Annotated in this window: 92 protein-coding genes and 4 pseudogenes; 44 read left to right on the top strand and 52 right to left on the bottom strand. The window is 74.7% G+C overall.

What is annotated here, in order from left to right; genetic code table 11:
* Both ACFV1L_RS09005 and ACFV1L_RS09000 read right to left on the bottom strand, forming a co-directional pair.
* A pseudogene (locus tag ACFV1L_RS09005) lies at nucleotides 1-91 on the bottom strand (electron transfer flavoprotein subunit beta); the annotation flags it as partial.
* 142 nt (nucleotides 92-233) lie between these two features.
* Nucleotides 234-1,874, bottom strand: coding sequence for an FAD-dependent oxidoreductase (locus tag ACFV1L_RS09000; RefSeq protein WP_380364285.1), 1,641 nt, complete (start codon nucleotides 1,872-1,874; stop codon nucleotides 234-236).
* Between the two features lie 96 nt (nucleotides 1,875-1,970).
* Between ACFV1L_RS09000 and ACFV1L_RS08995 the strand changes: the two genes are divergently transcribed.
* The gene (locus ACFV1L_RS08995) at nucleotides 1,971-2,579 is read left to right on the top strand and encodes a helix-turn-helix domain-containing protein (RefSeq protein WP_380364283.1); all 609 of its coding nucleotides are present in this window, start codon (nucleotides 1,971-1,973) and stop codon (nucleotides 2,577-2,579) included.
* A gap of 66 nt (nucleotides 2,580-2,645) precedes the next feature.
* Here ACFV1L_RS08995 and ACFV1L_RS08990 read toward each other — a convergent pair whose 3' ends face one another.
* Together ACFV1L_RS08990 and ACFV1L_RS08985 are read right to left on the bottom strand one after the other, a co-directional pair.
* A complete protein-coding gene (locus ACFV1L_RS08990; protein ID WP_380364281.1) occupies nucleotides 2,646-3,326 on the bottom strand; it encodes a Tat pathway signal sequence domain protein in 681 nt (226 codons plus the stop codon).
* Between the two features lie 224 nt (nucleotides 3,327-3,550).
* The gene (locus ACFV1L_RS08985) at nucleotides 3,551-4,525 is read right to left on the bottom strand and encodes a hypothetical protein (protein ID WP_380364279.1); all 975 of its coding nucleotides are present in this window, start codon (nucleotides 4,523-4,525) and stop codon (nucleotides 3,551-3,553) included.
* Nucleotides 4,526-5,108: 583 nt separating this feature from the next.
* On the opposite strand from ACFV1L_RS08985, the gene ACFV1L_RS08980 reads away from it, so the two are divergent.
* From ACFV1L_RS08980 to ACFV1L_RS08965, 4 genes are all read left to right on the top strand, one after another.
* Nucleotides 5,109-5,738, top strand: coding sequence for a DUF6230 family protein (locus tag ACFV1L_RS08980; protein WP_380364277.1), 630 nt, complete (start codon nucleotides 5,109-5,111; stop codon nucleotides 5,736-5,738).
* The gene (locus ACFV1L_RS08975) at nucleotides 5,728-6,321 is read left to right on the top strand and encodes a DUF6114 domain-containing protein (RefSeq protein WP_380364275.1); all 594 of its coding nucleotides are present in this window, start codon (nucleotides 5,728-5,730) and stop codon (nucleotides 6,319-6,321) included. Before ACFV1L_RS08980 ends, ACFV1L_RS08975 begins: the two co-directional genes overlap by 11 nt.
* A gap of 220 nt (nucleotides 6,322-6,541) precedes the next feature.
* On the top strand, nucleotides 6,542-7,180 hold the full coding sequence (locus tag ACFV1L_RS08970) for an allophanate hydrolase subunit 1 (protein WP_380364273.1): 639 nt from the start codon (nucleotides 6,542-6,544) through the stop codon (nucleotides 7,178-7,180).
* Nucleotides 7,167-8,027, top strand: a complete 861-nt coding sequence (locus ACFV1L_RS08965; protein ID WP_380364271.1) for a biotin-dependent carboxyltransferase family protein — start codon at nucleotides 7,167-7,169, stop codon at nucleotides 8,025-8,027. The genes ACFV1L_RS08970 and ACFV1L_RS08965 overlap by 14 nt, the downstream gene beginning before the upstream one ends.
* 13 nt (nucleotides 8,028-8,040) lie before the next feature.
* Here the strand turns inward: ACFV1L_RS08965 and ACFV1L_RS08960 are convergent, their stop codons facing one another.
* The 3 genes from ACFV1L_RS08960 to ACFV1L_RS08950 form a co-directional block, all read right to left on the bottom strand.
* Entirely contained in the window at nucleotides 8,041-9,282 is a 1,242-nt protein-coding gene (locus tag ACFV1L_RS08960; RefSeq protein WP_380364269.1) for a VWA-like domain-containing protein, read from the bottom strand.
* 122 nt (nucleotides 9,283-9,404) lie between these two features.
* Nucleotides 9,405-10,625, bottom strand: a complete 1,221-nt coding sequence (locus ACFV1L_RS08955; protein WP_380364267.1) for an AAA family ATPase — start codon at nucleotides 10,623-10,625, stop codon at nucleotides 9,405-9,407.
* Nucleotides 10,626-11,022: 397 nt separating this feature from the next.
* Nucleotides 11,023-12,324: a hypothetical protein gene (locus ACFV1L_RS08950; RefSeq protein ID WP_380364265.1), complete on the bottom strand. Its 1,302-nt coding sequence runs from the start codon at nucleotides 12,322-12,324 to the stop codon at nucleotides 11,023-11,025.
* Between the two features lie 165 nt (nucleotides 12,325-12,489).
* Here ACFV1L_RS08950 and ACFV1L_RS08945 point away from each other — a divergent pair, with 165 nt between their 5' ends.
* From ACFV1L_RS08945 to ACFV1L_RS08935, 3 genes are all read left to right on the top strand, one after another.
* Complete coding sequence (locus ACFV1L_RS08945; RefSeq protein WP_380364264.1) at nucleotides 12,490-13,407, top strand: oxygenase MpaB family protein; 918 nt, start codon at nucleotides 12,490-12,492, stop codon at nucleotides 13,405-13,407.
* 441 nt (nucleotides 13,408-13,848) lie between these two features.
* A complete protein-coding gene (locus ACFV1L_RS08940; protein ID WP_380364262.1) occupies nucleotides 13,849-14,034 on the top strand; it encodes a hypothetical protein in 186 nt (61 codons plus the stop codon).
* Nucleotides 14,035-14,210: 176 nt separating this feature from the next.
* Nucleotides 14,211-14,504 (top strand): WhiB family transcriptional regulator, encoded by a 294-nt coding sequence (locus ACFV1L_RS08935; protein ID WP_380364260.1) that lies wholly within the window; start codon nucleotides 14,211-14,213, stop codon nucleotides 14,502-14,504.
* Nucleotides 14,505-14,725: 221 nt separating this feature from the next.
* Here the strand turns inward: ACFV1L_RS08935 and ACFV1L_RS08930 are convergent, their stop codons facing one another.
* From ACFV1L_RS08930 to ACFV1L_RS08920, 3 genes are all read right to left on the bottom strand, one after another.
* Complete coding sequence (locus ACFV1L_RS08930) at nucleotides 14,726-15,193, bottom strand: ATP-binding protein (RefSeq protein WP_380364258.1); 468 nt, start codon at nucleotides 15,191-15,193, stop codon at nucleotides 14,726-14,728.
* 100 nt (nucleotides 15,194-15,293) lie between these two features.
* Nucleotides 15,294-15,647: an STAS domain-containing protein gene (locus tag ACFV1L_RS08925; protein WP_380364257.1), complete on the bottom strand. Its 354-nt coding sequence runs from the start codon at nucleotides 15,645-15,647 to the stop codon at nucleotides 15,294-15,296.
* A 143-nt stretch (nucleotides 15,648-15,790) separates the two neighbouring features.
* The gene (locus ACFV1L_RS08920; protein ID WP_380364255.1) at nucleotides 15,791-16,720 is read right to left on the bottom strand and encodes an RNA polymerase sigma factor SigF; all 930 of its coding nucleotides are present in this window, start codon (nucleotides 16,718-16,720) and stop codon (nucleotides 15,791-15,793) included.
* A 217-nt stretch (nucleotides 16,721-16,937) separates the two neighbouring features.
* Here ACFV1L_RS08920 and ACFV1L_RS08915 point away from each other — a divergent pair, with 217 nt between their 5' ends.
* The gene (locus tag ACFV1L_RS08915) at nucleotides 16,938-17,312 is read left to right on the top strand and encodes a cyclase (protein WP_380364254.1); all 375 of its coding nucleotides are present in this window, start codon (nucleotides 16,938-16,940) and stop codon (nucleotides 17,310-17,312) included.
* Between the two features lie 70 nt (nucleotides 17,313-17,382).
* Here ACFV1L_RS08915 and ACFV1L_RS08910 read toward each other — a convergent pair whose 3' ends face one another.
* Both ACFV1L_RS08910 and ACFV1L_RS08905 read right to left on the bottom strand, forming a co-directional pair.
* Nucleotides 17,383-17,739 (bottom strand): PRC-barrel domain-containing protein, encoded by a 357-nt coding sequence (locus tag ACFV1L_RS08910; protein WP_380364252.1) that lies wholly within the window; start codon nucleotides 17,737-17,739, stop codon nucleotides 17,383-17,385.
* Between the two features lie 44 nt (nucleotides 17,740-17,783).
* Nucleotides 17,784-18,239: a MarR family transcriptional regulator gene (locus ACFV1L_RS08905; RefSeq protein ID WP_380364250.1), complete on the bottom strand. Its 456-nt coding sequence runs from the start codon at nucleotides 18,237-18,239 to the stop codon at nucleotides 17,784-17,786.
* Nucleotides 18,240-18,302: 63 nt separating this feature from the next.
* Here ACFV1L_RS08905 and ACFV1L_RS08900 point away from each other — a divergent pair, with 63 nt between their 5' ends.
* Entirely contained in the window at nucleotides 18,303-19,148 is an 846-nt protein-coding gene (locus tag ACFV1L_RS08900; protein WP_380364248.1) for an SAM-dependent methyltransferase, read from the top strand.
* A gap of 93 nt (nucleotides 19,149-19,241) precedes the next feature.
* Here the strand turns inward: ACFV1L_RS08900 and ACFV1L_RS08895 are convergent, their stop codons facing one another.
* Nucleotides 19,242-21,089 carry a cellulase family glycosylhydrolase gene (locus ACFV1L_RS08895; protein WP_380364246.1) on the bottom strand — a complete coding sequence of 616 codons (1,848 nt, stop codon included), beginning with the start codon at nucleotides 21,087-21,089 and terminating at the stop codon, nucleotides 19,242-19,244.
* A gap of 342 nt (nucleotides 21,090-21,431) precedes the next feature.
* Between ACFV1L_RS08895 and ACFV1L_RS08890 the strand changes: the two genes are divergently transcribed.
* On the top strand, nucleotides 21,432-22,370 hold the full coding sequence (locus tag ACFV1L_RS08890) for a carbohydrate kinase (RefSeq protein WP_380364244.1): 939 nt from the start codon (nucleotides 21,432-21,434) through the stop codon (nucleotides 22,368-22,370).
* A 106-nt stretch (nucleotides 22,371-22,476) separates the two neighbouring features.
* Here ACFV1L_RS08890 and ACFV1L_RS08885 read toward each other — a convergent pair whose 3' ends face one another.
* A complete protein-coding gene (locus tag ACFV1L_RS08885) occupies nucleotides 22,477-23,952 on the bottom strand; it encodes a glycosyl hydrolase family 28-related protein (RefSeq protein WP_380364242.1) in 1,476 nt (491 codons plus the stop codon).
* A 94-nt stretch (nucleotides 23,953-24,046) separates the two neighbouring features.
* On the bottom strand, nucleotides 24,047-24,784 hold the full coding sequence (locus ACFV1L_RS08880) for an SDR family NAD(P)-dependent oxidoreductase (protein ID WP_380364240.1): 738 nt from the start codon (nucleotides 24,782-24,784) through the stop codon (nucleotides 24,047-24,049).
* 90 nt (nucleotides 24,785-24,874) lie between these two features.
* Here ACFV1L_RS08880 and ACFV1L_RS08875 point away from each other — a divergent pair, with 90 nt between their 5' ends.
* Nucleotides 24,875-25,720 carry a LysR family transcriptional regulator gene (locus tag ACFV1L_RS08875; RefSeq protein WP_380364238.1) on the top strand — a complete coding sequence of 282 codons (846 nt, stop codon included), beginning with the start codon at nucleotides 24,875-24,877 and terminating at the stop codon, nucleotides 25,718-25,720.
* A 103-nt stretch (nucleotides 25,721-25,823) separates the two neighbouring features.
* Here ACFV1L_RS08875 and ACFV1L_RS08870 read toward each other — a convergent pair whose 3' ends face one another.
* Entirely contained in the window at nucleotides 25,824-27,170 is a 1,347-nt protein-coding gene (locus ACFV1L_RS08870; protein WP_380364237.1) for an FAD-dependent monooxygenase, read from the bottom strand.
* Nucleotides 27,171-27,291: 121 nt separating this feature from the next.
* Nucleotides 27,292-27,972, bottom strand: coding sequence for a histone deacetylase (locus ACFV1L_RS08865; RefSeq protein WP_380364235.1), 681 nt, complete (start codon nucleotides 27,970-27,972; stop codon nucleotides 27,292-27,294).
* 248 nt (nucleotides 27,973-28,220) lie between these two features.
* Between ACFV1L_RS08865 and ACFV1L_RS08860 the strand changes: the two genes are divergently transcribed.
* Nucleotides 28,221-28,817 carry a TetR/AcrR family transcriptional regulator gene (locus ACFV1L_RS08860; protein WP_380364233.1) on the top strand — a complete coding sequence of 199 codons (597 nt, stop codon included), beginning with the start codon at nucleotides 28,221-28,223 and terminating at the stop codon, nucleotides 28,815-28,817.
* A 16-nt stretch (nucleotides 28,818-28,833) separates the two neighbouring features.
* The gene (locus ACFV1L_RS08855; RefSeq protein ID WP_380364231.1) at nucleotides 28,834-29,238 is read left to right on the top strand and encodes a hypothetical protein; all 405 of its coding nucleotides are present in this window, start codon (nucleotides 28,834-28,836) and stop codon (nucleotides 29,236-29,238) included.
* Nucleotides 29,239-29,488: 250 nt separating this feature from the next.
* Here the strand turns inward: ACFV1L_RS08855 and ACFV1L_RS08850 are convergent, their stop codons facing one another.
* The 3 genes and pseudogenes from ACFV1L_RS08850 to ACFV1L_RS08840 form a co-directional block, all read right to left on the bottom strand.
* Nucleotides 29,489-30,115, bottom strand: a complete 627-nt coding sequence (locus ACFV1L_RS08850) for a hypothetical protein (RefSeq protein WP_380364296.1) — start codon at nucleotides 30,113-30,115, stop codon at nucleotides 29,489-29,491.
* Nucleotides 30,116-30,505: 390 nt separating this feature from the next.
* Nucleotides 30,506-30,745, bottom strand: a pseudogene (locus ACFV1L_RS08845) (IS630 family transposase); the annotation flags it as partial.
* 543 nt (nucleotides 30,746-31,288) lie between these two features.
* Entirely contained in the window at nucleotides 31,289-31,918 is a 630-nt protein-coding gene (locus ACFV1L_RS08840) for a hypothetical protein (RefSeq protein WP_380364230.1), read from the bottom strand.
* Between the two features lie 322 nt (nucleotides 31,919-32,240).
* Here ACFV1L_RS08840 and ACFV1L_RS08835 point away from each other — a divergent pair, with 322 nt between their 5' ends.
* Nucleotides 32,241-32,678, top strand: coding sequence for a hypothetical protein (locus ACFV1L_RS08835; protein WP_380364228.1), 438 nt, complete (start codon nucleotides 32,241-32,243; stop codon nucleotides 32,676-32,678).
* A 136-nt stretch (nucleotides 32,679-32,814) separates the two neighbouring features.
* Nucleotides 32,815-33,132 (top strand): hypothetical protein, encoded by a 318-nt coding sequence (locus ACFV1L_RS08830; RefSeq protein ID WP_380364294.1) that lies wholly within the window; start codon nucleotides 32,815-32,817, stop codon nucleotides 33,130-33,132.
* Between the two features lie 89 nt (nucleotides 33,133-33,221).
* On the opposite strand, the pseudogene ACFV1L_RS08825 reads toward ACFV1L_RS08830, so the two are convergent.
* The 6 genes and pseudogenes from ACFV1L_RS08825 to ACFV1L_RS08800 all read right to left on the bottom strand — a co-directional run.
* A pseudogene (locus ACFV1L_RS08825) lies at nucleotides 33,222-33,776 on the bottom strand (transposase); the annotation flags it as partial.
* A 189-nt stretch (nucleotides 33,777-33,965) separates the two neighbouring features.
* Nucleotides 33,966-34,280, bottom strand: a complete 315-nt coding sequence (locus tag ACFV1L_RS08820) for a DUF6221 family protein (RefSeq protein WP_380364227.1) — start codon at nucleotides 34,278-34,280, stop codon at nucleotides 33,966-33,968.
* Nucleotides 34,281-34,846: 566 nt separating this feature from the next.
* Nucleotides 34,847-36,181: an MFS transporter gene (locus tag ACFV1L_RS08815; RefSeq protein ID WP_380364225.1), complete on the bottom strand. Its 1,335-nt coding sequence runs from the start codon at nucleotides 36,179-36,181 to the stop codon at nucleotides 34,847-34,849.
* A gap of 138 nt (nucleotides 36,182-36,319) precedes the next feature.
* A complete protein-coding gene (locus tag ACFV1L_RS08810; protein ID WP_380364223.1) occupies nucleotides 36,320-36,859 on the bottom strand; it encodes a carboxymuconolactone decarboxylase family protein in 540 nt (179 codons plus the stop codon).
* A gap of 289 nt (nucleotides 36,860-37,148) precedes the next feature.
* Nucleotides 37,149-37,354 (bottom strand): annotated as a pseudogene (locus ACFV1L_RS08805) (transposase); the annotation flags it as partial.
* 186 nt (nucleotides 37,355-37,540) lie between these two features.
* Entirely contained in the window at nucleotides 37,541-38,167 is a 627-nt protein-coding gene (locus tag ACFV1L_RS08800) for a hypothetical protein (protein ID WP_380364222.1), read from the bottom strand.
* Nucleotides 38,168-38,761: 594 nt separating this feature from the next.
* Between ACFV1L_RS08800 and ACFV1L_RS08795 the strand changes: the two genes are divergently transcribed.
* Nucleotides 38,762-39,127, top strand: a complete 366-nt coding sequence (locus ACFV1L_RS08795; RefSeq protein ID WP_380364220.1) for a hypothetical protein — start codon at nucleotides 38,762-38,764, stop codon at nucleotides 39,125-39,127.
* Between the two features lie 1,325 nt (nucleotides 39,128-40,452).
* Here ACFV1L_RS08795 and ACFV1L_RS08790 read toward each other — a convergent pair.
* On the bottom strand, nucleotides 40,453-41,046 hold the full coding sequence (locus ACFV1L_RS08790) for an SMI1/KNR4 family protein (protein ID WP_380364218.1): 594 nt from the start codon (nucleotides 41,044-41,046) through the stop codon (nucleotides 40,453-40,455).
* 74 nt (nucleotides 41,047-41,120) lie between these two features.
* Here ACFV1L_RS08790 and ACFV1L_RS08785 point away from each other — a divergent pair, with 74 nt between their 5' ends.
* Complete coding sequence (locus tag ACFV1L_RS08785; protein ID WP_380364217.1) at nucleotides 41,121-42,086, top strand: TIGR01777 family oxidoreductase; 966 nt, start codon at nucleotides 41,121-41,123, stop codon at nucleotides 42,084-42,086.
* A 140-nt stretch (nucleotides 42,087-42,226) separates the two neighbouring features.
* On the top strand, nucleotides 42,227-42,649 hold the full coding sequence (locus ACFV1L_RS08780) for a hypothetical protein (RefSeq protein ID WP_380364215.1): 423 nt from the start codon (nucleotides 42,227-42,229) through the stop codon (nucleotides 42,647-42,649).
* A gap of 34 nt (nucleotides 42,650-42,683) precedes the next feature.
* Here the strand turns inward: ACFV1L_RS08780 and ACFV1L_RS08775 are convergent, their stop codons facing one another.
* On the bottom strand, nucleotides 42,684-42,809 hold the full coding sequence (locus ACFV1L_RS08775) for a hypothetical protein (RefSeq protein ID WP_380364213.1): 126 nt from the start codon (nucleotides 42,807-42,809) through the stop codon (nucleotides 42,684-42,686).
* A gap of 330 nt (nucleotides 42,810-43,139) precedes the next feature.
* Here ACFV1L_RS08775 and ACFV1L_RS08770 point away from each other — a divergent pair, with 330 nt between their 5' ends.
* Nucleotides 43,140-43,727, top strand: a complete 588-nt coding sequence (locus tag ACFV1L_RS08770; protein ID WP_380364292.1) for an SMI1/KNR4 family protein — start codon at nucleotides 43,140-43,142, stop codon at nucleotides 43,725-43,727.
* A 464-nt stretch (nucleotides 43,728-44,191) separates the two neighbouring features.
* Here the strand turns inward: ACFV1L_RS08770 and ACFV1L_RS08765 are convergent, their stop codons facing one another.
* A complete protein-coding gene (locus tag ACFV1L_RS08765; protein ID WP_380364290.1) occupies nucleotides 44,192-44,833 on the bottom strand; it encodes an NADPH-dependent F420 reductase in 642 nt (213 codons plus the stop codon).
* A 106-nt stretch (nucleotides 44,834-44,939) separates the two neighbouring features.
* Between ACFV1L_RS08765 and ACFV1L_RS08760 the strand changes: the two genes are divergently transcribed.
* The 3 genes from ACFV1L_RS08760 (at nucleotide 44,940) to ACFV1L_RS08750 (ending at nucleotide 46,214) form a co-directional block, all read left to right on the top strand.
* Entirely contained in the window at nucleotides 44,940-45,293 is a 354-nt protein-coding gene (locus ACFV1L_RS08760; RefSeq protein WP_380364211.1) for a winged helix-turn-helix transcriptional regulator, read from the top strand.
* Entirely contained in the window at nucleotides 45,290-45,550 is a 261-nt protein-coding gene (locus ACFV1L_RS08755) for a hypothetical protein (protein WP_380364209.1), read from the top strand. The genes ACFV1L_RS08760 and ACFV1L_RS08755 overlap by 4 nt, the downstream gene beginning before the upstream one ends.
* 292 nt (nucleotides 45,551-45,842) lie before the next feature.
* Nucleotides 45,843-46,214, top strand: a complete 372-nt coding sequence (locus ACFV1L_RS08750) for a hypothetical protein (RefSeq protein ID WP_380364208.1) — start codon at nucleotides 45,843-45,845, stop codon at nucleotides 46,212-46,214.
* Nucleotides 46,215-46,285: 71 nt separating this feature from the next.
* Here the strand turns inward: ACFV1L_RS08750 and ACFV1L_RS08745 are convergent, their stop codons facing one another.
* The 3 genes from ACFV1L_RS08745 to ACFV1L_RS08735 are packed head-to-tail and all read right to left on the bottom strand — an operon-like array spanning nucleotide 46,286 to nucleotide 49,367.
* Entirely contained in the window at nucleotides 46,286-46,624 is a 339-nt protein-coding gene (locus ACFV1L_RS08745) for an STAS domain-containing protein (RefSeq protein ID WP_380364206.1), read from the bottom strand.
* Nucleotides 46,621-47,727: a B12-binding domain-containing protein gene (locus tag ACFV1L_RS08740; protein WP_380364204.1), complete on the bottom strand. Its 1,107-nt coding sequence runs from the start codon at nucleotides 47,725-47,727 to the stop codon at nucleotides 46,621-46,623. Before ACFV1L_RS08740 ends, ACFV1L_RS08745 begins: the two co-directional genes overlap by 4 nt.
* Complete coding sequence (locus ACFV1L_RS08735; protein WP_380364202.1) at nucleotides 47,724-49,367, bottom strand: PP2C family protein-serine/threonine phosphatase; 1,644 nt, start codon at nucleotides 49,365-49,367, stop codon at nucleotides 47,724-47,726. The genes ACFV1L_RS08740 and ACFV1L_RS08735 overlap by 4 nt, the downstream gene beginning before the upstream one ends.
* 372 nt (nucleotides 49,368-49,739) lie before the next feature.
* On the opposite strand from ACFV1L_RS08735, the gene ACFV1L_RS08730 reads away from it, so the two are divergent.
* Nucleotides 49,740-50,150: an ATP-binding protein gene (locus ACFV1L_RS08730; RefSeq protein ID WP_380364201.1), complete on the top strand. Its 411-nt coding sequence runs from the start codon at nucleotides 49,740-49,742 to the stop codon at nucleotides 50,148-50,150.
* 23 nt (nucleotides 50,151-50,173) lie between these two features.
* On the opposite strand, the gene ACFV1L_RS08725 is transcribed toward ACFV1L_RS08730, so the two are convergent.
* Nucleotides 50,174-50,578, bottom strand: coding sequence for an SsgA family sporulation/cell division regulator (locus ACFV1L_RS08725; RefSeq protein WP_380364200.1), 405 nt, complete (start codon nucleotides 50,576-50,578; stop codon nucleotides 50,174-50,176).
* A 243-nt stretch (nucleotides 50,579-50,821) separates the two neighbouring features.
* Between ACFV1L_RS08725 and ACFV1L_RS08720 the strand changes: the two genes are divergently transcribed.
* From ACFV1L_RS08720 to ACFV1L_RS08690, 7 genes are all read left to right on the top strand, one after another.
* Complete coding sequence (locus ACFV1L_RS08720) at nucleotides 50,822-51,295, top strand: Dps family protein (RefSeq protein ID WP_380364199.1); 474 nt, start codon at nucleotides 50,822-50,824, stop codon at nucleotides 51,293-51,295.
* A gap of 209 nt (nucleotides 51,296-51,504) precedes the next feature.
* Entirely contained in the window at nucleotides 51,505-52,362 is an 858-nt protein-coding gene (locus ACFV1L_RS08715; RefSeq protein ID WP_380364198.1) for an STAS domain-containing protein, read from the top strand.
* Nucleotides 52,359-52,736 carry an STAS domain-containing protein gene (locus ACFV1L_RS08710; RefSeq protein ID WP_035869306.1) on the top strand — a complete coding sequence of 126 codons (378 nt, stop codon included), beginning with the start codon at nucleotides 52,359-52,361 and terminating at the stop codon, nucleotides 52,734-52,736. The genes ACFV1L_RS08715 and ACFV1L_RS08710 overlap by 4 nt, the downstream gene beginning before the upstream one ends.
* Nucleotides 52,733-53,149, top strand: a complete 417-nt coding sequence (locus ACFV1L_RS08705; RefSeq protein ID WP_380364196.1) for an anti-sigma regulatory factor — start codon at nucleotides 52,733-52,735, stop codon at nucleotides 53,147-53,149. Before ACFV1L_RS08710 ends, ACFV1L_RS08705 begins: the two co-directional genes overlap by 4 nt.
* On the top strand, nucleotides 53,137-54,330 hold the full coding sequence (locus ACFV1L_RS08700; RefSeq protein ID WP_380364194.1) for an ATP-binding SpoIIE family protein phosphatase: 1,194 nt from the start codon (nucleotides 53,137-53,139) through the stop codon (nucleotides 54,328-54,330). The genes ACFV1L_RS08705 and ACFV1L_RS08700 overlap by 13 nt, the downstream gene beginning before the upstream one ends.
* Nucleotides 54,327-56,102 carry a hybrid sensor histidine kinase/response regulator gene (locus ACFV1L_RS08695; RefSeq protein ID WP_380364192.1) on the top strand — a complete coding sequence of 592 codons (1,776 nt, stop codon included), beginning with the start codon at nucleotides 54,327-54,329 and terminating at the stop codon, nucleotides 56,100-56,102. Before ACFV1L_RS08700 ends, ACFV1L_RS08695 begins: the two co-directional genes overlap by 4 nt.
* Entirely contained in the window at nucleotides 56,099-57,733 is a 1,635-nt protein-coding gene (locus ACFV1L_RS08690) for a SpoIIE family protein phosphatase (RefSeq protein WP_380364190.1), read from the top strand. Before ACFV1L_RS08695 ends, ACFV1L_RS08690 begins: the two co-directional genes overlap by 4 nt.
* A 16-nt stretch (nucleotides 57,734-57,749) precedes the next feature.
* On the opposite strand, the gene ACFV1L_RS08685 is transcribed toward ACFV1L_RS08690, so the two are convergent.
* Genes ACFV1L_RS08685 through ACFV1L_RS08675 form a run of 3 tightly spaced genes read right to left on the bottom strand, consistent with a single transcriptional unit; the run spans nucleotide 57,750 to nucleotide 61,128 of the window.
* Complete coding sequence (locus tag ACFV1L_RS08685) at nucleotides 57,750-58,541, bottom strand: phosphatase PAP2 family protein (protein WP_380364188.1); 792 nt, start codon at nucleotides 58,539-58,541, stop codon at nucleotides 57,750-57,752.
* Nucleotides 58,538-59,530 (bottom strand): YihY/virulence factor BrkB family protein, encoded by a 993-nt coding sequence (locus ACFV1L_RS08680; RefSeq protein ID WP_380364186.1) that lies wholly within the window; start codon nucleotides 59,528-59,530, stop codon nucleotides 58,538-58,540. Before ACFV1L_RS08680 ends, ACFV1L_RS08685 begins: the two co-directional genes overlap by 4 nt.
* Nucleotides 59,530-61,128: a diacylglycerol kinase family protein gene (locus ACFV1L_RS08675; protein ID WP_380364184.1), complete on the bottom strand. Its 1,599-nt coding sequence runs from the start codon at nucleotides 61,126-61,128 to the stop codon at nucleotides 59,530-59,532. Before ACFV1L_RS08675 ends, ACFV1L_RS08680 begins: the two co-directional genes overlap by 1 nt.
* A 131-nt stretch (nucleotides 61,129-61,259) precedes the next feature.
* Here ACFV1L_RS08675 and ACFV1L_RS08670 point away from each other — a divergent pair, with 131 nt between their 5' ends.
* Nucleotides 61,260-62,495, top strand: coding sequence for a phosphatidylserine/phosphatidylglycerophosphate/cardiolipin synthase family protein (locus tag ACFV1L_RS08670; RefSeq protein ID WP_380364182.1), 1,236 nt, complete (start codon nucleotides 61,260-61,262; stop codon nucleotides 62,493-62,495).
* Nucleotides 62,496-62,613: 118 nt separating this feature from the next.
* On the opposite strand, the gene ACFV1L_RS08665 is transcribed toward ACFV1L_RS08670, so the two are convergent.
* The gene (locus tag ACFV1L_RS08665; protein ID WP_035869324.1) at nucleotides 62,614-62,784 is read right to left on the bottom strand and encodes a hypothetical protein; all 171 of its coding nucleotides are present in this window, start codon (nucleotides 62,782-62,784) and stop codon (nucleotides 62,614-62,616) included.
* Nucleotides 62,785-62,984: 200 nt separating this feature from the next.
* On the opposite strand from ACFV1L_RS08665, the gene ACFV1L_RS08660 reads away from it, so the two are divergent.
* Nucleotides 62,985-63,506 carry a GNAT family N-acetyltransferase gene (locus tag ACFV1L_RS08660; protein WP_380364178.1) on the top strand — a complete coding sequence of 174 codons (522 nt, stop codon included), beginning with the start codon at nucleotides 62,985-62,987 and terminating at the stop codon, nucleotides 63,504-63,506.
* Nucleotides 63,507-63,509: 3 nt separating this feature from the next.
* Here the strand turns inward: ACFV1L_RS08660 and ACFV1L_RS08655 are convergent, their stop codons facing one another.
* The 5 genes from ACFV1L_RS08655 to ACFV1L_RS08635 all read right to left on the bottom strand — a co-directional run bounded on the left by ACFV1L_RS08655 (nucleotide 63,510) and on the right by ACFV1L_RS08635 (nucleotide 70,911).
* Nucleotides 63,510-64,031, bottom strand: coding sequence for a GNAT family N-acetyltransferase (locus ACFV1L_RS08655; RefSeq protein ID WP_380364174.1), 522 nt, complete (start codon nucleotides 64,029-64,031; stop codon nucleotides 63,510-63,512).
* A 37-nt stretch (nucleotides 64,032-64,068) separates the two neighbouring features.
* Nucleotides 64,069-67,188: an NACHT domain-containing protein gene (locus ACFV1L_RS08650; RefSeq protein ID WP_380364170.1), complete on the bottom strand. Its 3,120-nt coding sequence runs from the start codon at nucleotides 67,186-67,188 to the stop codon at nucleotides 64,069-64,071.
* 2 nt (nucleotides 67,189-67,190) lie between these two features.
* The gene (locus ACFV1L_RS08645) at nucleotides 67,191-67,511 is read right to left on the bottom strand and encodes a trypco2 family protein (protein ID WP_380364168.1); all 321 of its coding nucleotides are present in this window, start codon (nucleotides 67,509-67,511) and stop codon (nucleotides 67,191-67,193) included.
* Nucleotides 67,512-67,583: 72 nt separating this feature from the next.
* Nucleotides 67,584-69,917, bottom strand: a complete 2,334-nt coding sequence (locus tag ACFV1L_RS08640) for an ATP-binding cassette domain-containing protein (RefSeq protein ID WP_380364289.1) — start codon at nucleotides 69,915-69,917, stop codon at nucleotides 67,584-67,586.
* Nucleotides 69,918-70,026: 109 nt separating this feature from the next.
* Nucleotides 70,027-70,911, bottom strand: coding sequence for a LysR family transcriptional regulator (locus ACFV1L_RS08635; protein WP_380364166.1), 885 nt, complete (start codon nucleotides 70,909-70,911; stop codon nucleotides 70,027-70,029).
* Nucleotides 70,912-71,061: 150 nt separating this feature from the next.
* On the opposite strand from ACFV1L_RS08635, the gene ACFV1L_RS08630 reads away from it, so the two are divergent.
* From ACFV1L_RS08630 to ACFV1L_RS08620, 3 genes are all read left to right on the top strand, one after another.
* Complete coding sequence (locus tag ACFV1L_RS08630; protein ID WP_380364162.1) at nucleotides 71,062-71,547, top strand: hypothetical protein; 486 nt, start codon at nucleotides 71,062-71,064, stop codon at nucleotides 71,545-71,547.
* The gene (locus ACFV1L_RS08625; protein WP_380364158.1) at nucleotides 71,540-73,138 is read left to right on the top strand and encodes a multicopper oxidase family protein; all 1,599 of its coding nucleotides are present in this window, start codon (nucleotides 71,540-71,542) and stop codon (nucleotides 73,136-73,138) included. Before ACFV1L_RS08630 ends, ACFV1L_RS08625 begins: the two co-directional genes overlap by 8 nt.
* A gap of 83 nt (nucleotides 73,139-73,221) precedes the next feature.
* A complete protein-coding gene (locus ACFV1L_RS08620; RefSeq protein ID WP_380364156.1) occupies nucleotides 73,222-73,983 on the top strand; it encodes a metallophosphoesterase family protein in 762 nt (253 codons plus the stop codon).
* Between the two features lie 23 nt (nucleotides 73,984-74,006).
* Here ACFV1L_RS08620 and ACFV1L_RS08615 read toward each other — a convergent pair whose 3' ends face one another.
* The 4 genes from ACFV1L_RS08615 to ACFV1L_RS08600 all read right to left on the bottom strand — a co-directional run bounded on the left by ACFV1L_RS08615 (nucleotide 74,007) and on the right by ACFV1L_RS08600 (nucleotide 79,306).
* On the bottom strand, nucleotides 74,007-75,629 hold the full coding sequence (locus ACFV1L_RS08615; protein ID WP_380364154.1) for a serine/threonine-protein kinase: 1,623 nt from the start codon (nucleotides 75,627-75,629) through the stop codon (nucleotides 74,007-74,009).
* Between the two features lie 81 nt (nucleotides 75,630-75,710).
* Nucleotides 75,711-76,778 carry a TolB family protein gene (locus tag ACFV1L_RS08610; RefSeq protein WP_380364152.1) on the bottom strand — a complete coding sequence of 356 codons (1,068 nt, stop codon included), beginning with the start codon at nucleotides 76,776-76,778 and terminating at the stop codon, nucleotides 75,711-75,713.
* On the bottom strand, nucleotides 76,775-77,911 hold the full coding sequence (locus ACFV1L_RS08605) for an MFS transporter (protein ID WP_380364287.1): 1,137 nt from the start codon (nucleotides 77,909-77,911) through the stop codon (nucleotides 76,775-76,777). Before ACFV1L_RS08605 ends, ACFV1L_RS08610 begins: the two co-directional genes overlap by 4 nt.
* 57 nt (nucleotides 77,912-77,968) lie before the next feature.
* A complete protein-coding gene (locus ACFV1L_RS08600) occupies nucleotides 77,969-79,306 on the bottom strand; it encodes a discoidin domain-containing protein (protein ID WP_380364150.1) in 1,338 nt (445 codons plus the stop codon).
* Between the two features lie 302 nt (nucleotides 79,307-79,608).
* Here ACFV1L_RS08600 and ACFV1L_RS08595 point away from each other — a divergent pair, with 302 nt between their 5' ends.
* Nucleotides 79,609-80,238 carry a TetR/AcrR family transcriptional regulator gene (locus ACFV1L_RS08595; RefSeq protein ID WP_380364148.1) on the top strand — a complete coding sequence of 210 codons (630 nt, stop codon included), beginning with the start codon at nucleotides 79,609-79,611 and terminating at the stop codon, nucleotides 80,236-80,238.
* Nucleotides 80,235-81,596 (top strand): carotenoid oxygenase family protein, encoded by a 1,362-nt coding sequence (locus ACFV1L_RS08590; protein WP_380364146.1) that lies wholly within the window; start codon nucleotides 80,235-80,237, stop codon nucleotides 81,594-81,596. The genes ACFV1L_RS08595 and ACFV1L_RS08590 overlap by 4 nt, the downstream gene beginning before the upstream one ends.
* Before the next feature lie 7 nt (nucleotides 81,597-81,603).
* Here ACFV1L_RS08590 and ACFV1L_RS08585 read toward each other — a convergent pair whose 3' ends face one another.
* The gene (locus tag ACFV1L_RS08585; RefSeq protein WP_380364144.1) at nucleotides 81,604-82,746 is read right to left on the bottom strand and encodes a response regulator; all 1,143 of its coding nucleotides are present in this window, start codon (nucleotides 82,744-82,746) and stop codon (nucleotides 81,604-81,606) included.
* A 466-nt stretch (nucleotides 82,747-83,212) separates the two neighbouring features.
* Between ACFV1L_RS08585 and ACFV1L_RS08580 the strand changes: the two genes are divergently transcribed.
* Nucleotides 83,213-83,872 carry a CAP family protein gene (locus tag ACFV1L_RS08580; protein ID WP_380364142.1) on the top strand — a complete coding sequence of 220 codons (660 nt, stop codon included), beginning with the start codon at nucleotides 83,213-83,215 and terminating at the stop codon, nucleotides 83,870-83,872.
* Nucleotides 83,873-83,981: 109 nt separating this feature from the next.
* The gene (locus ACFV1L_RS08575; RefSeq protein ID WP_380364141.1) at nucleotides 83,982-84,368 is read left to right on the top strand and encodes a hypothetical protein; all 387 of its coding nucleotides are present in this window, start codon (nucleotides 83,982-83,984) and stop codon (nucleotides 84,366-84,368) included.
* A 188-nt stretch (nucleotides 84,369-84,556) separates the two neighbouring features.
* Here ACFV1L_RS08575 and ACFV1L_RS08570 read toward each other — a convergent pair whose 3' ends face one another.
* On the bottom strand, nucleotides 84,557-85,168 hold the full coding sequence (locus ACFV1L_RS08570) for a TetR family transcriptional regulator (protein ID WP_380364139.1): 612 nt from the start codon (nucleotides 85,166-85,168) through the stop codon (nucleotides 84,557-84,559).
* Between the two features lie 82 nt (nucleotides 85,169-85,250).
* Here ACFV1L_RS08570 and ACFV1L_RS08565 point away from each other — a divergent pair, with 82 nt between their 5' ends.
* Nucleotides 85,251-86,162 (top strand): oxidoreductase, encoded by a 912-nt coding sequence (locus ACFV1L_RS08565; RefSeq protein WP_380364137.1) that lies wholly within the window; start codon nucleotides 85,251-85,253, stop codon nucleotides 86,160-86,162.
* Nucleotides 86,163-86,218: 56 nt separating this feature from the next.
* Here the strand turns inward: ACFV1L_RS08565 and cobF are convergent, their stop codons facing one another.
* Complete coding sequence (gene cobF / locus ACFV1L_RS08560) at nucleotides 86,219-86,980, bottom strand: precorrin-6A synthase (deacetylating) (RefSeq protein ID WP_380364135.1); 762 nt, start codon at nucleotides 86,978-86,980, stop codon at nucleotides 86,219-86,221.
* Between the two features lie 103 nt (nucleotides 86,981-87,083).
* Between cobF and ACFV1L_RS08555 the strand changes: the two genes are divergently transcribed.
* Nucleotides 87,084-87,809: a carbon-nitrogen hydrolase family protein gene (locus ACFV1L_RS08555; RefSeq protein ID WP_380364133.1), complete on the top strand. Its 726-nt coding sequence runs from the start codon at nucleotides 87,084-87,086 to the stop codon at nucleotides 87,807-87,809.
* Nucleotides 87,810-87,882: 73 nt separating this feature from the next.
* Here ACFV1L_RS08555 and ACFV1L_RS08550 read toward each other — a convergent pair whose 3' ends face one another.
* The gene (locus ACFV1L_RS08550; RefSeq protein ID WP_380364132.1) at nucleotides 87,883-88,233 is read right to left on the bottom strand and encodes a hypothetical protein; all 351 of its coding nucleotides are present in this window, start codon (nucleotides 88,231-88,233) and stop codon (nucleotides 87,883-87,885) included.
* Nucleotides 88,234-88,320: 87 nt separating this feature from the next.
* Entirely contained in the window at nucleotides 88,321-88,800 is a 480-nt protein-coding gene (locus ACFV1L_RS08545; RefSeq protein WP_380364130.1) for a hypothetical protein, read from the bottom strand.
* A gap of 305 nt (nucleotides 88,801-89,105) precedes the next feature.
* Between ACFV1L_RS08545 and ACFV1L_RS08540 the strand changes: the two genes are divergently transcribed.
* Nucleotides 89,106-90,641 carry an FAD-binding oxidoreductase gene (locus tag ACFV1L_RS08540; RefSeq protein ID WP_380364129.1) on the top strand — a complete coding sequence of 512 codons (1,536 nt, stop codon included), beginning with the start codon at nucleotides 89,106-89,108 and terminating at the stop codon, nucleotides 90,639-90,641.
* A 53-nt stretch (nucleotides 90,642-90,694) separates the two neighbouring features.
* On the opposite strand, the gene ACFV1L_RS08535 is transcribed toward ACFV1L_RS08540, so the two are convergent.
* Complete coding sequence (locus ACFV1L_RS08535; protein ID WP_380364127.1) at nucleotides 90,695-91,957, bottom strand: alpha/beta hydrolase family protein; 1,263 nt, start codon at nucleotides 91,955-91,957, stop codon at nucleotides 90,695-90,697.
* Between the two features lie 176 nt (nucleotides 91,958-92,133).
* On the opposite strand from ACFV1L_RS08535, the gene ACFV1L_RS08530 reads away from it, so the two are divergent.
* A complete protein-coding gene (locus ACFV1L_RS08530; protein WP_380364125.1) occupies nucleotides 92,134-92,565 on the top strand; it encodes an MBL fold metallo-hydrolase in 432 nt (143 codons plus the stop codon).
* Nucleotides 92,566-92,926 lie beyond the last annotated feature (361 nt).

Genomic DNA, 92,926 nt, shown 5'->3' with positions numbered 1-92,926 from the left:
CCTCCCGGTCGGTGGTGGCATCGTCCGCGAAGCGACGGTCACCGGTCGCGTCGGGCACGTACTTCACACAGACAACGATCCTCAAGCTCACGGCCGCCTTCGTCCTTTCACGCGGGAGGGAACTCAGTACCCCCACTAGACCACACTCCGTGCCACGGATCCACTCCTCATGGAAGTGAGAGGGGCCTCAGTGTCTTCCGGCAGGGGAACTGAGTGTCAGCATCTCCCGGGATTCAGGCCTTGCGGCGCAGGCGGAGCGTCGAGTCGCGGTGCGGACGGGCGTCCGGGTCGGCGACAGGGTGCTCGGGGTGGTCGTGCCGGGCGTGCTCCTCGGCGCGCTCCACCGTCCAGGCGCCGGGGTCGAGTTGCAGGGAGGAGAGCATCTCGGCGGGGGTCGGGAAGTGCATCTCCGGGTGCGGGTGGTCGTGCCGGGCGGGGAAGGCGGCGTGGCTGACGATCAGCAGGGTGCCGCCGGGGGCGACCGCGGCGGCGGCCCGGCGCAGCACCCGCTCGCGCGGGAACTCGGCGGGGGAGTGCAGGAACTGGGCGGAGACCAGGTCGTAGGAGCCGGCCGGGAAAGCGTTTGCCAGGTCGGTGCGCTGCCAGCTGATCCGGTCCGCGACGCCTTCGACGGCGGCCCGGGCGGCGGCCCGGTCCAGGGCGACCCGGGAGATGTCGACGGCGGTCACCTGCCAGCCCTGCTGCGCCAGCCAGATGGCGTCGCCGCCCTCGCCGCAGCCCAGGTCGAGCGCGTGGCCGGGGGCCATGCCGGCGACCTCGCGGGTGAGCGCGGCGTTGGCCCGGCCGCTCCAGATCTGCTCGCTCTCGCCGTAGCGGCGCTCCCAGAACTCGACGGCCTCGACGGCGAGCCGGGTCTCCTCGGCGACCAGGTCGGCGTTGATCGCGGCGCCGGCCCGCAGCCCGTCCGCGGCGGCGACGGCGACCTGCGCCATCGGGTCGGCCAGATTGCCGGCCGCCCACACGCCGGGGACGCCGGTGGCGCCGGTCGGGTCGGTGGTGGCGATCCGCTCGCCGAGCTTGACGCCGTCGTGGACCAGGTCGGCCGGGACGAGGCCGAGGCCGTCCAGGAACGGGGCCCGCACCGTCAGCGCGGTGCCGACGGCCAGCGCGTCGCACTCGACCACGGTGCCGTCGGCCAGGCGCACGCCGGTGAGTGTGCCGGAATCGTCGGCGGGCAGCACGGCGGTGACCTCGCCGGGGTGCACGGTCACGCCGCGGGCGGCGAGTTCGCGCCGCTGCTGCTCGGTGAACGGCGCGGCGGTGTGGGCGAGCAGTGCGACGTCGGAGCTCCACTGGCGCCACAACAGCGCCTGGTGGACGGCGACGGCGGGCTCGGTGGCGAGCACGGCGATCCGGCGGTCGCGGACCTCCCAGCCGTGGCAGTACGGGCAGTGCAGCACCTGGCTGCCCCAGCGCTCGGCCAGGCCCGGCACGTCGGGCAGCACGTCGGTGGTGCCGGTCGCCAGCAGCAGCCGGCGGGCGTGCACGACGGTGCCGTCGGACAGTTCGGCGCGGAAGGCGCCGTCCGGCTGCGGGGTGACGGTGCGCACCTCGGCGTCGTGGAACTCGCCTCCGTACGAGGAGACTTCGGCCCGGCCGAGGGCGACCAGCCCGGCCGGCGGCAGGCCCTCCCGGGCGAGCAGGCCGTGGATGCCCTCGGCGGGGGCGTTGCGCGGCCGGCCGGCGTCGACGACCAGGACGGAGCGGCGGGCCCGGGCCAGGACCAGTGCGCCGCTCAGCCCGGCGGCGCCGCCGCCGACGACCAGGACGTCGTGGTGGCGCTCGGGCGCGTGCGCCCGGTCGGGCCGGTGCGGGTGCTCGTGGCGGTGCGGATCGCGATGCGTGGTGGTCATGGCTCGATGGTGCGACGCCCTCGCCGGATTGACAAAGAATGTTGCTGAGGCGGCAAATGGAGGGGTCGAACGGGAGCCGGACGCGAGGAGTGGCCGATGGGTGCGCAGCACGAGGACTTCGAGGCGGTGCTGACCGGCGTCGGGCCGCGGTTGCGGGCCATCCGGCAGCAGCGCGGCACGACGTTGGCGCAGCTTAGCGAGGAGACCGGCATCTCGGTCAGCACGCTGTCCCGGCTGGAGTCGGGCGGGCGCCGGCCCACCCTGGAGCTGCTGCTGCCGCTGGCCCGGGCGCACGGGGTGGCGCTGGACGAACTGGTGGACGCGCCGCCGACGGGCGATCCCCGGGTGCGGCTGCGCCCGTTCGTCCGGCACGGCTGGACGTACCTGCCGCTGGCCCGCAACCTCGGCGGGATGCAGGCGTACAAGATGATCGTCCCGCCGGGTGCTCGGGAGGAGGCCGAGCAGCGCACCCATGACGGCCACGAGTGGCTGTACGTGCTGTCGGGGCAGCTGCGGCTGCGGCTCGGCGAGCACGACGTGGTGCTGAAGGCGGGCGAGGCCGCCGAGTTCGACACCCGCACGCCGCACGTGTTCACCAACGCGGGATCGACGCCGGTGGAGTTCCTGAGCCTGTTCGGCCCGCAGGGCGAGCGGGTGCACGTGCGGGCCCGGACGACCGGCGGAGGTTCCGGCAAAGGCACCTGACAGCCGGTCACGGCGCAGCGCCGCGCCCCGGGGAGGGCGCGGCGCCGAGGTGCCGGTGGCGGAGCGTCAGTTGACCAGGACGGTGCCGCCGTTGGCGGTGTCCTTGACGGGGCCGTACGCCGCCGAGAAGTACACGGTCGGGAAGCAGATGCTCGGGCCGCTGGCCTTGGTGAGCGTCTGGTTGACGAGGGAGATCTGCGGCGGGGTGTTGGTGGCGTTGCCGTTCAGGGTCGCCGCGCTGGAGCGGAAGGTGCAGGTGGCGGTGCCGGCCAGGGTCTTGAGGACGGCGGTCGCCTGGATGACGCTGCCCGCCGCGGGGGCGAGCGTGACCGGGAAGCCGGCCGTGTCGCTGATGCTCAGCGTGTAGGGCAGGTTGTCCATCGTCAGGCTGCTCACGCCGGTGACGCCGACCACGTTGGAGGTGCAGCCGGAGAAGGTCAGGGTGGTGACCGGGCCGGACGCGGTGCCGCTGACGGTGGGGCTGACGGACGGGTTGGCGGCCACGCTGCCGCCGATGTGGGAGGCGGTGCACTTGACGCCGGTGGTGCCGGTCGGGGTGCTGTACATGGTGGCCACGGTGCCGGAGACCAGGTCGGCGGAGAGCGGGTCTCCGACGTTCACGGGGGCGCCGATGTCCGTGTACAGGAGGGGCCCGCTGACGGTGGCGCCGGCGGGGCCGGCCTGCAGGGCGACCAGGGCGGTGGCGGCGGCCAGGGCGGCGGCGCCGGCGAAGAGGCGGTTGCGCACGAGGGTTCCTTCCGGTGGGTGGGGCATCCGGTGGGTGGGGGCGGTCCCCGGCCCGGTGGCCGGGGCGCGGCTCCGGTGGTGCGGAGCGCGTGCCCGCCCGCGGTGGGGCGGGCACGAGTCGGTGGGGGATCGGGCGGTGCGCCGCGCGGGACGGGTCAGCGTCCGGTGGGGTACGGCGGCGCGGCGTCACCGCCCGGGCCGGTGGCCGGCGCCGGGCGCGGCGGTCAGTGCGCCGCGCTGTCGCTCAGCGCGGCGGTCAGGTCGGCGAGGTTGTCGTCCAGCACGAAGGACGCGTTGGTCTGCGCGAAGCTGACCGAGTTCTTGCCGGGCGCGGCGGGCAGGTTCATGGTCCAGTTGATGATCTGGTTGAGCGAGCCGAGCAGGCCGCAGCCGTTGGCGCCGGGCACCTTGAAGGTGTTGTCGACCAGGTTGGCGTTGTTCTCCGAGATCACCAGCGCGTTGTGGCCGTTGGGGTCCATGGTGAAGTCGATCGTCCCCGGGTCGCCGGTCATGGGGGCGGCCGGCGCGGGCGGGGCGGTGGTGCCGGTGGTCGGCTTGAGGATCAGCGGCGCGGAGTTCGAGCCGACGTAGCAGTCCGGGCCGAACAGGGCGTTGAACAGGTGCAGCTTGATCGGCAGTTGGAAGACGGGGTAGGGCTCGCCGGTGGCCATCGGCGTGAAGGCGGTGACCGGGCCCGCCTGTTCGACCTGCGCGAAGACGCTGGTGATGCCGGGCAGGAAGTTCTGGATGCCGGGGATGGTGATCTCCACCATCGGCGCGCTCATCAGCGGCGCGTTGGTCGGCGGCACCACCTTGTACTGGTTGGCGGTGGTGCCGTCCGGGAAGGTCACCGAGGGCGCGGACTTGTCCCAGTAGAAGCCGAACTGCAGCTTGATCGGCGAGTTGAACGGCACCACGGTGCTGCCCAGGGTGAACTTGCCGCCGTTGGTCACCGACACCAGGCAGCCGACCTGGAGGTTCTCCGGGTCGGCCATGGCCGGCGCGGCCAGCGGGCAGTTGCCCATGCCGGTGTACGGCCCGCCGGGCGCGGCGGCGGACGCCGGAACGGTGCCGGCCAGCAGTGCGGCACCGGCCAGCGCGGCCGGTACGGCGAGGCGGCCGAGCTTCCGCCGGGAGCCGGCGCGGTGGGCGGGGCGGTCGGAGCTGCTGGCGGAGCGGTCCGGCGGGGTGCGGCGCATGATGGGGGGACTCCTCACGGCAAAGGGGGGTGGGGTGGCGTGCCCGTGCTGGACGCGCCAACGGCGGTGCGGTGTACGGGTGTTCGGCGAGCGGCCCGGTCGCTCGACGCCACGAGCGACCGGGCCGGAAGGCGCACGACTGCCACCGTTCCGCCGGGGCGGAGCGTGGTACCGGGGGCGGCGCCCGGGGATCGGTGGGGCGCCGCACGGCGGGGCGACAGGGAACCCGGGGCTGCGTCCGACAGCGCCGTGTTACCGCCGGGTACATCGCAAATTTCTAGGCGGGCCCGATGGCAACGTCAAGAAGGCGTGCGGAAGTTGGCAGGCCGGTGAGTGTAGTTCGGAACAGCTGTCGCCCCAAGTGGCACACGAGTCACAGGAGTTGACTACTCCTCAGATGTGTGGGGACGGTGCGCGAAGTATTGACCCGCCATGTACCCCGGGGTAACTTCCAGTCAGCTCGCAGGGTATGAGAAAGATCGTCAACTGCACTCCTGCGTACGACCGTTGGCGCATCCGTCCACGCCAGGAACTCAGCACAGGCGAGCCGCGCATCCCCCACCCGAACCCTCTGGAGCTGCACATGGCCCACTCCGCAGAACAGCCCGCCGCCACCCCCACCGGGCGCGGCCGGGTCCGGCTGCGCCGAGCCGCACTGATGGCGATACCCGCCTGCGTGACTGCCGGCGTCCTGGTGACCCTGACCGCGCAGAACGTCCTCGCCACCCAGTTCGCCATCTCCGGCATGGCCTTCGAGGTCACCGCAGACCGTCTGGAAGGCAGCGGGTTCGAGCAGTTCGGCACCCTCGACAACATGATCGAGAACAGCCCCAACGCCGGCGACACCGGCGGCCAGCTGTTCCTGATCCAGACCGTGGTCAAGAAGGCCTCGCTGACCAAGCTCTGCCAGAGCGTCAACCTGGGCGGCATCAACCTGCTGATCACGGCCGGCGACAACGGCACCCCCGTCACCGCCGAGAACCTCAGCACCGACTCCGACCTGATGAGCGGCAACGCCGAGTTCAACAACATCGAGGTCGGCCGCGACGCCAGCACCTACGACAAGGCCGGAGTCGCCGGCCCGCCCGGAATGTTCGGCCAGCAGGCCGACACGGTGGCGGTCAGCAACTTCCGCCAGCAGAACTACGCCACCACCGCCGGAACCTTCCGGCTGCCCAACATGCACCTCAGCTTCAGCGCCAATGGCTGCTGAGTTCGACTCGGCACCGGACCGGGCGGCCGAGCACCCCGCGGCCGCCCGGCCCACCGGCCCCGAGCACCCCACCGGCCCCGAGGACACCGGCAGCGCCGAGCACCCCGGCGGCGCCGAGCGCTCCGCCAACCCCTGGCACCCCGCCGACCCCGGGCCCCCCGCCGTGGACGCCCAGCCGCCCGCCGCCGCCCGAACCGGCTTCGCCGGGTGGCGCGACCGCCGACCCTTCTGGGGCGGCGTGCTGGTCGCGCTGGCCGGTGCCGAGATCCTGTTCACCGAGAAGGCCCCGATGCGGATGGTCATCCGCATCGGACTGCTCGGCCTGGCCGGCTACATCATCCCGATCCTGATGGTGCTCTGCGGCCTGCTCCTCATCTTCCACCCCGTCCAACGGCTGTTCTACTCCCTGGTTGCGGTCCTCGCGACCCTCGGAAGCTGGATCACCTCCAACATCGGAGGCTTCTTCATCGGCCTGCTGCTCGGACTGGTCGGCAGCACCCTCGCCTTCGGCTGGATGCCCGACCAGCCCCTCAGCAAGCGCAAGGCACGCCGCGCCGCAGCACGCCGAGCGACCCCGGCCTGACCGGGGCGGCCCGCGGCGGAGGAGCGTGGCCTCCGCCGCGCGGACCGTCCGCGGCCCCCGCACACCGAGCGGTCGGGGGCCGCGGACGGCAGCCACTCCCCGGTCCGGCACGCGCACGGCACTCCGGTGTACGGCGTACGCACCGGACCCGCCGGTCGCTTGGTAGTTTGGCCCGAGGGCGGCCCAGCAGCGGCCGGGCGAACGGAACGGGACGGTCCGGGTGCGAGTACTGCCGTGCGGGAGCGACGCCGTCCTGATCGAGGTCGACACCGCCGACCAGGTCCAGCAACTGCACGGTGCACTGCGCACCGCACCACCCACCGGCGTGACCGAACTCGTCCCCGCCGCCCGCACCGTGCTGGTCCGCTTCGACCCCCGCAGCACCGACCCGCAGCGCCTGCGCACCGCCCTCGCCGCGCTGCCGCCCACCGCCGCCGCGGCCGCCGAACCGGCCGACACCGTCCGCATCCCCGTCCGCTACGACGGACCCGACCTCGCCGACGTCGCCCGACGCACCGGACTGACGGAACGCCAGGTGATCGAACGTCACACCGCCGCGCACTACCGCGTCGCGTTCTGCGGATTCTCCCCCGGCTTCGCCTACCTCACCGGCCTCGACCCGCGGCTGCGCCTGCCCCGCCGGGCCGAACCCCGGACCAAGGTGCCCGCCGGAGCCGTCGCCGTCGCCGACGAGTACACCGGCGTCTACCCCAGCCCCTCGCCCGGCGGCTGGCACCTGCTCGGCAGCACCGACCTCACCCTGTGGGACGCCACCGCCGACCCGCCCACCCGGCTGCGCCCCGGCACCGCCGTCCGCTTCGTCGAACAGGCCGAGGGGGCGGACCATGACACGCGGTGAACTGCTCGTCGTCCGGGCCGGCTTCGGCGCCACCGTGCAGGACCTCGGACGCCCCGGCCTGGCCGCACTCGGCGTCGGCCGGGCCGGCGCCGCCGACCGCGACGCGCTGCGGCTCGCCAACCGGCTGGTCGGCAACCCCGAGAACGCCGCCGGCATCGAAGCCCCGATGGGCGGCATCGAACTCGCCTTCCCCCGCACCACCACCTGCGCACTCGCCGGCGCCGACTGCCCCGCCTGGATCGACGCCCGCCCCGCCGGAACCCGCGCCCCCCTGCGCGTCCCCGCCGGCGCCCGGCTGCGCCTGGGCACCCCCACCCGCGGCCTGCGGGTCTACCTCGCCGTCCGCGGCGGCCTGGACGTCCCCCCGGTGCTCGGCTCCCGCGCCACCGACACCATCGCCGGACTCGGCCCCGCCCGGCTGGCGACCGGTCAACTGCTGCCGCTCGGCGACGCCGCCACCGGCTGGCCCACCGCCGACCTCGCCCCCCAACCCGCCCCCGCCGAGCGCACCGTGCTGCACGTGCTGCCCGGCCCGCGCGACGACTGGTTCACCGCCGGCGCGCTGCGCACCCTGCTCACCGAGCCCTACACCGTCACGCCCGACAGCGACCGGGTCGGCATGCGGCTCGACGGCCCCGCGCTGGAGCGCGCCAGGACCGGCGAACTCCCCTCCGAGGGCATGGTCGGCGGCGCGCTCCAAGTGCCGCCCACCGGGCGGCCGATCCTGTTCCTGGCCGACCACCCCGTCACCGGCGGCTACCCCGTCGTCGCAGTGGTCCGCCGCGAGGACCTCGGCGCCGCCGCGCAGGCCCGCCCCGGCGACACCCTGCACTTCCGGCGCGCCTGAACTGGGGCCCTGATCAACCCAGTTGCACGGTGTGCGCCCATTCCGGCGGCCGGTCGGGCCGGTAGTCGGGATCGTGCTCGTCGACGCCGGCCGGGCGGCGGAACAGGCCGACCACGGTGCGACAGGGCGGGCGGCGGGCCGGCCACGCCGTCTGGCCGTCCGTCAGCACCACCACCACGTCCGGCGGCGGGCTCGACCGCAGGGCCGCCGCGAACCCCTCCCGCAGATCCGTGCCGCCGCCCCCCACCAGCGTCAACCCGCCCTCCACACCGATCCGCTGGACCTGCTGGGCGGCGGCGTCGCAGGACACCACCGAGAGCAGCTCGCGCCGCCCGCCGAGCGTCCGGGCGATCGCCGCGACCTCCAGCAGAGCGGTGCCCAGCTCCTGATCGCCGACCGAACCGGAGGTGTCCACCACCACGGCCACGCGCGGCAGTTGATGGCGCAGCGAGGGCAGCACCACACCCGGCAGCGCGGTGGCGCGGCGCGCCGGGCGGCCGTACGTGTAGTCCGAGCCCGCGCCCGCGCCGGCCACCGCCGAACGCACCGCCGCCCCCAGCAACTCCCGCCACGGCTGCGGGGGATGGAACGCCTCCCGGGCCCAGCGCCGCCAGCCCGCCGGGGCGTCGCCCGGCCGACCGAGAATGCCCTCGGCGACCCGGAACCGGACCAGGTCGCGCTCGTGCTCCCGCAGCGCCCGCGCACCGTCCGGGCCGAGCTCCCACTCCCGGTCCAGGCCGTCCGCGCCGCTGCCGCACTCCAGCCAGGTGACCGGCTCGGTGCGCGCACCGAGCGTGAACATCGGCAGGTAGTCCTCCAGCAGCAGGTTCGGCGGCAGGCCGAGGGACGCCGGGTAGGCGGCGTCCCGGGGCGGGACCAGGCCGTCGCCGAACGCGTCGTCGTTGATCTCGCAGTCCGCCGCGAGGTTGATCCGCAACCGGTCGCCCGGCGTGTCCCAGCCGTACCTGCGCATCGCCCGGTCGGCCCGGCGGGCATGGTCGCGCAGCAGGTGGGAGACCTCGTGCACCCAGACCGAGGCGAGCACCTCCTCCGAGCGGGCGGCGACGAACGAGGGCGAGACGTAGCAGCGCCAGTACCGGTCCACCGCCATGGTCGGCACCCGCGCCGACTCGACCACCTGCATGGCGAACAGCGCCGTGGCCAGGTACGGCCGGGCCCGCACCGCCAGCAGGCGCGCCGCGTACAGCTTCGCCAGGTCCAGCGGCGGCCCGACCGGGCGGCGCAGGTCCGGCATCGCCGGGGCGGGCCGGGGCGGCGGCGGGCCCGGCTTCGGCCGGCCGGGTCGCGGCGCGGGCGGGCCCGGCCTCGGGGGGCCGGCCTTCGGAGCTGCGGGCGCCGGGCGCTCCGAGGGGGCGCTCATCGGCGGCCCGCCCGGGCAGCGGCGGGGACCCGGGCGGCGGCCCGGTCGGCGCGCCGGGACAGCTCCAGCGCGCCCGCGAACCGCTCGATCAACTCCGGCACCTCCCAGTCGGGTTGACGCAGCGCGACGAGCGTGGTGACGGGCACCACCAGCACGTCCGGGGTGCCGGTCTGCAGGGCGCGGGCCATCAACGTCCATGCGGCGTCCCAGCGTTGCCGGGACGGCCGCGAACGGACGGCGGCGACCACGGCGTCCAGCGCCACCTGCCGCAGATCGCCGCGCTCGGGCAGGACGGCCGTCTCCGGAACGGCGAGCAGGTCCTCCGGCGCGGGCAGGTCCATCCGGTCGACGGCGGCCAGCAGTTCGAGCCCCGGGCCGTCCCCGACCGTGCCGCGCACCAGCATCGACAGCACCTCGCGGGACGAGCCGGCGGCCGAACCGAAAGCGAGCAGCCGCACCGTCATCTCCCAGCTGCGCGGCGACGGCCAGGCCCTGCCGCGCCGGGTCTCGGCGGCCGGCAGCCGGTGCGTCAACTCGGGCCGGACCGTCAGCAGATCGCACACCGCGCGGCGGGCGAACCCGACGGCGGCGGGCAGCTTCCCGGCGTCCAGCCGGGGCAGCTCGGCGCGCGGCCACACCCCGCCGAGACCACGCACCACCACCTGCGGATCGTGCACCCAGTCCAGGTGGACGAATCGGTTGGCCAGCGGCGCACTCAGCTCCCAGCCGTCGGCGGCCGAGGCGCGCGGATTGGCCGCCGCCACGATCCGTACGCCCGGCGGGAGTCGGAGCGCACCGATCCGGCGCTCCAGGACGAGGCGGAGCAGCGCCGCCTGCACGGCGGGCGGGGCGGTGGACAGCTCGTCGAGGAACAGCAGTCCGCGACCCTGCCGCACCAACCGCACCGCCCAGTCCGGCGGCGCGAGCGGCACGCCCTCGGCGGCCGGGTCCGCCCCGATCACCGGCAGGCCGGAGAAGTCGGAGGGCTCGTGCACGCTGGCGATCACCGTGGTGAGCGGCAGGTCGAGCTCGACGGCGAGCTGGTTCAGGGCGGCGGTCTTGCCGATGCCGGGTTCTCCCCACAGGAGCACCGGGAGGTCGGCGGCGACAGCCAGTGTGAGGGCCTCGACCTGGAGGTCCTGTCGGGGTTCGGTGGCGGACTCGGCGAGCAGCGCCAGCAGGTGGTCGGCGACGGCGAGTTGGGCGGTGGAAGGCATGGTGATCACCTGGGGTGTGAGGAGTGGGACCTGCGGGGACGCGGGGCGGTCAGTGGTGGGCGGTGTTGCAGTGGCTGTCGTCGGCGGTGCCGGGGTGAGCGGTCTGCATGGGCAGAGCGGGCTTCGGGAGGGTGAGTTGGGTGGAGGAGGGCGGGCGGGGTCGTCGGATGGCGTGGTGCGCGTCGGTGGTCCTGCCGGTGCCGGGCCGGCCCGATCGGGGGACGGGGAGGTCGGAGTCAGTGGTGGGCGGGGTGCGGGGCGGTGTTCCAGTGGCTGTCGTCGGCGGTGGTCGGGGTGGGCAAAGGGGGCTCCTGGGGCGTGAGTCGGGTGGTTGAGGGCAGGGGGGATCGCCTCGGGTGGGCGGGGCGGTGTCCGAGGGGTGGTGGGGGAGTCGGGTTCAGGGGCGGTGGCGGAAGCTGCAGCAGCGGCACTTGCGGCCGCGGGGTGGGCGGGGCCGGTACGGATGGCCGTTCGGGTGGGGGGAGAGGGGGGCGGAGGTGCGGGCGTGGTGGAGGCCGGCCCGGTGCAGGGCTGCGAGGTCGTGGCGGTGGTCGTCGTCGGTGAGGCGGTCGGCGAGCGGGCCGTCACGCAGAGGCGTGTCGTCGCCGATCAGTTGACGGATGGTGGCGAGTGCGCCGGCCCGGTCGCCGTGCAGCAGGCGTTGCACGATGGCGTCCAGGGCGTCGGGCTGCCGGTGGGCGCGGTCGATGGTCTGCAGGCAGGGAATCGGTGGCCCGCCGAATGCCAACAGCAGTTCTTCGCGGCGTAGTTGGTCCGCAGGATGGTCGAGCGCGGTGAGCCGGCCGTCGACCAGGGCCACCCGGTGCCGGGCTCCCCGGCAGTCCACCAGCAGCGGATCCGCCGGGGACGGCGGCGCGGCCCGGACCGCCCGGTGGCCTGGCACCAGCGCCGCCGCGACCAGCGGGTGCAACCGGTCCGCCTCCACCGCCCCGGAGCGCAGCAGCCACAGGTCGGGCGGCGCCCAGGTGGCAGCGTCCGGGAGCACGGCGGCCTCGCCCGGCGCGCGCAGTTCCGCGTCCACCGGCCCGCCGCCGGGGCGGAGGACCAGGAACCGGCGCGCCGCCAGCCGTACCGCGACCGGCGCGTCGGGCGGCAGCCCGTCCGCCGTCCGCAGCAGCCCCGCCTCGAACTCCCAGACCGGCTCGGCCGACCGAGGATCAGTCAGCGCGGCGGTGCGGGACGCGAGTTCGGGGGCGCGGCGGACGTCCCACAGGTGGCGGTGCAGGTCGAGGCGGAAGCGTGGCTGCGGGCGTGGGCCGGCGTCCGGCCACAGGGCCAGGCTCACCCGCTGGCCCGCCGCCGCGCGGGGCGGGGCGGTGCGGGCGACCAGCTGGAACGCCGCCGGACCGTCCCGCGGGTAGCGGGCCAGGGCGGCGCTCAGGTTCGGCCGCAGCAGCCCGTCGGGGGCCGTCCGGGGCAGGTGCCAGCGCAGGAGGTCCGGAGCCAAGTGCCGCAGGTCGTCGCGCAGTTGGGCGGCCAGCTCGGAGCCGTGCGTGCGGGCCAGGGCCCGGACGTCCAGCTCCACGTCGAACCGGGCTGCTGCACAGGCACCGCCCCAGTCGCCCAGCTCGCGGCGGGCGGTGGCGGTCTCGATCATGGCCGGGGGAACGGCGAAGCGCCGTACGCGCGGCCAGAAGCAGGTACGAGTGTCCTCGTCCGTCGGTGAAGTGTGGTGCATCAGCACTCACTTCGGGCGGACGGGACCTCCAATCCACGAGTAGTCATCGGCGGTGATCGTAGCGGCTGTCGCGGCGTGCTGTCAGCCCCATTCGGCGGCGGGGGCCGGCGGCGTAGGGTGGGCGGAGGAGATCCAGCGGGGAACCGGGGCGGGAGGTGCTCGGCGGTGGCAGGTGGGTGGCGGCCGGTCCAGGCGGTGCGGCGGAGGCTGCTGCGGGAGATCAATTCGACGGTGCACGGCGCCGATCTGCACCTGGAGCGCTACGACCGGCCGCCCGGCGATCCGGGCCTGTTCGGGGCGTCCAGCGTGGTGTGGCGGGTGCACGAGCACCCGGCCGGAATGCTGGTCGGCGGGTTCGCCGCACTGATGCTGCAGTCGCTGCACCCGGTGGCGATGCGCGCCGTCGCCGAGCATTCCGACTACCGCAACGACCCGACGGGCCGCCTGCACCGCACCGCGCGGTTCGTGTCCACCACCACGCTCGGCTCGTCCGCCGCCGCCGAGGCCGCGATCGAGGGCGTGCGCCGCATCCACCGCCACGTCCGCGGCTTCGACGCGGCCGGGCGGCCGTACCGGGCCGACGAGCCGGAACTGCTCTGCTGGGTGCACACGGCGGAGGTGTCGTGCTTCCTGATGGGCCATCAGGTCTTCGCCGGCAGCGGTCGTCTGACCGATGACGCGTGCGACGCCTACCTGTCCGAGGTCGCGCTGATCGGCGAGCTGCTCGGCGCCGACGGGGTGCCCGGCTCACGGGCCGAGCTGGCCCGCTACCTGGCCCGGGTGCGGGGCGAACTGCGGGCCGGCCCCGAGGCGTTGGAGGCCGTCGCGCTGCTGCGCGGTTTCGGCCGGACCGGGCGCGAGCGGCTCGCGGTGCGGGTGCTCACCAACGCGGCGGTCGGGCTGCTGCCCGGCTGGGCCCGCCGCGAGCTCGGCATCCGCCGGCCGTGGGCGGTCCGCCGGCTCTGGGACCGGCCGCTGGCCCGGGCGCTCGGCGCGGTGATGGTGTGGGCCTGCGGACTGTCGCCGATCCGCGCCGCCGCCCACGCGCGGGCGGCGGCGCCCCGGGTCCCGGTCACCGGCTGACAGCGGGCAGCACGGGCCCGCTCGACGCGGCACGGGAAGCGCGGCCCGGGAAGCGCCGCTCGTGAAGGGGCGATGACAACGGGAAGCGGCCGTCGTCCGGGGCTGGGTCCGGACGACGGCCGCTCGAAACATCGTCGGTGTTCGGGGTTCGGCGCTGCGGGGAACGCGGCGGGCCTCAGTACTGGGGCCGACGGCCGTGGTTCGCCTTGCGCCTGGCGCGGGCCTTCTTCTTGCGGCGTCGCTTGGACGACATGGCCACACTCTCCTCTCGCGGCGGTGGACAACGACCCCCCGTCCACCGTGCGCCCGCCGCCCGGAAGTTGCCAGCCGGCCCCGGGGACGCGGTGTGCTCCGGCCGACACGCCCAGGAATGGCCGGGTGCCGCGGCGGGCAGGGACGCACCATGGAGACAGGGGGCCGATCACAGCCGCGGGAGGCGAGATGTCGCACCACACGCACGGAGACCACGACGCACCGGCCGACGAGTGGCCGCCCACCGAGACCCCGGAGGCGCGGATGACCGCGGAGGGCTCGCCGCCCCCGCCGGACGAGTCGGAGAAGACCGTGGAGGACGGTCCGGAGTTCGCCGTCCCGGTCTCCTCGCCGCCGGAGCCCGAGGAGGACTGACCGCAGCGGCGCGGACACGGGCGGCGACCGCGCGGCTGTCGGGGAGCGCCGCGGGACGAGCCGCAGGCGGCCCGCCAGGACGCGGAACGGAGGGCGGTTCGGACGGCGGATCGGGGTTACACGGACGGCACACCCGTTCGTCCGTTGATCCGATCGTCCGACACAAGGAGCATCCGATGACCGTGATCTCCCGCCTGCCCGGAGCCGTCGAGGAGGAGTGGGACTGGCAGCTGCAGGGCGCCTGCCGGGCCGCCGACTCCCGGCTGTTCTTCCACCCGCCCGGCGAACGCGGCCAGGCCCACGACGACCGCGACCGCGCCGCCAAGGCAGTCTGCGCCCGCTGCCCCGTCCGGGAACGCTGCCTGCGGCACGCCCTCGCCACCCGGGAGCGCTACGGGGTCTGGGGCGGCCGCACCGAGGAGGAGCGGCAGCACATCCTGCGCCGCCGGCGGCGCAATCGCAGCAGGTGAGTCCACGCCTCCGGGCCGGGCCCCCGCCGGACCGCCGAAAGCGGCCCCCGACCATCGGGGGCCGCTTTCGTGGCACCGGGCTGCTCGGCGGAGTCGGGCCCTTGGCACGGCAGAGCGGTTCTCGCGGTGCGAGCCGTACTCGCGGTGCCGAGCGTTCTCCCCGCGCCGGGGATCCGTCGGCGCGGGGCGAACCGCCTGTGCGCCGAGAGGCGGGCGGCGGCTCAGGCCAGCAGCCGGGAGGCGTCGATCTCCGCCCAGATGGACTTGCCCTGGGCGTGCAGCTCGGAGCCCCAGCGGTCGGCGGTGTGCTGCACGATGTACAGGCCGTGGCCGCCGGGCAGGCCGGGGCGGTGCGGGGTGCGCAGCGCGGGCAGGACGGAGGAGGCGTCGGAGACCTCGATCCGGAGCCGGGCGGGGGTGGCGTCCAGCACGAGTTCGAGCGGGCCGCCGGCGTGCAGCATGGCGTTGCCGACGAGTTCGGCGACCAGGAGCACCACGTCCTCGCCGAGGTCGGCGTCGGGCGGGGTGGACCAGGACCAGTCGCCGAGCGCCTCGGTGGTGAACGCGCGGGCCCGGGCCACCGGGCGGGGGACGCCCGCCAGCCGGAGCCGGCGGCGCTGGCCGCCGGGAGGCAGGGCCGCGCCGGCGTCCGGGCGGTCGCCGTCCAGGGTTCCCCGGCTGGGCGTCACGGGCGGGTTCCCTTCGGTCTCGGCGGCAGGCTCACGGGTCGGTTTCCCGACCGGGGCCGGATTATGCCTGGTGCGGTGCACGGCACGCGGCGGGCGGGCCTCACCGGTCGGCGGGGAGGGCCGCATCCACGGTGTCGTGGATGGTGAACACGGCCTTCGCGCCGGTCAGTTCGAGCAGGTGCCGGACCGGACCGGAGAGCGCCGCGAGGTGGAACGGCAGATCGGCCTCGGCGGCGGCCATCCGGGTCTGCAGCAGCAGGTTCAGCCCGGAGGAGTCGCAGAAGTCGACCCGGCCCAGGTCGACGACCAGGGACCGGGGGCGCTGGGCCAGCAGGTGGTCCAGCGCCTCGCGGGCGGGCTCCAGGGTCTCGATGTCCAGATCGCCCGACAGCGTGCACACCGCCGCGTTCGACGGCGTGCGCCGGACCTCCACCGCCAGGGGCGCCACGGGCATGTTCTCGGCTGGCATCCTCGTCCTGTTCCCTCGACCGATCTGGTTCGACCTTACGCATGGCGGGCGCGGCGGTCGATACGGGGTACCCGGTGCGGTGGCGCGGTCAGCCGGAGGCCGCCGGGTACCCCGTGGTTGACGGACCGTCAGATCGCGTCGGCGGCCAGGCCGTTGCGCAGCTTGGCCAGCGTGCGGGACAGCAGCCGCGAGACGTGCATCTGGGACAGGCCGAGGCGGGCGCCGATCTGGGACTGGGTGAGGTCCTCGGTGAAGCGCATCGACAGGATCAGCCGCTCCCGCTCGGGCAGCTCGGCGATCAGCGGCTTCAGCGCCACCAGGTTCTCCACCAGCCCGTACCCGCCGTCGACGTGTCCGAGCCGTTCGGCGGGCTGCTGCCCGTCGCCCTCGCCCGGGGCGGTCAGGTCGAGGGAGCCGGCGGTGTGCGCGTTGGCGGCGGTCAGGCCCTCGATCACCTCCTCCTCGGGCAGCGACATGTACTCGGCGAGGTCGGCGACGGTCGGCTCGCGGTCCAGCGTCTGGGCCAGCGCGTCCTGCGCCTTGGCGAGGTCCAGGCGCAGCTCCTGGAGCCGGCGCGGCACGTGCACGGACCAGGTGGTGTCGCGGAAGTGGCGCCGTATCTCGCCGACGATGGTGGGTACGGCGTACGTGGTGAACTCCACCCCGAGATCCGGGTCGAACCGGTCGATGGCCTTGATCAGGCCGACCGAGCCGACCTGCAGCAGGTCCTCGTACGGCTCCTTGCTGTGGCCGAAGCGGCGGATGGCGAACTTGACCAGGGTCAGGTTCAGCTCGATCAGCGTGCTGCGGACGTACGAGTACTCCCGGGTGCCCTCCTCCAGGCCTGCCAGGCGGCGGAGCAGCACGCGGCTGAGTTCGCGGGCGTCGGCGGGGCTGGCGTGGGCGGGGTCCGCGAGGGCCTCCAGCGCGGACCCGGAGGTCGCGTCGAGGCCGAGGCGCCCGAGGGGGTGGTCCTCGGTCGGCGAGGGCGATCCGATCAGGTCGGAGGTCGCCCCGGCGGGTGCGGACAGGAGAAGTTCATCAGTGGGCACGGGCATGCCGTTCCTTTCCTCGTCTCCGGCCGGTCCGTCCCCGGGTACCCGGTCGTCCGGGAGTCATGCCGGGCAAACGGGTGAAGCTTATGTGAAGAAGGTCACGTCGGTGATTCCGGGGTACCCGGACGGTTTTCCCGTGCATGCCCGCGCGCGGACGGGGCAGGCGGGGTCCGGACGCGGACCGCAGTCGGGCGGCCGCACCCGGTGAGGAGGGAACGCCATGGGCCGGATCGAGGAATCCGTGGAGATCGACGCCCCGATCGAGGTCGTCTACCGGGCGTGGACGGAGCGCGAGTCGCTGCCGGCCTGCATGCGCGGCGGCGCGGACCGCGGGGCCGCCGCCACCGAGGTGGTCCCGCTGGACCGGATCGCCTGGACCGGCGGCGAGGACGGGCAGTCCGGGGTGGTCACGTTCCACCGTACCGGCGACGCCGGCGAGCTCGGCACCCGGGTGATGCTGCAACTGGACACCGAGCCGCACGGCCTGTGGGACCACCTGGTGGAGGGGCTGGGCTTCACCGACCGGCACGTCATCGACGAACTCGCCGCGTTCAAGGCGTACGTGGAGGAGCACCGGCCGGGCCTGGCCGCCTGACCCCGCGGGGCCGGTGAGCGGCGGGGCCCGCCGGGTGCGGATCGTCGGCGGCCGGGGTCCGCGGGTGCGGTCAGCGGCGGGCGAGCCGCCGTTCGCCGCCCGCGCCGGTGACGTACTCGAGGTGGTAGTGCGCGAACACCTCGGGCTCCTGCTCGGCGGCCAGCACGCCGTCGGTGTCGATGGACGGCGCGTTCTTCACGTCGCCGCGCCCGAACGGCACCCGCAGGTAGGACGGGCCGACCACGGCGTCGGTGATCGGCACGAACACCAGGCGGTGCCGGCCGAGCATGCCGACCGTGACGGTGGCGAAGAACGGCTGGTCGGTGGCGGTGTCGACGTAGATGTTCTCCAGGGCGCCGATCTTCTTGGCGTCCTGGTCGACCACGTCCTGGCCGCGCCACTCGCGGATGTCGGCGATCTCGATCATGGACGGCCTCCGATGGCTGGGCGGGACTCCTGACCCGTCCATGGTCACCGACGGTCGCCGGGCCCGCCCGTCCGCGCCGGGCCGTCCTGCGGCAGCAGCAGCTCGGCCAGTTCGTCGAGCAGCTCGGCGACCCGGCGGGCCTGCGACGGGTCCGGGACGGCCGCCGCGATGACCGGCCCGGCGGGGCGGGCGACCCGGGCACGGATGTAGCCGCGGGCCACCTCGGAGGCGCGCAGCAGGGTGCGTCGGCCGTCCGCCGGGTCGGGTTCGGCGTCCAGCAGGCCGCGCTCGCGCAGGCGGGCGACCGAGGTGGAGACGTGGCTCTGGGCGAAGCCGGTGCGGGCGCGGATGTCCTGCACCGAGGTGTCCGGGTGCCGGTACACGTCGGAGATCACCGCGATCTCGCCGGGGGAGAGGGTCGCCGAGGCGTGGTCGGTGACCATCTCCCGGCCGAGCTCCGTCAGTCGCTTGCCGAGTCGCAGCAGCCGTACGCCGTCCATCCCGGAAGGGTACCGGAAGAACGCATCTTCACAGATGTATCTGTGGCGATGTAGTTTTCCGGCATGACGAACCAAGAGCCGGCCGGCCCGGCCGAGACCGCCACCGCCGAGCGGCTGAGCCCCGTGTCCCGCACCGCCCTCGCCGTGGCCCGGGTCCGCGCGTACGAGAGCGCCCGGCCCGCACCGCTGTTCACCGACCCCTACGCGCTCGCCTTCGTCACCGCCGCCGGTGCCCCGCCCCGCCCCGAGGACGCCCGGCCCGGCCCGTTCGCCCGCCGCCTGCTGGCCCACGGCATCCTGCGCACCCGCCACTACGACGACCGGCTGCTCGCCGCCGGCGCCCGCCAGGTGGTCGTGCTCGCCGCCGGCCTCGACACCCGCGCCCACCGGCTGCCCTGGCCCGACGGCACCCGCCTGTTCGAACTCGACCTGCCGCCCGTCCTCGCCTTCAAGGACGAGGTCCTCGCCGCCCACGGCGCCCGGCCGCGCTGCGACCGCACCGCCCTGCCCGCCGACCTCACCGACCCCGGCTGGCCCGACCTGCTCGCCGCCGCCGGCTTCGACCCGGCGCAGCCCACCGCCTGGCTCGCCGAAGGGCTGCTGGTCTACCTCGACGCCGACCAGGCCGCCCGACTGCTCACCACCGTCGGCGAACTGTCCGCCCCCGGCAGCCGGCTGCTGGTCGAACAGGGCCGCGACGTGACCCGCACCCCCGCCGAGGAAGGCCTCACCGAGATGACCTCGCTCTGGCGCGGCGGCCTCGGACCCGGCACCGCCGACTGGCTCGACGCCCACGGCTGGGCCACCCGCTTCACCTCCCTGGGCGACGTCGCCACCGCCCACGGCCGCCCCCTGCCCGCCGAGGCCGGGGCCACCACCAGCGGATTCCTCGAAGCCGTTCGCGCCTGACCGCCGGAACCACGTCCGCCGGCCCGCCCTCGGCAGGGCGGACCGGCGGACGCCGTGGCGGAGTTGCGGTGCGTCAGGACACGACGGCGTCTGTCACGACGTCGCCGTGCAGACCGGCGTGAACGTCGCCACCGCCGAGGAGTCCGCGCGGGTCGCCTGGACGCCGAAGGTGGTCGACGCGGACGGGGCGAGTGCCCCGTTGTACGCCAGGCTGCTGGCCGTCACGCGCTGCCCGCTGCGGACCACGTCCGCGCTCCAACTCCCGCTGATCTGGAGGCCGGTGGGCCACGTCCAGGCCACCTGCCAGCCCTTGACGGCCGCCGTGCCGTTGTTGGTGACCGTCACCGTCGCGGTCAGGCCGCTGCCCCAGTCGTTCAAGCTGACCGTCGCCGCGCACCCGGCGCTGCTCCCGCCGCCCGCCGACGTGGTCGCCGTCACCGCAGCCGACGCCGCCGACACGTTGCCCGCCGCGTCCTTCGCCCGGACGGTGTAGCTGTAGGCCGTCGACGCGCTCAACCCGCTGTCGGTGTACGAGGTCCCGGTCACCGACGCGACCTTCGTACCGCCCCGGTACACGTCGTAGCCCGTCACCGCCGTGTTGTCGGTGGACGCCGCCCAGGACAGCGACACGCTGCTCGCCGTGCTGCCCGTCACCGTCAACCCGCCCGGCACGGACGGCGCCTGGGTGTCGCCCGTCCCGCCGCCGCCCGGGCCGCCGGCGAAACCGGGGGACTTGATCGACGCCAGGTAGCCGTCCTTCACCGTGTTCACGGTCGTCCAGTCGTCGTTCAGGATGCCGCCGGTGTCACCCGAGTTCGGGTTCCACGACCAGAACGTCCACTGGAACGAGTCCGCGCCCGCCGTCGCCGTCGGCCGCAGGTACTGCACCAGAGCCTTCAACCACTGCTGGTCGACGGTGGACTGCAGGGTGGTGCCGAACTCGCCCACCCACACCGGGGCGATGTTCTGGTTGAACAGGTATCCCCAGTTCTTGTCCCAGACGCCCGGCATGTTCGACGGGAAGCTCGGGTCGGAGAACCACGGCTGCTGCGCCACGCTGGTGGCGTAGTCGTGTGCCGAGTACACGACCCGGTTGGCGACGCTCAGTTGAACCGGGTACTGGCCCGCACCCTGCAGGTTGCCGCCCCACCAGGTCGACGAGCCGTTGAAGGACTGCACGCCCTCCACGAAGACCAGCAGCTTCGAGTTGGCCGACAGCACCGCCTCGCCGCCGCGCTGCGCCGCCAGCCGCCAGTCGGTGGCCTGGTCGCCGCAGCCCCAGCAGGCCGGGTCGTGCGGCTCGTTGTGCAGGTCGATGCCGACCACCGCCGAGTTGCCCGCGTACCGGGCGGCGATCGACTTCAGGTTCGCCAGCCAGGTCGACTCCGGCACCGAGGAGGTGTACCAGAGCGCCGACTGCCCGGCGGAGTCCGGGCGGTGGCGGTCCAGGATCACCTTCATGCCCACGCTGCCCGCGTAGTCGACCAGCTTGTCCATCACCCCCAGCGAGTTCAGCCCGACCAGGTCGGCGTTCATCCCGCCCGAGGTGTTCAGGCTGGTCGGGGTGGTGCCCTTGAAGATGTCGTCGCTGTACGGCAGCCGGATGGTGTTGTAGCCCAGCGACTTCATCTGGTCGATCATCGACTTGTAGTCGCGGCTCCACAGGCCGTGGGGCACGTAGTTGGACGTCTCGAAGCCGAACCAGTTGATGCCGGCGATCCGGACCGGCGTCCCGGCCTCGTCCAGGATCTGCCGGCCGCTGGTGTGCCAGAAGCCGGTGCCGGCCGAGGCCGTCGCGGCAGCCGATCCGCCGGGCGCGGCGACCGCGGCGTGCGCCGCCGGGACGGCCGGGGCGGCGAAGGCGGCGGCGAGCAGCGCCGCCAGCGCCGCGGCCGGGGCCGCCGGCCGGCGCCACGGGCGCCGGTGCAACGGGAGTCGCATGGGTCTCGTTCCTCTCTGGACGCGGGTGGGGGCGTCCGGTGGGGGCGGTACGAGCGGGTGGTGCGAGCGGGTGGTGCGAGGAGATGTGCAGGGTGGGAGGGCTGGGGGAGCGCTCCCACTCGGGGTCGGGTAGGCACGGGATATGAGGCCAGACGGGCTCACGCTATGTCAATAGACTTGGGAGCGCTCCCACTTGAGCGAGGGTGAGCGCGGCGCTCGGCTGAAACGTACATCGCTCGGCGGTGACACCCCGGGGCCGGTCGGCGTTGACGCGGGGCGGGTCGCGGTGATGGAGTCCGGACCGGTCCGGTGTGCGTTCGCGCTGATGGGAGGCTGGTTTCGATGGCGGGTCGGTCGATCACCGTGGTCGGGGAGTGCGTCGCCGACGCGTTCGTGGAGCGCGGGGCGGCGCGGGCCGGGGAGTTGGCGTTGCGGGTGCTGCCGGGCGGCGGCCCAGCGAACACGGCGGTGGCGCTGGCGCGCCTCGGCACGCCCACCCGGTTCCTCGGGCGGATCTCCACCGACCCGTTCGGCGACCTGTTCCGGGCCCACCTGGAGGGCTCCGGGGTGGACCTGTCGGCCGCGGTCCGGGCCGCCGAGCCGAGCACCCTGGCGCTGGCCGCGGTCGACGCCGACGGCCACGCCGACTACTCCTTCCACGCCGAGGGCACCGCCGACTGGCATTGGACGGAACGGGAGTTGGCCGCGGCCCGCACCGACGGCGCGGTGTGCGTGCACACCGGATCGCTGGCCCTGGTGCGCGAGCCCGGCGGCCCGCGGATCGAGGACCTGCTGGCCGAGGTGCGGCCCGCCGCGACCGTCTCGATCGACCCGAACGTCCGCCCGCTGCTGGTCGAACCCGAGGCGTACCGGCGGCGGCTGGCCCGCTGGTGCGAACTCGCCGACGTCCTGCGGCTGAGCGCCGACGACCTGGCGCTGCTGCTGCCCGGTGCCACCCCCGAACAGGCCAGCGACCGCTGGCACGAGGCCGGCGCCCGGCTGGTCGTGGTCACCCTGGCCGAGCACGGCGCGCTCGCCTCGCTGGACGGCCGGCGGGTGCGGGTCCCCGCACCGCCGACCACCGTGGTGGACACCGTCGGCGCGGGCGACTCGTTCACCGCGGGCCTGCTCCACTCGCTCGCCGAACAGGGCCGCCTGGGCGGCCGGTTGGACGCCCTGACGGTCGAGGACCTGGAACAGGCCTGCACCTTCGCGGCCCGGGTGGCGGCCCGGACGGTGTCGGTGGCCGGCGCCAACCCGCCCCGGGCCGGCGAGCTCTGAGGCGTCCGGCGAGCCCTGGGCGTCCGGGTGGAGCGTCCGGGGCGGCTGAGCGTCCGGGGCGGCCCGGGAGGAGCGGTCGGGGATGCTCAGGCGTGGTCCGGCGGGGTCAGGAGTTGAGCGCCGACCACTGCCAGACCCCGCCGACCCGGACGTACAGGCGGTGGTTCAGGGTGTCGACGGCGAGGGTGCCGTTCGCCGGGGTGCGGTTGAACGAGGCGTCCGAGACCGGGCCGTTGACCAGGCGCAGCGGCGGGTTGGGGGCGTTGGTGGTCGGCACCGTGCCGCTGAACTGGGCGCCGGTGTTGGCGTAGGTGTTCTCCAGACGGTAGTCGCCCGGGTCCGCGTTGGCCTCGAAGTACACGTGGGCGCCGAGCGGGGCGGTGCCGTACAGGCCGATCACGTCGCGCAGCACGGCGGTGGAGCCCTTGCCGGCGTACACGGTGAGGCCCGAATTGACGGTCGCCACCGAGCCGTTGGCGATCAGCACGTTCTCCAGGCTGGAGGCGACGCCGGCCCAGGTGACGATGTTCTGCGCGGCCCTGTCGCCGGAGGAGCTGAAGTTGCCCGCGTAGCAGTAGATTTCGCGGGCGTGGACGTGCTTGGAGGAGGCGTCGACCTTCAGGTGCGGTCCGCGCAGCAGCTGCGAGGTCTCGAACTTGCAGTCCGTCAGGTAGATGCCGTTCGGGTTGTTGGTCGAGCCGGTGCCCGCGGTGATCCACACCGCTCCGGTGCCGAAGGCCTCGAACCGGCAGCCCGTCAGGTGCACCTGGTTGGTGTTGTCCTGGCTGGACCCCCAGCCGGAGGCGGCGGAGGCGTTGCGCAGCCACAGGTTGGGGCGCGGGTCGGCGATGGTGCCGGTGCTGGACTCCACCACCAGGTTGGAGAACCGCGAGTCCCACAGCTCCACGCCGTCGATGCAGGTGTCCAGGTTGCTGGTGATGTAGACGTCCCGGACCACGGTGTTGTCGTTGTAGTACAGCTCCAGCACCAGGCCGGTGCGCCCGCTGCCGTTGAAGCCGAGGTCCTCCACCGCACAGTAGCGGCGGTGGGTCGCACCGGTGGCGTCCGGGCCCGCCCCGGAGATCCGCAGCAGGATGCCGTTGCCGCCCTTCACCAGCATCGAGGCCTTGCTGCCCGCGCCGGCCAGGCGGATCCCGTTGCCGCCGACGGTGAGCGCCGGGGCGGTGGACGTCGGCAGCACCAGGTACTTGCCGGCCGGGAAGTACACCGTTCCGCCGCCCGCCTGGGCCGCCGCGTCGAGCGCGCTCTGCACCGCCGCCGTGTCGTCGGCCGTGCCGTCGCCCTTCGCGCCGTAGTCCCTGACGTTGTACCAGTCGCCCGGACCGCCGGTGGCGGTGGTGAACGCCCCGGCGGCGGACGCGGGTCGGGCGGTGGCGGTGGTGACCGCGACGCCCGCGGCACCCGCGACAGCGACGCCTGCGACCGCGCGGGTCAGCAGGGCGCGGCGGCCGACGCTCGCACCGGTCGGGCGCGCGGCACGGCCCGGGCTGTCGTCGCGGTTCGGGCGGGTGTCGCGGCCCGGGCGGTTGTCGGGGTCGGTGCGGTCGGTGTCCGGGTGCATGGTGAGGCCCCCCTCGGTGGTCGGGTGCGCCGAGGTGCGCCCCGGCCGGACGGCAAGATCGCATGCTCACCGTCAGGCCGTCAATGGCGGCCCGTCACCAGGGGAGCGGGCCGTCCTCGTTGAAGAACCGGCCGGTCGGGCCGCCGTCCGGAAGGGTGGCCAGCTCGACGGCGATCGCCGCGCCCCGGGCGGGAGTCCGGGTGCCGCGGTGGCCGTTCAGGTCGGTGTCGCAGTAGCCCGGGCAGGCCAGGTTGATCAGGATGCCGGTGTCGCGCAGCTCCTTGGCGTACTGCACGGTCACGGCGTTCAGGAGGGTCTTCGACGGAGCGTACGCGGCCGAGGTCGGCCCGGTGAAGGCGTCCGGGTCCGACTGCAGGGCCAACGAGCCCACGGCGCTCGACATGTTGACGATCCGTGGGGCGGCCGAGCGGCGCAGCAGCGGCAGGAAGGTGTTGGTCACCCGGATCACCCCGAGGACGTTGGTCTCCAGGACCGCCCGCAGCTCCGCCAGGTCCACGCCGGTCGGCTCCTGCGGCATGCCGCCCGTCACCGCCGCATTGTTCACCAGCACATCGAGCCGTCCGTGACGCTCCGTCAGCAGCGCGGCCGCCGCCGCCACGGAGTCGTCGTCGGAGACGTCCAGCGGCACCCCGAAGGCGTCCGCGCCGCGGTCGCGCAGCGCCGCCACCGCGTCCGCGCGCCGCTGCTCGTCCCGGGCGCCGACGCCGACCAGCCAGCCCAGCGCGCCGAGGCCCGCCGCGATCTCGTACCCGATGCCCTTGTTCGCGCCGGTCACCAGCGCGACCTTCCGCCCGTTCGTGTTCTCGTTCATGCCGCCATCGTCCGGTCGGGCCCGGGCCGGTGGCCAGGACCGATCGGGTGAGCGGTGATACCGCGGCGGTATCACCGTAGGCTGGGGCGGGTGGAGACCCGGGAACTGCGCTATTTCGTGGCCGTCGCCGAGGAGTTGCACTTCGGGCGGGCCGCCCGCCGGCTGGGGATGGCGCAGCCGCCGCTGTCCCGGGCCATCGCCCAGCTGGAGCGGCGGCTCGGCACCGTCCTGCTGGAGCGCGACAGCCGAGGCGTGGCACTGACCGACGCCGGGAGCGTGCTGCTGCACGAGGGCCGCACCGCCCTGGCGGCGGTCGCCGCCGCCGAGGCGCGCACCCGCCGGGCCGGCCGGCCGCCCGGCCTCGTGCTGGCGTCGAAGGCGGGCGCGTCCACCGACCTGCTGGCCGTCCTGCTCGACGCGTACGCCGCCGGGCCCGACCCGGTGCCGGTCGACCTGCGGCTGTGTCAGGTCGGCGAGCAGGAACGGCTGCTGCGGGCGGGCGAGGCGGACGCGGCGCTGCTTCACGTGCCGTTCAACTCCACGGCCGGCCTCGACAGCGAGGAACTGCACACCGAGGGCCAGGTCGCGCTGCTCCCCGCCACCCACCCGCTGGCCGCCCGCAGCACCCTGCGGATGGCCGACCTCGCCGACCTGCCCGGCCTGCCCGCGCCGCGCTTCCCGCGCCCCGACGGCAGCTTCCGCGACGGCCCCGGACCGGAGATCCGCGACCACTCCCAACTCGGCCAACTCGTCGCCCTGGGACGGACGTTCGCCGTCCTGCCGGAATCCAGCCGGACCCAGCTGCGCCCCGACGTCGCCGCCGTCCCGGTGTCCGATGCCCCGCCCGTCACCTCGGTGCTGGCCTGGGCGCCGGGCTCCACGTCCCGCGCACTGGCGGGGCTGGTGCGCGCGGCGATCGCGGCGTTCGGTGGCTGAGCGGTGGTGAACCGTGCGGCCCGGGGCGGGCGTCGGGGCCTTGGCGCGGCGGCCGGATCCGGGCGGGCCGGTGCTGAGCGGGCCGGGGCTGAGCGGGCCGGGGCTACCGGTCGGTGGCGGTGGGCGGCTGCCAGGTGTAGGTGGGGGCGGAGCGGTCGAGGAGGAAGCGCGCGGGCAGGCGTCCGGCCAGGGTGAGGGCGGTGTCGCGCAGGAGAACACCCGGGCGGCTGCGGACGGCGACCAGGCGGCCGATGGTGCGGGAGCCCGCGACGATGCGGGAGGTGCGGGGCAGGCGGGCGGTCGAGTAGGCGGGCAGGGCGGTGATGGGGTCGGTGTCGGGCCGCTCGGAGGGTGGGGCGGTGATCGGGTCGGGGTCGGGCCGCTCGGAGGGTGGGGCGTCGGCCGGGGTGGAGCCGGGCCGCCGGGAGGGGAGGGCGGCGGCGAGGACGATCGCGTCCTCGATGGCCTGGCAGGCGCCCTGCCCCTGGAACGGGGACATCGCGTGGGCGGCGTCGCCGAGCAGGGCGACCCGGCCGCGGTGGAACGCCGGCAGCGGGTCGGTGAGCTCCCACACGTCGTGCCGCAGCACCCGGGTGGGGTCGGTGCGGCGGAGCAGTTCCGGCAGCGGCGCGCACCAACTGCCGTACCGGCGCAGCAGTTCCGCGTGTTCGTCGCCGTCGGCGGCGCGCCGGCCGGCCGGGGCGAGGGCGGCCGCGTACACGTACACCCGTCCGGCGGCGAGCGGCACGATGCCGACCAGGGCGCCGCGCCCCCAGATCTCGCCGACGGCGGCCGGCGGGCGGTCCGGGGTGTCGATGACGGTTCGCCAGGTGGTGAACCCCGAGTAGTGCGGCCCCGGGTGGCGGGGGAACAGGTGGCCGCGGGTGGCGGAGCGGATGCCGTCGGCGGCGACCACCAGCGAGGCCGGTGCGGGCCCGTCCGGGGTGTCGACCAGGGCCGGGGCGGTGGCGTCGCCGGGGGCGACGAGGGCGGCCGGGGAGTTGGTGCGGACGGTACCGGGCGGGAGGGCGTCCACCAGCGCGGCGATCAGTTCGGCACGGGCGACCGCCAGCACCGGGTCGCCGAAGTGCCGCTGCACGGCATCCGTGTCGGTCCTGGCCAGCCAGCGGCCGGACGGGCGACGCAGGCCCACCGCCGGGTGCCGCACCGCGAGGGCGCGCAGGCGCGCACCGACCCCGAGGGCGTCCAGTGCCCGCAGCGCGTTCGGGGCGAGGGCCAGGCCCGCGCCGACCGGTTCGAGCGAGGCGGCGCGCTCGTGGACGGTGACCTGGAAGCCGCGGCGGTGCAGGGCGAGGGCGGCGGCGAGGCCGCCGATGCCGCCGCCGAGGACGAGCGCGGGGTGCGCAGCGGGAGTTGAGGCGGGGCGTGGGGCGGGGCGTGGGGCGGGCCCCGGGGCGGGGCGTGGGGCGGGAGAGGCGGCGGAGGGCATGGCTGGGCTCCGATCGGCCGGGCGGGACTACAGGCGTAGTTTCGAGCGTCGTGGGCGAGCGTACTACGGATGTAGTTTCGGTGGATGGCGTGGGCCGGGACGGGTGCGGGGCGGGCGGACCTCAGAGGGTGCGGAGGGTCTCCACCACGGTGGCCGGGCTCCAGTGGCCGGCGGCGCCCGGGCGGGTGGCCAGGTAGGCGGCGGATTCTTCGAGGGTCCAACCGTGGGACTCCGCAAGGCCGGTGGCGAAGTTGGCCAGGTACGCCGGGGTGGGCGGGTTCAACTCGGCATCCGCGAGCGTCCACGGGCAGGTGAAGGTCAGGACGGGGGTGCCGTCGAGCGTCCCCGCGCAGATCAGGGTCTCGTAGCGGCCGGGCCCGATCCGGTCGCGGCCGGTGGTCACGGCGCGGGTGAGATCGAGGTCGATGCCCGGCTCGCGGTGCATCTCCTGGGCGGCGATGTCGGAGAACTGCTCGGCGGAGACCAGGTACGCCCGGGCGGGCACCTCGCCGTCCGGCGACGGGTCGTAGAGACCCATGGCACCACCCCAGGTCAGCGACTTGAACGCGAAGTAAAGGGTGCCGGGCAGCAGCAGCGGCACCGTCCGCGCGGGCAAGGTGCGGTCGCGGCACCCCGGGTACGTACGGTCGCAGCCCGGCGGCCGGCCACCGGCGATGTAGCAGCCGAGACGTTCGGCATGCATGTTCGACCCGTACGCCGCGTACCAGACGGAGGACCAGGGGAGCGGCGTGCCCGGCAGCGCCTGCGGGCGGCGGGTGGGTGTGGGGCGAGTCGCGGTCATGTGACCGACGGTAGTGATTCCCTGACGGTCCGCCGGGAGGTGGCTCGGCGTGTGTCGTGGCGGCGCCTCCGGGCGGCGTTCTGGATGGGAGCGGCGTTCTGGGTGGGGCGGGCGGCCTGGTGAGTGGGGTGGCGTTGCGAGTGGGGTGGCGCCGTGAGTGGGGTGGCGTCGTGAGTGGGGTGGCGTTTGGGCAGGGTGGGTGGGGTGGCGGTTTGGGTGGTGGGCCCGGGCACGGGATGATCGGGACCATGAGTGTGCCGCGCCCGACCCGAATCGCCGATGCCGCCGTAGCCGTGATCGCGGAGCGCGGCCTGCGCGGGCTGACCCATCGGGCGGTGGACGAGGCGGCCGGCCTTCCGGTCGGGTCGACCTCGAACCTGGCCCGGACACGCTCCGCGCTGCTGGAGCTGGCCCTGGTGCGGATCGCCGAGGTCGAGTCCGCGGCGCTGGTGGGTGACGCTCCGGCGGTTCCGGCTGCCTCGGTGGGTGACCGCCGTGCGGCGCGACGGATGCTGGTCGGGGTGGTCGCCGACGGCCTGGAGCATGCGCTGACGGCGGGCCGGGCGTTGACGGTGGCCCGGATCGAGCTGGCGCTCGAAGCCGCCCGGCGGCCCGAACTCCGCGAGGTCTACGACCGGTTGGGAGCCGGTTTCCAGCAGATCGCCGTGCAGCTGCTGCACGCGTGCGGCTCGGCGGACCCGACCGCCGACGCGCGACGCCTGGTGCGCTGGTGCGAGGGCGTCCTGTTCAACGCGACGGCCGGCAGCGGCCACGCCCACCCGCCGGGCCGCGCGGAACTGGCCGCCGACGCGGAACGGTACGTGGCCGCGCTGCTCGACGACTGACGGGCGGGGGACGCACGTGATCGAGCTGCCGAGAGGTTCGTGGTGGGACTGGGACGTGGTCTCCTGGGACCAGGGCCGCCTGGTGCTCGCAGCCGGCCACGACCTGACGTACCACCACGGCCTCGAACTGCACTTCGACGAACCGGAGTTGGTGGCCTGCCCGGCCGCCTTCCACGACCCGGTCTTCCACGCCCCGACAGCCGCCGAGACGGCCCGCGCACGCAACCAACTCGGTGCCGCACCACCCCTGCTGGTCGCCTTCACCGCAGACGCGGGCGGCTCCGAACCGGCCGACGGCCTGATCGCCGCCGGCGGGCTGCGCATCGTCGAAGGGCTGGTGTTCCGCTACTGGCGCGAGGAGTTGCGCCCGGGCGAGCGCCATGCCCCGTGGGTGCGGCCGGTGGGTGCGGCCGGTGAGTGAGTGATGCGCTTGAGGGTGAGTCGGGGGTGGGTATCGGGCGGTGTGGTGGTGGGGCTGCGGCGGCATCTCCGTTGCCGGCGCGGCGGGTTGAGACGGAGCAGGCACCACGCCCGGCGGGGCCGGCCGGTTGGCGAGCGATCGGGGCACCGGCCGGTGCATCGAGTCGAGTCCGGACGGCCTGCGGGACGACCCGCGGCCCGCCGCGCCGCCCCGGCCGGGACTCGCGGCGCGGAGCCGGCGGCGGGTGTGCTCAGTACAGCTTCTTCACCGCGGTGTTCAGGGTGTTCTTCCACGGGACCACCGGCGGATCGCCCCAGTAGCTCTGCCACAGGACCAGCGTCACCGTGTCGCCGTCGCGGCCCACGCCCCACAGGTAGTTGTAGTCGGGGCGCTCGGTGGCGTTGGAGTCGAAGGTGTGCATCCCCTGAAGGGTGGCGCCCTCCTCGACGTTGATCACCCCGTGGTCGAAGTAGGTTGCGGTCACGCCGGGCCGCTGCGGGGCGTGCGCGCAGGCGATGTAGTCCTGCCGGGCCTTGTCCGCGAAGGCGATGGCCTCGGCCTCCGTGTCGAAGACCGCCACCTTCTGCTGGGCGAGAGCGGTCTCGGCGGTGGTGAAGTCCCGGTGCCACACGTTGACTTCGGCCGGCTCGGCGGGCCAGCCCACCGGACAGTCGAAATCGTCGCCCCACCCGCGGGCGGTCGGATTGGCGCGCCACGACTCGGTCTTCGGCAGGTCGGAGATGTACAGGGTCCCCGGCTGCGGCCGCCACTGGTCGGCAGCCGCCGCCCGACCCGGAACCACCCCGGCCCCCAGGGCCGCAACCACCAGCACCGCGGCCCCCGCCGCGACCACGCCCCCGCGCAGCCGTGCACGCACCCCCGTGGCTTCCCTTCCTCCGCGCGCTTCGACCACCCCGTTCCGCCCCGGACCGGGGCAGACTCCGTTCGACGCCAGGGTGCCACCGCCCGTGCGGCAGGGCCCTTCGGTCGGAATGACCGAGCAATCCAGGGCGGTTGACCGAGAACCTGGCCAGTGCGGCAACCGCGGGCGCCGCAGCCGTCGCCCGGACCGGGTCGGGATCACGTCGCCAGGTGCAACGACATCGCCGCGACCGTGCCTCAGATGGCGGGGCGGACCTCCTGTCGCCGCCGCCATCGACCTCGTCGACCAGGGCGTCGCGTTCTTCGGCGTTTCCTGCGGCGACTTGACGACGAGTTGCTCGACGTCGGTGTCGGTGGTCCTCGGGACGCCGGGCCGGGGGTCGTCACGCAGGCCGTCCAGACCCGGCTCGATGAACCGGCGCCACCCGGTGCGGGCCGTGCCCCGAGCGACCCGCAGCCGGCGGGACACCTCCGTGATCGAGTGGCCCTCGGCGCACTCCGGCACGATCCGCGACCCCGGGGCCGGGGCCTGAGCTGTCGTGCGGCGACGCAACCAGGCCTGCCGTACAGCCCGCTGGGCAGCAGTGACCAACAACGGCGGAATCTTCGGACCCGAACGACTCATGCCCGACCAACGACGGATCCCCGCCCCAGGTCACCGGTGGAAACGTCCCAGTGCCTCCATGAGGTGCCGGCCGCGTGGGACGATGGCCCGCTCGGCTGCTGCCAGGCCGGGTCTCTCCTCGGGGACGGGGCACAGACCGGGGGTCGCCCGGCCGGGGCGAGGCGGCCCGGCGACCATCCGCCAAGCGGTCGCCGCCAGGGATCGGCGCCGGCGGCCACGAGGGCCCGGGCACCGTCCGGTCGATCCTCCGTGACAGCCTTCAACGGCGCCGTCGTCCCGTGCTCCATCGAGTCCGGTCCGCGAGTTCGGCCACCGCTTGGGGAGTGTGTGACCCTGTCGCCCCGGTGCAGAGGATGCCCCCGTCCCAGGCAACCGGGGCAGCGCCCGCGTCGGGCCGTGCGCGGAGGTCGCCGTGGGTCTCGCCGGCTCTCGCGGGTCGCACCGGCCCAGCCCGTCATCGTGCCTCTCCGTCCTCGCCGCACCGGCGCGGGCGTCAGCTCCTCCGCACGGTCGCACGCGGACATGCTCACTGCCGGCAAGGAGTCAGTGGAACACGATGGCGTGGCCGCCGGCGATGCTCGCCAGGCATGCCCGGTGGAGCTGGTGCCAGGCGGCGCGCTCCGTTTCGAACGGCCCGTCAGTCGCCAGGCCCGTGGCCGGCCCGGTCTGCTCCGGGTCGGAGGGGGCGATGCCGATCGACGGTGCGATGTCCGCGAGTTCGGCCAGGAGGCGTTGGCTGGAGCCGACCATTCCAGCCCCGTCGACGTTCGCCTCGTCGGGGAGGAACAGCGGTTCGTCGAAGTCGACCGGCACGTAGTAGCCGGCGTTGTCGGAGTGGCAGAGCAGGTGGGAGGTGAGCATCGAGGTCTCGTCCTGGATCTTCTCGCAGTCGAGGCCGTACTGGTGCCTGCTGACCGCCAGGGCCGGTGTGACGGGTTCGCCGAGGTTGGTGAGTACCAGGATGCGGCGCAGCTGGGTCAGGTACCCGTAGGGGAAGCCACCGGAGAACACATGGGCGCGGGGCGGATCGGTGATCTCCGGCTCGTGCCAGGTGATTCCCTCCGCCGTGAGCGCCCGGGCGAGCCGGGCGAAGGCGCGGCGGTGATGGTCGAGCCCCTCGGCGTCATTGCGAGCCTGGTCGTGGAGGAGCCCCACGGATATCGAAAGTCCCATGGGCGCACAGCGTAGGCGCGGCCTCCGACGACGGCGGACCGGCCGCCGCGGTGACAGCCTGCTCAGGAGTGCGCCGGCGTGCCGGGGCCGACGAGTGACAGGCCAATTGCACAGCCCCGATCATCACTGAGGAGAACTCCGACCGTGGCTGACTGTGTACCGGTTCTCACGAGGTCGGCGGACCGAACACCGCGGGTGGGGCAGACGTTGGTTGGCTCACCGGTGCGGCGGCGCGCACTGGTCGGGGCATCGAGAGACTGAGTCTCGCGGCGAGGGGATATTCGCTGTGCCAGTTGGGCCGCCGGTCCGCATACTCTGCGCTGTGAAGGGGACAGCCGGCATCGATGAACTTCGGGAACAGGTGGCGCGCCTGGCCGACAGCACGGTGGAGGCAGTGCAGATTCCGTCCGGTGGCGGTGGCAGATTCGGCCTGCAGCTCTCGGTGCAGCGGCGCCTCAGGTGGTTGTGGGTCCACTCGGTGGCCTGGCGGTTGGACGGTCCGGAGGCCGTACTCGCGGCTTCGGGCGACGATGAGGAGCTATTGGCCGTCGACCTCGCCGCGCTGATCGGCCGGGTGGTCACCTCGGTGGATGTCCGGCTGCCTGGTTGGGACACCCGGATCCACTTCGGGGACAAGGTTCTGACCATCTTTTCCGTGTACCACCAGGATCCGTCTGCGGCGCCGGACTGGACCTTCCGTACGCCGTCCGGGCCTCTGCTCGTGGTTGGGCCGGGCCCGCAGTGGGCGGTGGTCGAATGAGCGTCATCGACCTCGCCGAGGCTCAGCGGCGGATCAGCCCGCTGTTGGGGCAACGGGCCTGGAATGTCCGACGCGGCATCGGCAGCTTGTCACGCTCGAGCTCGGCCGGCCGCTGCCACCCGACGGCCGCGGCACCGTGCACGGCGAATACCACCTGTGGATCATGATGGCCGCATGGCGGCTGGAGACCGCAGACGAGGTGTTCGTCGGGTCGGAGGACCAACGACTCGACCAGGCGCTCACCCGGCTTGAAGGCAGGCCGCTCACCGAGGTTCTGATCCGGCCGCCCGCGTGGGAAACCCGATTCGACTTCGCCGGGCTGCGACTGGAGACCTTCCCCATGTACCGGCGTGATCCCGACGAGGCCGAGTACGACCACTGGATGCTCTGGCTGGGTGCCGGTGACGTGTTGGTTGCTGGCTCCCACCTGACGATTGAGCCGTCCGGTGGCTGAGGCAGTTCAGCAGCACCTCGCGTTTTGAATCTCACGGTTGGGCGCGTGAGAGGGATCGTGACCCGGGTCGTGCGGCGGGGCTGCCGCTCCCACGGCCCCGCGCCGATCAACCGGGCTACCACCTCGGGGAGTTGGGAGGCGGTGACGGCCGCGACATCGGCGCCCGGCTCCAGTCGCACCGCGTCGAGCACCGCCGTCCACGACATCCGCCCCCTCTTCAGCGCGACCACGAACGAGTACGGCCAGCCGGGGATCACCTGGTGCTTGGCGTCGCCCCAGCCGTATGTGTGGCAGAAGGACCCATCCGTGGCGGGTCCGGGCATCCGGCCGCAGCCATGACGAGACCCCCACCGCCAGCACCAGGCGGCCGTCCGTGGCGCGGAGCGGCGGCAGGCCAGCCAGCTCCGACCGTGGCCGGGCGACGTCGAGGCGGTCCTCGTTCAGCACGGCGTACAGGGCACCGTGTCCGCGCCGGTGCTCGGGTGCCAGCGCCAGGTCCACCGGGGTCTTCACCGGCCCGTCGGTGCACAGCATCGCGTCCGTCAGTTCGAACAGCGCGTCGTGCCGTCCGGCCAGGCAGTCGTAGAAGACCCCCGGAAGCGTGACAGCCCCGCGAACGTATCGCACTGCACGCCTTGTTCCAGCACGCTCACCACTACGGCCTTCGCGTCAAGTCCTCAACCTCTTTGTCGAGTTCAGGATCACGCGAAGGCCGTCCAGCGGTCTCCGGAACACCCGGACGAGTAATCATCAGGTGTCCTTGCCTCTGATCCATGACCGATTGCCACTGACGTTTGACCGCCCCCGGCCAGGTCCTGAATGGTCAGGGCTTCCTAGCGCAGTGTCCGAGGACGCCACTCCTCACGGTAGCCGGGGGTGTCGTGGTAGGTCTGGGCAAGGAGTCTGACCGCCGCTCCAAGGCCGGCTGCCCAGCCGGCCTCAAAGTCCTTGCCGGGGGCCGTGTCCGACGGGTCGAGGTGAGCAACCGGCGCATAGAGGTCCGTGACCGCGCGAACCATGTCGATCATGGGGATCGTGCTGTCGAGGGTCACGTCCGTGTCGGGGGGAGCGAGCGACGTGATCATCACGACGTTGTGCTCGTCCGCGTCAAGTTTCGCCCGCACGAACTGGATGAGGCCATCGTTCATGGCAATCATCCTGACCGACGGCCATATGGTGTGCGAAGCCCTTTGTCCGTCCCTGCACGCCTGGTCGGATGGCTGTTGAGTCGCGCGGTCGAGCTTCACCGACAGAAGCGGACGTCGGTCAGCCTTCGGTGGAACGGGACATCGGGTCTGCTTGTTCGAAAGCGGACGTCAATCGCCAAGCTCAGTGGCTGAGCGCTTCACGCGAGCGTCGTTCGTTCCCGTGGCGCCGGATCGCGCAAGGTGGCGACGAGCCCGTGGAAACGCGAGAAACGGGCGTCGGGAACAGTCTCGCCAGGTCGGTGAACACTTTCCTGGGGTTCGCCGACTGCACGAACATCCGGCTCATGCGCGAGGTAGCGGTTGTGAACTGCAGTGACGCGAAGTTCGGGTGTCAGACGGGGGAGAACCTGACGGCCAGGCAGATGTCCGAGATCTCACCAGGCTTCGACGAGAATCGGTACAGGCAGCGCAACACCGTGGAGAGGGCCGCGAACGAGCTGAAGAACTCCCGCGCCGGCGCAACCCGTTACGACAAGGGCCTGTCCGGCGGATCCTGTCGGACAGGGCTAACCCATCGGCACCGGCTCCGGGTGCGCCGGCTGGGATCGTTCGGTGTCGGAAGCGCCGGAAGTCGCCGTGGCTGCCAGGCCGAGGAGGACGGCGGCCACCACTCCGGCGATGAACCAGCCGGACGGGCCGTTCTTGCCGAGGTGGGTGGCGAGGAGGGGGGTGGTGCCGCCCAGGACCGCGCTGGTCAGTGCGTAGGGGAGGCCGATGCCCAGGGCGCGTACGCGGGGCGGGAAGATTTCGGCGAGCAGGGCGGGCAGGACCGTGGTGACGCAGACCAGGTAAACCACGCCGCTGCCGTAGGCGAGCAGCAGACTCGTGAACCGGCCGGTCATGGCGAGGTAGGCCCAGGAGCCCCCGGTGGCGAAGAGCAGGCTCGCCACGACCAGCAGCCGCCGTGGCCCGATCCGGTCGGCGAGCAGGCCGATCGGCACCTGGAGCAGGATCATCAGGGCGGTGGCGCAGACCACGACCCAGAACATCGTCCCGTCCGGAGCCAGCCGCTGCCCCATCGCCGGTATCACCGAGGTCCAGGTGCTGCCGACGGTCGCCATCCCGGCCACCAGGAGGACGGAGCGCAGGACCTGCTGCCGGTGGGTGCGCAGGACCTCGCGCAGCGGGCTGCGGTCCTGACGGGAGCTCACCTCGCGCCGGAAGACCTCGCTCTCGGTGATCCGGCTCCGCAGCGCCAGCAGGACCAGCCCGAGCACGCCGCCGATCAGGAACGGCACCCGCCAGCCCCAGGTCTGCATCACCCCGGGCCCCACCAGGCCGGTCAGCATGCCGCCGAGCATCGCGGCGGTGAACGCGCCCGCGGCGGTGGTGAGCGAGAACAGGCTGCCGTAGAGGCCCCTGCGGCGAGGCGGGGCCAGTTCCATCAGGTACGCCGCCGCGGCGGGCCACTCGCCGCCGGAGGAGATGCCCTGGGCGAGCCGGGCGCAGAGCAGCAGCACCGGGGCGAGGATCCCGGCCTGCTGGTACGTGGGGGCGCTCCCGATCAGGACCGAACCGGCCGTCATCAGGACGATCGCCAGCAGCAGCGCCGGCTTGCGGCCCCGGCGGTCCGCCAGCCGGCCCAGCAGCACGCCGCCGAGCGGCCTGGCCAGCACGCCCACCCCGAGCACCGCGAAGGCACCCAGCAGCGAGGTGGTCGGATCGGCGGAGGGGAAGAACCGCTCCGCGAAGAGCGGGGCGAACAGACCGTACGCCAGCCAGTCGAAGGACTCCACGAAGTTCCCGACCACGGTCGCGGTGACGGCGCGGCGACGTGACCGCACGGCCTCGGGCGAAGGGGCGGGCAGCTGCTGGGGCGGGCTGGCCTCGGTGTGCGGCATGGGTGGGCTGCTCCCGACGCGGACGATGTGAGGGCTCATGATTCCGGGCCCCGCGTCCGCTGCCTACTTCTCGATTGCTCTCTCCCCACCGCCGCGCATCCCGGGCCCCGGCCCACCGGCCGGGGCCCGGGGGCGTCGTCAGCGCGGGCTGCCGTACCCGTGCGCCACGATCCGCTGGGCGCCCTCGGTGTAGTAGCTCCGGTCGGCCGGCAGCTCGGTGTCGAGGCAGCTGACGTAGCGGTTGTACATGCAGAACGCGGCGGCGATCAGCACCGTGTCGTGGATCTCGTCGTCCCCCGCACCCTCCGCCCGGGCGGCGGCCACGGCCTTCTCCGAGACCGGGCGGGCGAACGCCTGGACCTCGGCGGCAACCCGCAGCAGGGCCCGCAGCTGCTCGGAGACCGGTGCGGTCTCCAGGTCGTTCAGGACGGCCGTCACCAACTCCTCGCCGCCGTCGAGCTGCGCGGCGGCGAACGCACCGTGCGAGTCGGAGCAGAACCGGGTCCGGTTGAGTTCGGAGACGTAGGCGGCTATCAGCTCGCGCTCTCCCCGGGGCAGCGGGGAGGGGCCGCGCAGCAGGACGTTGACGAGCTGGTTCAGTGGCGCGGCGCTGTCGGGGCGGTCGGCCAGCAGACCGCTGATGCCCGGGAGATCATTGCCGATGCTGATGTGTGGCACTGTGGTTCTCCTTAACGGCGTTCCGGATGTGACGGTCCGTCGACGGGGATCCCGCCCGGCACCGTCCGGTGTCTGTACCCGGTGCTCCGCGCCGACGGTCTGAATCATTCTGTCCGGCGGACCGGGTCCGATCCATAGGCGGATCGAGGCGAGAATGACGGCGCCGCGGAAGACGTAGGCCCGTTCGTCGTGGCGGCTGGCGACGGCGCGGAAGGTCTTGAGGCGGTTGATGGCGCGCTCGACTTCGGTGCGGCACCGGTAGGTGTCCGTGTCGAAGACGGGAGGCCGTCCTCACCTCTTGGAGGATCCGGTCCCAGGTGCCGTCGGCCCCCACCGCCGGTGCCGCTCGTAGTCGGTCCTCCAACTGCCGTAGCGCTCCGGCAGGTCACGCCACGGCACGCCGGTGCGGACCCGGAACAGGATCCCGTTGACCAGCTGGCGGTGGTCGTACCAACGACCGCCCCGAGCACTGTACTTCGGCAGGTGCGGCTCCAGCCGCCCTCACTCGTCGTTCGTCAGATCTCCCCGCCCCATGAGCAGCACAACGATCCGACCATCCGAAGGGCACACGATCCGCCGGGCAGAACCAAGTGCGGACACGTCTTCCTCGGCACTGTCACGGCAGCCGCCCTCGTCCTCTGGCTCCGCACATGACCAGTCAGCCCGTCCGGGGTCTCGTCATCAGCGACCCGGGAAGTCCCTTGCACGGCCGGCGAGCCAGGCGGCGACACGCTGCTTTTCCTCGCGGTTTGCACAGGGGCTGTCGTAATGCGTGATCCACTCCAGGTGTCGCAGGACGTTCTCCGAGCGGTCCGGGTGATGCACCACGAGCACACTGACGCCGGTCTCACCGGTTGAGGCTTCGAGGTACACGCTGCCGTCCAGAGCCATCATGCCGAAGCCCGGGTGGCCCGAGTGCACGCCCAGGAACGCCGATGCCGCGCCTCGGCCCATGATGTCCCAGCGATCCAGCAGCCGGACCCGGGTCCACAGCGCCGGTGCGGCACCGCTGTTGTGCAGGTGCTCCAGAGCGGCCCGGTGCGAACGGGTGCCCTGTGGAACTAGCAGGAGGAACTCCCGCCGGTGGTCGAAAAGGCCCGAGGAGACCGCCAGGTCGTACCAGTCCGCATTGAGTCGCTCGACCAGCCGCGAGGTGTCGTATCGGTGCGAGAAGCCTCCGGCCACGTCCTCCGCACCGTACCCGCGGACGAACGGCATCGTGCCCGTTGGCACAGCGTTGGGGATCACCTCGAGGCCAGCTCGCCGCAGCGGCCGGTAAACCTTGCGGTCACGCTCCTGAATGCCCATCGACCGATGTTCTATCAGGGTCGACAGCCACCGGGCCCGCCGTTTCTCCTCCAACTCCACGTGATCGGCCGGACAGTCCCAGCTGTCCACCGCGTAGGGGAACACACGGTCGGCTGGCTCGTCTTCTGGAACTCCGAGGAATACGCGGGCACCCGCGATCGGTGCCACAGCCTGGTCGGCAGTGGCCCTTACCAGGTCAAAGGCATCAGGGCGCTGACCCACCGGTCGCTCCCGTTCGCGCACTCGTCCACGCCGTCGGAGTGGACGAGTGCGTTGCGCCGTCTGCGCAGGCAAGCCCTCGCCTGAGCCAGCAGGCGGCGTGGGCGTCCGGCACGGCCATCGGGACTGGAGGCGAACCCGCGGAGGGGCTGGTGGGACCGCACCCGAGGGGTGGAGATCTGCCCGCCGTTGTCCATCGAAGCGCTGGTCGGCCCGGTCCGACGACGGCCCGCATGAAGGGGCCGAGGTGGGGATCCAGCCTGCTCCAAAGGTCGTCAAACGTCTTGGCGCAAGCCCTAGTTGCTGCCCGGTTTGCCCCTTCTCGGGTGGGGAGACCGTCGGCAGGACGGTGCGGGGAGCGCAGAGGGGCTGGCCGTGACGGTCGAGGCGTACCGGGACAAGAGCGACGACGAACTGTACGAGCTGATCGGGGCGGAACTGCTCGGCGACGGACCCGGGCTGTCCCCGGAGGACGAGGAGGGGCACCGCCGGTTCGGCCGGGAGTGGTTCGCCGGCAAGCGCCGCGAACTCCAGCGGCGGATCTGCCACGACCCGCGCGTGCAGGGGCTGTTGGGAACCACTCCTCGGACCGGATGCTCGACGCCGCCGGCATCTACGGACCTCCAGGATCTCGACGGCGCCTCCGCGGTCACCGGCGCGTTCGACTCGGCGGTGCTGGCCGTCCTGGTGGCCCGCATCGGCCTCGGCACCTTCTGCGTCAACGCCCCGGCCGGACCGTGACCGACTCGACCATGGCCGAGCGCCACCGCCTCCTGGTGGCGCCCGACCGGCAACAGCAACTCGCCACCGTTCGGGACGAGTTGGACGCCCTGGGCGACGCCCGGGGAAAGGTCCGACCTGGACGCGGCGATGAGCGGCTTCCTCGGCTCGGAGTGGGCCGACAACCAGGACCCGATGACCGCCCTCGCCGAGCAGCTCACCCACGACCTGACCTCGGCGCTCGCCGACCTCGGCACCGAACCGGCCCAACTCGACAGCGTGGTCGCCACGTTCACGCTCCAGGAGGACGCCTCGGCCCGGCTGCGCCCGTTCGCGGACGGCTCCGGACTGGTGATGGTCTCCGACGCCGTCCTCACCGCCGTCGACGTGTACGCCGCCGCGGCCGCGGGCAGCCAAGCCCACCTCGCCGACGGTGGCGTGCTGCGCCGACTCCGGCGCGCTGCGCGGGCGCACCGGCGCAGCGCGTTCGCCGGAGACCCGCAGGTGTTGACCGGGCGGCTGCGCTACCACCACGTCCACCGGCGGGTCTACGGCCTGTCGGGCAAGCTCGGTGCGCGTCGACGGCGACGGCGGACAGATCCGGAGCCTGCTGAACGTCCAGGCCGCACGGTTCGTGTTCGGCCACGAACGGGCCCACCACGTCCTGGACACGGCCGGGTCGTCAGCGGGTTCTCCCCCGACGAGCGGCTGCCCGTGTGCTCCGCCGCGCAGCAGCAGGAACTCGACGCCGACCTGCTCGCCCACCGGGCCGGCGTCCGCGCGCTGGAACGGGATCTGGCGGCCGCCCCCGGACTCTCCGGACTCGCCGGCCTGATCGCCGTCCTGGGCAGCCCGACCGCAATGCTCGCCCTGCACTCCACGGAGCGCGCGCTCTTCGTCCGGTGCGGCAACACGCACCCGCCGGCCGGCGAGCGCGCGGCCCGCCTGCTGGCGCGGTTGAGCGCCCGCCACCAGCAGTTCGCCACCCTGCTGCTCCGCTCCCTGCTCCCCGTCACCGAACAGGCCTGCACGTACGGGCCGGACTCGGCGCCCCTTCGACCCCGCGCTGATCACCCGCGTGCCGGACCTCGAAACTCCGCACCCCACCGCGTACTTGGCGAAGATCGTCGAAGGCCGACCCGGCAGGTGCGTCGCACCTTGGCGGAAGGTGCCCGCCAGGCCGCCGCCGGACAGGCCCAACAGGCGCTGCTCACCTGCGGATTGGGCCCGGCCCAGGCCGCGCGCACCGCCGACTCCGGCCGGCCCCTGGCCTTCCACACGCTGTACACCCGGCTTCGTGCCGCGATGACGACCGCCGATGCGATTCGAGTTGGGTCCGCCCTCGGTCAGGACTCCAGGTCGTACCACTCCTTGCCCGCTGCCCAGTGGGCGACCCAGCCGGCGAAGCCCGGGGCGGCGGTGGTGTTGCAGAACGGGGCACCGAACGGGAGGGCGCCCTCGCCGCAGATGAACCAGATGTGGCCGCGGTGCGGGCCGGTGACGATCAGGTGCCAGTACATGCCGCAGCCGTCGGTGCCGAGGACGATCGACCCGTGGTTGAACACCGGGCCGAGCGCGCCCTCGCCGTCCTCGTCTCCGTCGCCGTCCTCGTCTTCGTCTCCGTCCTCGGGTTCGTCGTCCTCCCAGACCCAGGCCTCGGTGAGCGGGAACGGCTCGGCCAGTACCCGCTCGGGCCGGTTCGCGCCCCAGTCCGAGGGGAGTTCGGCGAGTGCCGTCAGGCCGAAGTCCGGCGGGCCGGCGTGGGAGCCGTCGGTGATCTCGGCGACGAAGGTCCGGTACGGCTCCGGCAGGACGATGCCGTGCTGGGCCTCGAAGGCGTGCACGGCCTCCCAGCCGAGGGCGGAGGCGCCGTCGTCGGTGACGGCGAACGCGGCACGGAGGGCCGCGAGTTCGGCCGGGTCAGGGTGTTCGGTCTGCATGCGACAGGGATATCAGCACGGTCGGACAGCCGGGAGAATTGAACGTGTTCAGTGTGGCGGTATACGTTCTTTCCGTGAAGTTCGTGATTCCCGGCGGGACCGGGCAGGTCGGAACGATGCTGGAGCGCGCCCTGCGCGCGGACGGGCACGAGGTGGTCATCCTCACCCGCACCCCCGCCCGGCCCGGGCAGATCGCCTGGGACGGTCGCACGTACGGGCCCTGGGCGGAGCAACTGGACGGCGCCGACGCGGTGATCAACCTGGCCGGGCGGACGGTGAGTTGCCGCTACACGCCGGAGAACCTGCGGCAGATGATGGACTCCCGGGTGGACTCCACCCGAGTGATCGGCGAGGCGATCGCGGCCGCCGCCAGGCCGCCCCGGGTCTGGCTCCAGATGAGCACCGCGACCGTCTACGCACACCGCTTCGACGCGCCCAACGACGAGGCGACCGGCCTGATCGGCGGCACCGAACCCGGCATCCCGGACTACTGGGAGTACAGCGTCCGGATCGCCCGCAACTGGGAGACCGCCCAGCAGGACGCCGCCACGCCCGCGACCCGCAAGGTCGCGCTGCGAACAGCCATGGTCCTCAGCCCGGACCGGGGCGGCGTGTTCGACGTCCTCTCCCGGCTGACCCGCCTCGGCCTGGGCGGCCCCGTCGGCGGCGGGCGGCAGTACGTCTCGTGGATCCACGAGCACGACTTCGTCCGCGCCGTACGGTTCCTGACCGACCGTGAGGACCTGGCCGGCCCCGTCAACCTCGCCGCACCGCACCCGCTCCCGCAAGCGCAGCTGGCCCGCGCGCTGCGCCGCGCCCACCGGACGCCGCTCGGCCTGCCCGCCACCCGGTGGATGGCCGAACTCGGCGCCCTCGCCCTGCGAACGGACACCGAACTCCTCCTGAAGAGCCGCCGCGTCGTCCCGGGCCGCCTCCTCGCGGCGGGCTTCTCCTTCGACTACCCCGACTTCCCGTACGCCGCCCACGAGTTGACGGCCCGCCGCCGCCACCGGGTCACGGCCCCCGGCTCGGTGAGGTAGGCGTCACGCCGTCAGGACCCGTGCCCGGAGCGCCGGTCGGCCGGCACGGCCACCTCCGTGCGGCCAACAGCACCGTGTGGCGTGACCTGGGATACGGTGAGCGCCCGGGTGCGGTAGTGGTGGTATTGGGGGAGACCGACATGGCTGCTGTCAACGTTCCTGGGCCGGAGACGGATTGGGAGGAAGCTCCTTCGTACCAGGGAGGGAAGCGCAACCCAGCCTTCCAGTCGAGCATGTGGGAGTTCGCAGCCAGCTCGTTTCGGGTAGTGGCCGGGTTGCAACCACCCCTGAGGGTGCTCGCGGAGCGGTTGCGACTGACCGTCGAACGAGGCTGGGAAGACCTCGGGCACGTGAACGTGGCGATGTTCCGCATTCGGAACACGGACTTTGCTCTGAGCGAGCTCGAAGCAGCGCCCGTCCCTTACACGTTCGTGTGGGTGCGGCGCTCGGAAGACGATGTGGAGTCGGCACTCGGCACCCTGCTCGACGCCCTCGCCATCGGGCGCGAGTCGCTGGCGTTCCGCGGCAGCGTGGAGACCGGCTTCGAGACCTGCAACGGCTGATCCGGACAGCGTGCGAGCAACGGGCGCAGGAGTATCACAGGTAACTGATCAGGACTGCGGTGACAAGAGGCGCCGAGGCGTGCAGGGTCCGGTCGGTGGACTGCACGTACGCGGTCCCCGACTCGCCGGTGGTCCAGGAGCATGCCAACGCGCATGACACGGTGTCACTCCCTTGAGACCCGATGGACGGACGGGAACGACTGCCTTGCGGGGCGGCTGGGTCTGCGGCCCCGCGCCGTCGCTGATGAGGACGGGCCGGAGTGCGCGCGACGGGGAGGGCAGCCCCGCCGGCAGCAACGTGCGGGGCTGAAGGCTGGGCACCGCCGGGCCAGCACCGGGTGCTTCGCCGGATCTGCAGGCCGACGGACTGCGTAGTCCTTGTGCCTGCGCAGCTGCTCGCGTGATCGTCCGCTGCATTCGGATCATCAGGCCGACGCCCCGAGGCGTCGTGACCGACCACCCGTCCAGCCGCGTCGCCTCGGAGTGTCCGATGTCGGCGGGTTCTGACAGCATCACGGTCGTGATCGACATCGATGACCTCGTGCAGCGTATTGCCATCCGGGCCGGGGCCGACAGGGGCTGCCTCCCTGGGCCGGTCGCTGGTGCCCGGATTGCCGAGGCCGAGGCGCAGTTGGGCTTCGCGCTGCATCCGTTGCTTGCGCGTCTGTACGGCGAGGTTGCTGACGGCGGCTTCGGGCCCGAGTACCAGTTGCTGCCGCTGCTCGGGCCGGGATCCACTGTCGTGGGGGAGTACCTGGCGCGGCGTGAGGCGTCCGTCGGGGTGGAGCACCCGGAGTGGCCCGAAGGTGTCGTGCCGATCCTGACCTGGGGCTGTGCCATGTATGCGGGCGTCGACTGCTTCAGTGAGGACGGTCAGGTCCTGCTCTTCGAGCCGAACCCGTACAGCGGCGGGTCGTGGGATCAGTGCTGGTTCCTCGACTCCGTCGGCCTCGCGGAGTGGCTGGAGACCTGGCTCGCGGGGACGGGCTGGTACGAGGAGGACGCTTTCGACCGGGACGATCCGATCGAGCCCCGGCCGTGGGAGCAGGCCGCGCGCCGACTGTCGTCCCACGCATAGCGAGACCCGGGCGCTTCGTTCCGTGGGCGCAGGTGGCGTGATTCCGGCCACGCCCGCGGCGCCGTTCGGAACCTCGGCGTCGGAAGGGCGACCGGCGCATGGGCGGCTGGTCCGGTGCATCCGGCGTTCGGACTCGGCGATGCGGACAGGGAGGATCTCGCGGGCCTCCTTGCGCCGCCGGCCGTGAGAGTGGTGGGCGGATTGCGGGCCGCTTGTTCGGCGACTGGGGCGGCCGTTGCTTGTCCGGTGCCCTGCCTCATCGGTTCCAACGAGACCGGTGCGATGTTCAGGTTCCACCAGCTCCGGGCCGGTCAGTCGTGGCACAGCCCGGACCTGGACGGCGACCGGACGGACAGGACGGTCGTGATCGACCTCGCGCCGCCTGCTGTCTTCCCCGGCATCGGAACGCACGGCCGCCCGGCGGGCAGCGCGGAGTTCGATGCCGGGGCGGGGGCGACGGAACGTCAGCCGGCGGCGTGGGTGAGGGGTGGGGCGATGGCCTGGGCGTCGGCCTGCTGGTCGAGCCAGAGGGTGATGTAGAGGGCGGCGGTGGCCTCCAGGAGGTGGGCTCGGTGGAGGGGACCGGTGGGGAGGGGGGTGCAGCCGAGGGCGTGGACGAGGTCGGCGGTGCGGGTGACGGCCTCGGGGTCGTCGCCGCAGAGCGGGACGGCGAGGGGTCGGCCGTCGAAGACCGGGGGGCGCAGGCGCCAGACGTCCTCGTGGCAGAGGTTGAAGGCCTTGACCACCCGGGCTTCCGGTGCGGCCGCCGCCAACTGCTCGGCGGCGGACGGGCCCTGGCCGGTGAGGAGGCGGAAGTCCGGGCCGACGGGATTGGCGCAGTCGATCAGGACGCGGCCGGCCAGCGCGTCGCGCAACTCGCGGGCCACCTCGGCGCCCGCCCCGTACGGCAGCGCCGCGAGCACCACTTCGCCGGACTCCGCCGCCTCGCGCAGGCCGGCCGGGCGGGCGCCGTGGCCGACCCGTTCGGCGAGCCGGCGGGCCTTGGCCGCGTCCCGGCCGCCGATGGTGAGACGGTGCCCGGCGCGCGCCCACTGGGTGGCGAGCGCGTCGGCCATCCGGCCCGTCCCGAGGACGCCGACCGTCAGCGGCCTGCTCGTCGGCCTGGTCGTCGAACTGCTCATCTACCGGCTCCACTTCGTGCGGTTCTCGTGGTCTTCGACAGTAGGGAGCCGGTCGGGCACCATTCGGTACGTGACCGATGCCTACCTCGCCGACTGCCGGGCCCGCCTCGCCTTCGACCTGCTCTCCAACACCTGGAACGCCGTGGTGCTGTGGGCCCTGCGCGACGGCCCGTGCCGCCCCGTCGAGCTGCGGGAGCGGATCGGCGGCATCAGTTCGAAGGTGCTGACCGAGACGCTGCGCCGCCTCCAGTACCACGGCCTGGTCGCGCGCGACCCGCGGGGCCACGGCGTGGAGTACGGGCTGACCGCGCTCGGCCGCACCCTGCTCGCCCCCATCGACGCCTTCGGGGCCTGGGCGTTCGAGCACGGCGACGAGGTGATGGCCGCTCAGGAGGCGGCCGAGACGGCGGAGGCCGGCGCGTGAACGGGGCGCAGCCGGGTGTGGCGGAGATCGCGGCGTGGCTGGACGCCGTGGCCGACGGCCGGGCGGACCGCGACGCGGCGGACCGGTGGGCCGGGCGGTGGCTGCTGGACGAGGCACTGGAGTGGGAGGAGGCGTCCCGGGCGGGGCTGGAACTGCTGTACGGCATCGACCTGCGCTCCGGCGCCGGCGGCCCGTACCTGCACGACGAGGAGCAAGTGCGGGGCTGGGCGGCGGATGTGAGGGCCCGCGGGGAGTGACGTCCGGCGGCCCGGCGGCGGTGCCGGCGCGTCGCGCCCGCCGACCCGGTTACCGGCCGGTACCGAGTGCGGGCGGGTCGGGGGGCGCTGACGGCGGACAAGCGCTGGACCGTCGGTATGGAAAGCCGCGCGAGGCCGCACGAAGTATCCGGCGAAGGGTTAGATTTCGGGCAATCACCCCCTTCGATCGCAGCCGGGCCGCCGCCGCAGCGCGCGCCGTCCGGCCGGGAACACGAGGAACTCCCCCATGGCACCGCACTTCCGAGGGGCCGCGCTGCTCGCGGCCGCCGCTATGACGCTCATCCTTGCCCCCACTGCCGCCGCTGTCGGCAGTCCGGTCGAACCCACCACGACGCCCGTCACGGCCCCCGCCGCCGACGATCCCCGGACCGATTCCCAGGCGGACGTCCCGGCCGACCCGGCGGACGACCTGGCGGACGACCAGCTCGGTGACGTCGCCACCCCGGGCGCCGCCCCGCTGCCCGGTGACGTCGCGACCCCCGGCAGCGCCCCGATGCCCGGTGGCGTGCCCGGGTTCCAGGACGGCGGCGCGTCGAACGCCGCGCTCCGGCCCGTCGACAAGGTCTACCCGGCGCTGCCGCCGCCCGGCCGGCTCGTCCACGGCGAGCCCGTCAACCGCGCCCTCCCCGTGCTCGGGCGCTGACACCACGGGAGCCGTACCCCGCTGAACGCGCGAGGGCCCGCACCGGACGGACGGTGCGGGCCCTCGCGCGTTCAGTGCGGGGCGGGCGGGCGGTGGTCGGCGAGCAGGTAGTCGGCGGTGCCGGTGAGGTGGAGCAGCCGGTCCAGGTGCGCGGGCCGGCGGTCCAGCAGGAGGCGGCGGCCGGCCGCGTCGACGTCGCGGCGGAGCTGCAGCAGGACGGACAGGCCCATCGAGTCGCAGAGGGACATGCCGTGGCAGTCGAGCCTGACCGCCCCGGCGTCCGGACGGGCGGCGAGCAGAGCGGCGACCGTGCGGAGCAGGTCGTCGCAGCTCTCGTGGTCCAGTTCGCCGGTGACGGGGACGGTGACGCTGGCCGGCGGGGCGTCGGGGAGGCGTTCGAGGCTGCTCATGACGGGTGCCCCGGGGCGGCGGACGGCTGCCGGGCGGCCGTCAGGACCGCGACGCTGCGCGGCAGGTCGCGCAGCTCGGCGGCGAGCACCCGCAGCGAGAACGCCAGGAAGGCGTCCGGGACGGAGCGGGCGGCGAGGACCTCGCCCGTCCACGCCAGGAAGTCGTGGAACAGGCCGGGATCGCCGGTGTAGAGCGCCACCGCCAGGTACTCCACGATGTGGCCGAGGTCGTCGAGCGTGTGCTCGCGCTGGAGCTCCGTGTACGCCCGGACCGGCGGGAACTCCCGCTCCAGCGCGGCCATCACGGCCGCCACCAGCTGCCGGGAACTCCGGCTGACCAGGGTGTACTCCTGGTCGACCAGGTGCGGCAGGTCGTCCACCGGGAGGTGCGGCGAGGCCGGCGCGGGCAGGCCCGCCGCGAGCCGGTCGGCCGCCGCGCGGGCGTCGGCCGCCCAGGCGTCCGCGCCGAGCAGGTACGCGTGCCGCCCGTCCGCACCGAACGCCGCCCCGCCCGCGATCACCGGCACGCCCGCGGCCTGCGCGGCCGTGATCGCCGCGTGCGCGGCGGGCAGCCGGGCCGCCAGCGAGGCCGACAGCGCCAGCGCGTCGGGCGCGGTGCGGTGCAGGTGCGCGATCAGGTGGGGGGTGGGGCACTGCGCGCCCAGGTAGTCCACCCGCCAGCCGCGCAGCGTCAGGACCTCGGCCAGCAGCCGCGCCGGGAAGGCGTGCCACTCGCCGTCCACGCAGGCCACCGTGGCCCGGCCGCGGGTCGGCGCGGCGGGTGCGAACGCCGGGTGGCCGGAGAGCACCCCCACCACCCGTTCGGTCACCGCGGTCGCGGCGTGCTCCTGCACCACGCTGATCCGGTCGGCGGCCCACTCGCGGCCGATCCGGGCCTGCAACGGTGCGATGACGTCCAGCAGCAGCGCCTCCGGCCCGAGACCGGACTCCAGGGCGCGCACCGCCAGCGCGGCCGCCGCGGCCTGGTCGCCGGCCAGCACGGCCGTCCACAGGCGGTCCGTCCAGTCGGCGGCGGCCGGCGGGCGGGCTGCGGGACGGCGCGCGGGGGCGTCGGGGCCGGTCGCCGTCGGCGGCGCGCTCACGCGGCCCCCTCCAGCCGGCCGCCGACCAGCGCGAGGTGGCCGCGCGGCGGCGCGGCGATCACCATCACCGCCATGTCGTCGTGCCGTCCGTCCCGGATCCACTGCGAGGCCAGCATCTGCACCCGTTCCACGATCGCCTCCGCGGGCATGCCCGCACACTCGCCCAACGCCTGCTGCAGCCGGTCGTCGCCGAACTGCTCCCGGCCGGTCGGGCCGCCCCTGGCCTCGGTGATGCCGTCGCTGTACAGCACGCACGCCTCGCCGGGATCGAGCAGCACCGTGTCGGTGCGGGTGGTGGCCTCCGGCAGCACGCCGACGATGCTGCCCAGCGTGCTGGACGGCGTGACCCGGCCGTCGGCGCGCACCACCATCGGCGCGGGATGCCCGGCCGCCGACAGCCGCACCCGGACCCGCTCGCCCTCGCGGCGCACCGACGCCAGCACCAGCGAGGCGAACCGGGTGTGGTGCGAGGTCAGCAGCGCCCGGTTCAGCAGTTGCAGCACCCGCTGGTGGTCGTCCGCCAGCGGCAGCAGGGCGTGCAGCGTGTTGCGGACCTTGCCGGTCATCACCGCCGCCTCCAGGCCCTTCCCGCTCACGTCGCCCAGCAGTGCGAGGGCCTCGCCGTCCGGCTCCGCCGACGGATGCACGTCGTAGAAGTCGCCGCCGATCCGGTCCCGGTCCACCGACGCCCGGTAGCCGCCCGCGAAGTCCACGCCGTTCAGGTGCGCCAGGCGCGGGGGGAGCAGCTCGCGCATCAGCAGGTCCGTCACCGACGCCTGGTCGGAGTACATGACGGCCGCCGACACCGCCGCGCCGGCCCGCGCGGCGAACATCCGCGCGAACTCCTCCTCGTGGGGGTCGAACCGGCCGCCGTCCGCCGCCCGCAGCAGCACCAGCGCCCCCGCCGGGACGCCGTGACCCGGCAGCGGCGTGACCACCACCGAGCCGACCCGGCCCAGGCCCTCCGGCACCAGCCAGTCCGGCGTGGCGCCCGGGTCGATCCACCGCGACGGCACCGGTGGGAACCCGCGCAGCGCCTCCGCCAGCCCCGGCACCTCCGCCGGATCGGCGCGCACCTGGCGGTGCACCGGGTCGCCGCCGCCCAGCGCGGACACGAAACGCATCGTCCGCCCGCGGGCCGGGGCGACCACCACGGCGGCGTCCGCGAGGTGCAGCGCCGCCTGCCGGGCGGCCGTCTCCAGGATGCGGTCCACGTTCAGCGAGGACAGCAGCAGCCCGGACAGCCGGGTCAGCAGCTCCCAGTCGCAGGGCCCGCCGCCGGCCGTCCCGGGCAGCACCGCCGAGCAGCCTTCCGCGCCGACGAACCACCACACCACGCTGCCGTCGGCCTGCGGGGACGGGTGCGCCTCGACGGTCCCGGCCGGCGGGTCGTCGTGCCGGACGACACCGGTGCGGCCCCGGTCGGCCAGCCGCAGGTGCGCCCGCCGCAGCCAGGCCGGCACCGGGTCCGCGGTCGCCTCGCCGCGGTGCGGGCCGGCCGGCGGTGTCAGCAGGCGGCGGGCGGCGGGGCTGGCGTGCAGGAGCCCGCCGGCGGCATCCAGGACGACCACGGGGTACGGGGAGGCGGCGAGGAACTCGGCGCCGGCCGTCGCCGGGGGGAAGGTGGGGGGAAAAGCCATCGTCGGGGCCCTGACGGGCCCTCACCTCGCAATCCGGTCGTCGCCGGGCGCGGCCGGCGTTCGGCCTGCCGTGCTCGGCGAGCGTGGTGCGGGCCGACGGCGGCCGAGACCGGTCCGGACGGGCCGCACCCGAACGGCCATGCTATCGCCCGCGGCACGCTGCCCCGGGCCGCCGCCGGTGGGCCGCAGGCGGCGCGGGTCCGTCACCGCGCGGGGGTACTGTCGCCTTCCGCGGGCCACGGGCCGTGGAAGGCACACGTTCGGCCGGTGTGGCGCGCCGATGCCCGGGCAACCGAGAGGTGACAGACCCGCGTGCCGCCCCCCTCGTGATGCCGGGGCAGGACGCGCAGCAGCCGATACGAGGACACCACCATGCCGCCCACCGACACCGATCCGACCGGCCGGGCCGGCACGGGCCCGGCGGTGCGGACCGCCGCCCAGGCCCGGGCCGCCGTCACCGCCGCGCTCGGCCGGCACGCCGCCGTCCACGCGCGGCTGCACGGCGACGCCTGCCTGGCCGTCACGGAACTGGTCACCAACGCCATCCGGCACGCCGGGGGAGTGACCGGCTTCGCCGTGCGGGCGGGCGCGGGCGGCAGCGTGCTCACCATCGACGTCGAGGACGCCGACGACCGCCACCCGTGCGGCGACGGCTCCAGCCTGAAGGACCCGACCCGGGTCGGCGGGCGCGGCTGGGCGCTGGTCCAGCTGGTCGCGGCGAGCTGCGAGGTCCACGGGCTGGCCGGGGGCGGCAAGCGGATCAGGATCACCCTGGCGGCCTGACGCCCCGTCAACCGGGGGCGCGGTCAGGCGAGGAGGCGGGCCAGCACGTCGTCGAGGTCGAGGTGGTCGGACTCGGTGCCGGCCGGGACGAGGGCGAAGGAGTCGGCGAGGAACGCCGCCACCGCCTCGGCGGGGATGCTGACCACGGCGCGGCCGTCGTGCGGGCTCAGGGTGACCAGGACCCGGCCGTCCGGACCGGGCTCGACCAGGACGTCGCCGTCGCCGACGGGGGCGCGGCGGCCCTCGTCCAGCAGTTCGCGGCCGAAGTACCACTCGATGGTCCCGCCGCCCGGGCCGCGGGACGGGAAGGCCAGGCACACGCCGTACGGCAGCGCCGTCTCGAAACGGAGCTCCGCGGTGAGGGCGACGTGCGGGAACGGGCCCTCGGGGAGGGTGACGTCGGTGGACCGGGACGTGGCGACGGGCATGCGGCGGAACCTCATTCTGCTGGAGGTGCGGTGCTGACGAGTCCGGTGCGGCCGGCCCGGGCCGGACGGCCGGGCCGGGGGAGCGGCACGGCGCGGCTACCCGCAGCGGCGCGGTCCACGCGTCGCGGTTGCGGAACCGTTACCGGCCGCCGGCCGGGGGTTTCCGACCGGCCCGACGGGGCAGCCGGAGGGCGGCCGGGCCGACACCGGCCCACCACACCCCCGATGCGGAAAGGACCCACCATGGACCTCACCCACAGCCCGCTGGCGGACGGCGACCGCGACACGGCCGGGGACGCACTCCAGGGCGCTCTGGTCGACCTCGTGGACCTGTCGCTGGTGGCGAAGCAGGCGCACTGGAACCTGTACGGGCCCCGGTTCCGCTCCGTCCACCTGCACCTCGACGAGGTGGTGGCGACCGCCCGCGACTTCGCGGACCAGGTCGCCGAGCGGGCCGCCGCGATCGGCGTCAGCCCCGACGGCCGGGCCGCCACGCTGGCCCGCACCAGCGGCCTGCCGGAGTTCCCGGCCGGCTGGACCGCCGACGACGAGGTGGTCGACCACCTGGTGAAGGCGTTCGGCGCGGTGATCGGCCGGATGCGGGAGCGGATCGAGAAGACCGAGAGCGCGGACGCCGTCACCCAGGACCTGCTGATCGCGGTCACCGCCGCACTGGAGAAGCACAGCTGGATGTTCCGCGCCGAGAACCAGAACTGACCTGCGGCGCAAGGCACTCGCCGCCCGCCCGGGGCCGCCGCGCCGCGGGCGGGCCGGTCGCGCGGGAAAATCCGGCGCGCCGGGTGCATACCTTGCGCCGCCCGGGGCAGCCGGAGCCCGGTGGCCGGGCCGACCCGCGCGGGCCGGCGCCACCGAGGACCCATCGGGGCTCCCGCAGGAGGGAGCCGCACGAACGAGGAGAACGCCCCATGGCGGTGGAGCATGCGTCGGAACGGCTCGTGGAACTGCTGAACCGCGACGACGCGATGCAGGACCAGTGGGTGGCCGCGGTGGCGGCCACCCTGGGAGGCCGGATCAGCCGCGCCGAACTGGAACGCGAACTGACCGACCTCTACCAGGCGCTCGCCCAGGCCCTCGGCAAGGGCAGCCTGGACTGGCGCGGCGAGGACTACTCCGAGGTCCGCGCCCTGCTGGTGGAGCTGTCCCGCACCCGGGCCCGGCACGGGTTCACCCCGACCGAGACCGCGATCAGCGTCTTCGCGTGCAAGGACGTGCTGGCCCCCACCACCGACAGCACCGCCGAGGACATCACCGCGTACCTCCAGCTGACCCGGCTGCTGGACGCCCTCGGCCTGTTCACCATCGAGACCTACGCCCGCGCCCGCGAGGAGATCATCAACGCGCAGGCCGAGCAGCTGCTCGAACTCTCCACCCCCGTCGTGAAGCTGTGGGAGGGCGTGGTCGCCGTCCCGCTGGTCGGCACGCTCGACTCCGCGCGCACCCAGGTCGTCATGGAGAAGCTGCTGCAGAGCCTGGTCGACTCCGAGTCCGAGCACGCCATCATCGACATCACCGGCGTCCCCGCCGTCGACACCGAGGTCGCCCAGCACCTGCTGAAGACCGTGGTCGCCGCCCGCCTGATGGGCGCCGAGTGCACCATCTCCGGCATCCGGCCGCAGATCGCCCAGACCCTAGTCGCGCTCGGCGTCCAGTTCGGCGACATCGTCACCAAGGCGACGCTCGCCGACGCGCTGCGCCACGTCCTGCAGCGCAGCGGCAGCCAGCAGCCCGCCGCCGCCCCGATCCCGGCGGGCGGCGACCGGTGAGCGACCGCGTCCCCATCCTGCGCATCGGCCAGGTCCTGCTGGTCTCCATCCAGATCGACCTGGAGGACCAGACCGTCCTCGACCTGCAGGACGACCTCGCCGAGCGGATCGTCGCGACCGGCGCCGGCGGAGTCGTCATCGACATCACCGCACTGGAGATCGTCGACTCCTTCGTCGGCCGCATGCTCGCCAACACCGCCGCCATCTCCCGCATGCTGGACGCCGAGACCGTCGTCGTCGGCATGCGCCCCGCCGTGGCCATCACCCTGGTCGAACTCGGCCTCTCGCTCGGCGGGGTGCGCACCGCGCTCACCCTCGACAAGGGCCTGGCGCTCCTCGAACGCGACCGTACCGCGCGTACGGCCCGCCCATGACCGGGCACGAGGTGGATCAGGAGGAGACCGTCCCGATCGCGTCCAACGACGACGTGGTGCGCGCCCGGCAGACCGTGCGCAGCTACGCGCAGCAGTGCGGACTGTCGCTGGTCGACCAGACCAAACTGGTCACCGCCGCCAGCGAACTCGCCCGCAACACCCTGGTCTACGGCGGCGGCGGCCGGATGCGCTGCGCCGCCGTCCGCCGGGGCGGCCGGGTCGGCGTGCACGCCGTGTTCGAGGACCACGGGCCCGGCATCCCCGACCTCGACCTGGCGCTCACCGACGGCTGGACCTCCGGGGGCGGCCTCGGCCTCGGCCTCAGCGGCGCCCGCCGCCTGGTCGACGACTTCGACCTGCACAGCGAGCCCGCCACCGGGACGAGGGTGTCGGTGACCAAGTGGAAGCGCTGACCTCCCCCGTGCTCGAGTGCGAGGACGCCGTGTGGCTGCGGCACTCCGAGTCGCTGCCCGCCGCCGCCCGCGGCACCGCCCGCCAACTCGCGCACCGCATCGGCCTGCTGCCCGAACGCGTCGCCGAGGTCGGCGTCGCCGTCAGCGAGGCCGCCACCAACCTGCTCCGGCACGCCGCCGACGGGGCGATGGTGCTGCGCGTGGTGCGCACCGACACCGAGGCGGCCCTGGAGTTCGTCACCGTCGACAGCGGCCCCGGGATGACCGACGTCCCCGGCGCGCTCGCCGACGGCTACTCCTCCGACGGCACCCTCGGCATCGGCCTCGGCGCGATCGCCCGGCTCGCCGACACCTTCGACCTGCACTCGCTGCCCGGCCGCGGCACCGTGCTCGTCGCCCGGTTCTGGAACCGCACCCCCGGCGGCCGCGACGCCGCCGCGCAGGGCGAACCCGTCGCCGCCGGCCTCACCCGCCCGATGAGCGGCCAGGACCTGTGCGGCGACGCCTGGGCGGTGCGCCCCGCCCACCCCGCGCCCGACCGGTCAGGCCACGGCGGGCCGGCAGCCGACCGGCTCGCACCGGTCGGCGCCCCCGCCCGGCTCGACTGGGCGGCGCTCACCAACCGCGCCCCCCGCCCGGCCGCCCCCGCCGGGACCGACCGGCCCGGCCGCGGCGGCGCGTTCCTGCTGATGTTCTGCGACGGGCTGGGCCACGGCCCGCTCGCCGCCCGGGCCACCTCCGACGCCGTCGCCGCCTTCCACCGCAGCGCCGCCCACACCCCCGACCAGGTGCTGGCCGACCTGCACCGGGCGCTGCGCGCCGGCCGCGGCGGCGCGATAGCCGTCGCCCTGGTCGAACCCGCCGAGCGGCGGCTCACGTTCTGCGGCGTCGGCAACGTCAGCGCGTTCGTGGTGGACACCGGCACCGGCGTCCGCCGCGTGCTGCCATCCGCGCCCGGCATCGTCGGCCACCAGATGACCGCCCCGCACACCGTCCGGCAGGAACTCGCCCCCGGCAGCGCCGTCGTCCTGCACTCCGACGGGCTCACCGACCGCTGGCGGGCCGCCGACCTGCCCGGCCTGTTCGACCACCTGCCGGTGACCGCCGCCGCCCTGCTGCTGCGCGACGCCGGCGTGCGCCGGGACGACGCCGGCGTGGTCGTCGCGAAGGGCGTCTGGTGAACGGACCGCACTCCCGCCCGCCCGTGCCGCTGGAGGCCACCACCATCAGCACCGCCCAGGACACCTTCGCCCTGCGCCGCAGCGCCCGGGCCGTCGCCGACCTGCTCGGCGCCGACGGCCAGGACGCCGTCCGGCTGGCCACCGCGCTCAGCGAACTCAGCCGCGACCTGCTCGGCGCCGACCGGCTCACCGCGAGCTTCGCGCTGCACCCCGACCCGGCGCCCGCCCTGCACGTCACCCTCTCCTGGCACGGCGTGCACCGGCTGTCCGAGGAAGCCCTGGAGGCCTCCGCCCGGCTGCTCCCCACCCACCACCGGCCCACCGGCGACGGCGGCACCGCCCGCGTCGAACAGCGCCTGCACCCGGCGGCCGAGGCCGACACCGACCTGGTCGAGCGGGCCCGCCGCCTGCTCGCCGCCCACTCCGGGCCCAGCGCCCAGGAGGACTCCCGCGCCCAGACCCGCGACCTGATCGCCGCGCTCGAAAAGACCCGCGCCCAGCGCGAAGAACTCAAGCGCCTCAACAGCGAGTTGGAGGAGACCAACCGGGGCGTCCTCGCGCTGTACTCCGAGCTCTCCCGGGAGCTCGAGGAGACCAACCGCGGCGTGGTCGCGCTCTACGCCGAACTCGACGAGAAGTCCCGCCAGTTGCGCGAGGCGAGCGAAGCCAAGAGCCGGTTCTGGGCGAACGTCAGCCACGAACTGCGCACCCCCGTCAACTCCGTCGTCGGCCTCGCCGAACTGCTGCGCGCCGACACCGACGCCCCGCCGGAGGAACGCGAACGCCAACTCGCGCTGATCGCCGGCTCCGGCCGCACCCTGCTCGGACTGGTCGACGAACTGCTCGACGTCGCCAAGGCCGAGTCCGGCACCCTCGAACCCCAGTGGGCGCCGCTCGACCTGCGCGCCGTCCTCGCCCACCTCGAAGGCACCCTGCGCGGCCTGGCCCGCCCCGGCGTCACCCTGCGGATCGACCCCGCGCCCGAACACGGCCCGCTGCTCGGCGACGAGACCATGCTCACCCGGATCCTGCGCAACCTGCTGTCCAACGCGCTGAAGTTCACCGAGACCGGCAGCGTCCACCTCGCCACCCGCCTCGACGCCCCGACCGGCGGCCTCGCCCACCCCACCCTGGTGCTGACCGTCACCGACACCGGCATCGGCATCCCGGACGACCAGCAGCAACGCGTGTTCGAAGAGTTCTACCAGGTCAAAGGCCCGCACCAGCGCGGCCGCCGGGGCACCGGACTCGGCCTGCCGTACGCCCGCCGCCTCGCCGGGATCCTCGGCGGCACCCTGCACCTGGAGAGCGCCCCCGGCCGCGGCACCACCCTCACCGTCCGCCTCCCCGCCCGCCCCGCGCCGCCGCCCGCCGCCGCCCGCCCCGCCGTGCTGCTCGCCGTCGACGACGACCCCGGCTTCCGGGCCGTCCTGCGGCCCCTGCTGGAGGAGATCGCCGACCGCGTGGTGGAGATCCCCGACGGCGCCGAGGCGCACGCCGCGATCCGCCGCACCCGCCCCGACGCCGTCGTCCTCGACCTCCAGCTCGGCGACACCGACGGCCGCGACGTCCTCGCCGCGCTGCGCGCCGACCCCGACCTGACCCACCTGCCGGTCGTCGTCGTCACCTCCGCGACCCTCACCGCCGCCGACCGCGCCGGCCTGGCCCACGCCCGCGCCGTCCTGCCCAAGACCGGCCTCACCGCCGCCCGACTCGCCGCCGCCCTGGCCGGCCCCCCGCACCGCCGCACCCCGCCCGAGGACGGACCGTGACCAGCACACCCACCGACGCCGGCCCCGCCACCGTGCTGGTCCTCGACGACCACGACGCCACCCGCTACCTGATCGGCAGCTGGCTGCGCCGCGCCGGACACACCGTCGTCGAAGCCGTCGACGGCGCCCAGGCCCTCGACCTGCTGGACCGCACCCCGGCGGCCGACCTGCCCGAACTCGCCGTCGTCGACATCAGCCTGCCCGACATGACCGGCTTCGAGGTGTGCGAACGCATCAAGCGGCAGCCCCGCACCGCCGCCCTGCCCGTCATCCACATCTCCGCCACCGCGATCGAAGCCAGCGACCGCACCCAGGGCCTGCACCGCGGCGCCGACGCCTACCTCACCGAACCCATCGACCCGGCCGAACTCCGCGCCACCGTCACCGCCGTCCTCCGCTACACCCGGGCCCGCCAGCGCGCCGAACACCTGGCCGCCCGGGTCGCCGCCCTGCACCGCTCCACCCTCGCCCTGTACGGCGCCGCCGGCACCGACGGACTGGTCACCGCCGCCGCCCTCGGCGCGACCCGGCTCGGCGCCGCCCGCGCCACCGCGATCGCCCTCGGACCCGACCGCGACACCCTGCACCTCGCCCACCACGCCGACGGCCCCGGGCCCGTCCGGCTGCTCCACGCCCCGCCCGCACTGCTCGACGCCCTCGCCCACCACACCCTCGGCGACGCCACCGGCACCGACACCACCCTCCTCGACGCCGACCAGTGGCACACCGTCCGCACCGACCACGGCCTCGCCGCCGCCGGACTCCCGGCCGGCCCCACCGCCCTGGTCGTCGCCCGCACCAAACCCGGCCGCCCGCTGCTCGCCCTCGCCGTCGACCGGGACGCCGTCGCCGCCCCCGACGCCCGCAGCCTGCTCTCCCAGCTCACCCAGGCCGCCGCGCTCGCCCTCGAAGCCCAGCGCAGCCAGGCCGAGGAACACGCCCTCGCGCTCACCCTGCAACGCTCCTTCCTGCCCAGCCGGCTCCCCGCCGTCCCCGGCGTCGAACTCGCCGTCCGCTACGAACCGGCCTCCGCCCGCAGCGAGATCGGCGGCGACTTCTACGAGGCCCTCGACACCCCGGCCGGCCTGCTCCTCGCCATCGGCGACGTCGCCGGGCACTCGCTGGAAGCCGCCATGGCGATGGGCGAACTGCGCCACGCCCTGCGCGCCTACGCCATCGAGGGCCACGACCCGCAGACCCTGCTGCACCGCCTGGACGCCCTGCTGGTGCGCCTGCGCCCCGGCCTGACCGCCACCGTCTGCCTGGTGCTGATCGCCCCCGACCGCCGCCGGCTGCAGGTCGCCAACGCCGGACACCTCCCCCCGGCGCTCAGACTGCCCGACGGCACCACCCGCTACCTCGACGACCACGGCATCCTGCTCGGCCTGAACATGCCGCAGCCGCCGCCCACCACCCACGCCGTCCCGGACGGCGCCACCCTGCTGCTGGTCACCGACGGGCTGATCGAAGTCCCCGGCGAACACCTGGAGACCGGACTCGAAGCCCTCCGCGCCGTCTTCGCCGACGCCCCGGCGGGCCCCGACAGCACCGGCGACCTGCTGCTGTCCACCTTCGCCAAGGCCCAGAGCGACGACGTCGCGCTGCTCGTCGCCCGGCTCCACCACCCCTGACCGGCCCGCCGGCGCGTCACGCGGACGGACGGGGCGGCCGCTCCGGGCCCTCCGGCCGGTCGTCGTCGGCGAGCTCCGGCTCCAGGCCCTCGGTGACCGGCGCGGCCGGCCGGCCGGTGTCCCGCCGCCAGCCGTCGAACGCCCACGCGGTCGCCGCCACCACCCCGAACCCCAGCAGCCAGCCGGCCAGCACGTCGCTCACCCAGTGCACCCCCAGCGCGACCCGGGTGAACCCCACCCCGAGCACGCTGACCACCGCCACCGTCCACGCCACCCGGCGCAGCGCGGGCCGCAGCAGCGGCAGGACCACCAGCAGCAGCACGGCGCAGCAGGTCGCCGCCGTCATCGCGTGCCCGGACGGGAACGAGAACCCCGGCGCGTGCGCCACCGGCTCGGGCAGCGACGGCCGGGCCCGGGCCACCGCCAGTTTCACCGCCGCGCCGATCGCCGCCGACGCGGCGACCGTGCCCGCCGCCCACAGCGCCAGCCGCCAGGCCCGCCGCCACAGCAGCAGCCCCGCCGCCAGGGCGACCAGCAGCCGCATCGTCACCGGGTCCCACACCCGGTCGCTGAACGTCCGCACCACGCCCAGCAGCGCCGGGTGCTCGCGCACCGCCCGGTGCAGGCCGGTCGCCGCGGACTCGTCGAGCCGGTGCAGCGGCCCCCAGTGCGCCTCGACCAGCACCAGCAGCAGCGCCACCGGCACCGCCGCCACCGCGAACGCGGCCGCGGCGGCCAGCAGCCGGGCGCCCAGCCGCAGGTCCGCGGTGCGGGGCGAGAAACGGGGACGGCGCGGGCGGCAGGTCACTGCGGGATCCTTCCACGGTCGGGGGACGGCGTCGCCGCCGCACCCGCTTCGGGCCCGGCCAGCGGGTCGGGCAGCACGGGGCCGGGCCGACCGGTGCGGTCGGCCTCCAGCTGGGCGGCGAAGGACAGGCCGACGAACAGCGCGATCGCCGTCAAATATGCCCACACCAGCAGCGAGAACACCGCACTGAGCGGCCCGTAGACCGCGTCGAACGAACCGGACAGCCGCAGGTACAGGCCCAGCAGCCAGGTCGCCGCCACCCACAGCACCAGGTACACGCCGGCCCCGAAGGCCAGCCAGCTGTAGCCCGGCTGCCGACGGCGCGGGGCCCGCCGGAACACCACGCTCGCCGACACCAGGCTGAGCAGCACGCCCACCGGCCAGCGCAGCCACTCCCACGCCACCACCGTGCCCGGACCCAGCCGGAACACCTCCTGCCCGGCCGCCGCGACCTGCCGCCCGGCCACCAGCACCAGGAACCCGGTGCCCAGCGGCAGCCCCGCCGCGGCCGCCATCAGCACACCCCGGCCGTACTTGCGGGGAAACGGCCGGTCCCGCTCGATGCCGTAGATCCGGTTCGCCCCGCGCTCGATCTGCGCCATCGCGGCCACCAGGTTCACCAGGGAGAACAGCGCGCCGAACCACAGCGCGAGGGTGCCGCCGCTGCGCTGCCGGCTGCGCTCCAGCACCTCCTGGACCAGCGCGGCACTCGACGGCGGCACCAGGCGCTCGATGCTGCCCGCCACCAGCTGCCCGACCGGCCCGCCGTGCAGTGACGCGGCCAGGCCCACCACCGCGACGGCGAACGGGATCAGCGCCAGCACCGCCTGGAACGCCAGCGCCCGGGCGTGACTGAACCCGTCGGCGTACCGGAACCGCAGGAAGGCGTCCCGGACCAGCGGCCACCGGCCCCGTTGACGCAGCGTCAGCACCGCCTCGTCCGCCGACAGGTGCTCGCGTCCGCCCCGCACCCGGCTGGCCGTCCCCATCAGGCCACCCCCTCGCGGGCCGCCACCGCCGCCGGCCGCCCCGGGGCCCGCACCAGCAGCACGCCCGGCCGGACCGTCAGGCGCAGCAGGCGACCGCCCGGCACCGGGTCGCCGTCGCACTCGCGCGGGCAGGGCCGGTCCGCCGCCAGGACGATCCGGCGGCCCCGGAAGTGCTCCAGCGGCGCACCCGGAACGGTCCGCCGCGCCCCGGTGGCCAGCGCGAGCAGCGCCGCGCACCAGCCGCGCAGCCCGTGCGGCTGCACCAGCACCAGATCCAGCAGCCCGTCGTCGGGCACCGCACCCGGCAGCAGCCGCACCCCGCCCTGGAGCGCGCCCACGTTGCCGACGACTGCCGTCCCCACCCGGCGGCGCAACGGCGGCCCGTCGTCCACCGTCACCGTCAGCGCGACCGGCCGGTCGCCCAGGTGCCGGGCCGCGCCCACCAGGTAGGCCGGCCAGCCGAGCCGGCGCTTCAACGCCCGCCCGGTGTCGGCCATCACGGCGGCGTCCAGGCCCATGCCGACCATCGCCGCCGCGGCCCGCGCCGGGAAGCCGTCGCCCTCGGCCCGGATCAGGTCGATCCGGCGGACCGGGCCGCCCAGGGCCGCCGCCAGCGCCGCCTCCGGGGCGGTCGGCAGCCCCAGGTTCCGGGCCAGCAGGTTGCCCGTGCCGCACGGGACGACGACCAGCGCGGCCCCGGTGCCCGCCAGCGCCTCGGCGCACGCCGTCACCGTCCCGTCGCCGCCGCAGGCGACCACCGTGCGGGCCCCCTGCGCGAGGGCCCGGGCCGCCGCCGCCCGCCCGGCGTCGTCCGCCGACCCCGGAAGGCACAGCGGCTCCCGGCAGCCGTGGGCCGCCAGCACCGCGCACAGGCGGTCCAGCAGCGCCCCGTCCACCACCACCGGGTTGAACACCACCGCGACCGGGCCGACCGGCGGCCGCTGCGCCGAACGCTCCTGGCGGGGCGTCAGCGCCCTGCGCACGGCCCACAGCGCGGCCGCGCCGTTCGCCGCGCCCGCCAGCACGTCCGTCGGATGGTGCATCCCCCGGTACAGCCGGGCGAACGCCACCAGCACCGGCACCGCCCAGGCCAGCGCGCACAGCGGCACCCGCGCCCGGCCCCGCACCCCGTGCAGCGCCAGCAGCCCCAGGCCGCCGTACAGCGCGGTCGCCGCCCCCACGTGACCGGACGGGAAACCGGACGTCGGCAGCGCCCCGTCGAGCCGCACCACCTCCGGCCGCGGCCGGTCCACCACCTGCGCGGCCAGCACGAACAGCGTCGCCTGCGCCGCCACCGCACCCGCGAGCACCACCGCCGGCCGCCACTGCCGGCGGAGCAGCAGCAGCCCGGAGGCCACCGCCGTCACCGCCACCACCGCCGGCGTGAACGCCACCGCCGACGCGAACGAACTCACCGCCGTCGCCGCGGGACTGCGGTGCTCGGACAGCCAGCCCACCAGCGCGCCCTCGCGCGGATCCCACCAGCCGGCCGGCGGATGCGTGATCAGCAGCCCGACCGCCACCAGCAGTACCCCCTGCGCCACCAGCGCCGCCGGCAGCGCCGCGAGGGGCCGCCCGCCTCCCTGAGTCCTCGTCATGGCACCCGTGTCCCCCCGCCGCCGGATTTCATCCCCCGTCAGCGGCGGCCGGCCGGCCGCCCCGGCATCGAACCCGCCCCAGCGGGTAGTCGAGCGCGGCCACCCATCCCGTGGACGGAGGAACCCCCGCCATGACGACCGAAGCCACCGTGCCGCCCCCGGCCCCCGCGCCCGTCCCCGCTCCCGCACCGGCCCCTCCCGCCGGTGGATCGGAACGCGGCCGGGCACTGCGCCGCCGCCTGGAAGGGCTGATCGGGATCGCCGCCACCGAAGGCAACCTGCTCACCCCGCTGCGCAACGGCGACGAGATCTTCCCCGCCATGCTGGACGCCATCGAGGGCGCGCGCCGGACCGTCGACCTGATGACCTTCGTGTACTGGCGCGGAGAGATCGCCCGGGTGTTCGCCCGCGCCCTGGCCCGCAAGGCCGCCGAGGGCGTCCGCGTCCGGCTGCTGCTCGACGGCTTCGGCAGCCGCCTCATCGAACCCGACCTGGTCGACCTGATGCTCGGCAGCGGCGTCCGGATCTCCTGGTTCCGCCGCCCGGTCCGGCTCTCGCCGTTCAAGCAGAACCACCGGTGCCACCGCAAGGTCCTGGTGGTCGACGCCCGCACCGCGTTCACCGGCGGCGTCGGCATCGCCGAGGAGTGGTGCGGCGACGCCCGCCACCCCGGCGAGTGGCGCGACACCCACGTGCGCGTGGTCGGCCCCGCGGTGGACGGCATCGCTGCCGCCTTCGCCCAGAACTGGGCCGAGTGCGCCCCCGGCACCCTGTACGACGACGCCGACCGCTTCGACGACCACGAGCAGCCCGGCCGGGCCGTCGTCCAGGTGGTGCGCGGCTCCGCCAGCGTCGGCTGGCAGGACCTGCAGACCCTGATGCGGGTCGTCATCTCCTCCGCCGAGCACCGACTGCGCCTGGCCACCGCGTACTTCGCCCCCGACAGCTACTTCGTCGACCTGCTGTGCGACGCCGCCCGCCGCGGCGTCGCCGTCGACCTGCTGGTGCCGGGCCGGCACACCGACAAGCGGGTCTGCCAGCTCGCCGGCGAACGCCACTTCGAGCGGCTCACCGCGGCCGGCGTCGCCGTGTGGCGGTACCGGCCGACCATGATGCACGCCAAGGTGCTGACGGTGGACGGGGCGGCCGCGGTCGTCGGCTCCGCCAACTTCAACCGGCGCTCGCTCGACCACGACGAAGAAGTCGTCCTCACCGTCCTCGACGAGGAGTTCACCGCCCGGCTCGACCGGCACTTCGACCAGGACCTGGCCCGCAGCGAACGCGTCACTCCCGGCCGCTGGCGGCGCCGAGGGCCCGCGCTGCGCGCCCTGGAAGCCGCCACCGCGCCCATCCGGCACTTCCTCTGACGGTGCGTCGGGTCGCTGCCCGCGGCCCGACGCACCTGCGGGCCGGGGGCTGCGGACACGCGGAGGCGGGCACCCCCGGTGTCGGGGATGCCCGCCTGCTGGTGCGTCGTGTCCGGTGCTACCAGCGGTACCAGCGGCTACGGCCGCCGCCGGCAGCCGTGCCCCGGGCCACGAAGCCGACGAGCCACACCACGAGGACGACCAGCGCCACCCACCACAGCGCCTTCAATGCGAAGCCGGCGCCGAAGAGCAGTACCGCCAGGAGCAGGACCAGGAGAAGGGGAACCACGACGGGCCTCCAATTGTGTCGGTACATCAGCTGCGATCAGACCGCCGTCTGCCCGCCGAACCGGGCGTTATGCCACGAAAGTTCGGCGAATGTCTTGAATGCGGGCCGACTGTCGCTGCGGCAGAACCCCGCGCCGGGATGGGAGACGGGCTGTCGTAGGGTGGCGGGCTCCGACTGTCGATGATCAGGAGCTGCCCGTCATGCCGGACGAGATCACGCTGCGGCCCGTCACCGCCGAGGACCTCGACCTCTTCGACCGCGAGTTCGGCGGACCGGAGGGCGTCGGCCCGCACCAGTGGTTCGGGTACCGCTCGACGGGCGTCCTGCGCCGCCGCTTCGCCGAGAACGGACTGCTCGGCACCGACGGCGGCGTCCTGTCCGTCGCCGAGGACGGCCGTACCGTCGGCCGGGTCGAATGGTTCCCCGGCAGCTGGGGACGCCCCGAGACCTCCTCCTGCTGGACCCTCGCCATCGGCCTGATCCCCGCAGCCCGGGGCCGCGGCACCGGCACCCTGGCCCAACGCCTCCTCGCCGACTACCTCTTCGCCCACACCCGCACCGACCGCCTCCAGGCCTGGACCGACCACACCAACCTCGCCGAACAACGCGCCCTCGAAAAGGCCGGCTTCACCCGCGAGGGCGTCCTCCGCTCCGCCCAGTGGCGCGACGGCCGTTGGCACGACCAGGTGATCTACTCCCTGCTCCGCACCGACCCGCGGTGAGCGTCACCGCCGGCCGGCGCCCGCCCCGCCGCCGCGGCGCATGCAGACCCGGTCGGAGAGACCGACGGCCTTCTCCTCCGCGAGTACCTGCCGCAGCCCGTCGGTGAGTTGTCGCTCCGTCAACTCCCGGAACCCCAGACGTCGGTAGTACGGCGCGTTCCACGGGACGCTCCGGAACGTCGAGAGTGTCAGCCCGTCGAGCCCCCGCCCGGCCGCCCACCCCGTGACGTGATCGATCAGCTCCCGGCCCAATCCCCGCCCCGCGGCCGCCGGATGGACACTCACCTGCTCGATGTGGGCGCAGCCGTCGAGCAGCCGGACCAGCACGAAGCCCTGCGGGCGGTCGGCGTCGTCGACGGTCACCCAGAGGTGGCCGAGCTGCTGGTGCGGCGCGAACTCCTCGGCGCGGGGCGGCGGGTGGTCGGCGATCTCCGCCATGCCGATGGCCCGGAAGGCTGCCCCGGCCGCGAGCTGGAGGGCGGGCAGCGACGACAGGTCGGCGGGCGCGGCGGGGCGGATCGGCATGACGGACACTCCCTCACGGTCGGGGCGGGGCACGGGGTCAGCCGACGCGGACGGGAGAGACGGTGATCCGGTCGGGCCGGAAGAGGTGACGGCCGACCAGGTGCGGGACGGGGGCGTCGGCGTCGAGGTGGAGCCGGACGCGGGGGCGGCCGGCGAGCGGGGTGAGGTCGAGGGCGGGGGTGTCGACGCCGGTGAGGGCCACCTCCAGGAGCTCCAGGGACGGGAAGAGGGACGCGACCGGCGCGAGGGAGTAGCCGGCGGCCACGTCGAGCAGCGACAGCGAGGTGACCCGGGGGAGCGGCTCGTGGTCGGCCAGTGCCTCCAGGTCGGGGGCGACCAGCGTCAGCTCTTCGAGTCCCACGACGCGCCGGACGATCGTGAACAGGTCGTCGACCTGCCGCTCGGCCGGAACGGACCGAATGGCCAGGGTCTGCAGCGCCAGGCCGGACAGCGGCGTCAGGTCGTACAGGTCGGGGCACTGGTAGACCGCGAGGGCGCGGAGTCGTTCCCAGCGCCGGACGAAGGAGATGTCCGAGAGGCCGGCCACGGTGGACAGGGCCAACTCCTCGACCTGGCCCGCGAGTCGACTCCACAGTTCGGGGTCGACCGGCATCCGGCTCCCGCCCAGCCAGATGCGGCGCAGGGTCGGAAGGCCGGCGAGCTGGGCGATCCGCTCGGCCGAGGTGACCGGTACCTGGATCGCGGAGAGGTCGGCCCGTGCCACCACCCGCCGGGCGAACTCGCGGCCCTCGAAGCGCCCCCACTGGTCGATCACGCTGTGCAGGGTGCCGGGACGGTGGCCCGGCTCCGCGAGTTCCTCCAGCAGGGCGAGCGCGTCGCCGCCGCCGATCAGTCCGAGGGTGTGCGCGATCAGCCAGTGGCCGCTGTCCTTCCGGGCCGCTGCGTCGCTCTCCACGATCTCCCGCAGCAGCGGCACGAGTTCGTCGCCGACGGAGGCCAGCCGGGCGGGGTCCGTCTTCGCTTCGAGGAGAGCGGGAAGGTCCTCGCGGAGGCGGGCCAGCACGGTGTCTCGGACCTCGCCGTCGAGTTCCGGGGCGCTCGGCAGGCAGGTGGCGGCTAGCAGGTGGACGGCCGGCCGGAGGCCGGCCGGGGCGGCGTCCGCGGCGGCGAGGACGGTGGTGAGGAGCTCGGCGCGTTCGCGGCGGCCGCAGTAGCCCACGGTCATCCGGATCACGTCGCCCCACTGTTCGTCGGCGGCGTGCCCGGCCAGCAGGCCGAAGTCCCGCTCCTCCCGGAACTCCATCGCGGCCAGGTAGTCCTGGAAGGTGCGGTGGATGAACTGGAAGGTGTCCGGGCCGGTCTCGGTGAGCAGGCCGGTGCGGTTGAGCAGGTGAACGTACGCCTGCTCGGCGTCGGTGCGGCGGGCGACGCCGGGCAGGTCGCGCAGGGCCTTGCCGATCTGCGCGACGGCGTCCCGGCGCCGGCCCTCGGCCTGGTTGTTGCGCACCAGCCAGTGGGCGATCCGGCGGAGCAGCGCCAACTGCTCCTCCTCGGAGGCCTGGAACTGCTCCGCGCCCTGCACCCGCCGGCCCTCGTCGCGCTTGACCAGCATCATGGTCATCGCGTCGCGGTACAGCGCCATGCGGTGGCGCGGCAGGGCGCCGTCCGACTCGCGGTTGAGCGCGCAGATCATGGCGCACAGGAGCGGGCTGTCGGTGAGTTGGGCGACTTCCGGGACGGTGTCCAGGGTGCGGAGGAGGTCGGCCCGGTCCTGGTCCACCTCGTGGCGCCAGCGCTGGGCCTCCGCGTCGGTGTGCTGGGCGGACAGGAGTTCGCGCAGGGCCGCTTCGTGCCAGCGTTCGACGAACTGCCGGCGGTCCTGGCTGTTCATCGGGCAGAGCAGCAGCTCGTCGAAGCCGAGGTGCCCGAGCCAGCCGGGGGGAACCGCGGAGGGCCGGACGGTGGCCAGCGTCCAGGTGTCGGGGTAGTGGCCGAGCAGCCGGTCGACCCAGCCGAGGGCCTCCTCGCGCTGCTCGCCCGGCACCTCGTCCAGGCCGTCGACGAGCAGCAGGGCGCGGCCGGTGCTCAGCAGCCGGTGGGCCCAGCCCGGTGGTTGACGGTCGGCGCACATCCGGTCGTCGAGGGCGAGGAACTCCTCGGGGCGTGGCGCCATGACGCCCTTGCGGTGCAGCTTGCGGAGTTGGAGGACCAGCGGGACGCGGTGGTTGAACTCCTCCAGGCCGCTGCCGAGGGTGCCGTTCATCGCGCCGACGGCGAGCCACTGGACGAGGGTGGTCTTGCCGGAGCCCGCTTCGCCGCGGACCAGGATGCGGCGGCGGCCCCGGAGGATCTGCTCGGCGCGCTGCGGGCCGGGGCCCGGGCCGCTCCTCGGCTCCGTGGACCGGATCTCCAGGCTCAGGTAGGAGGTGGAGAGGTCCCAGCCGCGGCGGCCGGGCCCGGCGGCCTGGCGCAGGCCGAAGATCCGGATCCGCCCGTAGTCGGCCTCGATGGCCTTCGCGTAGTCGCGCTCGAAGTCGCGGTCGGCGGTCCCGGTGGCGGAGATGCCGTCCGGGCGCGGGAGTTCACCCAGGTGCTCGGCGAGCGCCGCACCGAAGCCGGGGTCGGCGAGGAGCACCGCCGCCGGGACCAGGTCGAACCGGGAGTGCTCCCAGGTACCCGGTTGCCGGTCCTGGACGGCGATGCCGAGCAGGTGGTCGTGCAAGACCACGGCGGCCCCCGACATGCCCGACCACGGTGAGTCGACGCCCCGCCGGCCGCGGGGCGGGCGGTGCTCGACGGCGAGCACGTGGCGGCCGGTCCGCAGGCCGGTGCCGGGGGTCAGGGTGGCCGGCACCTGGACCGTGTCGAGGCGCTCCCGCTCGTCCCGCCCCGCCCACGGAAAGCCCGTCAGGTGGCAGCCCGGGAGGGGGTCGAGCGTTTCGACGCTGCCCCAGCGGAGCGGCTCGAACCGGTCGGCGCGGACCAGGTCGCGGTCGGCGAGCAGCAGGGCCGCGTCGAGGTCGGGGGAGCGCCACACGGTGGTGCAGGGCGTCCAGCCGGTGCCGCCCAGGACCGCGGCCTCCACCGAGGCGCCGCCGATGTGGGCCGCCGTCAGGACCAGTCGCGGGCCGAGCAGGCAGCCGCTTCCCTGGGTCGTGCCCCGGACCGCGGCCACGTGATGGGCGAGGAACGACACGGTCAGAACCCGTCCCGGCTGCCCAGGTCGGAGTGGGAGACGTCGAGGCTGCCGCCGGTGGCCGCGTCCTTGGGGGTGAGGGTCACCGAGACCTTGTGGGTGCGGGTGCGGGTCGCGCCCGCCTCGGCGTCGGCGGAGAGGACCCAGGCCTTGACGCCGCCCTTGGCGCGGGCGTCGCGCTTCAGCTCGACGGTGAAGTCGAGGGTGACCGGCCCGACCTCGAACTGGACGGCCTGGCCGCGGCCGCGTTCGGAGGCGTCGAGCAGTCCGAGGCGGACCGCCTCGATCGCGTCGGCCAGTTCGATGTCATGACGGTCCGTCACGTGTGCCCCCACAGGTCGGAGTTCCCCGAGGGGAGCGTAGAGCGTCCGCCGCGCGGCGGGGGCCGGGTTGGATCAATCGGTGCCCAGGAGTGCCGCGAGGTAGGGCGCGGTGGGGCTGTTCGGGGCGGCGGCGACGGCCGCCGGGGTGCCGGTGGCGAGGACGCGGCCGCCCGCGGTGCCGCCGCCCGGGCCGAGGTCGACGAGGTGGTCGGCGCCGGCGACGAGAGGCAGGTGGTGTTCCGCGAGCAGGACGGTCGCGCCGGCGTCGACCAGCCGGTGCAACTGGGCGGTGAGCACCTCGCTGTCGGCCGGGTGCAGGCCCGTGGTGGGCTCGTCCAGCAGGTACAGGGTGCGGTGCCGGCGGGCGTGGTGCAGTTCGGCGGCCAGCTTGACCCGCTGCGCCTCGCCGCCGGAGAGCTCGGGCGCCGGCTGCCCCAGGCGCAGGTAGCCGAGGCCGACCTGCTGCAGCACCGTCAGGATCCGGGCCGCGGCCGGGACGTCGGCGAAGAACGGCGCGGCCTCGTCCACCGTCATGGCCAGCACGTCGGCGACGGTCGCGCCGCGGTAGGCGATCTCCAGGGTCTGCGGGTTGTAGCGGCTGCCGTGGCAGTCCGGACACGGGTTCCACGCGGTCGGGAGGAACAGCAGCTCGACCTCGATCGCGCCCGCGCCCTCACAGGTCGGGCAGCGCCCCGACGCCACGTTGAACGAGAACCGCCCCGCGCCGTAGCCGCGCCGGCGGGCCTCGTCCGTGGCGGCGAACAGCTTGCGGACGGTGTCCAGCAGGCCCGTGTACGTCGCCAGGTTGGAGCGCGGGGTGCGGCCCAGCGGCGTCTGATCGACCGTCACCACCCGGCCCACCGACGGGTCGGCCGCCGCCGCCTCGGCCGCCGCGCCCAGCAGCGTCGACTTGCCCGCGCCCGAGACGCCCGTCACCGCCGTGAGCACGCCCAGCGGCACGTCCACGTCCACGCCCCGCAGGTTGTGCCGGGTGACGCCGCGCAGGCGCAGCACGCCCGACGGGGTGCGGCCCCGGGACGCGGGCGGGGGCGGCGGATCGAACAGGAACCGTCGGGTGGCGGAGTCGGCGACGGAACGCAGACCGTCCACCGGACCGCTGTACAGCACCCGGCCGCCGCCCGCGCCCGCGCCCGGGCCGACGTCCACCAGCCAGTCCGCGCCGCGCACCACCGTCATGTCGTGCTCCACCACGAACACCGAATTGCCCGCCGCGCGCAGCTCGGCGAGGACCTCGCGCAGTGCCTCGGTGTCCGCCGGGTGCAGGCCCGCCGACGGCTCGTCCAGCACGTACACCACGCCGAACAGGCCGGACCGCAACTGGGTCGCCAGGCGCAGGCGCTGCAACTCGCCGGTGGACAGGGTGGGGGCGGCCCGGTCCAGCGACAGGTAGCCGAGGCCGAGCCGGCGCAGCGCGGCCAGCCGGTCCGTCAGGTCGGCGGTGATCAGGCCGGCCGGACCCTCCCCGCCGGTGAACGGCCGCAGCACCTCGGCCAGGCGGTCGGCCGGGAGAGCGGCGAGCTCCGTGATCGGCAGGCCCGCGAACGTCACCGCCAGCGCCTCCGGCCGCAGCCGCCGGCCGCCGCACAGCGGGCACGGCGCCTGCTCCAGGAACCCGGCCGCCTTCGCCCGGGCCGCCTCGCTGCGGGACTCGGAGAACGCCTTCAGCACCAGGCGGCGGGCACTGCTGTACTTGCCCCGGTACGGGCGCTGGATCCGGCCCGGCTCCCGCTCCGGATGGACCGTCACCACCGGCTGCTCGTCCGTGAACAGGATCCACTCCCGGTCCGCCGCCGGCAGCTCCCGCCACGGACGGTCCAGGTCGTGGCCCAGCGCGCCGAGGATGTCCCGCAGGTTCTTGCCCTGCCACGCGCCCGGCCAGGACGCGACCGCACCCTCCCGGATGCTCAGCGACGGATCCGGCACCAGGGACGCCTCCGTCGCCCGGTGCAGCACGCCCTGCCCGTGGCACTCGGGGCAGGCGCCGGCCGGGGTGTTCGGCGAGAACGCGTCCGAATCCAGGCGGGGCGCGCCCGGCGGGTAGCTGCCGCACCGCGAGAGCAGCATCCGCAGCAGGTTCGACATGGTGGAGACGGTGCCGACGGACGAACGCGAGGACGGCACGGAACGGCGCTGCTCCAGCGCGACGGCCGGCGGCATGCCGGTCACCGCCTCCACCCGCGGCGCCTCCACCTGCCGCAACAGCCGCCGCGCGTACGGCGAGACGGACTCCAGGTACCGGTGCTGCGCCTCCGCGAACAGCGTGCCGAACGCCAGCGAGGACTTCCCCGACCCCGAGACGCCGGTGAACGCGACCACCGCCCCGCGCGGCACCGCCACCGCCACCCCCCGCAGGTTGTGCACCCGCGCCCCGCGCACCCGCACCATGCCGTCGTCGACCGTCTCCGCGCTGCTCACCGCGCCACGCTACCTCGCCGGGGGCCGGGGGCGGGGGCACCGCGAGGGGGACGGTGCAGGTCATGGAGGTGACGGGCGGTCAGGAGGCGGCGGCGGTCCAGGGCCAGCCGAGGAGGGTGGTGCGCATCAGGCGGGCGGCGGGGGAGAGGCGGGCGGTGGCGGACCAGTGGAGGGTGAGGGTGCGGCGGCAGGTCGGGGCGTCGACGGTGAGCAGGGCGAGGGGGAGGCGGCCGGCCGCCCGGCGGCCGACGGCGGGGATCAGGCCGACGCCGAGGCCGGCGGCGATCAGGTCGGCGACGGCGGCGAGTTCGTCGCTCTCGCAGACGATCCGGGGCGGGTGGCCGAGGGTGCTGAAGAGGTGGTCGAGGAGGCGGCGGTTCCAGTGGCCGGGGCGGGCGGTGATGAACGGCAGCGGGGCGAGTTCGGCGAGGGCGACGGAGCGCCGGCCGGCCAGCGGGTGGCCGTCGGGAACGGCCAGCCAGACCGGCTCGTCGAGGAGCGGTTCGCTGTGCAGGCCCTCGCCGTGGACGGGCTGCGAGGCGACGCACAGGTCGACCTCGTGGGCCCGGAGCCGACGGGCCATCAGGTCGGCCGCCAGTTGGCGGAGTTCGACCTCGGCGGCCGGGTGGGCGCGCTTGTACGCGGCCAGTGGCGCGGTGAAGGTGAGGAAGGTCTCCGAGGCCAGCCGGACCGTCCCGAAGCCGTCGCCCGCCGCTTCCGCGACGGCCCGGCGGCCGGCCTCCAACTCGCCGAGGGCGCGCTCCGCGTAGCCGCGGAACAGCCGGCCCGCCTCGTTCAGGCGCAGCCGGCCGCGGCGGTCGAACAGCGGGGTGCCGAGTTCGTCCTCCAGGCGGGCGATGGTGCGGCTCAACGACGGCTGGGCGACCCGGAGTTCCTCGGCGGCCCGGCTGAGGTGCTCGAACCGTGCCACCACCAGGAACTGGGTCAGTGCGTGCAGGTCCATGGCTGCCCCCGGTGCTGTCGCCGCCCCTCCATGACGGATCGGGCATAACCCCATAGCAATATTGATCTTAGACGGGATCGCCGGCCGGTCATAACGTCGGGAGGAGAGCATGTTCCGCCCCCGGCACCAGGATTGAGGGAGATTCCCGCCATGGCCGCATCGGCCGTCCCCGAACGCGCCGTCCCCGGACGCGCCGCCCCGGACCGCATCGCCCCCGAGCACGCCGCCCCGGACCGTCCCGCCCGCACCGGCCGCGCCGGCCAGGTGGTGCGCGCACTGGCCGCCCTGCACACGGCGGCCGGGTACGGGCAGCCCGTGTTCGCCGGCGTGTACCTGAGCGGGGCGTACGACGGCCTCGGCTGGCACCTGGCCGGGGCGAACGCCGTCACCAGCCTCGGCTACCTCCAGCTGATCGCCGCGGTCGTGCTGTGGTTCCGCTCCCGGCTCGGCTGGCCGGTGGCGGGCACCGCGCTGGTGGTGGTCGCCGAGACGGTGCAGTACTTCGCCGGGCTCGACGGCGCGCTGTGGCTGCACCTGCCGCTCGGGGTGGCCACCATCGCGGGCCTCACCGTCCTCACCGTCGGCCTGCTGCGCGTTCCGCTGCCCGGCCGCGGGCCGGGGGTGCGCGGTGAGTGAGCGCCGGCTCCCGGTCTCCAGGCGGCAGGTGCTCGCACTCGGCGGCGCGTTCGGACTGCTGACGGCGGGCGGGCCGGCGTCCTCGGCGGCGCTCGCCCACCGGCCCGCCGGGACGGGCGGGCTGCTGCGCAGCGCGGTCCCGCTGCCGCCCGCGTTCCGGGTGCCGCTGCCGCGCCCGGCGGTGCTCGCGCCGGTGTCCACCGCCGGAGGCGTCGACCGGTACGAGATCGTCCAGCGGGAGACCGTCGCCGAGATCCTGCCCGGGGTGCGCACCCCGCTGTGGACGTACGGCGGCAGCTTCCCCGGGCCGACCGTGGAGGCCCGGCGCGGCCGTCCCACCGTCGTCACCCACCGCAACGAGCTGCCCGTTCCGACGGTGGTCCACCTGCACGGCGGTCGCACGCCGGCCGAATCCGACGGCTACCCCACCGACCTGGTGCTGCCGAGCAGTTGGTCCGAGCACCGGCACGGCGGCGGGATGGCCGGAATGGCCGGGATGGCGGATCCGCGGGCCGTGCAGAGCCGCGTGGTGCGCGAGTACACCTTCCCGAACGACCAGCGCGCCGCCATGCTCTGGTACCACGACCACCGGATGGACTACACCGCCCCGGCGATCTGGCGCGGCCTCGCCGGGCTGCACATCGTCCGCGAGGACAGCGAGCGGTCCCTCGAACTCCCGGACGGGGAACGGGAAGTGCCGCTGGTGATCACCGACCGGGCGTTCGCCGCCGACGGCAGCCTCGCCTACCCGTCGCTGGACCCGTCGCTGCGCGGGCGCCCCGGAGTGCGGGAACCGTACGCGGCAGGCGTGTGGGGGGACGTGGTCCTGGTCAACGGCGCGCCGTGGCCGGTGCACGAGGTGGCCGCGGTGCGGCACCGGCTGCGGGTGCTGAACGCGTCCAACGCCCGGCACTACGAGATCGAGGCCGTCGACCAGGACGGGCGGACGCTGGACCTGGTGCAGATCGGCGCCGACCAGGGCCTGCTGGCCGCACCGGTGACGCACCGTCGGCTGCCGCTGGCGCCGGCCGAACGCTACGACCTGCTGGTGGACTTCGGCGCGGTGAAGGTCGGCGGAACGGTCCGGCTGCTGAACCGGCTGGGCAGCGGGCGCACCCGGGAGGTGATGGCGTTCCGGGTGGTCCGGCAGGAGCAGGACGACAGCCGGGTGCCGGCCGTGCTGTCCACCGACCTGCCGCAGTGGCGGCGCGAAGACGCCGTCCGGGTGCGGGAGTTCGCCTTCCGGGCCGGGCGGACGGGCGAGGGGCACGGCTGGCTGATCGGCGGCCGGCCGTTCGACCCGGCGCGGGAGGACGTCAGTGTCCGGCTGGGCGACCTGGAGGTGTGGCGGCTGATCGCGGACGTCCACCACCCCGTCCACCTGCACCTGGTGGGCTTCCGGATCCTCGGCCGGGGCGGCCGCGCACCGCTGCCGCACGACGCCGGGCTGAAGGACACGGTCGCGCTGCGTCCGGGCGAGGCGGCGGAGGTCATCACCCGGTTCGACGGCTACCGGGGCCGCTACCTGTTCCACTGCCACAACGCCGAGCACGAGGACATGGGCATGATGGCGAACCTGGAGGTCCGGTGAGCGGGGCGGCGGACGGGGCGCCGGACTTCGCCGTGGGCGAAGAGACAGCTCACCGGGCCGTTCCGCGGGGCACAGTGGTGACCATGCCGAACCGCGTAGCCGTCCTGTCCGACATCCACGGAGTCCTGCCGGCCCTGGAGGCCGTGCTCGCCGAACCCGAGGTCCGCGCCGCCGAGCTCGTCGTGCTCACCGGGGACATCGCCGCCGGGCCCCAACCGGCCGAGGTGCTCGACCTGTTGACCGCGCTCGGCGACCGGGTCCGGTGGGTCGGCGGCAATGCGGACCGCGAACTCCTGGAGTACCGCAGGCGCGGGCGCGGGACGATACCCGACCCGATCGGCCCGTGGGCGGCCGAGCAGCTCCGCGAGGACCACCTCGACCTGCTCGCCTCGCTGCCGCCCACGCTCACGCTGAACGTCGGCGGCCTGGGGGAGGTGCTGTTCTGCCACGCCACACCGCGCGACGACGAGGAGGTGGTACTGGTCGACTCCCGGCTCGACCGCTGGGCGGAGGTCTTCGACGGGGTCGCCCCCGAGGTCCGCACCGTGGTCTGCGGCCACACCCACATGCCGTTCGTCCGCCTCGCCCACGGCCGGCTCGTGGTCAACCCCGGCAGCGTCGGCATGCCGTACGGCCGCGCCGGTGCGCACTGGGCGCTGCTCGGCCCGGGCGTCGACCTCCGCACCACCCCCTTCGACCCGGCGGCCGCCGCCGCCCGCCTCGGCCGCGAATCGTCCTACCCCGAGATCGCCGCCTGGGCCGACTACTACCTGCACGCCCGGGCGACCGACGCCGAAGCCCTCACCGCCTTCGCCCCCCGGGACGGGCGCGGCCACCAGGCCTGAGACCGGCCCGGACCGGCGCGTCCTCAGCCGGACTTGGCGATCTTCAGGACCTTGCCGGTGGCACCGGTGCTGACGTAGCCGCCACCCTGGTAGTCGTCGGTGAGGTAGTAGCGGAGGGTGATCTCGTCGGCGAACCAGCCGTAGTCGACGACCAGGTGACGGGACGTCGGGGCGGTGACGCCGAGTTCGCTCCCGGCCCTGGCGAGGCCGGCCGGGAGGAGGGTCCAGTCGATCCGGGTGAGATCGACCGGCTTCTCGTTGGCTCCGAGGGTGCCGCCGGGCGTGCTGGTGATCTTGCCGGCCCGGTAGGTGAGGGTGTCGTAGCGCTTGGGGTGGTCCTTGGTGACGGCCCTGGCGGTGGCGTACTCCGGGTAGATCACCAGTTGGGTGATGGTGGCGTTGCCGGTCGCCGAACGGATCGTGTCGACCACGGCGCGGGCCCCGTCCGGGGTGAGCAGGTCGCGGTCGGCGGGAGCGGGGGCGGGAGCGGGGGCGACGGGCGCGCCGGCGCTGCTCGACGCCCGCGGGGTCGACCCGGCCTGGACGTGCCGGCCGGCCGCCCCCGGCCGGCCGCCGAACGACCAGGCCAGCACGCCGAGCACCGCGACGGCCGCCACCGCCGTGAGCACCGGCACGGCGCGCCGACGGGAGGCCGGCCGTACGGGGGCGGAGGTCGCCAGGGTGGGCGAATACGGAGTGGCGGTGTCCGGCGCGGTGCTGTTCGGCGCGGTGGCGGAGTGGAGCGCGGCGGGGACGGCGTCGAGCTGCGTCGGCGCGAACGTGCTGCCGCCGAGGGTGCCGTCGATGCCCTGCTCGGCCGCGGCCAGCAGGCGGTCCAGTTGGTCCGGGTCGGGCCGGGCGGCGGGGTCGCGGGCGAGCACCGCCGTCAGGGTGGCGCCGAGCGGGCCGCAGCGCAGCGGTGGCGGCAGCGGCTCGTCCAGGACGGCGGCGAGCGTGGCGAGGGTGGTGGCGCGGCGCAGCGGGTGGTGGCCCTCGACGGCCACGTACAGCGTCATGGCGAGCGACCACAGGTCGGAGGAGGGGTCGCCCTCGTGGCCGCGGATGCGCTCCGGGGCGATGAACTCGGGCGAGCCGATCAGCGCGCCGGTCGCGGTCAGGCTGGTGGAGCCGCGGAGCGCGGCGATGCCGAAGTCGGTGAGGACGGGCGTGCCGTCGGCGCGCAGCAGGACGTTGGCGGGCTTGACGTCCCGGTGGTGGATGCCGGCGGCGTGCGCGGCCCGCAGCGCGGACAGCACGCCGCGGCCGACCCGGGCCGCCTCGTGCGGCGCGAGGCTGCCGCGGGCGAGGCGGTCCTGCAGCGAGCCGCCGGCCACCAGTTCCATGACCAGCCACGGGTGCGGGAGTTCGGGGGTGTCCACGATGTGGTGGATGGTCACCACGTGCGGGTGCTGGAGCCGCGCCAGGGCCCGGGCCTCGCGCAGCACCCGCTCGCGGAGCTCGTACGCCGCGGCCGGGTCGGCGGCGAGCACCGCCGGGTCCGGTGGCCGGACCTCCTTCAGCGCGACCTCGCGCTCCAGCATCGTGTCCCGGGCCCGCCACACCAGGCCCATGCCGCCGCCGCCGAGCCGGCCCAGCAACTCGAAACGGCCGTCGACGAGTTGGCCGCCCGGGCCCGCGTTCACCATGGCGGTCATGGTAGGGGCTGCGGCGGACAGCCTCCGCACCGGCCGTCGGCGCCGCCGGCCGCCGGGCGTGCCGACGGGTCGTCAACGGGCGGTCAGCGCCGTGGGGGAGGACGCGCCGGCGGCCAGCAGGCGCGGTGCGCCGGTGCCGTCGGCGGGGACGGACCACAGGTCGGTGGTGCGGCCGTCCTTCGCGGGCAGGGCGTAGCCGAGGGTCCGCCCGTCCAGCCAGGCGGCCTGGTCGTCGAGGTTGCGGTTCTCGGCGACCGGGTGCTCGGACAGGTCGGCGAGGTCGAGGACGTAGAGCCGCCACGGGTCGGCGGGGTCGGCGGAGACGCGTTTCTTGAAGGCGATCCGGGTGCCGTCGGGGGAGAGCGACGGGCATTCGACGTTCTCCTTCAGGGCGCGGGCGGACCAGGACCTGAGGTCGCCCTCGACCAGGTGGGTGCGCCCGCCGGTGGAGACGGTGGCGTAGAAGCGGTTGTCGTCGGCGGCGAAGGTGACGCCCCAGTAGTTGACGTCGGCGGCGTGGTACCGGGCGCCGTCCAGGGTCAGCGGGATGTCCTCGATCGACTTGATCAGGTAGCCGGTGCGCAGGTCGAGGACGGAGGTGCGGGTGGAGAAGCCGCTGACGGCGTACGAGTCGCCGACCGCGAACGCCGTCCAGGACAGCACCTGCCCGGACGGCGAGACCCGGGCCCGGTTCGGGACGCCGGGCAGGGTCAGGGCCTGGAGCTGGTGGAACTGCCGGTCGTAGACGACGGCTTGGGTGCGGGCGGGGGTGCCGGGCGTGCCGGGCAGGGCGCGCAGGCACAGCGCCCGGTCGCCCGAGGCGTAGAAGCGCTCGCAGGACGGCCCGCCGACCGTGGCCGGGGCGCCGTCGGAGCCCGCGGCGCGGGCGATCCGGCCGGAGGCGGCGTCCCGGTAGTACAGGCCCGGCGGGTCGAGGGTGAAGCCGGCGTCCGCCGCGACGGCCCGGTGCCGGGCGCCGTGCTGGCGGGCGTGCAGGACGTAGCCGAGCGCGCCGCCGAGCAGCGTCAGGACGACCACGACCAGCACCACCAGGCGTGCCGCCGTCACCGGACGGTCCGTCAGGTCCGACGGGCCGGTCCGGTCGGGCAGTTCGGTGTCCGGGGTGGTCTCGGTCGTCATGAGGGCTTCCCTTCGGGCAGGATGCGCCGGGCGGCGGCGAGGGCGGCGGCCAGCGCGAGGGCGGCGGCGAGCAGGGCGGGGCGGGCGCCCCACCAGGTCCAGGCCGCGCCGAAGCCGGCCGCGCCGAGCAGGCGGGCCAGGGCCTGGCCGGTCTGCAGGACGGCGAGTCCGCCGGCCCGGCCGCCGGCGGGGAGCACCGGCCCGGCGAGGGCCATCAGCACGCCGTCGGTGGCGGCGTAGAACACGCCGATCAGCACCAGCACCAGGACGGCGGTCGCCGGGCCGAGCGGGACGGGGAGCAGCAGGTAGGCGGCGAGCAGCGCGCCGTGCCCGGCCAGGAACGGCAGGCGGCGGCCGACCCGGTCGGCGAGCCGGCCGGCGGGGACGGCGAGCAGCAGGTAGCAGGCGGCCGCGCCGAGCGGCAGCAGCGGGAACAGCATCGGCGACAGGTCGAGCTGCCGTTGCAGCAGCAGGTACAGGAAGGAGTCGCCGACGGTTGCCGCGCCGAGCAGTGCCGCGGCGGTGACGATCCGTCGGAACACCGGGTCGCGCAGCGTCCGCCGGGCGGTGGGCGGACGGGGGGCCCGGACCGGGGCGGGGGCGGCCGCGGCGCCGGGGACGAACAGCACCAGCAGCAGCACGCCGAGCAGGCCGGCGGCGAAGCTGACCACGAACACCGCGTCGTACGCGTCGGCGGTGGCCCACAGCACGGCGAAGGCGACCAGCGGGCCGAGCAGCGCGCCGGTGGTGTCCATGGCGCGGTGCACGCCGAAGGCCCGGCCGAGGTCCCGGGGGCCGGCGCTGAGCGAGATCATCGCGTCCCGGGGTGCGGTGCGCACGCCCTTGCCGAGCCGGTCGGCGGCGAGCGCGGCGGCGATCCCGCCGGCCGAGCCGCCGGCCAGCAGCAGGCCGAGCCGGGAGAGCGCGGAGAGCAGGTAGCCGGCCCCGGCGACGGTGCGGTGCCGGCCGCCGCCGCGGTCCGCGAGCCGGCCGCCGAGCAGCCGGACGAGGGCGGTGGCGCCGTTGAACAGGCCGTCCAGGAAGCCGAATTGGAGGGGTGACAGGCCGAGGCCGAGGACCAGGTAGAGCGGCAGCACCGCGCCGACCATCTCGGAGGAGACGTCGGTGACCAGGCTGACCGCGCCGAGTGCGAGGACCGTCCGGGCGGCCGGTGGTGGCCAGGTACATCATCAGTGGCAGCTGTACTTCGGGCCGGTGTCCTTGACCTGACCGTCCGTGCCGAGGTAGGTCCAGCTGTAGCCGCTGTCGGTGAAGTCGAGCTTCAGGACGCCGTAGTCGCCGCTGATCCGCTTCTGGCTGTTGGGCTGCACCTGCTCGATCGGGTAGGGCTCGGCGCCGCCCATGCCGCCGACGATCTCCACCATGCCGTCCGCGGTGGCCTTGCCGTCCGGGTCCTGCGGGGCGAAGCGCTCGTAGTGGTGGTCGTGGCCGTTCAGCACCAGGTCGGCCCTGGCGCCGTAGAGGATCTTCCACACCGGCCGGGAGACCGGGTCGTTGCCGTGGCCGCCGGAGGAGTACAGCGGGTGGTGCCAGTAGGCGGCGATGCACTGCTTGGAGTTGGCCGCCAGGTCGGCCTTCAGCCAGTCGATCTGGGCGCTCTGGTCGAAGGCGTTGGAGTCGAGCGCGACGAAGTGCCAGTTGCCCTCGTCGAAGCTGTACCAGCTCTTGCCCTGCGGGTAGGCGATGCTGCCGAAGTACGACTTGTAGCCGGCCTCGGACCCGGCCGGGTCGTAGGTCTCGTGGTTGCCGGGGACGGGGCGGGTCTTCGCCTTGAAGGCGCCCCAGGTCTTGTCGTAGTAGTTCTTGAAGTCCGCCAGCCGGGCGTCGTCGTACTGGTTGTCACCCATCGTCAGGTAGAACTTCGGGTCGATCTGCTGGGCCAGCCGCGCGGTCTTCGGGTGCGCGCAGGCGCTGTCGGAGGCGGTGCACTGGGCGGCGATGTCGCCCGCGGCGACGACGGTGAACGCGCCGGTGGACGGCGGCGGGCTGCTGCTGCCGCCGGCCGGGACGCCGTACACCTCCAGCTCGTACAGCGAGTAGCCGTAGGAGGTGCCGCGCGCGGTGCCGTACATCCTAAGGTAGCGGCCCTGGCCGGACAGGCCCGTCCAGTCGTCGGTGCCGCCGTTGCCGGCCTTCTCCTCGGCGACGGTGGTCCATGCGGTGCCGTCCGCCGACACCTCCAGCCGGTAGGCCTTGGCGTACGCGGCCTCCCAACTCAGCTTGACGCGCGAGATGTTGGCGGTGGCGCCGAGGTCCACCCGGAGCCACTGCGGGTCCTTCCCCTCGGCGCTCGCCCAGCGGGTGGCGGTGTTCCCGTCGAACGCCTTCCCCGCCTCGTACGACGACCCCTCGGTGGACGAGGCGGTCGCCGGCTTCCCCTTCGACAGCAGCGGGTCGGCCGCCGCTCCGGCCCGTTCGGACCAGCCGAGCAGCAGACCCCCGAGCAGTGCGAGCACGGCGGCGTACACGCCGATCCGCGCGCGCCGCACCACGACTCCCTGACGCATTCGTGAACTCCCTGACCTAGGACGGCGAGAGCTGGACACCGGCGTACACCGAGGACGGGCCACACCGGAGCGACGACCGCACACCGCCGCGGCGGCCCGGGACAGAGCTCTCACTGAGCGCGGCACGCCCCATCCGGTGCGGGCGCCGCGCCGGACCGCCTCCCCGAAGGCTAGTAGAAAGGAAAGTTTCCTACCAGTCGTCTTCGGCATCGAACTGCGGTGCGGGCACCCGCCGCTGACGGAACGACAGGATTGTCGGAAAGTCGCGGTAACGCTGTTACCAATGGGCTACGGTGTTACCCATGAGCACGCCCTACCAGGACGCGCAACGCGCCGGCCAGCACGCCGTGCGCACCGCGATCCTCGACCACGCCATCGACCTGCTGGTCACCGAGGGCCCGGCGGCCCTGACGATGCGCCGGATCGCCACCGGCATCGGCGCCTCCACCAAGGTCCTGTACACCATGTTCGGCGGAAAGGAGGGCCTGGCCGACGCCCTCTACCGGGAGGGCTTCGCCCGGCTGCGCCGCGCCCAGCAGCAAGTCCCCTGCGCAGCCGACCCGTTGACCGCGCTGAACGACCTCGGCGCCGCCTACCGGGCGCACGCCCTCGCCGAACCCGCCTACTACCGGGTGATGTTCGAGCAGGCGGTGCCCGGCTACCGGCCCGGGCCGGAGGCACTGGCCGCCGCCGAGCGCGCCTTCGACGCCTCCGTCGAAGCCGTCCGCGCCTGCATCGACGCCGGCGTGTTCGCCCCCGGCGACCCGCACGAGATCTCCGAACTCCTCTGGGCGGCCGCCCACGGCGCGGTGAGCCTGGAACTCGCCGGCCACTTCCCGCCGGACACCGCCGCCCGACGCTTCGACGCCCTGCTCGCCGCCGTCGGCCGGGCGTTCCTCGCCGAACCGCACCGGAAGGACCAGCAGCGATGACGGTCAACCGCTACCTGACGGGCAGCTTCGCCCCGGTCACCGAGGAGGTCACCGCCCACGACCTGCCCGTCACCGGCCGGATACCCGCCCACCTGAACGGCCGCTACCTGCGCAACGGCCCCAACCCGCTGGGCGTCGAGGACCCCGCCGCGCACATCTGGACCCTCGGCCCCGGCATGGTGCACGGCGTCCGGATCCGCGACGGCCGCGCCGAGTGGTACCGCAACCGCTGGGTGCGCTCCGCCGCCGTCGCCGACCGGCTCGGCGAACCGCGCCGCGGCGCCCCCGCCGACCCGCGGCTCGACTTCGCCCCCAACGTCCAGGTCGCCGGCCTGGCCGGCCGCACCTTCGCGCTGATCGAGGGCGGCCTGCGCCCCTACGAACTCGACTACGAACTCGACACCCTGGGCCCCGCCGACCTCGGCGCCACCCCCGAGGGCTACAGCGCCAACGCCCACTCCGTCCACGACCCGCACACCGGCGAACTGCACTCGCTGGCCTTCCGGTACGGCTCCGAACACGTCCAGCACATCGTCATGGACCGCCACGGCGCCGTCCGCCGCACCACCCTGATCCACACCCCCGGCAACCCGTACATGCACGACTTCGCCCTGACCGAGCACCACGTCGTGCTGTACGACGCCCCCGTGGTGTTCAGCCCCGCCCACCTGCCCACCGGCGTCCCCTTCCGCTGGGACGACGGCCACCAGGCCCGGGTCGGCGTGATGCCGCGCGGCGGCGGGCCGGTGCGCTGGTTCGACGTCGCCCCCTGCCTGGTCGGCCACACCCTCAACGCCTACGAGAACGGCACCGAACTGGTCGTCGACGTGGTCCGCCACCCCGAGGGCTTCACCATCCGCGACTTCGGCAACAGCCGCCCCACCCTGGACCGTTGGCGGATCGACCTGACGGCGGGCACCGTCCGCGAGGAGCGGCTCGACGACCGCACCCAGGAGTTCCCGCGCGTCGACCCCCGTCGGACCGGCCGGCCCCACCGCTACGGCTACGCCGCCGCGGCCGAACTCTACGCCGCACCCACCGGCCCCGACGACCCGCGCCCCGACGAGGGCTTCAGCAGCGCCCTGCTCAAGCACGACCTGGCGCGCGGCACCGTCGAAGCCCACGAGTTCGGCCGGTTCGGGGCCGTCGGCGAAGGAGTGTTCGTCCCCGCCGAGAACCCCGCCGCCGAGGACGACGGCTACCTCATGGCCTACGCCCACGACCCGGAGCGCGGCGCGGCCGACCTGGTCCTCCTCGCCGCGCAGGACTTCACCGGCGAGCCCGTCGCCCGCATCCACCTGCCCGTCCGGGTGCCGCTCGGCCTGCACGGCAACTGGATACCCGACGAGCCGCGCTGACCGCCGGTCAGACCACCGCCGCCGGCGGGGCCGGCGCGGGCCGCAGCGGCGCGCGGTGGGCCAGCCGGCGGCGCTCCCGGTGCAGCTCCACGTGGACGGCGACCTTGGCGCGCAGCGCCCACGGGTCGACCGGCTTCGGGATGAAGTCGACCGCGCCCGCCGCGTAGCCCCGCATCGAGTGCTCCGGGTCCGTGCCGATCGCGGTGACGAAGATGATCGGAATGTCCCGGGTCCGGGCCCGGCGCTTGATGTGCGCCGCCGTCTCGTACCCGTCCATCCCCGGCATCTGCACGTCCAGCAGGATCACCGCGAAGTCGTCCGGATCCAGCAGCGCCCGCAACGCCTCCGAGCCGGACGAGGCACGCACCAGCCGGTGGCCGTGCGGACCGAGCACCGCCTCCAGCGCCACCAGGTTGTCCGGCCGGTCGTCGACCAGCAGCACCTTCGGCGCAGGCCCCGACTGCGGCGCCGGCGCGGGCGGCAGCGGGGCCGCGTCCGTGCCCTGCTGGTGCTCCACCAGCGCGAGCTGACGCTCCAGCAGGTCGCAGCGCTTCTCCGCGCAGGCCGCCCGGTCCCGGGTCCGGGCCAGCTCGTCGGCCAGCCGATCCACCTCCCGGGCCAGCGCGTCGCGCTCCGCCAACAGGTCCGGGAGATCCGGCGGCGCGGGCGTGAACGGCCGTGTCTCCAGGCGCAGCAGGCGGGCGTCCAGGTCCGCGATCGACTGCCGGGTGCCGTCCAGCGCCAGGTCGAGCTGCTCCTCCCGCGCCCCCGCCCGGCGGGCCTCCCGGTCCGCCGCCTGCAACTGCCCCTCCAACTGCTGCACCGCCCGGCCGATCGACGCCGCCGTCCGCAGCGCCGCCAGGTGCTGGCGGCGCAGCCGCTCCAGTGCCGGCTCGTCCAGCCGGGTCCCGAGGTCCTCGGCCAGGTGGTGCAGCAGCTCCTCGACGAACGCCCACGGCGCGATCCTCGTCCCCGCCAGGTAGCGGGACAGGGTGCCCGGGTTGAGGTAGCAGCGGGACGCGTAGCGGCGCACCGAGATCCCGAGCTCCAGGAACAGCGCCCGCAGCGTCTCGGCGAACTCCCGGCACTCCCGGTTCAGTTCGCCGTCCAGTGGCAGCAGGCCGCCGTCCCGGACCGGCCCCGCCGTCACGCCCCGCACCTCCGCCGGACGCGCACCACCACGCCGGGCCGCCTTGAACGCCGCACCCAAACCTCCACCCGTACCCGCCGGCCCGTCACGGTCCGGTCGCGCCCAACCCCGGCCGCCGCTGCGCCGGGGTGGGAAGCAGCATGCCGGATCGCAGGGGTGTTGCGCGCCCCGCAACGCGCAGGCACGCCGCACCGCGGCTCAACGGCAACGGCGTTGTGGGAAAAGAAAAGTGACGTGGCATCACTCTTGCGAGTTGGGCATCGCCGCCGGACCGGCCTCCGGTCGAGTGGTGTTCGGGCCGGTCGGCGGCCGGGGACGGGGCGTGTCCGCCCGGAGCGGCCGGGTGCGGGACTGCGCGCCACGACCCCGGGCCGCCCCGCGGGAGGCCGGGCAGGCGGTGCGTGCCCCGGGCGGGGTGGCGGGCGTTGAGACGGGTGGCGGGACCGGCGTGGAAAGGAGCGGGGCGATGGGCGCCTCTCGGGTTGGCAGGGTGGTTCTGGCGGTCGCGGTCGCGGCGGCGGTGGCGGTCACGGCGTCTCCCGGGGCGGCCGGGGCGGCCGGATCGGCTGCGGTGGCCGGGGCGGCCGGCGGGCCGGTGGGGGACCGGGCCGACGGCGATTTCCAGAGCGAGTGCCTGGGGGCGATCAATGCGTATCGCGTCAGGCACCAAGTGCCGCCGCTGAGCGTCGACGCGGCGGTGGTGGAGTACGCCGAGTCCCGGGCGCAGCAGGTGTCCCGGCCGGACGGGTTCCACCACGACGGGCCGGCGCGCGGGTACGGGGAGACGTCGAGTTGGAGCTCGACCACGGGGGAGGGCGCTTACCGCCCGGGCAGTTGTAGGGATGCCGTGGAGGCCTGGTACGAGGGCAGTGTGCGGTACGACTTCACCGCACCGGGGTTCTCGCGGGAGACGGGGAACTTCACGCAGCTGGTGTGGAAGTCGACGACGAAGGTCGGCTGTGCGCGGGTGGGGGGTGCGCGGGACGCAGCGCCCGGCGGGGAGGGGTTCTCCTGGTTCGACACCTGGATCGTGTGCGACTTCACGCCGCGGGGGAACGTCTCCTCGGATCCGCAGGACCCGGCGAAGGCGTACCGGGAGAACGTGCTACCCGCCGTCGCCGGGTAATGGAGACGGTGCGAGGGAGTCGACGTTGTCCTGAAAGCAGATGGTCGCTGCTTTCCCGGCTCTGCTGTTATGAGCACCTCCATCACCGGACCACCCAAGGGGAACTGTCATGGGCCACGTGCTCAGGCGCGCCGCCACGTCCATCGCCGCACTCGTCGCGGCGGCCACCGCCGCCGTCGGCACCGGGGCCGGAACCGCCCCGGCCTCGGCCAGCACCGTGATCGCGCTCGGCACCACCTACAGCGCCGGCGTCTACTCGGCACCCAACGCGGGCTCCGCCAAGGTCGGCGTGCCCGACCTGCACCCGGGCGACTCGGTGGCGGTGAACTGCTGGACCGTCGGCGGCAACGTCGGCAACTTCGGCGACGTCTGGTACCACGCCTTCCAGGAGATCTACGCGGGCTCCCCGTACCAGCAGGTCGGCGGCTGGGTCTTCGCGCCCTACGTGGACGGCGCCGCGGCGTTCCACAACAACTGGATCCCCAAGTGCCCCTGACCCGGGCGTAGTTCCCAGTGCGGGCCGGCGACCGCCGCCGGCCCGCGAGCGAGGGTGGTCGGTGCCGTCGGCGCCGGCCGCCCTCGTTGTGCGTGCCGCCGGGGGTTCCGCGTGCGGTCGCGGGTTCGGCGGCCGCCGGGGCTCGGTGGGCGGGGGCGGTGCCGCCGGTCCTGCGGTGCCGCCGGAGTTCAGCGGTCGGCGGTGTCCAGGGCCGGGGCGACGGCGGTGAAGGCGCGGGCGGTGAGGTCGGCGGGGTCCTCGGTGCCGTCGCTCGCGCTCCAGAGCTGGAGGACGGTCTCGAAGACGGTCAGGGAGAGGCCGGCGGCGAGGCGGGGGTACAGCCCGGCGGGGGAGGGCAGGGCCAGCCGGGAGGCCAGTTCGGCGGCCAGGTCGTCGCGCCACTGGGCCTGGCGTTCCAGGAACCGGGCGTGCAGCGCCGGGGTCCCCAGGATGAGCCGGACCACCCGGAGGGCCCGGTCGGTGTGGCCGGCGCAGGCGTCCACGGAGGAGCGGACGGCGTGCCGGAGGGCCGTCGAGGGGCTCTCCTCGGGCGGCCGGGCGGCGAGTTCGGCGCGCATGCCCGCGCCCAGGTCGGCCAGGAACTGGACGACCACGTCCTCCTTGGAGGCGAAGTAGCGGAAGAACGTCCGCTTGGACATGCCGGCCGAGGCGGCGATCTCGTCGACCGTGACCGCGTCGAAGCCGTGCCGGGCGAACAGGTTCAGCGCCGTCTCGGTCAACTCGTCGGACACGAGGCGGCGTTTGCGCTCGGCCAGGCTCGGTTCGGGGCGGGTGGTCACGGCCCGATGCTACACCCGGCGTCGAACATGACATCAGGCGGCGGACTTGACACCTGGTGACACAAGGGGCAGCGTGTGCCGCATGACGAAGCATCAGTTCTGGAACGCCGAACGGATTCCGGACCAGAGCGGCCGCGTGTTCGTGGTCACCGGCGCGAACAGCGGCCTCGGCCTGGCGACCGCCCGCGCCCTCGCCGCGAAGGGCGGTCGGGTGGTCCTGGCGGTACGCAACGAGGCCAAGGGGCGCCGGGCGGCGGAGCTGATGCCCGGAGACCGGGCGCAGGTGCGGCAACTCGACCTGGCCGACCTGGAGTCCGTCCGGCGGTTCGCGGACGCGCTGCGCGCCGACGGCGTCCGGCCGGACGTGCTGGTCAACAACGCCGGGGTGATGGCCCCGCCGCGCACGCTCGGCGCGCAGGGGCACGAGCTCCAGTTCGCCGCCAACCACCTCGGCCACTTCGCGCTCACCGGGCTGCTGCTCGATCTGCTGGCACAGGGCACGGACCCCCGGGTGGTGACCGTGAGTTCGACGAACCACCGGCAGGGGCGGCTGTACTTCGACGACCTCTCCGGGGAGCGCGGCTACGCGCCGATGCGGTACTACAACCAGTCGAAGTTCGCGAACGCCGTCTTCGGCCGGGAACTGCACCGGCGGCTGACCGCCGCGGGCAGCCCGGTGCGGAGCCTGCTCGCGCACCCCGGCTACACCGCGACCAACCTCCAGACCAGTGCGCCGACCGGCCTGGTGAAGCTGTTCTTCGGCCGCGTCCTCGCCCCGCTCGCCCAGCCCCCGGAGCAGGGCGCGCTGCCCCAACTGTTCGCCGCCACCGCCCCCGAGGCCCGGAGCGGGCAGTTCATCGGACCGCGCGGCCCGGGGGAGCTGCGCGGCGCACCCACCGTGGTGCGGGTGGCGCCGGCGGCGGACGACGCCGGGACCGGCCGCCGCCTGTGGGAGCTGTCGGAGCGCCTGACCGGCGTCCGGTACGCCCTCTGACCGGTCCGGGGTCGGACGGGACCGGGGCCGTCGGCCCGCAGCCCCGTCCCGACGGATCAGTCCTCGGTGCGGCGGAGCAGGTAGCTGTCCATGATCCAGCCCTTGCGCTCGCGCGCCTGCTCGCGCAACTCGGCGATGCGGTCGGCCTGTTCGGCGAGCGGGCCGGAGGCCAGGATCTCGTCCTCGGTGCCCAGGTAGGCGCCGTAGTGGATGTGCACGCCCGCCGGGTCGATCTTGGTGAAGGCGGCCTGCCCGTCGAGCATCACCACCGCGTCCTCCGAGCCCGGACCGAAGCCCTCGGCCGCGAGCCGCCGACCGGTGGTGATCCGCACCGGCCGGGCGGTCCGGGTCAGGGTGGTCCGGTGACGGGCCGCCAGCACCGAGATGCTGCTGATGCCCGGAACGACGTGGTACTCGAACTCGGTGCGCCCGCGCGCCAGGATCCGGTCCAGCACGGCGATCACACTGTCGTACAGCGCAGGGTCGCCCCAGACCAGCAGCGCACCGGTCTGACCCTCCGCCAGTTCGGAGACCACCGCCTGCTCGACCAGGTCGGCGCGCCGCTCGCGCCACTTCTCGACGGCCTCCCGGTACGCGGCCGTGGACCGGTCCCGGGCCGGGTCGATCAGCTCCACCACCCGGTGCCCGGGCCGCCCGTGCTCGGCGATCATGTGCCGCCGCAGCCGGATCAGGTCCTGCCGCTCCTCGGGCTTGTCCAGCAGCAGGAACGCATCGGTGCGGCCGATCGCCTTGACCGCCTCCAGAGTGAGGTGGTCGGGATCGCCCGCGCCGATGCCGATGACGAGAAGGGTACGCATGACGCCGATTCTGCCTGGTCCCCCCGGAGCCGCCGCAGGTGGGAGGCGGACTGGGGCCGGGCCGGGCGCGAGGGGCGCGGAAGGACCGTGAATAATCCACGCCATGGTGACGAGTGGGGCGAACAGGAATCCGCTGACGGTGGCCGCCGTCCAGCCCGGGTGGGCCGGCGCCGATCCGGTCGGGAACGTCGGCGAGCACGCCCGGGCCGTCGCCCGGGCACGGGCGAGGCTGGTGGTCTTTCCCGAGCTCTCCCTCACCGGGTACGACCTCGGGGCGCCGTCGCTGACCCCGGACGATCCGCGCCTCGCGCCGCTGGTGGACGCCTGCCGGGCCGCCGGCTCGGTGGCGCTGGTCGGCGCGCCGGTCCGCGACGAGGACGGCCGCGAGCACATCGCCACGCTGGCCGTGACCGGTGCGGGCGCGACCACGGTGTACCGGAAGATGTGGCTGCACGGGCCCGAGTTCGACCGGTTCGGCCCCGGCGAGAAGCCGGCCGTCCTCACCGTCGACGGATGGCGGCTCGGCCTGGCCGTCTGCTACGACGCCGCCGTGCCCCAGCACGCCGCCGACACCGCGGCGCTCGGCATCGACGCCTACGTGGCCAGCACCCTCTACGGCCCCGGCCCCGAGGCCGCCGCCCGCCGTGACGGCCACATGCACGACCGCGCCACCACCCACACCGTCTGGGTCGTCCTCGCCACCGCGGCCGGCCCCAGCGGCTCCTACCCCGACACCTCCGGCGGCTCCGGCATCTGGAACCCCCACGGCCACCCCGTCGCCCAAGCCGGCCACGCCGCGGGCGAGATCGCCACGGCCCGGCTCACCTGACCGGCGCTTCACCGTCCGGCGCGCACCCGCCCGGAGGGGGCGTGCGGCGAGTCCGCGGCGCCGGACACGACCATCACCGTCCGCCGCCCGATCCGCCGGGCCCCGGCAGCCGTGTCCGGGCCGAAAGGACGGGCGGCGTGCCTCCGGCGGGATCGGGCTCTTCGTAGCACTCGAGAAGGAGCTCGCCGCACAGGTCGTCCAGCTCGCCGGGCGCTTCCTCCAGCAGGGCGCGGGCCCACGCCGCGAGGGACGAGCTCCTCAGCGCGTCGTTCGGGACCCGGTGGAGCGGCCCGGGGCCCATCACCGCCCACTCCGAGGAACCGTCGGCACGGAACAGCAGCCGCCACCAGTACGGCTGCCAGTAGGGCTTCTTCAACGAGAACCAGCTCCCGGTTTCGTTGCGGACGGCGGCTGCCCGGTCCACCTGGCACGCCGCGCGCGGTGACGTTCCTGTCGACCCGCTGCGCATTCAACCACCTGCGGCCGACGACGGAGGCGGGGGCGGGGCCGGTCAGTCGTCGAGCCCGAGGGAGAGGACGGCGGCCCAGTCGTCGGTGACCAACAGGAGGTGGCGCGACCGGACGGCGCCCATGCCGGTGCGCGGGGCGTCGACGTCGGCGGAGCTCCGGACGGGCCCCAGATGGGCTTCGACGAGGTCGGCGATGCCGTCGGCGAGTTCGGCCGCGTGCCGGATCTCGACGGGATTGCGCGGGTGGGTGTCCGGCCACCTGGTGGCGGGCTGCAGGAACCCGTCGGTCACCTCGCGGCGCAGAACGTCCCGCCAGCCTCGCGGTGACTCGAACGGGACGACCGGCGTTCCCACCCGGTGCCCACTGGCCCCCGCGTCGTACACCGCCTGGGCGAGGCCCCTCATCCGGTCATCACCCGGGGCGATCCGCGCCACCGGGACCACCGGGGACAGCTCGATGGACGACACGAACGGGTTGCCGTCGTCGAGCAGGTTCTCGAGTCGTTCGGCTGCGGCTGACACTGCGTCCGGAGCGTCGAGCGGGTTCGGCATGGGCGTCCGGGTCCTCCGTGCGGTTCTGCGTTCCGGCCCCAGTGTGGCAGCTGCGCCCGCTCATGCTGCGAGGCGCCCGGGGCGTTCGACGAGCCGGCAGCGGCCGTCCACGGTGGGGGACGCGCCTGGGCGGGAGGGGAACTGACGGAGCGTCGGGAAGGTGCGGAGGCTGGGCCGATGGGCGCAGCCCGGGGGGCCGTGGGGTTGGGGCGGCGTGACGATCGGCGGGAGAGTGGCCCGCGCGCGGGGTGCGGGCGGAAAGGTGCGCCATGAGGATGGACCGTCGTCGTTTTCTCACCGCCGCCGCGGCCTCGGTCGCCGGGCTGGTCGCGGGGGCCGGGCCGGCGCGGGCGGCGTCGGCGGGGACGCTGGAGGCGTTCCCGGCCCGGCCGCGGGGCTGGAGCGCGGCGCCGCCGGACTGGCAGGCGCTGCGGAACCGGCTCGGCGACCGGCTCGTCCTGCCGGACGACTCGGGGTACGGGACGGCGCGGCTGGGGTTCAACGAGCTGAACGACGGTCAACTGCCCGCCGCCGTCGCGAAGTGCGTCTCGGTCGGCGACGTGCAGGCCTGCCTGGACGTGGCGCGAGGGCACGGGATCCCGATCGCGGCGCGCAGCGGCGGCCACAGCTACCTCGGGTACAGCATCCCGGACCAGGGCCTGGTGATCGACCTGCGGGGGATGGCCGACATCACCGTGCGGCCGGACGGGACGGCGGAGGTCGGAGCCGGGGCGCGGCTGATCGAGGTGTACGCCGGAGTGGCCGCCGCCGGGCGGCTGCTGCCCGCCGGGAGCTGCCCGACGGTGGGCGTCGGCGGGCTGACGCTGGGCGGCGGCATCGGGGTGCTGGCCCGCAAGTACGGGCTGACCTGCGACCGGCTGGGCGCGGCCGAGGTGGTCACCGCCGACTCGTGCCTGCACACCGCCGCGCCCGGGCAGGACGAGGACCTGTACTGGGCGCTGCGCGGCGGTGGCGGCGGCAACTTCGGGCTGGTCACCCGGTTCGCCTTCGACACCGCCCCGGCGCCCGCGCTGACGGTCTTCGTGCTGGGCTTCCCGGCCGGGTCGGTGCCGCAGGTGCTCGGGGCCTGGCAGCCGTGGGTGGCGGACGCGCCCGACGAGCTGTGGGCCAGCTGCCAGATCGCCGGCGGGACGCCCCCGAGCTGTCGGATCGTCGGCTGCTGGGTCGGCGACCCGGACGGCGCGAACCAGCTGATCGACCGGCTGGTGCAGGCGGCCGGGACGACGCCGACCAGCCGGACCGTGCTGCCCAAGGACTACCTGTCCGCGATGATGTTCATGGCGGGCTGCTCCCACGACACCGTCGCCCAGTGCCACCCCACCTGGGAGGGCGGCCGGCTGACCCGGACCGGCTTCGTCGCGGTGTCGCGGATGTTCGGCCCCGGCCCGGTCGACCCCGGCCGGGTCACCGAGCTGATGACCGGCGCGTCCGGCGTCGACCTGCTGCTGGACTCGCTGGGCGGCGCGGTCGGCGAACTCGCCCCGGACGCGACGGCGTTCCCGCACCGCGACTCGCTCGCCAGCGCCCAGGTGTACGCGGGCGCCACCCCCGCGACCGAGGCCCGGGCCAAGGCGACGGTGGACGCCGTCCGCGACGGCCTGGCCGAGCTCGGCGCGACCGGCGCGTACGTCAACTACATCGACGACACGCTGCCCGACTGGGGCCGCGCCTACTACGGCGACAACCTGGCCCGGCTCCAGCAGGTCGCCCGGAGGTACGACCCCGACGGGGTGTTCGCCTTCCCGCAGTCCGTCACCGCCGCGGGCAGCCGGTTCGGCCGGGCCGCCTGAGGCGGCGGCAGCCGCGGTCCCGGATCCGCTGAGGGGCGGTGCCCGGCCGGCCCTCAGGGGGTCCAGGTCATCTCGGGGAAGGACGGGGACGGCCCGTCCAGCAGGCGGGTGTCGGTGCCGCGGAGCCAGCGGTCGAAGAACGCGGCGACGTACGCGCGGGTGGCGGCCTCGGCGCGGGCGGGCGGGACGTCGCCGATGTCGGCGCGCAGCCGTTCGGCGTCCAGCGCGCCCCGGTCGGCGAGTTGGGGGAGCAGCGCCTCGGCGTCGGTGTAGGAGCCGTGGCGGGAGCCCTCCAGGGTGACGTCGGCGTGCCAGCCGGTGCTGTGCCGCCAGAGCGCGTCCCAGCCCGGCTGGTGGTGGTAGTCGCCGGAGTCGTCGGACCGGGTGCCCATCAGCAGGAACGGACGGCTCAGGCCGTCCTCGGCGACGGTGGGGAGGTACACGCCGGTCCGGCCGTCCGGGCCGGGGAAGTGCAGCTGGCCGTCGAGGTTGACGCCCGCCGCGATCCGCGGGTCGTCGTGCATGGTCTGGAGCGCGGTGAAGCCGCCCGCCGAGTGGCCGGCCATGCCGATCCGGCGCAGGTCGAGCGAGCGGGCGAGGCCGGCGGGCAGGCCCGGGGTGTCGCCGAGGGACGCCAGGCGGTCCAGCACGAAACGGGTGTCGGCGACCCGGACGTCCATCGACTTGCGCAGCAACGCGCCGATGTCCAGGCCCGGTTGTGCGGCCAGGCCGGGGAACACCGAGGCCGCCAGGGTGCCGTCCGGGAACGCCACCTCGGACGCCTCGTACGGGTGATCGACCGTCACCACCACGTAGCCGCGCGACACCAGGTCCTCGACCAGCGCCGTCCCCCAGGTGCGCGGGTCGCCGAGCCCCGCCGAGTACAGCACCACCGGCCGCGGCCCGCCCGGCAGCACCGGAGCGCCCTTCCGGGCCGGATTGCCGGTGCCCGCCCAGTCCGTACTGCCCGGCGTGACACCGTAGTTGAACAGGCCCATGCCGTCCGGGCCGCCGAAGTGCGCCCCCGCCGCCGGCGCCATGTACGGGGCCCGCTCGCCGACCGGCACCGCCGGGTACCAGACGCTGATCATCAGCCGGCGCGGCTGCCCGGGCACCCACGGGTCCTCGCGGGCGGTGTCGGTCAGCGGCACCTCGACCGTCCCCACCGCGAACGGCCCGGTGGGCGCCGGGAGGTGCGCCCGGGCCTGGTGCGAGCCGTCGGCGGCGGCCAGCGCCGCACCCGGCGCGCACACCGGCGCCAGGACCGCCGTCGCCGCCAGCAGCACCGCCGCCATCGTTCGTGCCCTACCGCGCATCGCCGTTCCTCCTCGAATTCTGTGGACACGAAGCACCGTAGAGGGAGGGGGAGCGTCGGGGCGTCGTACCGGGGAGCCAAACGCCCGTGTCGTACCACGGTATGACGGGGAGTCAGGGGCACCCGGGCACGGGAATTCGCGGGCGGTCGTGATCGCCCCGGGTAGGCTGCGGGCGCATGGGGATCACCGTGCTCGGCGGGTGCGGCGCCTGGCCCGCGGCCGGTCGGGCGTGCAGCGGATACCTGGTGGAGCACGCCGGGTTCCGGCTGCTCCTGGACCCCGGGTACGCGACCCTGCCGCGGCTGCTGGAGCGGATCGGCGCCGAACAGGTCGACGCCGTGCTGATCAGCCACGGCCACCCGGACCACTGCGCGGACCTCAACCCGCTGCTGCGCGCCCGGGCCCTGAGCGAGGACCCGCCGCCGGCCGTGCCGGTGCACGCGCTGCCCGGGGCGGTCGATCCCGTCCTGGCGCCGGACCGGCCCGGCATGCTGCAACACGCCTACTGCCTGCACGAGTTCACCGCCGGGTCCGGCTTCGGGATCGGCCCGTTCCGGGGCGCCGCCTGGGCAGTGCCGCACGTCGTCCCAACGCCGGCCCGCGGCTGACCGCCGGCGGCCGGAGCCTCGCCCGCACCGGCGACACCGGCCCCAGCCCCGACCTGATCGACCTCGCCCGGGACACCGACCTCTTCCTCGTCGAGGCGACCTATCCCGAACACGTCCCCGTCGAGGACAGCCGCTACCTGTCCAGCGCCCTCCAGGCCGGCCGACACGCCGCCCGCGCCGGGACGGGCCGCCTCCTGCTGACCCACCTCCGGCCCGGCACCGACCCCGCCACCGCGCTCGACGCCGCCCGCCGCACCTACCGCGGCCCCGTCGGCCCCGCCCCCCCCGGCCGGGGCCCGGCCCGCGGCCCGCACCGGCCGGCGCCCGAGGGGGGACCGGCCGGAAGTAGCGCCCGGCGCGG

It is taken from the genome of Kitasatospora sp. NPDC059646 (assembly GCF_042734615.1).
Lineage (GTDB): Bacteria > Actinomycetota > Actinomycetes > Streptomycetales > Streptomycetaceae > Kitasatospora.
The sequence above is the reverse complement of the archived record's forward strand: the minus strand, read 5'-3'. Positions and strand labels throughout refer to the sequence as shown.

What these genes read in the sequence shown, in the direction of transcription:
- ACFV1L_RS08590 (WP_380364146.1), top strand. Translation starts at nt 80,235, where the DNA reads ATGACGGTCAACCGCTACCTGACGGGCAGCTTCGCCCCGGTCACCGAG.
- ACFV1L_RS08530 (WP_380364125.1), top strand. Translation starts at nt 92,134, where the DNA reads ATGGGGATCACCGTGCTCGGCGGGTGCGGCGCCTGGCCCGCGGCCGGT.
- ACFV1L_RS08910 (WP_380364252.1), bottom strand. Translation starts at nt 17,739, where the DNA reads ATGATCGAGATCGCCGACATCCGCGAGTGGCGCGGCCAGGACGTGGTC.
- ACFV1L_RS08840 (WP_380364230.1), bottom strand. Translation starts at nt 31,918, where the DNA reads ATGGGACTTTCGATATCCGTGGGGCTCCTCCACGACCAGGCTCGCAAT.
- ACFV1L_RS08865 (WP_380364235.1), bottom strand. Translation starts at nt 27,972, where the DNA reads ATGACCGCGACTCGCCCCACACCCACCCGCCGCCCGCAGGCGCTGCCG.
- ACFV1L_RS08715 (WP_380364198.1), top strand. Translation starts at nt 51,505, where the DNA reads ATGGCGGTGGAGCATGCGTCGGAACGGCTCGTGGAACTGCTGAACCGC.
- ACFV1L_RS08950 (WP_380364265.1), bottom strand. Translation starts at nt 12,324, where the DNA reads ATGCACCACACTTCACCGACGGACGAGGACACTCGTACCTGCTTCTGG.
- ACFV1L_RS08980 (WP_380364277.1), top strand. Translation starts at nt 5,109, where the DNA reads ATGGCCCACTCCGCAGAACAGCCCGCCGCCACCCCCACCGGGCGCGGC.
- ACFV1L_RS08620 (WP_380364156.1), top strand. Translation starts at nt 73,222, where the DNA reads ATGCCGAACCGCGTAGCCGTCCTGTCCGACATCCACGGAGTCCTGCCG.
- ACFV1L_RS08790 (WP_380364218.1), bottom strand. Translation starts at nt 41,046, where the DNA reads ATGCAGACCGAACACCCTGACCCGGCCGAACTCGCGGCCCTCCGTGCC.
- ACFV1L_RS08975 (WP_380364275.1), top strand. Translation starts at nt 5,728, where the DNA reads ATGGCTGCTGAGTTCGACTCGGCACCGGACCGGGCGGCCGAGCACCCC.
- ACFV1L_RS08815 (WP_380364225.1), bottom strand. Translation starts at nt 36,181, where the DNA reads ATGCCGCACACCGAGGCCAGCCCGCCCCAGCAGCTGCCCGCCCCTTCG.
- ACFV1L_RS08705 (WP_380364196.1), top strand. Translation starts at nt 52,733, where the DNA reads ATGACCGGGCACGAGGTGGATCAGGAGGAGACCGTCCCGATCGCGTCC.
- ACFV1L_RS08535 (WP_380364127.1), bottom strand. Translation starts at nt 91,957, where the DNA reads ATGCGCGGTAGGGCACGAACGATGGCGGCGGTGCTGCTGGCGGCGACG.
- ACFV1L_RS08600 (WP_380364150.1), bottom strand. Translation starts at nt 79,306, where the DNA reads ATGCGTCAGGGAGTCGTGGTGCGGCGCGCGCGGATCGGCGTGTACGCC.
- ACFV1L_RS08670 (WP_380364182.1), top strand. Translation starts at nt 61,260, where the DNA reads ATGACGACCGAAGCCACCGTGCCGCCCCCGGCCCCCGCGCCCGTCCCC.
- ACFV1L_RS08925 (WP_380364257.1), bottom strand. Translation starts at nt 15,647, where the DNA reads ATGCCCGTGGCGCCCCTGGCGGTGGAGGTCCGGCGCACGCCGTCGAAC.
- ACFV1L_RS08615 (WP_380364154.1), bottom strand. Translation starts at nt 75,629, where the DNA reads ATGGTGAACGCGGGCCCGGGCGGCCAACTCGTCGACGGCCGTTTCGAG.
- ACFV1L_RS08940 (WP_380364262.1), top strand. Translation starts at nt 13,849, where the DNA reads ATGTCGCACCACACGCACGGAGACCACGACGCACCGGCCGACGAGTGG.
- ACFV1L_RS08915 (WP_380364254.1), top strand. Translation starts at nt 16,938, where the DNA reads ATGGGCCGGATCGAGGAATCCGTGGAGATCGACGCCCCGATCGAGGTC.
- ACFV1L_RS08920 (WP_380364255.1), bottom strand. Translation starts at nt 16,720, where the DNA reads ATGCCCGTGCCCACTGATGAACTTCTCCTGTCCGCACCCGCCGGGGCG.
- ACFV1L_RS08575 (WP_380364141.1), top strand. Translation starts at nt 83,982, where the DNA reads ATGGGCCACGTGCTCAGGCGCGCCGCCACGTCCATCGCCGCACTCGTC.
- ACFV1L_RS08660 (WP_380364178.1), top strand. Translation starts at nt 62,985, where the DNA reads ATGCCGGACGAGATCACGCTGCGGCCCGTCACCGCCGAGGACCTCGAC.
- ACFV1L_RS08780 (WP_380364215.1), top strand. Translation starts at nt 42,227, where the DNA reads ATGGCTGCTGTCAACGTTCCTGGGCCGGAGACGGATTGGGAGGAAGCT.
- ACFV1L_RS08735 (WP_380364202.1), bottom strand. Translation starts at nt 49,367, where the DNA reads ATGGCTTTTCCCCCCACCTTCCCCCCGGCGACGGCCGGCGCCGAGTTC.
- ACFV1L_RS08890 (WP_380364244.1), top strand. Translation starts at nt 21,432, where the DNA reads ATGGCGGGTCGGTCGATCACCGTGGTCGGGGAGTGCGTCGCCGACGCG.
- ACFV1L_RS08540 (WP_380364129.1), top strand. Translation starts at nt 89,106, where the DNA reads ATGGACCGTCGTCGTTTTCTCACCGCCGCCGCGGCCTCGGTCGCCGGG.
- ACFV1L_RS08580 (WP_380364142.1), top strand. Translation starts at nt 83,213, where the DNA reads ATGGGCGCCTCTCGGGTTGGCAGGGTGGTTCTGGCGGTCGCGGTCGCG.
- ACFV1L_RS08680 (WP_380364186.1), bottom strand. Translation starts at nt 59,530, where the DNA reads ATGGGGACGGCCAGCCGGGTGCGGGGCGGACGCGAGCACCTGTCGGCG.
- ACFV1L_RS08880 (WP_380364240.1), bottom strand. Translation starts at nt 24,784, where the DNA reads ATGAACGAGAACACGAACGGGCGGAAGGTCGCGCTGGTGACCGGCGCG.
- ACFV1L_RS08955 (WP_380364267.1), bottom strand. Translation starts at nt 10,625, where the DNA reads ATGCCTTCCACCGCCCAACTCGCCGTCGCCGACCACCTGCTGGCGCTG.
- ACFV1L_RS08860 (WP_380364233.1), top strand. Translation starts at nt 28,221, where the DNA reads ATGAGTGTGCCGCGCCCGACCCGAATCGCCGATGCCGCCGTAGCCGTG.
- ACFV1L_RS08655 (WP_380364174.1), bottom strand. Translation starts at nt 64,031, where the DNA reads ATGCCGATCCGCCCCGCCGCGCCCGCCGACCTGTCGTCGCTGCCCGCC.
- ACFV1L_RS08610 (WP_380364152.1), bottom strand. Translation starts at nt 76,778, where the DNA reads ATGACGACCGAGACCACCCCGGACACCGAACTGCCCGACCGGACCGGC.
- ACFV1L_RS08820 (WP_380364227.1), bottom strand. Translation starts at nt 34,280, where the DNA reads ATGAACGATGGCCTCATCCAGTTCGTGCGGGCGAAACTTGACGCGGAC.
- ACFV1L_RS08635 (WP_380364166.1), bottom strand. Translation starts at nt 70,911, where the DNA reads ATGGACCTGCACGCACTGACCCAGTTCCTGGTGGTGGCACGGTTCGAG.
- ACFV1L_RS08905 (WP_380364250.1), bottom strand. Translation starts at nt 18,239, where the DNA reads ATGGACGGCGTACGGCTGCTGCGACTCGGCAAGCGACTGACGGAGCTC.
- ACFV1L_RS08555 (WP_380364133.1), top strand. Translation starts at nt 87,084, where the DNA reads ATGGTGACGAGTGGGGCGAACAGGAATCCGCTGACGGTGGCCGCCGTC.
- ACFV1L_RS08965 (WP_380364271.1), top strand. Translation starts at nt 7,167, where the DNA reads ATGACACGCGGTGAACTGCTCGTCGTCCGGGCCGGCTTCGGCGCCACC.
- ACFV1L_RS08995 (WP_380364283.1), top strand. Translation starts at nt 1,971, where the DNA reads ATGGGTGCGCAGCACGAGGACTTCGAGGCGGTGCTGACCGGCGTCGGG.
- ACFV1L_RS08745 (WP_380364206.1), bottom strand. Translation starts at nt 46,624, where the DNA reads ATGAGCAGCCTCGAACGCCTCCCCGACGCCCCGCCGGCCAGCGTCACC.
- ACFV1L_RS08900 (WP_380364248.1), top strand. Translation starts at nt 18,303, where the DNA reads ATGACGAACCAAGAGCCGGCCGGCCCGGCCGAGACCGCCACCGCCGAG.
- ACFV1L_RS08675 (WP_380364184.1), bottom strand. Translation starts at nt 61,128, where the DNA reads ATGACGAGGACTCAGGGAGGCGGGCGGCCCCTCGCGGCGCTGCCGGCG.
- ACFV1L_RS08750 (WP_380364208.1), top strand. Translation starts at nt 45,843, where the DNA reads ATGACGCTCATCCTTGCCCCCACTGCCGCCGCTGTCGGCAGTCCGGTC.
- ACFV1L_RS09000 (WP_380364285.1), bottom strand. Translation starts at nt 1,874, where the DNA reads ATGACCACCACGCATCGCGATCCGCACCGCCACGAGCACCCGCACCGG.
- ACFV1L_RS08720 (WP_380364199.1), top strand. Translation starts at nt 50,822, where the DNA reads ATGGACCTCACCCACAGCCCGCTGGCGGACGGCGACCGCGACACGGCC.
- ACFV1L_RS08595 (WP_380364148.1), top strand. Translation starts at nt 79,609, where the DNA reads ATGAGCACGCCCTACCAGGACGCGCAACGCGCCGGCCAGCACGCCGTG.
- ACFV1L_RS08630 (WP_380364162.1), top strand. Translation starts at nt 71,062, where the DNA reads ATGGCCGCATCGGCCGTCCCCGAACGCGCCGTCCCCGGACGCGCCGCC.
- ACFV1L_RS08885 (WP_380364242.1), bottom strand. Translation starts at nt 23,952, where the DNA reads ATGCACCCGGACACCGACCGCACCGACCCCGACAACCGCCCGGGCCGC.
- ACFV1L_RS08565 (WP_380364137.1), top strand. Translation starts at nt 85,251, where the DNA reads ATGACGAAGCATCAGTTCTGGAACGCCGAACGGATTCCGGACCAGAGC.
- ACFV1L_RS08895 (WP_380364246.1), bottom strand. Translation starts at nt 21,089, where the DNA reads ATGCGACTCCCGTTGCACCGGCGCCCGTGGCGCCGGCCGGCGGCCCCG.
- ACFV1L_RS08800 (WP_380364222.1), bottom strand. Translation starts at nt 38,167, where the DNA reads ATGGGCATTCAGGAGCGTGACCGCAAGGTTTACCGGCCGCTGCGGCGA.
- ACFV1L_RS08870 (WP_380364237.1), bottom strand. Translation starts at nt 27,170, where the DNA reads ATGCCCTCCGCCGCCTCTCCCGCCCCACGCCCCGCCCCGGGGCCCGCC.
- ACFV1L_RS08770 (WP_380364292.1), top strand. Translation starts at nt 43,140, where the DNA reads ATGTCGGCGGGTTCTGACAGCATCACGGTCGTGATCGACATCGATGAC.
- ACFV1L_RS08985 (WP_380364279.1), bottom strand. Translation starts at nt 4,525, where the DNA reads ATGCGCCGCACCCCGCCGGACCGCTCCGCCAGCAGCTCCGACCGCCCC.
- ACFV1L_RS08960 (WP_380364269.1), bottom strand. Translation starts at nt 9,282, where the DNA reads ATGCCGGACCTGCGCCGCCCGGTCGGGCCGCCGCTGGACCTGGCGAAG.
- ACFV1L_RS08935 (WP_380364260.1), top strand. Translation starts at nt 14,211, where the DNA reads ATGACCGTGATCTCCCGCCTGCCCGGAGCCGTCGAGGAGGAGTGGGAC.
- cobF (WP_380364135.1), bottom strand. Translation starts at nt 86,980, where the DNA reads ATGCGTACCCTTCTCGTCATCGGCATCGGCGCGGGCGATCCCGACCAC.
- ACFV1L_RS08730 (WP_380364201.1), top strand. Translation starts at nt 49,740, where the DNA reads ATGCCGCCCACCGACACCGATCCGACCGGCCGGGCCGGCACGGGCCCG.
- ACFV1L_RS08725 (WP_380364200.1), bottom strand. Translation starts at nt 50,578, where the DNA reads ATGCCCGTCGCCACGTCCCGGTCCACCGACGTCACCCTCCCCGAGGGC.
- ACFV1L_RS08640 (WP_380364289.1), bottom strand. Translation starts at nt 69,917, where the DNA reads ATGGTGCGGGTGCGCGGGGCGCGGGTGCACAACCTGCGGGGGGTGGCG.